This window comes from Acinetobacter sp. AR_0276 (assembly GCF_003000705.1).
In the GTDB taxonomy this organism is placed as follows: domain Bacteria; phylum Pseudomonadota; class Gammaproteobacteria; order Pseudomonadales; family Moraxellaceae; genus Acinetobacter; species Acinetobacter nosocomialis.
Genome location: NZ_PSQO01000004.1, coordinates 1 through 115,343 on the forward strand (window position 1 = coordinate 1; position 115,343 = coordinate 115,343).

105 protein-coding genes and 8 pseudogenes (1 of these 113 running past the window's edge) are annotated in these 115,343 nt (G+C 39.2%); 38 read left to right on the forward strand and 75 right to left on the reverse strand.

The window, feature by feature from the left end; genetic code table 11:
* Positions 1-1,153, forward strand: a pseudogene (locus tag CSB87_RS20015) (aldehyde dehydrogenase (NADP(+))); the annotation flags it as partial.
* 75 nt (positions 1,154-1,228) lie between these two features.
* On the opposite strand, the pseudogene CSB87_RS00830 reads toward CSB87_RS20015, so the two are convergent.
* A pseudogene (locus tag CSB87_RS00830) lies at positions 1,229-1,844 on the reverse strand (TetR/AcrR family transcriptional regulator).
* A gap of 216 nt (positions 1,845-2,060) precedes the next feature.
* On the opposite strand from CSB87_RS00830, the pseudogene CSB87_RS00835 reads away from it, so the two are divergent.
* Together CSB87_RS00835 and CSB87_RS00840 are read left to right on the forward strand one after the other, a co-directional pair.
* Positions 2,061-3,584: pseudogene (locus tag CSB87_RS00835) on the forward strand (MFS transporter).
* Positions 3,581-4,666: an HlyD family secretion protein gene (locus CSB87_RS00840; protein WP_004887120.1), complete on the forward strand. Its 1,086-nt coding sequence runs from the start codon at positions 3,581-3,583 to the stop codon at positions 4,664-4,666. The pseudogene CSB87_RS00835 and the gene CSB87_RS00840 overlap by 4 nt, the downstream one beginning before the upstream one ends.
* A 100-nt stretch (positions 4,667-4,766) precedes the next feature.
* Here the strand turns inward: CSB87_RS00840 and CSB87_RS00845 are convergent.
* Together CSB87_RS00845 and CSB87_RS00850 are read right to left on the reverse strand one after the other, a co-directional pair.
* A pseudogene (locus tag CSB87_RS00845) lies at positions 4,767-5,224 on the reverse strand (DMT family transporter).
* 9 nt (positions 5,225-5,233) lie between these two features.
* Entirely contained in the window at positions 5,234-5,668 is a 435-nt protein-coding gene (locus tag CSB87_RS00850; protein WP_004887118.1) for a DMT family transporter, read from the reverse strand.
* Positions 5,669-5,767: 99 nt separating this feature from the next.
* Here CSB87_RS00850 and CSB87_RS00855 point away from each other — a divergent pair, with 99 nt between their 5' ends.
* Entirely contained in the window at positions 5,768-6,700 is a 933-nt protein-coding gene (locus tag CSB87_RS00855) for a LysR family transcriptional regulator (protein ID WP_004887117.1), read from the forward strand.
* 88 nt (positions 6,701-6,788) lie between these two features.
* On the opposite strand, the gene CSB87_RS00860 is transcribed toward CSB87_RS00855, so the two are convergent.
* Positions 6,789-7,520 carry a GntR family transcriptional regulator gene (locus tag CSB87_RS00860; protein ID WP_004887116.1) on the reverse strand — a complete coding sequence of 244 codons (732 nt, stop codon included), beginning with the start codon at positions 7,518-7,520 and terminating at the stop codon, positions 6,789-6,791.
* 111 nt (positions 7,521-7,631) lie between these two features.
* Here CSB87_RS00860 and CSB87_RS00865 point away from each other — a divergent pair, with 111 nt between their 5' ends.
* The 3 genes from CSB87_RS00865 to CSB87_RS00875 are packed head-to-tail and all read left to right on the forward strand — an operon-like array spanning position 7,632 to position 11,091.
* Positions 7,632-8,921, forward strand: coding sequence for an SLC13 family permease (locus tag CSB87_RS00865; protein WP_004887115.1), 1,290 nt, complete (start codon positions 7,632-7,634; stop codon positions 8,919-8,921).
* A gap of 7 nt (positions 8,922-8,928) precedes the next feature.
* Positions 8,929-9,741, forward strand: coding sequence for an amidohydrolase family protein (locus CSB87_RS00870; protein ID WP_004887112.1), 813 nt, complete (start codon positions 8,929-8,931; stop codon positions 9,739-9,741).
* Between the two features lie 9 nt (positions 9,742-9,750).
* Positions 9,751-11,091, forward strand: a complete 1,341-nt coding sequence (locus tag CSB87_RS00875; protein ID WP_004887111.1) for an MFS transporter — start codon at positions 9,751-9,753, stop codon at positions 11,089-11,091.
* Between the two features lie 193 nt (positions 11,092-11,284).
* Here CSB87_RS00875 and CSB87_RS00880 read toward each other — a convergent pair whose 3' ends face one another.
* The 3 genes and pseudogenes from CSB87_RS00880 to CSB87_RS00890 form a co-directional block, all read right to left on the reverse strand.
* Positions 11,285-11,425 carry a hypothetical protein gene (locus tag CSB87_RS00880; RefSeq protein ID WP_004887108.1) on the reverse strand — a complete coding sequence of 47 codons (141 nt, stop codon included), beginning with the start codon at positions 11,423-11,425 and terminating at the stop codon, positions 11,285-11,287.
* A gap of 160 nt (positions 11,426-11,585) precedes the next feature.
* Positions 11,586-11,948 carry a hypothetical protein gene (locus CSB87_RS00885; RefSeq protein ID WP_009498982.1) on the reverse strand — a complete coding sequence of 121 codons (363 nt, stop codon included), beginning with the start codon at positions 11,946-11,948 and terminating at the stop codon, positions 11,586-11,588.
* Between the two features lie 144 nt (positions 11,949-12,092).
* Positions 12,093-12,326, reverse strand: a pseudogene (locus tag CSB87_RS00890) (DUF2247 family protein); the annotation flags it as partial.
* Between the two features lie 67 nt (positions 12,327-12,393).
* Between CSB87_RS00890 and CSB87_RS00895 the strand changes: the two are divergent.
* Positions 12,394-13,559, forward strand: a protein-coding gene (locus CSB87_RS00895; protein WP_106105013.1) for an IS3-like element ISAba22 family transposase whose coding sequence is annotated in 2 segments (ribosomal slippage) — positions 12,394-12,652 and positions 12,652-13,559 — 1,167 coding nt in all. Because the reading frame shifts where the segments join, the coding sequence is not laid out codon by codon here.
* Between the two features lie 42 nt (positions 13,560-13,601).
* Here the strand turns inward: CSB87_RS00895 and CSB87_RS00900 are convergent.
* The 4 genes and pseudogenes from CSB87_RS00900 to CSB87_RS00920 form a co-directional block, all read right to left on the reverse strand.
* A pseudogene (locus CSB87_RS00900) lies at positions 13,602-13,871 on the reverse strand (DUF2247 family protein); the annotation flags it as partial.
* A 225-nt stretch (positions 13,872-14,096) separates the two neighbouring features.
* Positions 14,097-15,137: a hypothetical protein gene (locus tag CSB87_RS00905; RefSeq protein ID WP_006581575.1), complete on the reverse strand. Its 1,041-nt coding sequence runs from the start codon at positions 15,135-15,137 to the stop codon at positions 14,097-14,099.
* 200 nt (positions 15,138-15,337) lie between these two features.
* Positions 15,338-15,883, reverse strand: a complete 546-nt coding sequence (locus tag CSB87_RS00910) for a TetR/AcrR family transcriptional regulator (protein WP_004887100.1) — start codon at positions 15,881-15,883, stop codon at positions 15,338-15,340.
* A 686-nt stretch (positions 15,884-16,569) separates the two neighbouring features.
* Positions 16,570-17,094, reverse strand: coding sequence for a hypothetical protein (locus tag CSB87_RS00920; protein ID WP_004887098.1), 525 nt, complete (start codon positions 17,092-17,094; stop codon positions 16,570-16,572).
* 200 nt (positions 17,095-17,294) lie between these two features.
* Between CSB87_RS00920 and CSB87_RS00925 the strand changes: the two genes are divergently transcribed.
* The 5 genes and pseudogenes from CSB87_RS00925 to CSB87_RS00945 all read left to right on the forward strand — a co-directional run bounded on the left by CSB87_RS00925 (position 17,295) and on the right by CSB87_RS00945 (position 22,123).
* Positions 17,295-18,245, forward strand: coding sequence for an IS481 family transposase (locus CSB87_RS00925; protein ID WP_031952572.1), 951 nt, complete (start codon positions 17,295-17,297; stop codon positions 18,243-18,245).
* 172 nt (positions 18,246-18,417) lie between these two features.
* Positions 18,418-18,687: pseudogene (locus CSB87_RS20020) on the forward strand (PAAR domain-containing protein); the annotation flags it as partial.
* A gap of 1,163 nt (positions 18,688-19,850) precedes the next feature.
* On the forward strand, positions 19,851-20,279 hold the full coding sequence (locus CSB87_RS00935) for a hypothetical protein (protein ID WP_004887094.1): 429 nt from the start codon (positions 19,851-19,853) through the stop codon (positions 20,277-20,279).
* 122 nt (positions 20,280-20,401) lie between these two features.
* Entirely contained in the window at positions 20,402-20,971 is a 570-nt protein-coding gene (locus CSB87_RS00940) for a TetR/AcrR family transcriptional regulator (RefSeq protein WP_004887092.1), read from the forward strand.
* Between the two features lie 141 nt (positions 20,972-21,112).
* On the forward strand, positions 21,113-22,123 hold the full coding sequence (locus CSB87_RS00945; RefSeq protein WP_031952573.1) for an MBL fold metallo-hydrolase: 1,011 nt from the start codon (positions 21,113-21,115) through the stop codon (positions 22,121-22,123).
* Positions 22,124-22,202: 79 nt separating this feature from the next.
* Here CSB87_RS00945 and CSB87_RS00950 read toward each other — a convergent pair whose 3' ends face one another.
* Complete coding sequence (locus tag CSB87_RS00950; RefSeq protein ID WP_006581658.1) at positions 22,203-22,901, reverse strand: type 1 glutamine amidotransferase domain-containing protein; 699 nt, start codon at positions 22,899-22,901, stop codon at positions 22,203-22,205.
* 156 nt (positions 22,902-23,057) lie between these two features.
* On the opposite strand from CSB87_RS00950, the gene CSB87_RS00955 reads away from it, so the two are divergent.
* Together CSB87_RS00955 and CSB87_RS00960 are read left to right on the forward strand one after the other, a co-directional pair.
* Entirely contained in the window at positions 23,058-23,474 is a 417-nt protein-coding gene (locus tag CSB87_RS00955; RefSeq protein WP_002050803.1) for a MerR family transcriptional regulator, read from the forward strand.
* 76 nt (positions 23,475-23,550) lie between these two features.
* A complete protein-coding gene (locus tag CSB87_RS00960) occupies positions 23,551-24,357 on the forward strand; it encodes a type 1 glutamine amidotransferase domain-containing protein (RefSeq protein WP_004887086.1) in 807 nt (268 codons plus the stop codon).
* Between the two features lie 67 nt (positions 24,358-24,424).
* Here CSB87_RS00960 and CSB87_RS00965 read toward each other — a convergent pair whose 3' ends face one another.
* The 4 genes from CSB87_RS00965 to CSB87_RS00980 all read right to left on the reverse strand — a co-directional run bounded on the left by CSB87_RS00965 (position 24,425) and on the right by CSB87_RS00980 (position 28,520).
* Positions 24,425-25,000, reverse strand: a complete 576-nt coding sequence (locus CSB87_RS00965) for a dihydrofolate reductase family protein (RefSeq protein WP_004887085.1) — start codon at positions 24,998-25,000, stop codon at positions 24,425-24,427.
* A 208-nt stretch (positions 25,001-25,208) separates the two neighbouring features.
* Complete coding sequence (locus CSB87_RS00970) at positions 25,209-26,276, reverse strand: saccharopine dehydrogenase family protein (RefSeq protein WP_004887084.1); 1,068 nt, start codon at positions 26,274-26,276, stop codon at positions 25,209-25,211.
* Positions 26,277-26,291: 15 nt separating this feature from the next.
* The gene (locus CSB87_RS00975; RefSeq protein ID WP_002050809.1) at positions 26,292-27,530 is read right to left on the reverse strand and encodes an NADH:flavin oxidoreductase/NADH oxidase family protein; all 1,239 of its coding nucleotides are present in this window, start codon (positions 27,528-27,530) and stop codon (positions 26,292-26,294) included.
* Between the two features lie 159 nt (positions 27,531-27,689).
* Positions 27,690-28,520, reverse strand: a complete 831-nt coding sequence (locus CSB87_RS00980; RefSeq protein WP_000542615.1) for an alpha/beta fold hydrolase — start codon at positions 28,518-28,520, stop codon at positions 27,690-27,692.
* A 317-nt stretch (positions 28,521-28,837) separates the two neighbouring features.
* Here CSB87_RS00980 and CSB87_RS00985 point away from each other — a divergent pair, with 317 nt between their 5' ends.
* Entirely contained in the window at positions 28,838-29,734 is an 897-nt protein-coding gene (locus CSB87_RS00985; RefSeq protein ID WP_004887080.1) for a hypothetical protein, read from the forward strand.
* Positions 29,735-29,787: 53 nt separating this feature from the next.
* On the opposite strand, the gene CSB87_RS00990 is transcribed toward CSB87_RS00985, so the two are convergent.
* The 3 genes from CSB87_RS00990 to abaQ are packed head-to-tail and all read right to left on the reverse strand — an operon-like array spanning position 29,788 to position 33,687.
* Positions 29,788-31,362 carry an aldehyde dehydrogenase (NADP(+)) gene (locus CSB87_RS00990; RefSeq protein ID WP_004887078.1) on the reverse strand — a complete coding sequence of 525 codons (1,575 nt, stop codon included), beginning with the start codon at positions 31,360-31,362 and terminating at the stop codon, positions 29,788-29,790.
* 11 nt (positions 31,363-31,373) lie between these two features.
* Complete coding sequence (araD1, locus tag CSB87_RS00995; RefSeq protein WP_106105014.1) at positions 31,374-32,372, reverse strand: AraD1 family protein; 999 nt, start codon at positions 32,370-32,372, stop codon at positions 31,374-31,376.
* A 10-nt stretch (positions 32,373-32,382) separates the two neighbouring features.
* Positions 32,383-33,687 carry a multidrug efflux MFS transporter AbaQ gene (abaQ, locus tag CSB87_RS01000; protein ID WP_004887071.1) on the reverse strand — a complete coding sequence of 435 codons (1,305 nt, stop codon included), beginning with the start codon at positions 33,685-33,687 and terminating at the stop codon, positions 32,383-32,385.
* Positions 33,688-33,857: 170 nt separating this feature from the next.
* On the opposite strand from abaQ, the gene CSB87_RS01005 reads away from it, so the two are divergent.
* Both CSB87_RS01005 and CSB87_RS01010 read left to right on the forward strand, forming a co-directional pair.
* Positions 33,858-35,591 (forward strand): IlvD/Edd family dehydratase, encoded by a 1,734-nt coding sequence (locus CSB87_RS01005; protein ID WP_004887070.1) that lies wholly within the window; start codon positions 33,858-33,860, stop codon positions 35,589-35,591.
* An 83-nt stretch (positions 35,592-35,674) separates the two neighbouring features.
* A complete protein-coding gene (locus CSB87_RS01010) occupies positions 35,675-36,391 on the forward strand; it encodes a FadR/GntR family transcriptional regulator (protein WP_000029961.1) in 717 nt (238 codons plus the stop codon).
* Positions 36,392-36,458: 67 nt separating this feature from the next.
* Here the strand turns inward: CSB87_RS01010 and CSB87_RS01015 are convergent, their stop codons facing one another.
* Together CSB87_RS01015 and CSB87_RS01020 are read right to left on the reverse strand one after the other, a co-directional pair.
* Positions 36,459-37,253 carry a TorF family putative porin gene (locus tag CSB87_RS01015; RefSeq protein ID WP_004887069.1) on the reverse strand — a complete coding sequence of 265 codons (795 nt, stop codon included), beginning with the start codon at positions 37,251-37,253 and terminating at the stop codon, positions 36,459-36,461.
* An 81-nt stretch (positions 37,254-37,334) separates the two neighbouring features.
* Complete coding sequence (locus CSB87_RS01020; protein WP_004887067.1) at positions 37,335-38,249, reverse strand: LysR family transcriptional regulator; 915 nt, start codon at positions 38,247-38,249, stop codon at positions 37,335-37,337.
* Positions 38,250-38,349: 100 nt separating this feature from the next.
* On the opposite strand from CSB87_RS01020, the gene CSB87_RS01025 reads away from it, so the two are divergent.
* From CSB87_RS01025 to pcaD (CSB87_RS01060), 7 genes are all read left to right on the forward strand, one after another.
* Complete coding sequence (locus tag CSB87_RS01025) at positions 38,350-39,456, forward strand: muconate/chloromuconate family cycloisomerase (protein ID WP_004747037.1); 1,107 nt, start codon at positions 38,350-38,352, stop codon at positions 39,454-39,456.
* Positions 39,457-39,479: 23 nt separating this feature from the next.
* A complete protein-coding gene (gene catC / locus CSB87_RS01030; protein ID WP_000897237.1) occupies positions 39,480-39,770 on the forward strand; it encodes a muconolactone Delta-isomerase in 291 nt (96 codons plus the stop codon).
* 160 nt (positions 39,771-39,930) lie between these two features.
* Positions 39,931-40,851 carry a catechol 1,2-dioxygenase gene (catA, locus tag CSB87_RS01035; protein ID WP_004708601.1) on the forward strand — a complete coding sequence of 307 codons (921 nt, stop codon included), beginning with the start codon at positions 39,931-39,933 and terminating at the stop codon, positions 40,849-40,851.
* Positions 40,852-40,985: 134 nt separating this feature from the next.
* Entirely contained in the window at positions 40,986-41,657 is a 672-nt protein-coding gene (locus tag CSB87_RS01040; protein WP_004887065.1) for a 3-oxoacid CoA-transferase subunit A, read from the forward strand.
* Between the two features lie 18 nt (positions 41,658-41,675).
* Entirely contained in the window at positions 41,676-42,329 is a 654-nt protein-coding gene (locus CSB87_RS01045; RefSeq protein ID WP_004887060.1) for a 3-oxoacid CoA-transferase subunit B, read from the forward strand.
* A 494-nt stretch (positions 42,330-42,823) separates the two neighbouring features.
* A complete protein-coding gene (pcaF, locus tag CSB87_RS01055) occupies positions 42,824-44,038 on the forward strand; it encodes a 3-oxoadipyl-CoA thiolase (RefSeq protein WP_004887057.1) in 1,215 nt (404 codons plus the stop codon).
* A 10-nt stretch (positions 44,039-44,048) separates the two neighbouring features.
* Complete coding sequence (gene pcaD / locus CSB87_RS01060; protein ID WP_004887054.1) at positions 44,049-44,828, forward strand: 3-oxoadipate enol-lactonase; 780 nt, start codon at positions 44,049-44,051, stop codon at positions 44,826-44,828.
* A 55-nt stretch (positions 44,829-44,883) separates the two neighbouring features.
* Here pcaD (CSB87_RS01060) and CSB87_RS01065 read toward each other — a convergent pair whose 3' ends face one another.
* From CSB87_RS01065 to CSB87_RS01125, 13 genes are all read right to left on the reverse strand, one after another.
* On the reverse strand, positions 44,884-46,371 hold the full coding sequence (locus CSB87_RS01065; RefSeq protein ID WP_004887052.1) for an NAD-dependent phenylacetaldehyde dehydrogenase: 1,488 nt from the start codon (positions 46,369-46,371) through the stop codon (positions 44,884-44,886).
* A gap of 33 nt (positions 46,372-46,404) precedes the next feature.
* Positions 46,405-47,622: a hypothetical protein gene (locus CSB87_RS01070; protein ID WP_079377838.1), complete on the reverse strand. Its 1,218-nt coding sequence runs from the start codon at positions 47,620-47,622 to the stop codon at positions 46,405-46,407.
* Positions 47,623-47,766: 144 nt separating this feature from the next.
* Positions 47,767-50,082 carry a primary-amine oxidase gene (tynA, locus tag CSB87_RS01075; protein WP_079377122.1) on the reverse strand — a complete coding sequence of 772 codons (2,316 nt, stop codon included), beginning with the start codon at positions 50,080-50,082 and terminating at the stop codon, positions 47,767-47,769.
* 209 nt (positions 50,083-50,291) lie between these two features.
* A complete protein-coding gene (feaR, locus tag CSB87_RS01080) occupies positions 50,292-51,206 on the reverse strand; it encodes a transcriptional regulator FeaR (protein WP_004887042.1) in 915 nt (304 codons plus the stop codon).
* 198 nt (positions 51,207-51,404) lie between these two features.
* On the reverse strand, positions 51,405-52,361 hold the full coding sequence (locus tag CSB87_RS01085) for a p-hydroxyphenylacetate 3-hydroxylase reductase component (protein WP_006580873.1): 957 nt from the start codon (positions 52,359-52,361) through the stop codon (positions 51,405-51,407).
* A 45-nt stretch (positions 52,362-52,406) separates the two neighbouring features.
* Positions 52,407-53,360: a PDR/VanB family oxidoreductase gene (locus CSB87_RS01090; RefSeq protein WP_006580874.1), complete on the reverse strand. Its 954-nt coding sequence runs from the start codon at positions 53,358-53,360 to the stop codon at positions 52,407-52,409.
* 34 nt (positions 53,361-53,394) lie between these two features.
* Complete coding sequence (locus CSB87_RS01095; RefSeq protein ID WP_004887034.1) at positions 53,395-54,132, reverse strand: SDR family NAD(P)-dependent oxidoreductase; 738 nt, start codon at positions 54,130-54,132, stop codon at positions 53,395-53,397.
* 10 nt (positions 54,133-54,142) lie between these two features.
* Positions 54,143-54,628 carry an aromatic-ring-hydroxylating dioxygenase subunit beta gene (locus tag CSB87_RS01100; RefSeq protein WP_002048853.1) on the reverse strand — a complete coding sequence of 162 codons (486 nt, stop codon included), beginning with the start codon at positions 54,626-54,628 and terminating at the stop codon, positions 54,143-54,145.
* A 10-nt stretch (positions 54,629-54,638) separates the two neighbouring features.
* Positions 54,639-55,916: an aromatic ring-hydroxylating oxygenase subunit alpha gene (locus CSB87_RS01105; protein ID WP_001084470.1), complete on the reverse strand. Its 1,278-nt coding sequence runs from the start codon at positions 55,914-55,916 to the stop codon at positions 54,639-54,641.
* Between the two features lie 29 nt (positions 55,917-55,945).
* On the reverse strand, positions 55,946-56,473 hold the full coding sequence (locus CSB87_RS01110) for a nuclear transport factor 2 family protein (protein ID WP_004887028.1): 528 nt from the start codon (positions 56,471-56,473) through the stop codon (positions 55,946-55,948).
* Positions 56,474-56,483: 10 nt separating this feature from the next.
* Complete coding sequence (locus tag CSB87_RS01115) at positions 56,484-56,843, reverse strand: hypothetical protein (protein WP_000387550.1); 360 nt, start codon at positions 56,841-56,843, stop codon at positions 56,484-56,486.
* A gap of 28 nt (positions 56,844-56,871) precedes the next feature.
* Positions 56,872-58,020, reverse strand: a complete 1,149-nt coding sequence (locus CSB87_RS01120; protein WP_079377123.1) for an acyl-CoA dehydrogenase family protein — start codon at positions 58,018-58,020, stop codon at positions 56,872-56,874.
* Positions 58,021-58,056: 36 nt separating this feature from the next.
* A complete protein-coding gene (locus CSB87_RS01125; RefSeq protein WP_006580877.1) occupies positions 58,057-59,166 on the reverse strand; it encodes an amidase in 1,110 nt (369 codons plus the stop codon).
* A 149-nt stretch (positions 59,167-59,315) separates the two neighbouring features.
* Here CSB87_RS01125 and CSB87_RS01130 point away from each other — a divergent pair, with 149 nt between their 5' ends.
* The 3 genes from CSB87_RS01130 to CSB87_RS01140 all read left to right on the forward strand — a co-directional run bounded on the left by CSB87_RS01130 (position 59,316) and on the right by CSB87_RS01140 (position 62,917).
* Positions 59,316-59,783, forward strand: coding sequence for a MarR family winged helix-turn-helix transcriptional regulator (locus CSB87_RS01130; RefSeq protein ID WP_023188331.1), 468 nt, complete (start codon positions 59,316-59,318; stop codon positions 59,781-59,783).
* Between the two features lie 411 nt (positions 59,784-60,194).
* On the forward strand, positions 60,195-61,544 hold the full coding sequence (locus CSB87_RS01135) for a spinster family MFS transporter (protein ID WP_004887020.1): 1,350 nt from the start codon (positions 60,195-60,197) through the stop codon (positions 61,542-61,544).
* Between the two features lie 116 nt (positions 61,545-61,660).
* Complete coding sequence (locus tag CSB87_RS01140; protein WP_004887018.1) at positions 61,661-62,917, forward strand: OprD family outer membrane porin; 1,257 nt, start codon at positions 61,661-61,663, stop codon at positions 62,915-62,917.
* A gap of 35 nt (positions 62,918-62,952) precedes the next feature.
* On the opposite strand, the gene CSB87_RS01145 is transcribed toward CSB87_RS01140, so the two are convergent.
* From CSB87_RS01145 to CSB87_RS01160, 4 genes are read right to left on the reverse strand one after another with little or no spacing between them, the layout of a single operon-like run.
* Positions 62,953-63,696, reverse strand: a complete 744-nt coding sequence (locus CSB87_RS01145) for an SDR family oxidoreductase (protein ID WP_004887016.1) — start codon at positions 63,694-63,696, stop codon at positions 62,953-62,955.
* Positions 63,697-63,711: 15 nt separating this feature from the next.
* Entirely contained in the window at positions 63,712-64,410 is a 699-nt protein-coding gene (locus tag CSB87_RS01150) for a histidine phosphatase family protein (RefSeq protein ID WP_004887013.1), read from the reverse strand.
* Complete coding sequence (locus CSB87_RS01155; protein WP_004887010.1) at positions 64,407-65,528, reverse strand: phosphotransferase family protein; 1,122 nt, start codon at positions 65,526-65,528, stop codon at positions 64,407-64,409. The genes CSB87_RS01150 and CSB87_RS01155 overlap by 4 nt, the downstream gene beginning before the upstream one ends.
* A gap of 17 nt (positions 65,529-65,545) precedes the next feature.
* Positions 65,546-66,787 carry an acyl-CoA dehydrogenase family protein gene (locus CSB87_RS01160; protein ID WP_004887009.1) on the reverse strand — a complete coding sequence of 414 codons (1,242 nt, stop codon included), beginning with the start codon at positions 66,785-66,787 and terminating at the stop codon, positions 65,546-65,548.
* An 88-nt stretch (positions 66,788-66,875) separates the two neighbouring features.
* On the opposite strand from CSB87_RS01160, the gene CSB87_RS01165 reads away from it, so the two are divergent.
* Together CSB87_RS01165 and pcaU are read left to right on the forward strand one after the other, a co-directional pair.
* On the forward strand, positions 66,876-67,796 hold the full coding sequence (locus tag CSB87_RS01165; protein ID WP_004887007.1) for a LysR family transcriptional regulator: 921 nt from the start codon (positions 66,876-66,878) through the stop codon (positions 67,794-67,796).
* Between the two features lie 42 nt (positions 67,797-67,838).
* Entirely contained in the window at positions 67,839-68,651 is an 813-nt protein-coding gene (pcaU, locus tag CSB87_RS01170; protein ID WP_000030961.1) for an IclR family transcriptional regulator PcaU, read from the forward strand.
* Positions 68,652-68,741: 90 nt separating this feature from the next.
* Here pcaU and CSB87_RS01175 read toward each other — a convergent pair whose 3' ends face one another.
* The 20 genes and pseudogenes from CSB87_RS01175 to CSB87_RS01270 form a co-directional block, all read right to left on the reverse strand.
* A complete protein-coding gene (locus CSB87_RS01175; RefSeq protein ID WP_004708553.1) occupies positions 68,742-69,608 on the reverse strand; it encodes an MBL fold metallo-hydrolase in 867 nt (288 codons plus the stop codon).
* Positions 69,609-69,612: 4 nt separating this feature from the next.
* Positions 69,613-70,026, reverse strand: coding sequence for a DUF6691 family protein (locus CSB87_RS01180; protein ID WP_009499597.1), 414 nt, complete (start codon positions 70,024-70,026; stop codon positions 69,613-69,615).
* 4 nt (positions 70,027-70,030) lie between these two features.
* The gene (locus CSB87_RS01185) at positions 70,031-70,444 is read right to left on the reverse strand and encodes a YeeE/YedE family protein (RefSeq protein WP_002048868.1); all 414 of its coding nucleotides are present in this window, start codon (positions 70,442-70,444) and stop codon (positions 70,031-70,033) included.
* Between the two features lie 135 nt (positions 70,445-70,579).
* A complete protein-coding gene (locus CSB87_RS01190; RefSeq protein WP_002048825.1) occupies positions 70,580-71,047 on the reverse strand; it encodes a DUF6438 domain-containing protein in 468 nt (155 codons plus the stop codon).
* Positions 71,048-71,678: 631 nt separating this feature from the next.
* Positions 71,679-74,108 carry a glucose/quinate/shikimate family membrane-bound PQQ-dependent dehydrogenase gene (locus CSB87_RS01195; RefSeq protein ID WP_004886999.1) on the reverse strand — a complete coding sequence of 810 codons (2,430 nt, stop codon included), beginning with the start codon at positions 74,106-74,108 and terminating at the stop codon, positions 71,679-71,681.
* 82 nt (positions 74,109-74,190) lie between these two features.
* Positions 74,191-75,510, reverse strand: a complete 1,320-nt coding sequence (locus CSB87_RS01200) for a carbohydrate porin (protein ID WP_004886995.1) — start codon at positions 75,508-75,510, stop codon at positions 74,191-74,193.
* Between the two features lie 61 nt (positions 75,511-75,571).
* Positions 75,572-77,023 (reverse strand): NosD domain-containing protein, encoded by a 1,452-nt coding sequence (locus CSB87_RS01205; RefSeq protein WP_106105015.1) that lies wholly within the window; start codon positions 77,021-77,023, stop codon positions 75,572-75,574.
* Between the two features lie 19 nt (positions 77,024-77,042).
* A complete protein-coding gene (gene aroD / locus CSB87_RS01210; protein WP_079377016.1) occupies positions 77,043-77,870 on the reverse strand; it encodes a type I 3-dehydroquinate dehydratase in 828 nt (275 codons plus the stop codon).
* A gap of 69 nt (positions 77,871-77,939) precedes the next feature.
* Positions 77,940-78,569, reverse strand: coding sequence for a protocatechuate 3,4-dioxygenase subunit alpha (gene pcaG / locus CSB87_RS01215; RefSeq protein ID WP_004886992.1), 630 nt, complete (start codon positions 78,567-78,569; stop codon positions 77,940-77,942).
* A gap of 14 nt (positions 78,570-78,583) precedes the next feature.
* On the reverse strand, positions 78,584-79,309 hold the full coding sequence (pcaH, locus tag CSB87_RS01220) for a protocatechuate 3,4-dioxygenase subunit beta (RefSeq protein WP_000077913.1): 726 nt from the start codon (positions 79,307-79,309) through the stop codon (positions 78,584-78,586).
* 10 nt (positions 79,310-79,319) lie between these two features.
* Positions 79,320-79,733, reverse strand: coding sequence for a 4-carboxymuconolactone decarboxylase (gene pcaC, locus CSB87_RS01225; protein WP_000997505.1), 414 nt, complete (start codon positions 79,731-79,733; stop codon positions 79,320-79,322).
* A 15-nt stretch (positions 79,734-79,748) separates the two neighbouring features.
* Positions 79,749-81,104, reverse strand: coding sequence for an MFS transporter (locus tag CSB87_RS01230; RefSeq protein ID WP_002048835.1), 1,356 nt, complete (start codon positions 81,102-81,104; stop codon positions 79,749-79,751).
* Positions 81,105-81,146: 42 nt separating this feature from the next.
* Positions 81,147-81,932, reverse strand: a complete 786-nt coding sequence (gene pcaD / locus CSB87_RS01235; protein WP_004886991.1) for a 3-oxoadipate enol-lactonase — start codon at positions 81,930-81,932, stop codon at positions 81,147-81,149.
* Complete coding sequence (locus CSB87_RS01240) at positions 81,929-83,284, reverse strand: 3-carboxy-cis,cis-muconate cycloisomerase (RefSeq protein WP_004886990.1); 1,356 nt, start codon at positions 83,282-83,284, stop codon at positions 81,929-81,931. Before CSB87_RS01240 ends, pcaD (CSB87_RS01235) begins: the two co-directional genes overlap by 4 nt.
* A gap of 2 nt (positions 83,285-83,286) precedes the next feature.
* Positions 83,287-84,498: pseudogene (pcaF, locus tag CSB87_RS01245) on the reverse strand (3-oxoadipyl-CoA thiolase).
* A gap of 12 nt (positions 84,499-84,510) precedes the next feature.
* The gene (locus CSB87_RS01250; RefSeq protein WP_004886986.1) at positions 84,511-85,164 is read right to left on the reverse strand and encodes a 3-oxoacid CoA-transferase subunit B; all 654 of its coding nucleotides are present in this window, start codon (positions 85,162-85,164) and stop codon (positions 84,511-84,513) included.
* Between the two features lie 18 nt (positions 85,165-85,182).
* A complete protein-coding gene (locus CSB87_RS01255) occupies positions 85,183-85,854 on the reverse strand; it encodes a 3-oxoacid CoA-transferase subunit A (protein ID WP_004886985.1) in 672 nt (223 codons plus the stop codon).
* 349 nt (positions 85,855-86,203) lie between these two features.
* On the reverse strand, positions 86,204-86,920 hold the full coding sequence (ispD, locus tag CSB87_RS01260) for a 2-C-methyl-D-erythritol 4-phosphate cytidylyltransferase (protein WP_004886982.1): 717 nt from the start codon (positions 86,918-86,920) through the stop codon (positions 86,204-86,206).
* Entirely contained in the window at positions 86,886-87,275 is a 390-nt protein-coding gene (ftsB, locus tag CSB87_RS01265) for a cell division protein FtsB (protein WP_004701341.1), read from the reverse strand. Before ftsB ends, ispD begins: the two co-directional genes overlap by 35 nt.
* A 232-nt stretch (positions 87,276-87,507) precedes the next feature.
* Positions 87,508-88,236 carry a sulfite exporter TauE/SafE family protein gene (locus tag CSB87_RS01270; protein ID WP_004886978.1) on the reverse strand — a complete coding sequence of 243 codons (729 nt, stop codon included), beginning with the start codon at positions 88,234-88,236 and terminating at the stop codon, positions 87,508-87,510.
* Positions 88,237-88,522: 286 nt separating this feature from the next.
* Between CSB87_RS01270 and CSB87_RS01275 the strand changes: the two genes are divergently transcribed.
* Positions 88,523-89,200 carry a DUF421 domain-containing protein gene (locus tag CSB87_RS01275; protein WP_004708522.1) on the forward strand — a complete coding sequence of 226 codons (678 nt, stop codon included), beginning with the start codon at positions 88,523-88,525 and terminating at the stop codon, positions 89,198-89,200.
* Between the two features lie 95 nt (positions 89,201-89,295).
* Here the strand turns inward: CSB87_RS01275 and eno are convergent, their stop codons facing one another.
* Genes eno through CSB87_RS01290 form a run of 3 tightly spaced genes read right to left on the reverse strand, consistent with a single transcriptional unit; the run spans position 89,296 to position 93,156 of the window.
* The gene (eno, locus tag CSB87_RS01280) at positions 89,296-90,585 is read right to left on the reverse strand and encodes a phosphopyruvate hydratase (protein ID WP_004708520.1); all 1,290 of its coding nucleotides are present in this window, start codon (positions 90,583-90,585) and stop codon (positions 89,296-89,298) included.
* A 45-nt stretch (positions 90,586-90,630) separates the two neighbouring features.
* Positions 90,631-91,488, reverse strand: a complete 858-nt coding sequence (gene kdsA / locus CSB87_RS01285) for a 3-deoxy-8-phosphooctulonate synthase (RefSeq protein WP_000080538.1) — start codon at positions 91,486-91,488, stop codon at positions 90,631-90,633.
* 30 nt (positions 91,489-91,518) lie between these two features.
* Complete coding sequence (locus CSB87_RS01290; protein ID WP_002050609.1) at positions 91,519-93,156, reverse strand: CTP synthase; 1,638 nt, start codon at positions 93,154-93,156, stop codon at positions 91,519-91,521.
* A gap of 223 nt (positions 93,157-93,379) precedes the next feature.
* Between CSB87_RS01290 and CSB87_RS01295 the strand changes: the two genes are divergently transcribed.
* Positions 93,380-93,868 (forward strand): hypothetical protein, encoded by a 489-nt coding sequence (locus CSB87_RS01295; RefSeq protein ID WP_002050668.1) that lies wholly within the window; start codon positions 93,380-93,382, stop codon positions 93,866-93,868.
* 189 nt (positions 93,869-94,057) lie between these two features.
* On the opposite strand, the gene CSB87_RS01300 is transcribed toward CSB87_RS01295, so the two are convergent.
* From CSB87_RS01300 to CSB87_RS01315, 4 genes are all read right to left on the reverse strand, one after another.
* Positions 94,058-95,152, reverse strand: a complete 1,095-nt coding sequence (locus tag CSB87_RS01300; RefSeq protein ID WP_004708515.1) for a YheT family hydrolase — start codon at positions 95,150-95,152, stop codon at positions 94,058-94,060.
* A gap of 19 nt (positions 95,153-95,171) precedes the next feature.
* The gene (locus CSB87_RS01305; RefSeq protein ID WP_004886970.1) at positions 95,172-95,888 is read right to left on the reverse strand and encodes an SGNH/GDSL hydrolase family protein; all 717 of its coding nucleotides are present in this window, start codon (positions 95,886-95,888) and stop codon (positions 95,172-95,174) included.
* Between the two features lie 37 nt (positions 95,889-95,925).
* Positions 95,926-96,333, reverse strand: a complete 408-nt coding sequence (locus CSB87_RS01310; RefSeq protein ID WP_004886968.1) for a nuclear transport factor 2 family protein — start codon at positions 96,331-96,333, stop codon at positions 95,926-95,928.
* Between the two features lie 71 nt (positions 96,334-96,404).
* On the reverse strand, positions 96,405-98,429 hold the full coding sequence (locus CSB87_RS01315) for an NADPH-dependent 2,4-dienoyl-CoA reductase (RefSeq protein WP_004886966.1): 2,025 nt from the start codon (positions 98,427-98,429) through the stop codon (positions 96,405-96,407).
* 135 nt (positions 98,430-98,564) lie between these two features.
* Between CSB87_RS01315 and CSB87_RS01320 the strand changes: the two genes are divergently transcribed.
* Positions 98,565-99,125 (forward strand): PadR family transcriptional regulator, encoded by a 561-nt coding sequence (locus tag CSB87_RS01320; RefSeq protein ID WP_002050679.1) that lies wholly within the window; start codon positions 98,565-98,567, stop codon positions 99,123-99,125.
* A 2-nt stretch (positions 99,126-99,127) separates the two neighbouring features.
* On the forward strand, positions 99,128-100,045 hold the full coding sequence (locus CSB87_RS01325; protein WP_002050701.1) for an alpha/beta fold hydrolase: 918 nt from the start codon (positions 99,128-99,130) through the stop codon (positions 100,043-100,045).
* 47 nt (positions 100,046-100,092) lie between these two features.
* Here the strand turns inward: CSB87_RS01325 and CSB87_RS01330 are convergent, their stop codons facing one another.
* The 6 genes from CSB87_RS01330 to argC form a co-directional block, all read right to left on the reverse strand.
* Positions 100,093-101,148 carry a 3-deoxy-7-phosphoheptulonate synthase gene (locus CSB87_RS01330; protein WP_004886963.1) on the reverse strand — a complete coding sequence of 352 codons (1,056 nt, stop codon included), beginning with the start codon at positions 101,146-101,148 and terminating at the stop codon, positions 100,093-100,095.
* A gap of 424 nt (positions 101,149-101,572) precedes the next feature.
* The gene (locus tag CSB87_RS01335; protein WP_004886960.1) at positions 101,573-101,935 is read right to left on the reverse strand and encodes a YnfA family protein; all 363 of its coding nucleotides are present in this window, start codon (positions 101,933-101,935) and stop codon (positions 101,573-101,575) included.
* Positions 101,936-101,938: 3 nt separating this feature from the next.
* On the reverse strand, positions 101,939-104,215 hold the full coding sequence (gene clpA / locus CSB87_RS01340) for an ATP-dependent Clp protease ATP-binding subunit ClpA (RefSeq protein WP_002050677.1): 2,277 nt from the start codon (positions 104,213-104,215) through the stop codon (positions 101,939-101,941).
* 9 nt (positions 104,216-104,224) lie between these two features.
* Positions 104,225-104,638, reverse strand: a complete 414-nt coding sequence (gene clpS, locus CSB87_RS01345; protein WP_004886958.1) for an ATP-dependent Clp protease adapter ClpS — start codon at positions 104,636-104,638, stop codon at positions 104,225-104,227.
* Between the two features lie 9 nt (positions 104,639-104,647).
* The gene (locus CSB87_RS01350) at positions 104,648-105,406 is read right to left on the reverse strand and encodes a DUF6776 family protein (protein ID WP_079377015.1); all 759 of its coding nucleotides are present in this window, start codon (positions 105,404-105,406) and stop codon (positions 104,648-104,650) included.
* 75 nt (positions 105,407-105,481) lie between these two features.
* Positions 105,482-106,537: an N-acetyl-gamma-glutamyl-phosphate reductase gene (gene argC / locus CSB87_RS01355; RefSeq protein ID WP_016805333.1), complete on the reverse strand. Its 1,056-nt coding sequence runs from the start codon at positions 106,535-106,537 to the stop codon at positions 105,482-105,484.
* Positions 106,538-106,720: 183 nt separating this feature from the next.
* Here argC and CSB87_RS01360 point away from each other — a divergent pair, with 183 nt between their 5' ends.
* Positions 106,721-108,241, forward strand: a complete 1,521-nt coding sequence (locus CSB87_RS01360; protein ID WP_006580887.1) for a hypothetical protein — start codon at positions 106,721-106,723, stop codon at positions 108,239-108,241.
* Here the strand turns inward: CSB87_RS01360 and CSB87_RS01365 are convergent.
* Complete coding sequence (locus CSB87_RS01365; protein ID WP_004886949.1) at positions 108,238-108,918, reverse strand: SprT family zinc-dependent metalloprotease; 681 nt, start codon at positions 108,916-108,918, stop codon at positions 108,238-108,240. The genes CSB87_RS01360 and CSB87_RS01365 overlap by 4 nt on opposite strands.
* The gene (gene rpiA, locus CSB87_RS01370) at positions 108,918-109,589 is read right to left on the reverse strand and encodes a ribose-5-phosphate isomerase RpiA (RefSeq protein ID WP_000061060.1); all 672 of its coding nucleotides are present in this window, start codon (positions 109,587-109,589) and stop codon (positions 108,918-108,920) included. The genes CSB87_RS01365 and rpiA overlap by 1 nt, the downstream gene beginning before the upstream one ends.
* A 101-nt stretch (positions 109,590-109,690) precedes the next feature.
* Between rpiA and ilvA the strand changes: the two genes are divergently transcribed.
* From ilvA to CSB87_RS01385, 3 genes are all read left to right on the forward strand, one after another.
* The gene (gene ilvA / locus CSB87_RS01375) at positions 109,691-111,238 is read left to right on the forward strand and encodes a threonine ammonia-lyase, biosynthetic (protein WP_170318178.1); all 1,548 of its coding nucleotides are present in this window, start codon (positions 109,691-109,693) and stop codon (positions 111,236-111,238) included.
* Positions 111,239-111,380: 142 nt separating this feature from the next.
* Positions 111,381-112,031 carry a potassium channel family protein gene (locus CSB87_RS01380; protein ID WP_004886946.1) on the forward strand — a complete coding sequence of 217 codons (651 nt, stop codon included), beginning with the start codon at positions 111,381-111,383 and terminating at the stop codon, positions 112,029-112,031.
* A 16-nt stretch (positions 112,032-112,047) separates the two neighbouring features.
* Positions 112,048-113,385, forward strand: a complete 1,338-nt coding sequence (locus CSB87_RS01385) for a TrkH family potassium uptake protein (protein ID WP_004886944.1) — start codon at positions 112,048-112,050, stop codon at positions 113,383-113,385.
* 42 nt (positions 113,386-113,427) lie between these two features.
* Here the strand turns inward: CSB87_RS01385 and CSB87_RS01390 are convergent, their stop codons facing one another.
* Positions 113,428-114,579, reverse strand: a complete 1,152-nt coding sequence (locus CSB87_RS01390; protein ID WP_002050661.1) for a phospholipase A — start codon at positions 114,577-114,579, stop codon at positions 113,428-113,430.
* 20 nt (positions 114,580-114,599) lie between these two features.
* On the reverse strand, positions 114,600-115,343 hold the 3' portion of the coding sequence (locus CSB87_RS01395; RefSeq protein WP_004708492.1) for an insulinase family protein. 2,196 nt of this gene lie beyond the right edge of the window; only the last 744 of its 2,940 coding nucleotides appear in the window; its start codon lies beyond the right edge, outside the window; it ends in the stop codon at positions 114,600-114,602.

Sequence of the window (115,343 nt, forward strand, 5' to 3'; positions counted from 1 at the left end):
CTCGACCAGATCTACGCCAGATTAAAATCGGTGTTGGCCCTGTGCAGTATTTGGGGCAAGTAACTTTCCTTTAGCATTCTCAACTGCGGGTGGTGATACTGCTTCGGCACTGGCAGCGGGTTGCTCTGTAGTGGTGAAAGCCCATAGTGGACATATGGCCACAGCAGACTTTTAGCGCAGGCAATTGAACGTGCTGTAGAAAAATCGAATATGCCTAAAGGTGTGTTTAACATGATCTATGGTAATGGCGTAGGTGAACCACTGGTTAAGCATCCTTTAATTCAGGCTGTAGGTTTTACGGGTTCATTGCGAGGTGGTCGCGCTTTATGTGACATGGCTGCAGCCCGTCCACAACCGATTCCGGTGTTTGCTGAAATGAGCAGCATTAACCCGATGTTGATGTTGCCAGAAGCCTTAAAAAACCGTGGTGAAAAAATTGCACAGGACTTGGCAGATTCAGTGGTTTTAGGCTGTGGCCAGTTCTGTACCAATCCGGGTTTAATCTTGGGTATTAAATCGGTCGAATTTAGCCAGCTCATTAGCAAACTAACCGACATTATGGGTGCTAAACCTGCACAAACTATGCTCAATGCCGAACCTTAAAAAGTTATACCGCTGGTCTTGAGCACTTAACCCAGCATCAAGGCATTAAGCATTTGGCAGGTCAGGCTCAACAAGGCAATCAGGCGCAGCCGCAACTGTTTAAAGCGGATGTTGAGCTTTTACTGGCGGTGACCAGCTTTTACAGGAAGAAATCTTTGGGCCAACCACAGTCATCATTGAAGTTGAAGATAGAGCCCAACTCATTCAGGCGCTACAAAGCATGAATGGTCAGCTGACTGCGACTTTAATTGCCGATGAAGCTGACTTAACCGAGTTTGCAGATGTAGTGCCAGTTTTAGAGGAAAAAGCCGGTCGATTACTTATAAATGGCTACCCAACGGGTGTTGAGGTCTGTGATGCGATGTACACGGCGGCCATATCAGCCACTCAGATGCACGAGGCACTTCAGTTGGAACCTTGGCATTGACCGTTACTTAAGACCTGTGTGTTACCAGAATATCCGCAAAGTTTATTCCAGAACCTTAAAGACAGCAACCCATTGCAGATTTTAAGACTGGTGAATGGTGAGATGACTAGAGAAGCGATCTAAAAAATAAAAAGAGACCAGATGATGGTCTCTTTTTATCGATATTCAAATCTTACGTATATAATATAAATTGCCAAATTAACTTGTTTTGTAATTGATATTTTTTAAAAATAAATCAACAGCGTAATCAACCCAAGCACTAATTTCATCGGTTGATATTAAATAATCAGGATGAGTCAAACATTTTAGATGAGCATCACTCTTAACAGTGATAAAAATATATTTGCTGCGACTTCCGAAGAAGAAGTTAATTCAATTTCTCCTTGTTTAACCGACTTTTCAAGATAACCCGCAATAATATTTGCCAGACGTTGTGGCCCCACTTCAAAGAACTTTTCCGATAATTCCGGGAATCTTACGGCTTCTGCAATACAGACTCTAAAGAATGCCAAACCCGAATGCGATAAATAAAACACAAATAAGTTTTCCCAATTTCAGTTAAAGCTGAACGTAAGTTTTTGGCCTTTGTCTCAACCAATATAATTTGCTCTTGCATATTGGCACATTTGCGCTCAATGACGCAGCAAACATTGCTTCTTTATTTTAAAACAACCATACATGGTGGCTTTTGAAACACCTGCTTCTTTTTGAATCATATCTGTGGTTGTGCCACTAAATCCGTGGATCAGAAAAAACTTGTTGCTGCATCTAGAATTTTTTGATCTTTCTCTTTGGTTTTAGTGCAATCTAACATACGAACCTACAAACATATTTAGCAATTTCATTCTTAGTGTACCTCATCGAAAAGTTCAAAATCGAGAATTGACGTAATTTTAATAAGATAGTAGAGTACCGATCGTACAGTTGAGCTTAAGATTTGCCCTGTTCGGTGCAATAAGCTCATTTTAAAATTTAAGGTAAAGATGAATATACGACCATCATCGGTTTGGCAGGTGCAATTTTTGCAGCCATGACTGTCGAATTTAATAACCGAATTAGCAGCATTACCTTGGTCGATATCGCGGTGCAATGGGCATTAGTGTCGACGCTGGTTATTGGGTCAGTAGTATTTATGCCAGTGCCATGATTATTGCATGATCCTGTCCACCAGTTGGGCCGTTATTTTTTCTATGCGTCGAGTTCTTCTTTTGCGATAGGACTTTGCCTCTTCTCTAGCGTTTTAATTCCTTTTAGCCCAAATATCGAAATATTTTATTTATTACGGGGCTTGCAAGGACTCGCTAATGGTTTAACCATTCCTTTACTTATGGCCTGTGCCCTTAGATTCCTAGGACCTGAAATTCGTCTATGGGGTTTGGCCTGCTATGCATTAACAGCAACTTTTTTCCCAAACTTAAGTGCTGCACTTGCTGCCTTTTATTTAGATGTGATTGGTTGGAAGATGATATTTTTCCAAACCATTCCTTTTTGTGCTTTAAGTGCTGCGCTGGTTTACTTCGGTATTCCGCAAGATCCATTAAATTACTCAAGAATAAAAACTTATGATTGGACTGGTGCGATTCTAGCCATTATTGGCTTGGCAAGCTTAAGTACCATGCTTTTGCATGGCAATCATTTGGACTGGTTCAATTCAAAATTGATTTGTGTTTTGGCTTTAATGAGTGCCATTACCCTACCTTTATTTTAATACATGAATGGCGCTATCCAACACCATTAATTAAACCGCAAATGCTCGAAATACGAAATTTTGGCTATGCTGTTATTGCGCTGTTTTGCTTGTGATTATTGGTATGTCAACCAGTACATTACCCCTTAATTACTTAAGCGCTGTGCATGGTTATAAGCCCACTCAAACCATGTGGATTGGCTTACAAATTGCCGCATTACAGTTTATCTATATTCCAATTGTCATTAAGGTTTTAAACCAAGCTTGGGTTGATAGCCGATATGTACATGGGTTTGGTTTACTTTTGGTGATGATTGGCTGCTTAGGTGCAAGTCAACTTGATACCACTTGGAACCAAGACCAATTCTATTTTTGGCATGCAATCTCATGTTTAGGACAAACCTGTGTAGTGCTTTCGCTCCTCATGATGGGGACAAATAGTGTCCACCCAACTATGGCAATCTATGCTTCGCCTATGATTAATACCCCGCGTGCTATTAGCGGCGTACTCGGTGTGTGTCTTTGGACTGGGTCAATCGAGTACGTGGTGAATACCATTCAACACGGCTGATTGAAAATACCTCACAACATGTTTTTCAAAATATTCAAGGTCCTGTTATTAACCCGCTTACCCCGCCTGTGCTAAGTGCAGATGGTACCGAACGTGTTTCCGGTGGTTTATCTGCCTTAAATTCTGCGATTCAGGCACAGCAATCGGTGTTGGTGATTAGTGACCAATATCTGATTTTAGCGGGACTTACTGCAATTTTATTTATCGTTATGCTGATTTTGCCAGTTAGAACTTATCCACCACGCATTGCTCTCATTAAGTTAATGAATAGTCATAACTCAGGAAAATCTTTATGAGTACTCTCGAAGCCCAAGATCACTCCATGACCGAGTCACCCAAGTTAACAAAGATGCAATATCTTAAGAAACACTGGGTTATGGTTATTGCATTTATTATCGTTCTAGTTTCCATTTTATGGATTTTAAAAGTTATATTTTTACCTTCTTCAGTGGTTAAAACTGACGATGCACGGGTAGATGTCGAGTACTCAACCATTGCTCCTAAAGTGTCAGGCAATATTGAAGAAATTTATATTAAAGATCACCAGACCGTAAAAAAAGGCCAACTTTTGGCACGGATTGATGCACGAGATTATCAGGCGGCTTTAGCTGAAGCAGAATCTAATTATGCTAAAGCACAAGCTGACTTAAATGAAGCAAAGCTGGCAGTAGAAAGACAACCCACTGTTATCCGAGAAACAGAAGCCCAGCTTAGAAAAGTAGAAGCCGGTATTAAACTCACCAAAGATAATACAGCACGTTATGAGCAACTACAGGCGCTTGGTGCTGAGTCTAGATTGATTACGCAACAGTCAAAAACCACATTGACCGAGCAATATGCCGACTTGGACAGCAGTAAAGAAAAAGTCACAGATGCACAGTATCAGCTCAACCAATATAAAATTCAGGTACAGGCTAAAGAAGCCGCTTTAAAACAAGCTCAAGCTGCGCTTGATAAAGCAAAACTGAATCTGAGCTATACAGAAATTCGATCGCCTATTGATGGCATGATTGGACAAAAGTCTGCAAATGTGGGCAACTTTGTTGGCGCAGGTAATCCACTCATGGTGGTTGTGCCTTTAGATCAAGTGTATGTAGAAGCAAACTTCCGTGAAATTGAACTAAAACAAATTAAAATCGGCCAACCTGTCATTGTTTATGTCGACGCTTACAATGTTGAGTTAAAAGGTGTGGTAGATAGTTTTTCACCATCGACTGGTGCATTTTTCTCGCCAATTTCAGCAACAAATGCGACGGGTAACTTTACTAAAATTGTTCAGCGTTTACCTTTACGCATCAAACTCCTTGAGAACCAGCCGGATATTAAGTTGTTGCGTCCTGGTCTATCTGTTGTGGTTTCTGTGGATACGACTAAATAAACGGAATCAACTGAGCACTTAAAAACTCTAAATGAGCCTCATTGTTAGTCTTACTCCTAATGTGGGCTCATTAAATTCAATACTAAATTTGGCTCGTATTTTACCCTTCTATCCTTTTGTCCTTGCTACTTGAATAGATAAAATACAAAGCAATCCCTAAGCAAATTAGCGCTCCTAATCGATACAGTGAAAAAGGAAGCATTTCATTACCGAACCAGCCAAAGTTATCAATCAAGATACTCATCAAAAGTTGTCCAAAAATCACAGCAACAGTAGCAACCGCAGCTCCGATTCTTTGTACAGCCAGTACCATAATGACAATATAAGGTACGCCACACATAGCACCTAATAACTGCCATTTAGGAACATCTAGTAACGTTAAAGTTTGTTTAGGTTCAAAGTAAAAATAAGGAGAGCCGTAATTAGAGCACCGACCGAAAAAGTCAGAAAAGCACTACGAAATACACCAACTTTCGCTCCAAGTTGACCATTAATTGCGGCCTGCACACTCAGCAAAGCACCACCAATGACGGCGAGAAGAATCATTAAAATTGTCATGGCTATCTCCTACGCTTTTGCCACAAGTATAAGTGCGACAACAATAAAGATGAGTGCCACTACCCGTTTACGGTCTACTTTTCGATGTGGAGTTCCCAGTAAACCATAGTGGTCGATAATCAGACTTTTAAATACCTGTCCCGCTAAAATGCCAATCATGGTCATTGCAATACCAATAATTGGAGTCGTAATTGTCAAAATAATGACGTAAGCAGGACCAAGAACACCACCGAGTAATTGCCAAGATGGAAGTGTAAAAAATGAAGGACTATTACGTGGGCTAAAAAACAGCATGAGTAGAAAAGTAAGTGCTGCACCCACGCCAAAAATACTAAACGTGGCCCACAACTCACCCACTTCTTTTCCTAACGGCCCTAAAAGCCCTGCTTCGACCGATAGCCCCATACCCCCTAAAATGGTTAGGAGTAGTAATAGAATTTGCATCTACATTGCCTCATCTGTATCTAAGCAACGAATAGTAAGGTAGCCAATTCATCAGAAAAACAGCATAATTCATGAATCACTTTTGCAGAAATTGCACAAATGGATTTAACAAATTCGATTGATATCCGCACGCTTCGCTTCTTTATTAGTGTTTATAACGCGCAAAACTTCTCAAATGTAGCACGTAAAGAAGATGTATCAGCGTCTATGATTTCACGCACCATTCAACAACTTGAAGATGCATTGGGCCAGCAACTTTTCTACCGAAATACGCGAGCAATCACACCGACCGAATCGGGCAAATTATTTTTTGAGTACGCGAAAAAAATTACCGAACAATTTGATGAAGCCCAAAAGGCATTGCAAGATAAAACCATAGAGCCATCGGGACTCGTCCGCATTAATGCCCCTGTGTTTTTTGGTCAACGGCATATTGCGCCGTGGTTGGCGGGTTTATCAGAGCGTTACCCAAGGCTTCTAATAGAACTCATTCAAACCGATGAATTTATAGATCCATTACGCGAAAGCACAGATTTAATATTTCGTATTGGAGCACTGACTGATTCATCATTTCATGCACGTATTTTTGGTACACAAAAATATCATTTGGCAGCGTCTCCTCAATATATTGCCAAATACGGTACGCCTGATCATCCGACAGAACTTAATCAGCACAAATGCCTAGTCTATAAAGGTTTTGAAGGTCCTAACCGCTGGTTAGTAAGAAAGCCCAATGAAGAATGGGTACATTATCCAATTACTCCATTGCTGTCTTCAAACAATGCCGAGAGTTTAATGACAGCCGCGCTTCATGGCATGGGGATTGTTTTATTTCCTGATTGGCTGATTGGCGAAGCTTTAAAACAAGGTGATTTAATAAAGCTTTTACCTGAATATGAAGTCGCGATTAAATCACACCCCCAGCATATCGCAGCCATTTATCCCAATGTTCGCCATCCGCCCTTAAATATTCGAGTGGTAATAGATTATTTTGCTGAAATCTATGGAGACACACCGTATTGGCAGAATTAAATTTTTCTTTTAATCATCATTTGTAAAGACAAAAACACCTGATTGCAGCAATCAAATAAACTCTGAAATCAGGGATCACCGTTAGATACTAATTAATTGCTATCTCATAATGAAAATTATCGGCCAAACCATAAGACTCACGGTATTCGACTGCTACGCCTTCAAGATTTTTTGCGATACGGCATACCTTCACTAAAGGGTCTTCAAGGTGATTATTTAAATGGCTATCTTTGATATTTTTCTCAAAAGTTAACCGTTCTGTTGCAGTAGAAATAAATTGACCGCAGTGCTGATAATAAAAAGGATAAAGTAGATTCCCAAACTCAGCGATTGGAATTTCTTCCAGATTTTTAAATAAGCGTTCAGGCAGCCAGATTCTTTCGCTTAACACAACGACGTCTTCATGCTTACGAACACGCTCGATATAAATCAGCTTTTCGGTGTGCCCAAGCCCTAACTCGGCGTTTACTTCCGGCATTGCATCACACACTTCTACTTTTTTGATTTGTCCTTGTGGCTGAATAAAATCGCCTTTTTTATTACGTAGTCTAAAAAAACGGATGAGTGAATTTTCAAAATTAGGTTGTTTGAGGAAAGTTCCTTTTCCTTGCTGTTTAACCAATAAGCCATCTTCAACCAGTCCTTCAACCGCCTTTCTAACGGTTCCTACCGATACGCTATACATTTGCGCAAGTTCTTGTTCACTTGGAATAGGCTCTTCGACTGTCCATTTTGACTGGATCAGTAGTTTTTGAAGTTCCCAACGGACCTTTTCATATCTTGGCAATTTAAAATTTTTAAATGCAGTCTCATCAAGCATTTGCGTTAAACATTATGAAATCGATTTGACAATATTAGCATAGTTCTGTGTAATACAAAAAAGCAAACATATATATGTTTAGATGTTTATATATTTATCAAGGAAGATAATATGACCGCATTGATGCTGATAGCTTTAGCTGTATCTATAGGCTTAGGTTATAAAACAAAAATCAATATCGGATTTTTTACGATAGCGTTTGCTTACCTGATTGGTTGCTTTGGCATGGGTCTTAAACCTTCCGAAGTTATTGAATTATGGCCTGTCAAAATTTTCTTTATTATTTTATCTGTCACTCTGTTTTATAACTTTGCTTTGGCAAATGGCGCTTTAGAAAAACTTGCCAGCCATCTCTTATATAAATGCCGTAAGTTTCCTCAGTTTTTACCTTTAGCGATTTTTTTCGCAGCAACCATTATTGCTGGCCTAGGTGCTGGTTTTTATACGGTACTTGCCTTTATGGCACCCATTACACTGCTGCTGTGTAAAAAAACCAATATGAATATGGTTATTGGCGGGATGGCGGCAAATTACGGCGCTTTAGCTGGCGCAAATTTTATGACATCACAAAGTGGCATTATTTTCCGAAGCTTAATGGAAAATACTGGTATTAGCTCACAAACCGCTTTTTCATATAGCAGTGGAATTTTTGTATTAACTTTAATTATTCCAATTGCGGTGTTGGGCATTTATACCCTGTGGAATAGAAAAAGTAATTCAATTGTGATTGAAGATCAAAAGCCTGAGCCATTTGACAAAAAACAGAAACAATCCATCTTCCTTATTGTTTTAATGATGTCGATTGTTTTAGTTTTTCCAATCTTGCACCTTGTTTTTCCCGATGTAAAAACGATTAGCTTTTTAAACTCCAAAATTGATATTGCCTTCCTTGCCATTACCTTCTCGCTCATTAGTTTACTTATGAAACTTGCCGATGAGAAAAAGGTCATTGCTCTTGTGCCTTGGGGAACACTAATCATGATTTGCGGTGTTGGTATGCTCATCGCATTAGGTGTGAAACTTGGCATTATTACGACCCTATCTGAATGGTTAGCAAACAATGTTCCTGTGTGGGTTATACCAGTACTGTTATGTCTGATCAGTGCCATTATGTCTGTATTTTCAAGCACTCTAGGTGTAGTTGCTCCTACCTTATTCCCAATTGTTCCGGCGCTTGCACTTAGCTCTGGCCTAAATCCACTTGTGCTGTTCATTTGTATTGTAGTTGGCGCTCAGTCTACAGCGATTTCCCCTTTCTCCTCTGGCGGTAGCCTCATTATGGCTTCAGCTCCTGCAGATATCGACAAAACCAAATTTTTTAATCAACTGTTATTTAAAGCAATTCCTGTAGGAGTCATTGCCGCTTTAATCACTATTTTCGCTTTAAAATTTGTAATGTGAGATGAAAATGAACTGTATAGATACACATGCACATGTTTTTTCGACACAGGACCACAGTATCGAAACAGCACGTTATGCACCTGATTATGAGGCAACTGTACAAAGTTTTATCTCTCATCTTGATGAATACAATTTCACGCATGGTGTTTTGGTTCAACCCAGCTTTTTGGGTACCAATAACCAAGCGATGTTAAACGCAATTCAGCAATACCCTAAGCGTTTAAAAGGGATCGCCGTTGTTCAACATACGACGACTTTTGAGGAGCTAGTGAATCTCAAGGCACAAGGCATCGTTGGTGTTCGCTTAAATCTATTCGGTCTTAACCCTCCTGCGCTAAATACGCCTGACTGGCAAAAATTTTTACGTAATGTGGAAAGCCTCAACTGGCAAGTTGAATTACACGCACCGCCAAAATATCTGGTTCAGCTTTTGCCACAATTAGATGAATACAGCTTTGATGTCGTAATTGACCATTTTGGCCGAGTTGACCCTGTTAAAGGGATTGAAGATCCGGATTATCAGAAATTTTTAAGCTTACTTAACGTAAAACAGCACTGGATTAAAGTGTCCGGTTTCTACCGTTTGGGTGCCGCTCCAAACAACATAAATACGGCACGACTGGCCTATAACATTCTTAAAGAAAAAGGCTTTTTACACAAACTCATTTGGGGAAGTGATTGGCCACATACCCAACATGAATCTTTAATTACTTATGAAAATGCATTTAGAGCTTTTAAACAGATTGTGTTTGATAAACACGAGCAATGTTTAATTTTAAATCAGAACCCTACCGAGCTGTTTGGTTTCTCACGTACATAAGGAGTATGTATGAAAAATGATATATCTATATCGGAAGTAGAAAAGTCAACGATCCGTAAACTCTCTTTTCGTATTCTTCCTTTCCTCATTCTTTGTTATTTCATCTCATATATTGACCGAGTAAACATTGGTTTCGCCGCTTTAACCATGAATCAAGAAATTGGTTTAACCGCGACTGCCTTTGGTTTTGGTGCGACATTATTTTTTATTGCATATGTCATATTTGAAATTCCAAGTAATATGGCCATGGAAAAGCTAGGTGCACGTATCTGGATTGCCAGAATCATGATTACTTGGGGCATTGTCGGTTGCTGTACCGCCTTCATTACTGGCCCTATTTCATATGCAATCTCACGGTTTTTACTTGGTGCTGCCGAAGCCGGATTTTTTCCTGGTGTATTACTGTATTTAACCCTATGGTTCCCTAAACGATATATGGCTCGAATTGTTGCCGTATTTATGGTTGCCATTCCTTTATCTAATTTTATTGGTTCACCATTATCTGCCTTACTGTTGGGCTTACATGGTTTAGTTGGTTTAAGTGGATGGCAAGTGCTTTTAATTTTTGAAGCATTGCCTGCAATTCTTCTTGGCATATTATGTTTAGTTTGGCTTCCAAATAAACCGAATCATGTTAAATGGTTAAGTTCTGAGGAAAGAGAATGGCTATCGAGTACCTTAACTTTTGAAAAAAACCAACAGTTAAATACTGAAAAACAAGACAGTGCCGAACAGAAAAAGAGTAAGTTCAAACTGCTGATTACCAATAAATATCTATGGTTCTTCGCAATTATTTATGCAGGAAGTTCAGCAACCAGCAATATTTTATCATTATGGATGCCTCAGATTTTAAAGGCTTTCCATTTAACTGCCATGCAGACGGGTCTTTTAAATATGATTCCGTTTGGTTTAGCTGCTGCTTTCATGATTGTTTGGGGCGTACATGCCGATAAAAGTGGCAATAAAAGTCTCAACACAGCCATTCCATTATTTGTAACCAGTTTTGGTTTGCTTCTTACTATTTTTACCTCGTCTTTAACTTTGAGCTTACTTTTATTCTCACTCGTTTTGATGGGTAACTATGCCATTAAAGGTCCTTTCTGGGCATTGGTTTCTGAGCGCTTACCGCCGACTCTGGTAGCCGTAGGCATCGCAGCGGTTAATACCATTGCGCATATCGGTACTGGGCTTATGAACTCTATTATGGGTATAGTCAAAGATTATTCGGGTAGTTTCCCTGTTTCACTTTTACCGCTCTGCATTCTGACATTTATTGGCGCCGTGATTGCGTTGTATTTAGGAAGAAAACCAACTTTACCGAAAGCACAAAAGGTTCAAAAATTGGTTTAGGTTTTAGAAATAACAGATTTAATAAAAAGAGACCCATTGATGGTCTCTTTTTTATTTATAACAAATATATAGATGCTAAGATGAATCAATATTTTCTTATTTTTATATGAAAACTATAAGTTTGTCTGTCTTTACTCCAACAAAAAGCCCATCTTCCGATGAGCTTTTTATTTAATTAAGATTATCAAATGCATTAGACTTTAAATTCTGCTATTACAAAGTTTTTTACTATTTCATCAAAATTTGGTTTCAGAAGAGTTGGCTTGCTATCTTTTATAGTTATATACCAATAACTTGCTGCAACTCCCATGCTAATTAAAGCTAACAATTTCATTGCTCACCTCACTTATTGGGAAGAGTGGACTTCAACTTAACATCCGCGTTTGTAGCGTTCCAACTCGTTTTAACGAGGTTTCTGTATATTTTTTAAGCAATGTGTAATAAATAAGCCTACAACTTTGAGAGCCTTCTTTAACGCCCATAATTTAGATAAATTAATGTTTTCCAAATCTTATACGAAATCCCATAGAATGCCCTTCTTCTTTGACTTTAATAGTATATAAGTATTTAATTTTATTAAAATCTTTCCTCATTTCTATATCAACCACTCCATCTTGCTTCTGTCCAGTTATTTCAACTTTATAAGAGTAAAGTGGCCGTTCAGCATCAGTATAAAAATCAGATCCATACTGCTTAATACTGTAGTCTTTAATTTTTCCAAATTTCTGTCTTATGGTTTTATCTGTATATACCACTGATTTAACCCTTTGTGTATTTTCTTTATTATTAATAAATAAGTAGCCACTTCCAATAATAAGAATAAATATAGTGATCAAAGCGATATTTCTTTTTTTCATTAGATCTTTAAATTCTATGTACATATATTTCTAAAAATATTTAGGGAAAAATATTCTATCAAATTTCAATATATTATTTTAAGATTTAATCTAATACTTAAAGAACTTTAACTAATTTTATTAATGCTAGGGATAGCCTCGGGTTTATTTGAATATATCAGCACCCTTTTGTAAGTAAATTTCCCAATTCTTCATTAAGCGATTAATATTTTCTGCATACGAATACAATGAGGGATCGTATCCATCCGTAGGAGGTATATATTTAATAAAACTTTCTATTTCAGCAGGATAATCAAAATCTGTATAAATACTTTCTACTTCATCTAAAGGATCTTCAAAACTTTCTCGATTAATCCAAAGCCAGCTAAGAAGTATATAATGATGTGTGCTGAAAAAACAGGAGGTTTTAACTTGGTAAACTAAACACACTCATCAGGAGTTTACCATGAGCAAGAAACACAAGACTTACACCACAGAATTTAAAGCTGAAGCCATCAAATTAATTGAAGCCAATCAAGGCAATGTCTCGGAAACAGCCAGACAACTTAGCATTTCAATGCAAACTCTTTCAAATTGGAATACCAAAGCAAAGGCTGGAACTTTAGCAGGTACAAAACAGTATTCACCTGATCTAAACGCTCTACTCGAAGAAAATAAAAAACTCAAACAACAGCTCAAAATAGCTGAAATGGAACGTGAATTTTTAAAAAAGGCAGCAGCGTACTTTGCCAAAGAAAGTCAGTAAGGTACGCCTATATGAAACAAAAAAGATATTCTTTTCCAATTACCTTAATGGCTCGATTACTTCATGTTTCAGTTTCATGTTTTTATGATTGGCTCAAGAGAGGCGTGAGCAAAAGAACGATTCAACGAAATCAACAGACGATATTGGTGAAAATAGCCCATGAGGAGACAAGGCAGAGCTATGGTTATATTCGATTAACCAAATACTTACAAGCTCAGGGTATAAAAATGAGTATGTACGCTGTACGTCAGATAAAAGCGCTGAACCAGCTGTATTGTAAGCGACACAAGCGTTTTAAAAGGACTACGAATAGTGACCATAATCGAGCGATCTATGAAAACCTGCTGGAGCAACAATTCTCAATGACTAGACCAAATCAAGCATGGTCAAGTGATATTACGTACATATGGACTGTTGAAGGATGGCTGTATTTAGCAGCGGTAAAAGACCTTTACACGAAGCAAGTGGTTGGCTATAGCTTAAATGAGCGCATGACAACACAGCTTGTTTGTAATGCGCTAAATATGGCTATTCACAATCAAAAACCAACCAAAGAACTGATTGTGCATTCAGACAGAGGAAGTCAATATTGCAGCCAGGAATATCGAAATATACTTGAGCAATATGGTTTTCAAGGTTCAATGAGCAAGCGCGGAGACTGTTACGATAATGCACCGATTGAAAGCTTTTGGGGAATACTGAAAAATGAGTTAGTGCATCATTACAACTATCAAACCAGAGAAGAAGCCCAAGCAGATATTATAAAATACATTGAGTTATTTTATAATCATCGAAGAATTCAAAAGGGTTTGGGTTTTAAGACACCAAATCAAATGGCCGAAGACTTTTATAAGTTGGCTGCCTAGAATCTCCCAAGGGAAAGTCTCCTGATAATTCAGCGTATATCAATAAAGCCATTTTTCCCTAATCATCGAATCTTCATTAGTCTCTGAACATAATTCATTCAAAAAGGGACCGATATCATCTGATTCACTCGGTATAAGGAATGATAGTTCAAGTTCAGCGTTAGTATAGTCTTCCGTTAATAAACTATTTTCTGCTTTTTTTATTGGTATTTCTGAAGTGAGAAGATTATTTTTATAGCCCCATTTGATATCACACCATGAAAGTGTCACCTTTTCATTAATAAAATCAGCAGGTATTGGATACAAATTCATGTCATTGTGCCTCTGGGATCATAAAAATCATTAATTCTAATATTTCCCGAATACTTATTAATTTGATCTTCAAAAAAATTTTTAAGAAAAAACAATATAATTTCGATAGTTTAAAAAAGCTTACTCTTTCGAGTAAGCTTTATCCTTAGGAGTTTTCTACTGATAAATAATGATCACTATAATTCAAAAAATTACTAGCCTTGATCAAAATTAAATAATCTGAATCTAGTTGATTAAAGTCTGATTAATCAATGATTCAATTTTTTGAGAAGCAACAGAATTATAGTAAGTACATTCATTCTTTGCTTCTTCAATTGCACTTTGGAAAGAAATTACATCCTCGTAATTATTAAATGAATCAAGTGATTTTTTATAACCTGCAACAATACTATCAATTGAAGTGTTAGGATTCTTTTGCCAATAACCTGAAGCTAGTTTATTGTCTATATTCATATACACCGAAACTGTATAATACTTTGGATCGTTTGCCTCTGTATTTAAATAAGCCCACTGTACATTACCCCATTTTCCAGTAACAGCATTACTTCCAGCTAAAGAAACATAGTCTGAAAAGTTATTAACGCTAACACCATTAACAGAAGCTAAACTTTCTGTATTAGTAATTACATAGTAAGGGACTGAATAATTTGTTCTTTCAACCTGAAAACACTTAGCTCCTGCAGGAAATGTATTTTTTTTAGTTAAAGCTAAAAAATTTTTAAATTGATCACCAATAGATTCTCGATGAAAAAATACGCTTGTAGGAATTTTCTCTGCAAGCAGATTCCAATATACGGCGGTTCTGTCACTTATTCTGACATTCTTTAAATCAATCCAGCGCCCTTTCTCTTCTACGACAATATTCTTAAGGCCATCTTTGTTATAAGGGGTTTTTCGAAGAGTAGTTCCATCTTGTGAAGTAGATCTTAAAATATATCGTCTATAACCTAATGGATACTTCGTCTCATCTGGTCTGTAAAGACCATCTGTGCTTAACATTAGGCGACCAATATCTGGTTGAGTGTTTTTATCTAATTTAAGATAATCTGCATACCAAATATTTCCGTTTCTTGAATTTCTAGTAATCTCAACAAATGTATTATCAAACTGAATAGATGCCCATTTGTAAGAAGTAGTATTATCAAACTCGCTACTAAGAATTTCATCTTTTGTTGTTGTAACTGTATCACTACTTCCAGTCCCGCCACCACAGCCGACCATAAGACCTGAAAGTAGAAAAAGGAAAATAGCTTTATTAAGTGTCATAAAATTTACTCTTTTTTATTGAGTGGTATAAAATGCGGTTAAGCATAATAAGTTAAAATTTTATTATAAGAAATAATTAATTTTCAGATTTAACTTCTTAATTATCAGACGTAATAATAAAAGTTTAAGTAACTTAAAAAGGTAATCAATTATTAAAAATTAAATTTATTACTTCATTTAAATTGAAAAAATATTAATTCCTATTTCAAAAACCTCTCCACCACCATATCCCGCTCATCCAAACTATTTGAGCTTAAAATCTGGAACATCAAGCCATCAATTAGGTTTAAAACCAAATTGGCATCGGGCTTTAATGCATGAGTTTCTAAACTAAAAATCAGGTCAAAAATCTCATGAAGCAACCATTTTCTATACTCTATTGCCATACGGTAAGCCTGTGGGTAAGCGATTTTAATTTCAAAATAGGCTTTTAGTAAAAGGTAGTACAGGCTATTAAAGTTGGCATGTAAAACAATAATTTCTTTGAGTTTATCTTTTGAAGTGCGGTAATGGCCTGAGTAAATAATGGAGAGCACTTCTTCTCTGAGCAAGCTTTTTTGAAAGGCAATGCACATTTCAATTAAACCTTCTTTTGAGCCAAAATATTTATAAAAGGTGGATTTGGTAATTTGGGCTTCTTTAGCAATCAGGTCTACGCCCGCTGTGTGAAACCCGTAAGTTGTAAATAGGTGTATGGCAGTTTGAAGAACATATAGTTTTTTCGAAGATATTTCTAAATTTGACATAGTTTTGCCGTTATAAATTCTTGTTGTTTCTAAATGAGATTAAAAAGCCTGTGCCTTTTCTGGGAGAAAAAAAGGCACAGCAAAGCCGTAAAGACTGTGCTTGGCACATCTCAAGTTTTATTGTTGCTAAGTTTTAGACGTAATGATTTAAAGCCTGAAAAGCCTATAGGCAATCAAGTTTCTTTAAAGTGATTTAAGTTGTGTCGAGATAGTTTTTGACAGTGACTGCCAATAATTTATGAATGTGCATAGCCAACTCCTTCTTTTGGGAGTTCTGCCGAAACATTATAAATTATGGTGGCAGAACGGAAGCGGGTTGACGGACTGGTTTCAACTCCAGCACACTCGAAAGTGTCCCACTCCCGTCCTACCGCTACGGGAGGGAACGAGGTGTGCACACAAAACTATTCCTCAGAAGAAATAGTCCTGAAGTGGTTGAAATAGCGGTCCGTCAAAACCGACTGGCAATGTAGGCCAGCCCGCAAAGGATAGTATCCAAGTCACTTACAGTCAAGCATACAAAATGACATTTGCTTTAAAATAGATCATTAAAAAGTAAGGATAAATAGTTAAAATTTATTGTTAATTTTTTATTTATAAAAATGCATAAAAACAAAACACTCTACTCGTGTCACTGCTCAAATATCCGTTCCAATTAGCAATTCTTTTAGCCGACCTTGAGCCTTTTATGGCAACTTAAATGGAAATACGTAAATGACATTACTAGCCATAGGATAAATCCCTAAGCTTTCGGTTCTTTCTTTCAATTGTTCTATAGAAAGTCCTGAAATCGGTTCACGCCCGCCCCAAACCAACAAGCCTTTTTTAGCATAGTCTTCGAGTACTTCTATGGTTTTTCCATTTTTAAGCTCAATCACAACATTTTTTTCTTTAATTGGGAATAATTGCGCATTTTCATCGGTAACGAACAGGGTCAGGCTTATAGCTGTCGCTATTTGTTCTTGGTATGGCGCGATAATAATTCCATTACTAGCGACTGGCGTGATGCTCAGTTGTGAAAACTGCAAATCAGTTATAGCATCTTGATTGGGAGCTCGACCACTCCATATAAGAATGCCTTCAGGGAACGCGGCTAAAGGTTCTTGGCTGTCATTTATCTCTAGTATTTTTCCGTCATCAAATTTAATAACCAGACTTTGTCCTGCATAGCGTGTTAAAGCACTATTTTGGTCAACAGCAAAAATTTTCATTTAATTTCATTCCCCAACAGCCAAGCATAAGATCATAACGGTTAGCTATCTTTTTAAGTTGGTATTTTTGTGAAGGTTTATTAGAGGGTATTTAAATAATTATAATTTTATTCGATTAAAATCTTAAGTTTAAGTCATGCTAATTGTTTAGTCCCAGATTTTAATGGTGCAATATTCTCAGATAAATGGAAGGAAGCACTATGGGACAAGTTCTACACAGCAGCGCCACAACGACACAGGCAGTGCGTCGAGCAATACAAAATAGTCAAGAGAGCTTAAGAACGCTAGCCAAGCGTTACGGCATCAATCAAAAGACCGTCGCAAAATGGAAGAAACGTACTTCAGTAGATGATCTTACAACCGGCCCAAAGAATCCTCGCTCAAGCGTGTTATCGCCTGAAGATGAGGCGGCAATTGTTGCTTTTCGAAAACGCACTTTGTTGCCGCTAGACGATTGCCTTTATGCATTGCAGCCGAGTATTCCTTATCTGACACGCTCGTCGTTACACCGCTGCTTACAGCGGCATGGTATTTCACGACTGCCTGAGGTACAAGGTGATCGCCCTGTCAGGAAGCGCTTCAAGAGCTACCCCATTGGTTACTTTCATATCGACATCGCTGAGATGCAAACAGCACAGGGTAAGCTTTATCTCTTCGTTGCCATTGATCGCACTTCCAAGTTTGCGTTCACTGAATTGCATACTAAAGCCAGTAAGATGGCAGCCGCGGAGTTCATGCGCAATCTGGTTAAGGCTGTGCCCTATAGAATCCATACGGTGCTAACAGATAACGGCATCCAGTTCACGAACCGCACCTGTGATCGCTACGCCTCTGAGCACATCTTTGATCGGGTTTGTACTGAATGTGGCATTGAACATCGTCTTACCAAGGTTAAGCATCCATGGACCAATGGACAGGTCGAGAGGATGAACCGAACGATTAAAGAAGCTACTGTCAAACGGTTCCATTACGACGATCACACTCAGCTATGCATTCACCTTGCTGATTTTATTGCTGCATACAACTTCGGCCGCAGACTCAAAACACTCAGGGGCCTGACTCCCTACGAATTCATCTGCAAACAGTGGACAGATGAACCTGAACTTTTTAAAATTGATCCGATCCATCAAATGCCGGGACTAAACAGCTAATTCACAGTTTCATATTGAATTAAAATAAAATTCCTATCTACATAAGAAAACAATTCAGATAGTTAAATTTCTAACTTAATTATTATAGGAACTTATACAATAAAACTATACAGTTCTGTATACCCCACTTTGTTATCATTCGGGCCAATTCATGAAAATAACAAGGAGTAATATGGCAACCCCGTATATAACTATAGGCTGCCCAACATCTGGGGGTGGCAAAGTCATTTCTGGGAACAGCAAGTTTCTAATTGATGGTATTCCCGTTGCCTGCGTTGGTGATAAAGCTACATGTCCCACACATAAAGTTCTTGCAACCATTGTGTCTGGTGACCCATACATGCAAATTTTTGGGAAATCTGCAGCACGAGTGAACGACTCACTTTCATGTGGCTGCAAATTACTTCCGCAACAAAATCTAGTTGTTCAAGATAATGGTGGTAGCACTGGTAGTAATAGTAGTTATAAAAATACTCAACAATCTACTCAAGAAAATTTTATTGAAAAGAAAGATTTTGAGATTGAACTAGTTGACTTAAAAGTTACACCTTTTATTCCCCTTGGAGTTCCTACCTCTGAAGGTAAACCATCAAATAAAGAACATTCATTTTTCATAAAAATAAAAAAAGGAATATGTGATGCTATAAGTCTAGAAGTTGAGCAGGACGGAACCTTTGTAGAAGTAAAGAAAATACAAAAAGCTTTTTCCTCTGGTCAGCAAATTTCACTCAATTGGGATGGCTTTATTAAAGATTTCTATAATAGTAAATTTATGACGAAACCATCAGGAGTCAAATTTAAAGTTAAAGGCTATTCAAGTGGCTCAGTTCAATGTTCAGATGAGAAAATATTTAAATTCAAGTATTTTAATAAAGACTGGATGGATATTGTCATTAACCGAAAGACAAAACATGTCTTAATTGATTTACGTGTAAATTTTGTCGATGGAGGAGCGGTAGGTCTTTTTAATGGTAACTCAGTCCCTCCTATGCAAATTTCCTTTAAGAAAATTAAGCCATATAGTACTCAAACCAAAACTTTCGATCAGCTTCGCCAATTAGCATTAGATGGTATCAATTATTATTGGGGTAGAAATCATACGCATCCGACCGGAAAAAATATAAAAATTAATGGAGATGAATATGAAGTTTTTGTAAAGGCTAAACCTTCCGAAGTTCAAGCTATGCCCGAAATGAAACTTACATTTGTAACTAATGTAAACCCGAATGATCTAATGTTCCGTAGTTCTAACTGGGCACTTTCCAGAAAAACTGCCTACATGACAGGATACTTAAAATTCGATAATGGTTGGTCTTTTTATGAGTATTCTTTATCTGATAAAAAGTTTAAAGAGACAATAGCTCATGAGACTGGCCATGCAATTGTTGAAACATATGCAGGTTTCAATGAATCAGTTACACATCATGGATCATCAGGCTATGATCAGAATCCTAAAGCTGGAACCATATATCCAAAAACTGGTGAAATCGATCTAATGAAATATGCAAAGGGTAATCTACTTACCATATCTGGTTGGGATACACGCATGGTAGCGAACGAAAAAGATACGATGGGATTGTTATTTATTTCAGGGATTTCTAAAAAATGAAAAAATATTTAATATTCTTTTTTCTTATACTCTCGTGTTCAATTGCTTCAGGTTGTACAAAAAAAATTTTATATTTAACTCCTGAAGCAACTGGTTATCTTTATGACAGTAAAACTAAACAGCCTCTACACAATGTAAATGGATATATAGGTTTCTATTTACCTGATGAAAAATCAACAACCATAAGAGTAAGTAATGATGGTAGTTTTACTATTAAACCATTAACAAAAGAATATTTTTTCATTGAACCTAGTTTAGAGGATTATAAAAATCTTCCGCCATTAATTTATATTAGCTTTAAAAATTATCAAAACAAAACATTAGATTACTCAGGAAAATTTAATGAACAAGTTCCAGAAGAAAAAGCTAATTTTGAACATTATAAAAAAATTGATCTCGGTAAAGTTTACTTAGATCCTGAGTAAAAGTTTTACTCAGTCATATAACTCAATCCTAAAAGCCCTTCTTTGAGGGCTTTTTTTATTTTGCTTGCATTTTTTCTATTTTTATTTATGATTGAGTAATCACTCAATTAATCTGTTTGTATATGGCTCGTCCTCGTAGTGAAGATAAACGTAATGCAATTTTAAGTGCTGCTATCGAAACATTAGCAGAGCTTGGCGAACGTGCGTCTACTTCAAAAATTGCTAAAGTTGCTGGCGTGGCAGAAGGCACTTTATTTACCTATTTTAGTAATAAAGAAGAATTGCTTAACCAGTTATATCTTTCGCTCAAGGCTGAGCTACGTCAGGTCATGATGCTTGGTTACCCTACCAACTCAGATTTACAAACACAAATGTCGCATATCTGGCAAAGTTATTTGGACTGGAGTTTAGAAGCTCCCCTTAAACGTAAAGTAATGGCGCAGCTTTCGACCTCAGAACAAATTACTGAGCAAAGCAAACAAATTGGTATGCAAACCTTTTGTGACTTTACTCAAAACATTCAAGAACGTATTAACGATGGCAAATTAAGAGATTATCCACCGTTATTTATTGCTTCGATTTTAGGTGCGCTTGCCGAGGTTACACTTAATTTTATTGCCCAAGACCCTTCTCAAACCGAGCTTTATCGCAAATCTGGTTTTGAAGCGTTTTGGCATGCAGTTTCAATATAAATCATAGAATAAGGATGCGCGGCGTCCTTATTTTTAAACCAATTAATGAGTGAGTAAATACTCATTTAAATGAATTAAAATAAGCACTTAACCCAAGTTCTTATTTGTACATATAGGTTTGTTCCAATAAGGAAAAACAAGATGACTATTTCAAACACAACAAACTTGCCTTCTCCCTTAATGCCATCTCAGCAGCACAATGGCAAATTTAGAAATACGCGTCCGAACCAACACAAGCCTTCTTTTGGTAAAACACTTCAACTTATGTGGAAGTTTCTTTTTAACAAACCAAAAGACACAGTACCCAACAAAGAAATTCCTGTTTTAAGTTTGTCAAAAGAACAGCTTTTAAGTGCACCTGACCGCTCTCTATTTCGTTTGGGCCACTCAACCATTTTGTTAAAACTGCAAAATGAGTTTTGGTTAACCGACCCTGTTTTTTCTGAACGTGCTTCACCTTTTCAATGGATTGGTCCAAAACGTTTTCACCAGCCACCGATTAGCATTGCAGACTTACCACCCATTAAAGGTGTGATTCTGTCGCATAACCACTACGACCACCTCGACTACCATGCGGTTATGCAGCTTAACGATAAAGTTGAACATTTCTTAACGCCGCTTGGTGTAGGCGATACACTCATTAAATGGGGAATTCCAGCAGAAAAAGTTCAACAACTCGACTGGTGGGACACCACGCATGTAGATGGACTTGAACTGGTCGCTACCCCTGCCCATCATTTTTCAGGCCGTGGTATGGGCGATAGCAATGCAACGCTTTGGGCTTCGTGGGTGATTATTGATAATGACTTACGTGTGTTTTTTAGCGGTGACACGGGATATTTTGATGGGTTTAAAGAAATTGGACATCGTTATGGTCCGTTTGATTTGACCATGTTAGAAACTGGCGCTTATGACCCTGAATGGCCCGATGTTCATATGCAACCAGAGCAAACTTTACAAGCACATTTAGACTTAAAAGGACGTCATTTGTTGCCTGTACATAATGGTACTTTTGACTTGGCGCTTCATGCTTGGGACGACCCGTTTGAACGTATCGTGGCTTTGGCTCATGAAAATAATTTAGCCATTAGCACACCGCAAATGGGACAAATTTTGAACTTAAACGAGCCGAATGTTGAAAATTATTGGTGACGTTCATAGTTCGATAAAAATAAGCCGAACACTCCATTTGCAGTATTCGGCTTATCTTATTTATAACTTTGAATAATTTTCACAAAGCACTCTTTTCAAGCGTTTCTATAATCGCTAAAGCCGTCTTCTTAGCTGAAAACGGGTTTTGACCAGTAATCAAATTGCCATCTTGAACGACATACGGCGCAAAAGGAATAAAAGCCTTTTCATAACGAGCGCCATATTCTTTAGCGAGCTCTTCGGCATTGTACGGCACTTTTTTCGCTACCCCTGCCAGAACCTCTTCACTCCATGCAAAGCCAGTTAACTTTTTACCTTCTATGAGTCGCTTGCCATTTGAAAGTCTGACGTGAAGCAAACCGCAATAACCGTGGCATACACTCGAAACAATGCCACCTTTTTCATAAATATTTTTGGTGATTTCTTGCAGTTCAGGATTATCTAAAAAGTCCCACATCACACCGTGACCACCCGTGTAATAGATCACGTCATAATCTTGCCAATGAATATCGGAAGGCTTAAAAGTATTTGCTAACAAGGTAATAAAAGCTTGGTCTTTTTCTCTGGCTTTAACAGATTTATCTGCAACCAAAGGCGCAAGCGATTTAGGCTCGATCGGGGTTTTTCCGCCATTTGGGCTGACAATATCTTGCACATAACCTTGCTTTTCAAATTCATCATAAGCATGAGTGAGCTCGCCCAACCACAGTCCTGTCGGCTCATCTACATCCTTATAGCGTGAAATATTGGTCACGACATGTAATATGCGTTTAGACATTTTCTCACCTCATTTTTCATATTTATAATTCTATTCTTTCATCTATCAAAGCATAGAAAGCTGTTACTGAAAGTGTGTGCTTGGTAAAGTTATGAACCTTGATTTTAAGTAACTATAAGTCTAAAGTTAACTTGAATGTCAATAGAGTATGTGGCTATGAATATTAGCGAGTTATCGAAACTAAGTGGTTTAAGTACCCCTACAATTCGTTATTACGAGCAAATCAAACTCTTGCCTAAAGCAAAAAGAAAGTCGAATGGTTATCGTGAATATACAGATAACGATTTAAAGCAACTTTCTTTAATTCAACAGGCCCAGCAAGTTGGTTTTTCTTTAGCAGAAATTAAATCATTTTTACCGTCAAAAGTGACTACTTGGAACCATGACGCACTCATCCAAACACTTGAATCTAAAATTCAGGAAATCGAACTTTTAGAACAAAAGCTTAAAGTCAGTAAGCAAAATTTACTCACCATGATTGAAGCAATTAATAACAAACCCGATGAAATTACCTGTGAAGAAAATGCCGAACGCCTTATGAATCTCTATTACGATAAATCAAAAACGCCGTAAACCTATAGAATTCTATTGACCTTAAAGTACACTTTAAACATACGATGGACCACAGGTGATAAATGAGGAACCTGTGATGTTTAAAGTGTGGAATTTTCAACGTTGGTTAAGCATTATTTTTACCATTCTTTTATCTACAAATGTGGTTTATGCCGCAGGTTCAGATAAAGCTCAAAGCCTTGCAAAAACAAGTGGAAAAATTTTAGTCGTAATGACTAATCACTCGGCTTACCCTTCTCGTTCAGATAAAACAGGACTTTGGCTAACCGAGCTCACCCATTTTTATGATGTTGCATTAGCTGCCGGCTATGAAATGGACTTTGTAAGTCCTTTAGGTGGTGAAGTGCCTCTAGATGAACGTAGCTTAAAGTCTATTTACTTAGACAAATCCGCTCGTCAGCATTTAGCCGACCCAGCATTTATGCAACGGTTAAAAACAACATTAGCTCCGAACGCGATTAATCCTACCCAGTACAAAGCCATTTACTATACGGGTGGGCACGGTACCATGTGGGATTTCCCAAATAATAAAACTTTGCAAAACATTAGCGAACAGATCTATGGCCAAGGTGGAGTCGTTTCAGCAGTTTGTCACGGCGTAGGTGGTTTATTACCTTTACAGGATGAAAATGGCAAACCGTTAATTGCAGGTAGAACTGTTACGGGTTTTGCAAATATAGAAGAAACACTTTCAGGTATTAAGTCTCAAGCTCCATTTTCTTTACAAAATGGACTCATTGAACGTGGTGCAAAATATAAACAAGCTTTTATTCCGTTTACCTCATATGTGGTTTCAGACGACAGAATTATTACTGGACAAAACCCTCAGTCGAGTAAAGAAATTGCCGAAGCAGTCGTTAAACGTTTAAGCAGCATAAAATAAATCTAAAAAGACGAATTACAGACCAGCCTTGTAATTCGTCTTTTTCATATAAATATTATAGAAAAAATTAACCAACCTTTTGATAGTGAAGAGCTATCGCACTAGAAGCAAAAGTTTTATTTTCAATAAGTTTAAGATTGGTCTTTTGCTGAATACCTTGAAATAGCGGCAAGCCACTACCAATTAAAACGGGCGAAACCGTAATTTTATATTCATCAATTAAACCAAGTTGCATGAGATAGTGTGCAAACCGTGGACTCCCCAAAATCACCATATCCTTGCCCGGTTGCTGCTTGAGCTTATTAATTTCTTCTTCAACATGATCTTTCACAAGTCTGGAATTATTCCATTCAACAGTATCTAAGGTGGTTGAAAAAACGATTTTTTCAGTCTTTTCAATCCACTCAGCATGATTTCGTTCATGCTCCGAAGCTTCGGGGTTTGAAAGCATGGTTGGCCAATAATTATGCATCATCTGGTAAGTCGCACGTCCCCAAATTACCGTATCGGCAGTGCTCAAGATTTCTTTTGCATGATTTGCCAAATCGGCATCGTAAGCAATCCAACCTATGTCCATTGCCCCATTTGGACCTTCGACAAAACTATCAAGCGATGCATGTAGAAACAGTATGAGTTTTCTCATTTTCATTCCTTTGTTATGAATAAGATTTATCGCTTTTTAGTATATTCAATTTAAATGATTTCTTATGGAGTGTTTTGTTTTCTGATTTTTCTTGTATCTATATAGCTCTATATCTTCCTGAAATATTTATAAATTATATAAATGACCCGAACAAGAATGGCTCCTTATTCGGGTTATCTATAAACGTACTGTTTTAATAAAGGCTTGGTTACGTAATGACTAGCGGGCCAGAACCCGGCAACTCGGTCACTAGCTTATAGCCCATCAGTTTTGCGGGTGTATGTGTACCGCCTTTAACGGTATTTCTGAGTAAATAATTCACCACAGTCAGTGAGCCATTTACGGTAAGACTATAGGCGTTTTCCGTTTGAATACGGGCAGTTTTGATTTCCCCACGTGCATTTCTTGCTTCACCCCAAACATAGGTAGGTACTTTCGCTCGAAGCTCCTCATTTGGCCCCACAACCGTTTTTTCAATACGTGATTTAATAAACTTCTGCACAGCATTGATTTTTAATACTGGGCGTACATAGTTCAGCATTTTTGCACCAAAAATCATTTTAGGAAATGCAGGTACAAACACCTCAATGTTTGGAATGCCGGTTGTATAGAACGCTGTCGATACGTCTCCCCAAGGAACACTCATGGCACTTTTTTTGCCATCACCAAAATCAATAGTCCGGACATAATGTGCTAACGGAACAGTGGTAATTTTTCCGTTTTTACGAATTTTTCCACCTTCGGCCATGCCTTCTGTACTTGTTTTGGCTGTACCCGGTGAAAACCCAGTTCTAGAGTCAAAACCAAGCGCTAAATGGGTCGCATCTGGTAGTGCTTCTTTCAAGGCAGCAGCAACACAGTCTGTTGGAATTACATCGAAACCGACACCCGGACAAAGCACAATATCGGCTTTTTCGGCTTGGCTGTTAAGTGACTGTGCCAACTCAAATACTGAGATTTCGCCCGTAATATCTAGATAGTGAGCACCTGCCTTTATACAAGCTTCCATCATGGGTTTCGATGTCGCTGAAAAAGGCCCTGCACAATGCATAACCAGTTTAAAACCTTGGAGTTGCTCACTTATTGCATCTACGTTATCAAGTCCAAAAGCTTTATAGTCAAGTCCCAACTCTTGAGCAAGTGCTTCAACCTTAGCTTTGTTACGGCCAGCCAAAGTCGGTTTTAGACCTTGGCGTACAGCTTCACGAGCGATTAATTCGCCCGTGTAGCCATTTGCTCCATAAATTAACCAGTTTGAATCGTTAAGATTTGTCATAACACAACTCACTTTTTAAGAAGCAAATGAATAGTTACGCATGCCTTTTTTATACTGGCGAGTACGGCATGACATCGCTGATTGTTGCAAAATTAAAGCCCAAGCTGGTGAAACATTTGGTTTTGTTTTTTTACCAGCACTTAAATTACGTAACTGGAATTTGACCACAGCCATATTGGCAAGTGAAGCCAATGTTTTATTTTCCCATGTAATTGGTTTGAGTTCAGGTGAAATATTTTGGCCTTGTTTCCAAGCATTTGGCAAATTAGGTTCAATCGCTAAAGCTGTGGCTATACCGACCATATCTACACCACTTTCAATTACTTTTTCTGCCACTTGTTTACGGCGTATGCCACCTGTCACCATAACAGGCATTTTGGCAACTTTACGAATTTCTTGTGCAAATTCTAAAAAATAAGCTTCACGGGCAAGTGTACGACCATCACGTGCCTGACCTTGCATTGCAGGCGCTTCATAGCTACCACCTGAAAGTTCAACCAAATCGACTGCATGCTCATTTAACATTTTGACCACTTGCTGAGCATCTTCAGCGCTAAAACCGCCACGCTGGAAATCGGCTGAATTTAGTTTCACTGCGACCGTAAACTGTGGCGAAACCACTTTACGAACCGCTTCCACAATCTCAATTAAAATACGAGCGCGGTTTTCTAAAGAACCGCCCCAACGATCTTGGCGTTTATTGCTGAGTGGAGAAAGAAACTGGCTTAATAAATATCCATGCGCTGCATGAATTTCCACACCAGTAAATCCTGCTTTTTCACCTAAACGTGCCGTGTTTGCAAAACGCTGAATCACTTCTGCAATCATAGATTCAGTCATTTCAATTGGTGTGTTAAAGCGATTTGACATTTTGCCAAGATCAAGTGAAATTGCAGAAGGCGCCCAAGTCTGCTGACCTAGGTTAGCTTGCATTTGTCGACCCGGATGGTTAATTTGAAGCCAAACCTGAGCACCTTTGGAACGGCTAATTTGTGCCCATTTTTTGAAAGTATCTAGATGCTTTTCATCTTCAAGCACTACGCCGCCCGGTCCAGTCATCGCTCGGCGGTCTACCATCACATTTCCGGTAATGATTAGACCTACGCCACCATTTGCCCAAGCCTGATATAAACGCATTAATTCTTCTGATGGTGCATGGTTTAAATCAGCCATATTTTCTTCCATTGCCGCTTTAGCAATACGATTAGGAACATATGAGCCATTTGGGAATACTAATTTTTCGAACACTTTCATTGGAATGACCTCATTCAGTATGGCTTTACTTTAAGATTAAAGCTAACTTTAATGTCAATACCTTTTATTATTTCTCTATTTATTACTTTTAATTTCAATTTCTTATAAATAAAAAAGAGGCACTTAATAGGCCTCTTTTTTAAAGTTTATAGCTTTAAATTATTCGCGAATAAACGCTAATAAGTCCGCATTAATTACTTCATGGTTTACGGTTAACATACCGTGAGAAAAACCTGGGTAGATTTTGAGTTGGCTATTTTGAAGTAACTCAGCAGATTTCACACCAGACGTTTTATAAGGCACGATCTGGTCGTCGTCACCATGTAATACCAAAACAGGAATAGTGATTTTCTTTAAATCTTCAGTAAAGTCAGTTTGTGAGAATGCAACAATACCATCGTAATGTGCTTTTGCACTGCCCGTCATACCCTGACGCCACCAGTTAGCAATAATACCTTCAGATGGTTTCGCATCTGGTCGGTTAAAACCATAGAATGGGCCAGATGGAAGGTCTCGGAAAAATTGTGCACGGTTTGTGAGAACCTGATTTTGAAGGTCATCAAAAACTTCTTTTGGTAAACCTTCAGGATTATTTTCAGTTTTAACCATAAGCGGTGGTACTGCACTGACAAGAACAGCTTTCTTAACGTTTTCTTGACCATGACGTGCAATATAGTGAGCCACTTCACCACCACCTGTTGAATGGCCAATATGAATTGCATTTTTAATGTTCAGATGTTTAACCACTTCTGCAACATCATCTGCGTAATGGTCCATATCGTGACCATCCCATACCTGACTCGAACGCCCATGTCCACGGCGGTCATGAGCAACTACACGAAAACCTTCTTTAAGGAAAAAAAGCAATTGTGTATCCCAATCATCTGAACTCAAAGGCCAACCATGATGAAAAAATAGAACTTGGGCATCACGTGGTCCCCAATCTTTATAAAAAATCTCTACACCGTCTTTTGTCGTTACGTATCCCATCTTCGTTCTCCTGCTAAACAACTACTTATAGATTGGTTATAAAATTTGAATATTGATACTAAGCTTAAAGTTAACTTTAAGGTCAATTACTTTAATTGTATTTTTAAAATAAAATTTATATGAAAGCACGGCCTTAAACTCTTCTCATCTTTCCCCTTTTTTATTTCATTTAAATGTCAAAGCCTTTAGCCATCAAAATTAAAATCTTGACTTTAAAGTGAACTTTAAACTTATAGTTTCTGTAGTGGTTCTAAATTAACACGTCTTCATATGGACAGCATCAGATACTCGGTCAATTAATGTAAAGGTGAATTTTCATGGATATAAAACAACAATTTACTGAGGTTGAATTTGGACAACAAAAAATCAAAGTACCCAAAGGTGGTTATTATGACCGTTTTAGAATGAATCCCGATTTAGATGAAGTCGCTCAAGACCCTGCTGCTGGCAATATCGACTTTTTCCGTCATATTCCTAAAAAAATTATGGAGTCCCGTGTAGGTCCTGTTTGGGCACCCAACTTTTATTATCGTAGCGCAAATGTGCAACTGCTGATGCTTGCACCTATTAAACAGATTAAAGCAAAACTTCCTGCTGACTTAACACCATTACAACCCTTCCCGGGTTATGGGTTGGTCGCTGTTACGTTCTTTACCTATTCGGTTTGTGACAATGACCCTTATAACGAAGTGTCGATTGCGATTGTGGTACGCAAGCCTAATGCGCATGTGCCACATATTGCAGAACTAATCAAATCGATGCGCCAACGTCATTTTTATGCACATGTTTTAGCGTTACCTGTCGATACAGAAATTGCCAGAGTGCGGGGTGTATATGGTTACCAGTTACCGAAATGGCTGACTAAAATTGACGTGAACATTAACTCAAAAAGCGTTCAAGCCAATATTTTTGATCTTAATGGTAAGTTAGATTTAAGTTTAGAGACTGCTGTCCCCCCTTTAAAACATGTTGACTCTGAAACACATATTAATAAAGCAACCATGCTACATGTTGTTGATGGTAAATGGCACCAGACAGAGGTTCAATCAAACATTCTTTCTTTCGCGCAAAAACTTTTTCCAAAGAAAGTAAGATTAGTGAAAAATGAAGGCCCTTTAACAAAGTTATTAAATGAACTAGGTGCTTCAAAAATTTTGCGTTTAGATGTTATAGAAGATGCACAAGTCGTGCTTAATTTGCCTACTCCGCTATAGATTTATTATTCGAAATATAAAAAAGAGACCTTCATATGGTCTCTTTTTATTTTTTAGATTGCTTCTCTAGTCATCTCACCATTGACCAGTCTTAAAATCTGCAACGGGTTGCTGTCTTTTAAAGCTTCCGGCAATAAACTTTGCGGATAGTTCTGGTAACACACAGGTCTTAAGTAACGGTCAATGGCCAAGGTTCCAACTGAAGTGCCTCTTGCATCTGAAGTGGCTGGGTATGGCCCGCCATGTACCATCGCATCACAGACCTCAACACCCGTTGGGTAGCCATTGATGAGTAATCGACCGGCTTTTTCCTCTAGTACAGGAACTACATCAGCAAACTCGGTTAAGTCAGTTTCATCGGCAATTAAAGTCGCAGTCAGCTGACCATTCATGCTTTGTAGCGCCTGAATGAGTTGGGCTTTATCTTCAACTTCAATAATGACTGTGGTTGGCCCAAAGATTTCTTCTTGTAAAAGCTGATCACCCGCCAGTAATAACTCAATATCCGCTTTAAACAGTTGTGGCTGAGCCTGATTGCCTTGTTGAGTTTGACCTGCCAAATGCTTAATGCCTTGATGCTCAGTTAAGTGCTCAAGGGCAGCGGTATAACTTTTTAAGGTTCCGGCATTGAGCATAGTTTGCGCAGGTTTAGCACCCATAATTTCAGTCAGGTTGCTAATGAGCTGGCTAAATTCAGCTGATTTAATACCCAAGATTAAGCCCGGATTGGTACAGAACTGACCACAGCCTAAAACCACCGAATCAGCCAAGTCCTGTGCAATTTTTTCACCACGGTTTTTTAAGGCTTCTGGCAACATCAACATCGGATTAATACTGCTCATTTCAGCAAACACAGGAATCGGTTGTGGACGAGCTGCGGCCATGTCACATAAAGCTCGTCCGCCACGCAGTGAACCCGTAAAACCTACAGCCTGAATTAAAGGATGCTTCACTAAAGGTTCACCTACGCCATTACCGTAGATCATGTTAAACACACCTTTAGGCATATTTGATTTTTCTACGGCACGTTCAATTGCCTGCGCTACGAAATCTGCTGTCGCCATATGTCCACTATGGGCTTTTACTACTACCGAACATCCAGCCGCTAGTGCCGAAGCAGTGTCACCACCCGCAGTTGAGAATGCTAAAGGAAAGTTACTTGCCCCAAACACTGCAACAGGGCCAACACCGATTTTAATCTGGCGCAGGTCTGGCCGAGGTAAAGGCTGACGCTCTGGTAAAGCAGTATCAATACGGGCACCTAAAAAGTCACCACGGCGCAGCACTTTGGCAAATAAACGCATTTGTCCACTGGTACGGGCACGTTCACCTTGTAAGCGTGCAAGTGGCAGAGCGGTTTCCTGTGAAACGATTTCAAGAAAATCTGTACCTAATGCATCGAGTTCATCGGCAATATTTTCTAGAAAAACAGCACGCTGTTCAGGAGACGTATGGCGGTAAGTCTTAAACGCTTGACTGGCTGCTTCACAGGCCTGATTGACCTCTTGCTCGGTTGCATGGTGAAACTCATAAGGCAAAGTTTCGCCCATTGTTGCATTTACACTTTTCAATAAGCTTATACTTTGTGCTCTACGTGAACCGCCAATAAAGTTGTGTCCAATGACCATTTTTATATTCCTTAGAGAGTAATAACTGAACCGATCGGTAATTCAGGTTGCATATGAGCAAGTTTATTTCTGAGTGGATGCCCGAACTCTTTCATTTCTATTTCAAACTCATCATTAACTTGTGCTTGAATACCATCGGCAAAAGATAGAGTCGCTGTACCGAAATAATGGATATGTACATCGCCTGCTTTTAAGAATTGTTGATACTTAAAGTGGTGATATTCGAGATTTGCCAAGCTATGACAAATATTGTCTTCACCCGACAAAAACTCTTTTTCCCAAATGATTTGTCCATCACGGCGCAAACGGCTAGTTCCGACTAAATGTTTTGGTAATTCGCCTGTCCGTAAAGCGGGACCAAAACTACAAAAACGTAATTTTGAATGAGCCAAATATAAATAATTACGACGCTCCATTACGTGATCAGAATATTCATTGCCCAGCGCAAACCCGATTCGGTAAGGCTTTAGGTCTTCTCCAATAACATAGAGGCCTGCAATTTCAGGTTCTTCGCCGCCGTCTTCGGCAAATGGAGGTAAAGGCAGCTCTGCTCCCGGTCTTACCACAATTGAACCATCGCCTTTATAAAACCATTCTGGCTGTGCCCCGATCTGACCTTCTTCTGGACGCCCCTTTTGTAGCCCCCATTGAAATATTCGCATAGTGTCGGTCACCGAGCTGTCATCACTTAAATTTTGTTGATGCATTTTGTCGCGTGCAGATGCAGAACCTAAATGGGTTAAACCTGTACCGGAAATTAAACAATGCGTTGAATCTGGATGATCTAAAGGCGGCAATACCTTTAAGTCTGCTAATAACGATGAATAATCATAAGTTTCGGACTCAAACCCTAACGCCTCAACTTGTTGTTCCAGTGAAACTTTATTGCGGATTGCTAAAAGTGCTAAATCACGAACAGATTGAATATCTTTAACCGGATATGCCATGTTGCCTTCTACTTTCGCGACGGCACGTTGATTTGCACGATTCTCAAATTGAATAATTTGCATGTTTTATTCCTTACAAAGGCTTTTGAATATTCACTGTTTGTGTTTTTTGGCGTTCGAGCTTGGCATAGACGATGTAAGTCAGAATCAAGCCAAAAAGCATGACGATAGATAAGAAATACAAACCAGCAGCCATATTTCCCGTGTATTCTTTTAACAGTCCGATCCCAAATGGACCGACATAGCCACCTAAATTTCCAACAGAGTTAATTAAGGCAATACCAGCTGCTGCACTTGCACCTGTTAAGAAACGACCTGGTAATGTCCAAAACACGGCAGTCGATGAAAATAGACAGAACGCAACTATAGCCAAAGCTGCCAACTGCATAACTGGAGAGTTTAGCCAACCACTTAAAAACATTGCACAAGCACCTAGTGCATATAGAAAACTTAAGTGTCCGTAACGATCGTTCAGGCGGTCAGTACTACGCGGAATAATGAGGAGTCCAATAATTCCAAAAATATAGGGAATGCTAGATAAGAACCCAATTTGAATATCACTACCTCCGCCAAATTGCTTAATAATGGTAGGAAGCCAGAGATTTAAACCATAAATACTTAAAGTTACCGGTAAATAGTAGAGTGCTAATAAAAGTACGCGTTTGTCTTTTAAGGCATGTAGTGGATTGGCATGTCGGATTTGGTCATATTCGGCTTCATCTTTAATGAGTTCATTTTTAAGCCATTGTTTTTGTTCAATGCTTAACCACTTTACTTTATCAATCTTATCGGGTAGCCACAGAAATGTCGGTAAAGCCAATAAAACCGCGGGCAAGCCAACTGCAACGAACAACCATTGCCAGCCGTGCAAATTTGCAATGCCATCCATTCCAAGTAATAGACCCGCTAAAGGCCCTGCAATCATCATGGCAATCGGTTGTGAAAGCACAAACATTCCCATGATTTTTCCACGATGCCGCACCGGATACCACTGTGTAATCAGGTATAAAACACCAGGGAAAAAACCTGCCTCAGCAACACCGAGTAAAAACCGTAAGAGATAAAAACTTTTAGGGCCCTGAATAAGCGCCATGGCCATGGTGATGAGGCCCCATGTTAATAAAATGCGGGTAAACCATTTACGAGCACCAAATTTGTCTAAAAGCAAATTACTTGGAACTTCAAAAAGAAAATATCCAATAAAAAATAAGCCAGCTCCTAGACCATAGGCAGCATCACCAATTCCTACATCGGCACCCATATGCAAATGAGCGAACCCGACAGCGGCCCGATCAATGTATGCCACCAGATATAGTATGACTAATGCAGGTATCAGCTTAAACGTGACCGTCCGTATTACATCCTTTTCGAAATCCATGTTCGACTCCATTTCCTATTATTTACTTATAGAGCATCTTGCTCGTAAATTATCCTTTCAATTTAAAATATAGTAATACTATTTAAATTTCAAACCTTTTAAAAATAAAATTTATGGTGTATTTTTTAATTCAATTAATTCTAATAGTAATACTATATAGGGAAATTTGTATGAATAACAAACAAGTTCTTCGTTCGGCTGCCTGGTTTGGTACAACGGATAAAAATGGCTTTATGTATCGTAGCTGGATGAAGAACCAAGGAATCCCAGATCATGAGTTTCAAGGCAAGCCCATCATTGGGATTTGTAATACGTGGTCTGAACTCACCCCATGTAATGCGCATTTTCGAAAAATTGCCGAACATGTAAAAAAAGGGATTTTAGAAGCGGGCGGCTACCCTGTTGAATTCCCTGTGTTTTCAAATGGTGAGTCGAATTTACGTCCTACCGCCATGTTTACCCGTAACTTAGCCAGTATGGATGTCGAAGAAGCTATTCGTGGTAACCCTATTGACGGTGTGGTCTTACTAACAGGTTGTGACAAAACTACACCTGCATTATTAATGGGTGCCGCAAGCTGTGATATTCCAGCCATTGTAGTGACTGGCGGTCCAATGCTGAATGGTAAGCATAAAGGCAAAGACATTGGTGCAGGTACTATCGTTTGGCAAATGCATGAAGAATTAAAAGCAGGCAAAATTGATTTAAATGAATTTTTATCTGCCGAGTCTGGTATGTCACGCTCGGCTGGTACATGTAACACCATGGGCACCGCTTCTACAATGGCGTGTATGGCTGAAGCCCTAGGCACTTCTTTACCCCACAATGCGGCCATTCCAGCGGTAGATTCTCGCCGTTATGTGTTGGCTCATCTTTCTGGTATGCGTATTGTTGATATGGTTCATGCAGATTTACGTCTTTCTAAAATCTTAACCAAAGAAGCCTTTGAAAATGCCATTAAGGTCAATGCAGCTATTGGTGGTTCAACCAATGCCGTAATTCACTTAAAAGCAATTGCCGGACGCATTGGGGTTGATTTACAACTCGATGACTGGAACCGTGTTGGCCGCGGTATGCCAACCATTGTCGACTTACAGCCTTCGGGTCGTTTTTTAATGGAAGAGTTCTATTATAGCGGCGGCTTGCCAGCCGTAATTCGTCGTATGGGTGAAGCCAATCTCTTGCCAAATCCACAAGCTTTAACCGTAAACGGTCAAACCATTTGGGAAAACTGCCAGCAATCACCTATTTATAACGATGAAGTGATTCGGAAAATAGATAACCCAATTCGACAAGATGGCGGCATGTGTATTTTACGCGGTAATTTAGCGCCTAAAGGTGCAGTGCTTAAACCATCTGCTGCCACACCGGAGTTGATGAAACACCGTGGTCGTGCAGTCGTATTTGAAAACTTCGATGATTATAAAGCCCGGATTAATGACCCAGATCTAGATGTCGATGAAACTTGTATTCTTGTGATGAAAAATGCCGGCCCTAAAGGCTATCCGGGCATGGCAGAAGTCGGAAATATGGGACTACCACCAAAAATTTTAGCCAAAGGCATTACCGACATGGTCCGTATTTCCGACGCACGTATGAGTGGAACAGCTTATGGCACTGTAGTTTTGCATGTTGCTCCAGAAGCCATGGCAGGCGGGCCTTTGGCTGTAGTTCAAAATGGCGACTTTATCGAACTTGATGCCTATGCTGGAAAACTTCACCTAGAAGTGAGTGATGAAGAACTTAAGCAACGTCTTGAAAATTTAGCGCCTCCAGCTCCACCAAGTTTTATTGGCGGCTACCGTAAGCTCTATGTAGAACATGTTTTACAAGCCGATGAAGGCTGTGATTTTGATTTCTTGGTCGGTTGCCGCGGCTCGGAAGTTCCACGTCATTCTCATTAATATTTATTCTTGAAAAAGATGATCTTGTTAAAACACAAGGTCATCTATACCATAGGATATTCAACATCTCGTAATAGTGAAATATGAGTAAAGCTGACTATAAAAATCCTATTCCAAGCAAAAGCCAACATGCATTAATTGTTCAACAATTGGGATTAAAAATCGTTTCTGGAGAAATCTCAGAAAATGAAAAACTCCCAAGTGAAGTTGATTTATGTGAGGAATATAAAGTCAGCCGCCCTGTCTTTCGCGAAGCCATCCGTGTTTTAAATGCTAAAGGTTTAACTTACTCAAGACCTAAAATCGGGACTGTGGTTAGACCTAAAGAAGAATGGCATTTGCTCGATCCGGATGTATTGTTTTGGTTGATTCAAACAACCCCTGAACACGAGTTTTTTAAAACCCTTTCTACTGTACGACGCGTTTTAGAACCAGAGCTTGCTTATATTGCCGCAAGTACAGCAAATGAAGAAGATATTGAGCGTATTAAGCAAGCCTATGAAGGCATGGAAAAAGCGACAACAGTTGAAGAGTTTATAGAACCCGATATTCAGTTTCACTTAGCAATTGCTAAAGCAACGCATAATGATTTATTGGCTTATATGTCAAAAATGTTGGTTTTACCTTTGCAGCAATCAATTCAAGTGACAAGTCTACGTCCAAATTTACAAGGCCATTCGCTACCAAGACATAAAGCAATTTTGACAGCAATTGAAAATAAAGATCCGCTCTCTGCTCGCCATGCTTCACTCGTTCAGCTAGATGACACTAAGATGGCTTATGATTTAATTAAAAAATAATTTTCTCTATGTATTAGAAAAAGCCTGCTGACTCTAAATTAAAGTGATCAGGCTTTTTATTTATAAATTAGAACACCTTTTTTACAGAGACTGTAAAAGTTGAATCAATTGGATTTGAAATAGGTGCGCCCGGCTCACCATTGCTATACTTTTTATAATAAGCATTTTTATCCCATGCCTTGGTATAGGCTAATCCTGTACTCCAACCATCACCTAAATCTTTAATTACTTCGGCTTTAACATCTTGAAAGTTCGACTCTGAAAAGTTTTTGATTCTTTCATAGCCATAGTGGGCACCAAAAGTCCAAGTTTCACTGATCGGCTGGGTAAAGTTAACATCTAAATAACTTGATCCTCTTGACCTTTTACCAGCAGGTCCACCCATGGTTTTAGAGTTATAACCAGCATAATCTGGCGTGTAAGTCACAAAGTATTTGAGGCTTAAAGGACCATAGCCAATTTGAGGTACGATTTCACCATAGTTATAACTCGTATTTCCCGTTTCTGGTGTACTTTTCGCGCCTGGATAGTAATAATAAAAAATAGACATACCAATCGAGAATTTATCGATTGTTTTTAAATAACCTGTATAAAAATCCCATTCAACTGAAGCATCTCGCAGATAGTTGGAACTTACACTTGATGCCCAAGTTCCTACAAAAAAACCACTAGGATTGGCATAATCCAGTCCACCTTGTAAGGCTGGTTTACCCCAAGTTTGTTGGAAACCACGTGAAATATATTGACTAGCAAAAGTCACATTCGCGCTATAAGGAGAAGTTTTTTCTTGTTCTTTTAATTGTTCCGCATGTAAAACGCTAGTAGACATAATAAGTGAAGCTAAACCTAAAATTTTTCTCATTCAATAATTCCTTTTACATATTACCTATAGGTTTAAAGTTTTAAAATAACATGAAATATCCAGTTTAAGAACCTTAAAAGTTTATAAATTCAAGTTTCTAGACACATCTTCTTCGCTATAGATCTCTTCAATGCAATCTAAAATTTTAGGAATATAGGAACTTTGGTCCATGTTGCGCATGGATAGAGAGATGGGACTATAGGCTTCTAGGTCTAAGATATTTAAATAAGTTAGATTCTTCATTCCAATGTCGCAGGCGCTTTCCGGAATAATACAAATACCCTCACCGGACGCCACTAAGCCAAGTGCCATATGAATTTCTCGTACTTCAGTCAGCTTGGCTGGGACAAGACCTAATTTGGTAAATAAAGCTTGAATAGTGGTCGAAAAATTTGGTTTAGGTGTAGTTGGATAAGAAAAAATTGTCTCATTAATAATTTGAGATAAATAAATTCCTGTCTCTTGGAAATCACTTAATGGGTGTTTTTTATGGATTGCGAGTTTTAACTTTTCTTTTCTAAGCAGAAGTCGCTTAATCGCTGGATCACTAATTGGTAATCGCCCAAATCCTAAATCGATTTTGCCAAGTTTTAATGCTTCTACCTGATCTCGTGTACCACACTCAATAAGCTCAACATGAATGTCAGGATTTTTTTGCCTAAATAGATAGATGACTTGTGGTAATCGCCCATAAAGAAGCGAACTCACATAACCCACTTTAACAACGTTCTCGACCAGCTTCATTTTTTTAGCCATCGAAGCAGCTTGAGCGGTGTGAGTCAAAATTTGCACCGCATGCTGGTAAAAAAACAGCCCTGCTTCCGTTACTTTTAATGGACGAGAGCCTTTTTCGAATAAATCGATCCCTAATTCTTCTTCTAGTTTTTTGATTTGGCGTGTTAAAGGTGGCTGAGCAATAAAAAGCTTTTCTGCGGCTTTCGTCAGACTCTGTTCTTCAACAACGGTAACAAAATAACGTAGATGTCTTAATTCCATTAATATACCTTTTTAGTATCTTAAAATACCGTTCTATATCTATTTTAGGCTATTACATTCTTCTATGGTATACAAACAAGTTCGTAATAGTTGAAACTTCATGTATAGAACCATAGAAACCATACTTGTGGATATTCCAACTATCCGTCCTCACCAGTTGTCTGTGACTACTATGCGTACCCAGACTTTGGTACTCGTTAAAATTACGACCACGGATGGTATTGTCGGTTGGGGTGAAGCCACCACCATTGGTGGGCTGAACTATGGTGAAGAAAGTCCTGAGAGTGTCAAAGCCAATATTGATACCTACTTTGCACCATTACTGACATCAGTTAAAGATTTAAATGTTGCACAAACACTTAAACTGATTCGTAAAAATATTAATGGTAACCGCTTTGCTAAGTGTGCCATTCAGACTGCCCTACTTGATATTCAGGCCAAACGTTTAGGTGTGCCATTAAGCGAAGTTTTAGGTGGACGTCTGCGTAATAGTTTACCTGTGCTTTGGACGCTTGCGTCTGGTGACACGGAAAAAGATATTGCTGAAGCTCGCAAAATGATTGAGCTAAAGCGCCATAACACGTTCAAACTTAAAATTGGTGCACGTCCTTTACAGCAAGATGTTGACCATGTGATTGCGATTAAAAAAGCATTAGGTGCTGATGTTAGTGTACGTGTAGATGTAAACCGTGCATGGTCAGAACTTGAATGTATTCATGGTATTCAACAGCTCCAAGATGGTGGAATCGATTTAATCGAACAACCATGTGCAATTCAAAATACCGAAGCTCTTGCTCGCCTCACCCATCGTTTTGATGTAGCCATTATGGCAGATGAAGCTTTAACTGGACCTGACAGTGCATACCGTATTGCAAAAAATCATGGTGCAGATGTATTTGCCGTCAAGATTGAACAATCTGGTGGCCTGATTGAAGCATGTGAAGTTGGCAAAATTGCTGGTTTGGCTGGTATCGACCTATATGGCGGCACCATGCTTGAAGGTCCTGTAGGAAGTATTGCATCGGCCCATGTATTTGCAACCTTTGAAACATTAGCGTTCGGCACTGAATTATTTGGTCCGTTATTACTTACCGAAGAAATTTTAAAAGAGCCGCTACGTTACGAAAACTTTGAATTGCATTTGCCAACAGCTCCGGGCTTAGGCATTGAAATTGATGAAGATAAGATTGAGAAATTACGTCGTTAAGGCAACAGGATAAGGAGTTTCCCATGTTATTTCATGTACGTATGGATGTGCATATTCCACTTGATATGCCAGCCGACAAAGCAAATGAAATTAAGGCCGTTGAAAAAGCTTATTCGCAAGAATTACAACGCCAAGGTAAATGGCGTCATATCTGGCGAATTACAGGCCAGTACTCGAACATCAGCATTTTTGATGTCGAGAGCAATGAAGAATTGCACAACATTTTACAGGGTTTACCTCTCTATCCATACATGGACATTGAAGTGATGGCAATGAACCGTCACCCATCTTCTGTTCGTGATGATGATTCGTAAATCCAAAGAATGTTTTAAATGTGATCTCTGAAGTCCATTTAAAAACCAAGCAGATTATTCAGAAGGTAACAAGGAACGTGGCGGCACTTATTCGCTAGCAAAACAAAATGCCCGCAGCGCTGCCACCCAAAACCGTATTGCATACTTAAGGAGTTTTAGTATGAACCGTCAACAAATTGATGCGCTTGTAAAACAAATGAATGTCGACACAGCAAAAGGTGAAGTCGATGCACGTGTTCAACAAATTGTAGTGCGCCTTCTTGGGGATTTATTTCAAGCCATCGAAGATTTAGACATCCAGCCTTCTGAAGTTTGGAAAGGTTTGGAATATTTTACCGATGCAGGTCAAGCAAATGAACTTGGTCTTTTGGCTGCTGGCTTAGGTTTAGAACATTATCTTGACTTACGTGCAGATGAAGCAGATGCCAAAGCTGGTGTTACTGGCGGCACACCACGTACTATTGAAGGTCCACTTTATGTAGCTGGCGCGCCTGAATCAGTTGGTTTTGCACGTATGGATGATGGAACTGAAACTGGCAAAATCGATACCTTAATTATTGAAGGTAAAGTAACTGACACGGATGGCAATATTATTGAAAATGCTAAAGTTGAAGTATGGCATGCCAACAGTTTAGGTAACTATTCATTCTTTGATAAGTCTCAATCTGACTTTAACTTACGCCGTACCATTTTCACTGATACAGATGGTAAATATGTAGCGTTAACCACTATGCCAGTTGGTTATGGATGCCCTCCTGAAGGTACAACACAGGCTCTTCTTAACAAGTTAGGCCGTCATGGTAACCGTCCATCTCACGTTCACTACTTCGTTTCTGCACCGGGTTACCGCAAGCTAACTACTCAATTCAACATTGAAGGTGATGAGTACTTATGGGATGACTTTGCCTTCGCTACTCGTGACGGTTTAGTGGCAACAGCAGTAGATGTAACAGACCCTGCTGAAATTCAACGCCGTGGTTTAGATCACGCTTTCAAACACATCACATTTAACATTGAATTGGTTAAAGAAGCCGCTGCTGCTCCTTCAACTGAAGTTGAACGTCGTCGCGCTAGTGCTTAATTGAAAGTGTATGTGAGTTAAAAGTTCGCTTTTGACTCACAAAATTTACTCCATTTATTACTACCATTAAGAATTTCAATAAATTTTTAGCGGTAGTAATACATTACGTTACCTCATGCTCTAAGGTTTCTCACATGATTGACAAAAGTAGGTCCTCACTAAGCGAGGTTTTATCGCAGATTAAAGATGGTGCAACCATACTGATTGGTGGTTTTGGTACCGCAGGACAACCCGCTGAACTCATTGACGGTCTGATTGAACTCGGTGTTAAAGGCTTAACCATTGTGAGCAACAATGCCGGTAATGGTGACTATGGTCTGGCTAAACTGCTTAAAGCCGGTTCAGTAAAAAAAGTCATTTGCTCTTTCCCACGTCAGTCAGATTCTTATGTGTTTGATGAACTATACCGTGCCGGAAAGGTGGAACTTGAGGTTGTACCGCAAGGTAATCTGGCTTGTCGTATTCAGGCTGCCGGTATGGGTTTAGGTGCTGTATTTACTCCAACAGGCTTTGGAACTCTTTTGGCCGAAGGTAAAGAAACTCGTGAGATTGATGGTAAAGATTACGTACTTGAATATCCGATCAAGGCTGACTTCGCCTTGATTAAAGCCTATAAGGGCGACCGCTGGGGTAATCTGGTTTACCGTAAATCTGCACGTAACTTTGGCCCGATCATGGCCATGGCTGCTGATGTCACCATTGCTCAGGTTTCTGAAGTGGTGGAGCTGGGTGGATTAGACCCAGAACACATCATTACCCCGGGTATCTTTGTACAGCATGTTGTACAAGTAACGCCAGCACAGTAAGCAATAAGGAGAAATAACATGAGCTACCAGAAACTCAGCCGTGACCAGATTGCACAACGTGTGGCACAAGATATTCCAGATGGCGCCTATGTGAACTTGGGCATTGGCTTACCAACCAAGATTGCCAGCTACTTACCTAACGATAAAGATATTTTCCTTCATTCTGAAAATGGACTATTGGCATTTGGCCCACCACCAGCTGCAGGTGAAGAAGACCCTGAACTGATTAATGCAGGTAAAGAGTTTGTGACCATGCTTGAAGGCGGCAGCTTTTTCCACCATGGTGACTCATTTGCGATGATGCGTGGTGGTCACCTTGATATTGCCGTGCTTGGTGCCTTTCAGGTTGCAGCCAATGGTGACTTGGCGAACTGGCACACCGGTGCGCCGGATGCGATTCCTGCGGTGGGTGGTGCGATGGATTTGGCAGTTGGTGCCAAGAAAGTATTTATCACCACAGACCATGTGACCAAACAAGGTGAACCAAAGATTGTCGCTGAGCTCACTTATCCGGTAACGGGTAAGCACTGTGTGGATCGTATTTACACCGACCTGTGTGTGATTGATGTGACCAAAGATGGTTTAAAGGTGATTGAGAAAGTTGAAGGTCTTAACTTTGATGAGTTACAGGCTTTTACGGGCGCAACTTTGATCGATGCCACTCAAGGGTAAAGTTTACACAGCATAGCCAATGCTACTACTGTCATTGCCTGTAAATGATAGTGGTCTTCGAAAGCCCTTTGTATAGGCAGTACCTTACTTTTTAAGGATAAAAAGTAACAAAAATCCTTTGTTACTCAGACACAACATCCCTGTTGTGCTGAGCAACGAGGCGACATCCATGTCGCCAACGCGAAACATTGAATGGAACTCTTTGAATACGGTTCTTGCTTATTAATTTGGATTTTACCGTAATTCGCTATTGTGACAGGCGACATGGATGTCGCCCGTTGGACAGGGAGGCATGGAAGCCTCCTCTGTTCAACAAAGGTTTTTGGTTACTTTTTTAAAAAAGTGACATGAATTAACTACTGGCATTTGACTCAACACGATAAGACTCCGTCATGACTACTTCGAACTTAGTAACCATGATCAGCACCAGCAAATGCTAAAAAGTTTCACGATGTAGCAATGACAGCAACAGATTTCAAAATGGAAATGTAAGAATGAAAAACGCTTATATCATCGATGCCATCCGTACTCCATTCGGCCGTTATGCCGGTGGCCTTGCACCCGTCCGTGCCGATGACCTTGGCGCTGTGCCGATTAAAGCCCTCATGCAGCGTAACCCAAGTGTAGATTGGGAACAGGTTGATGATGTGATCTATGGCTGTGCCAACCAAGCTGGTGAAGATAACCGTAATGTCGGCCGTATGTCAGCACTGCTTGCCGGTTTACCGTATCAGGTTCCAGCAACCACCATTAACCGTTTGTGCGGTTCTTCACTCGATGCGATTGCTATTGCTGCCCGTGCTATTAAAGCAGGCGAAGCGAACTTGGTGATTGCAGGTGGTGTGGAAAGCATGAGCCGTGCGCCTTATGTAATGGGTAAGTCTGACAGTGCTTTTGGCCGTAGCCAGAAGATTGAAGACACCACCATGGGGTGGCGTTTCATCAACCCAAAACTTAAAGAATTGTATGGTGTAGACACCATGCCCCAGACTGCCGAAAACGTGGCTGAACAGTTCAACGTTAATCGTGCAGATCAGGACCAGTTTGCCTTGGTGAGCCAACAACGCACCGCAAGCGCGCAAGCCAAAGGCTTTTTTTCTAAAGAAATCGTGGCAGTTGAAATCCCTCAGCGTAAGGGGGATGCTGTTGTGATCGATAGCGATGAACATCCACGTGCATCGACCACACTTGAAGGTTTAAGGAAACTTAAACCAGTTGTAAAAGAAGATGGCACTGTAACAGCAGGTAATGCTTCAGGTATTAATGATGGGGCAGCAGCTCTACTGATTGCTTCTGATGATGCAGTTCAGGCTTATAACCTCAAACCACGTGCCAAGATCATTGCTTCAACAGCTGTGGGTGTAGAACCACGTATTATGGGTTTTGCTCCGGCACCCGCCATTAAAAAATTACTGAAACAAGCCAACCTGACTTTAGAGCAGATGGATGTAATTGAGCTCAATGAAGCCTTTGCTGCACAGGCATTGGCAGTGACCCGTGATTTAGGCTTGCCAGATGATAGCAACAAGGTAAATCCAAACGGTGGAGCAATTGCATTAGGCCATCCACTTGGGGCCTCAGGTGCACGCCTTGTGACCACTGCCTTAAACCAGCTTGAGCAAACAGATGGTCGTTATGCCTTGTGTTCGATGTGTATTGGGGTAGGTCAAGGGATTGCACTCATTATTGAACGTGTTGAAGCACTTTAAGGAGAAACAAATGCCATCTTTTCAATCTGCCGATGCACAAATTAACTATCAAACCTTTGGTGAGCCATCTTCCCCTGCTCTGGTGTTTTCAAACTCTTTGGGCACCAATTATGGTATGTGGCAAAAACAGTTCAATGAGTTAAAAGATCAATTTTTTGTGATCTGTTATGATACACGTGGTCATGGTTCATCATCTACGCCTGACGGCCCATACACTGTAGAGCAATTAGGTGAAGATGTTGTCCGTTTACTCGACCATCTAAATATTAGCAAAGCTGCTTTTTGTGGTATTTCTATGGGGGGGTTAACCGGTCAATGGCTTGCGATTCACTACCCTAACCGTTTTAGTCATGTCATTGTTGCAAATACTGCCGCTAAAATCGGACAAGAACAAGCATGGCTTGACCGTGCAAAATTAGTACGTGAGCAAGGTTTACAGCCAATCGCAGCTACAGCAGCTTCGCGATGGTTTACAGATCCCTTTATCCAAAGTCATGCTTCAATTGTCAACAACCTGTGTAACGACTTAAGTGCTGGCAGCGCAATAGGTTATGCCAATTGTTGCGAGGCTTTGGCTAAAGCGGATGTCCGTGAGCAGTTAAACGACATCAAAATACCTGTATTGGTGATTGCTGGAACTCAAGACCCTGTAACGACTGTTGCAGATGGTGAGTTTATGCAGCAACGCATTCCACAATCACAACTTGCAGAGATAGACGCTTCTCATATTTCCAATGTAGAACAACCTGAAGCTTTTAATAAAATCCTAAAGGATTTTTTACTAGGTTAATTTTAATGATTCAAAAAATGGCCTATAGAGGCCATTTTTTATATCTCGTAGAAACTTAGTACCGAATCATGACCGATTTTAATTCGGTGTAATCTTCAATAAATGCATCTGAAAACTCTCTGCCAATTCCTGAAGCTTTAACGCCACCAAATGGAACCGAAGGGTCTAAGAACGTATGCATATTGACCCACAAGGTCCCTGCTTCAATCTTAGGAATTAAACGCAAAGCTTTAGACAAATCATTTGTCCAAATACTTGCGGTTAAACCAAAGCGCGACTGATTCATCAGTTGAATAAGTTCTTCATCAGTTTCGAATGGCATTACCCCGACTACTGGACCAAAAGTTTCTTCTGAAAATAAAGGATCATCGGTATTTTTAAAGGAAATTAAAGTCGGTTGTACAAAATATCCTGATCGATCTAAAGCCTCACCTCCAGCAATAATCTGGTTATTGGCTTTAGCCATATCTAAATAATGTTTCACTTTATGAAAGTGTGGCTGATTAGAGAGTGGACCAAACATACTTCCTTCATCCATAGCCGATCCAATTTTTAAACTAGAAAGTGCTTTAGAGAGTTTTTCGACTAGTTCATTATGTTTTGTATGGTGTACAAAAAAACGCTCTGGGGATGCACAAACTTGACCTTGATGTACAAAAGTTGCTTGCAATAAAGTCGGTAAAATCTCATCAATATTTGCATCGGCTAAAACAGCTATGGCATTTTTACCGCCCAACTCCAGACTTACACGGGTTAAATCACTACTCATCGCAAGTTTACCGATGGCAATACCTGTTGGTACCGAACCTGTAAACGAAACTTTCTTAACGAGTGGCGACTCAATTAAATATTGCCCTGTATCGCCCTTACCTGTCACTACATTAATTACACCGGCTGGAATACCTGCTTCGATGGCAAGTTCAGCTAAACGTAATAAAGATAAACTGGCAAACTCACTTGGTTTAAGCACAATGGTACAGCCTGTTGTTAAAGCTGAACCGATTTTCCAAACGCCAATCATCAGTGAGAAATTCCAAGGCACAATCCCTGCAACCACACCCACTGGTTGTCTTAAAGTAAAGGCCGTATATTTTTCACCTTGCATAGAAGGAATAGAAGGTTGCATGGTTTGACCATTAATTTTGGTTGCCCAACCAGCAAAATATCTTAAGAAAATAACGGATTGTGCGACTTCAAGATGGCGGGAAATATTGATAAGTTTTCCGGTGGATAACGTCTCGAGCTGAGCAAGTTCTTCACCATGTTGCTCAATTAAATCTGCCAACTTATTTAATTTAACGCCACGTTCATAGGGTGTCGTTTCAGCCCAAGCATTTTGAAAAGCATGTTTAGCACTTTTGACGGCGCTTGCGACATCTTGTTGACTACCAATACTAATTTGAGCAACCACTTGTTCAGTCGATGGATTTACAATATCCACTTTATCTAAATGCTCGGCAGCAACTAATTTTCCATCAATAAAATGTCCATGTTGACGTGCCATAAATTGCTGCACATTTTGTAAAATCTGAACTTCACTCATTTTTATTTCTCTCAATTCATTTAAAAGGATTTATTAATAGATGTATTGCAGAATCAACTGCGCATATACATTGATCTTGTCATCGTAGTTTTGAGTACCGCCACTATGGATATCGTGTTTCGGTTTATAGAGTCCCACTAAAGGAATAACGTTAAATTTTTTATTAACCGACCAAACCGAAAACACATCTAACTCATGTCCATCCACATTGGTTAAAGACTTATTTACCGTTTTGAACTTATAGGCCAAAGCACCCAACATAAAATTTTCTTTCAAATTCATAGTGTAAGAGACTTGATGAATATCTGCATTTTTATTAAATGGACCAGCATAGTTTCCGGCAACTTCGCCCTGAAACCACGTACCAAAGCCGACTGTATTTCCATAAAACATAGGGTCGTATTGGTCTGAAAAATGACTAAAACGGTAGCCTAATGAGGGCGTATATTTTGAAGATAAAAAGTTATAGTTCAGCGCTAAGTAGCCAGCATTTTCGTGGCTATCTTTTTTATCTTGCACCACAAACTCAGTTTTGAGCTGTAATTCTGGTAAAGGTTGATAATTTAAACGTAAAGCATAGTTTTTAAGATCTTCACGCCCTGAAACGTGTTCAGCATCTTTAAGGTCTAATACGTTTAAGTAAGTGAACCCAACGCCCTTATCTTTAAGTTGATACATCAAATCAGTTACAAACAGTTCTGGTGAAAATTGTGCTTTGTTGTTTGATTTTAAATAAGCCAGCTTTAGCGTTGTATTCTCTTGCGGTTTGTATTGAAGCAAAGTCGTAAAATCAAAGCTTCGACGAGCTGCTAGATAATATGCACCGCCCCGATCGAGTGTGCCATCCGCAGGCACTTTACCGAGGTTTAACGCATCACCCGCAATAAAGAACCCATCACCAATCATGATATTTTGCCGACCAATACTTAAATCATAGGTCGTTAACTCATCTTTATTGGTGCCGTCTTTAAAACCAATGATCCATTCATTCACATCTGTTTTACGTTCTTTGCCATTACTATTTTGACCTGCGTCGCCATCACCAAATGTTGCCGAGCTAATACCACTCAAACTTGCATAGAGCTGTTTGCTTTTAAAGGTATATTGTCCTTTAGCACCATATTTAAGATGACCTTCTTGCCAATTGACTCTTTCATCATCTAGGTTTTCGCCGTTATAGCTTTTACCACTACTAAAAGCTCCAAAAGTTGCTTCAAAAGTTGGCTTAATTTCAAGCTCACCAGCATGCACAGTTGAAAAAAATGAGACAAAGAGAGTCCCTCTCATAACCTGAGAAAATAAATTTTTCATTGAGAAATTCCTTTTTTGCGAACGGCCTAACCGTGCTCACGTATGGGTAACTTATTCGTTACCCATCCTCGTTCATGATGATCTTTAGTGATGGTCGTGCTGCGTACTTTGCTCGTCTTCACCCAAGTTTAAAGTCGGGGTGTTGTCAAAGAAGTTCCAAGGTTTGATTAGGGTATAAACCCATTCTGTCGGCATAATTGGCCATTCTTCAGCACGTGCCACATGGGTTGTGCCTGTTGTCATCCAGACCACAAGGTCTTTATTTTCGATATTTTCGTTGTTGCCAATAAACTGTCCTAAGCCTGTATCATGAGTTGAACGGTTTGAATATTTCCCTTCAGGATAACGTTCATCCGGATTGTACTGAGTCACCCAAATTTGCTTATCCATAAAGTTCAAACGTTTAAATAACCATTCATCTTTAGAAAAATTGGCACCCTTCGCAACAGGATGTGTTCCACCTGCAAAAGGAATGAGTTGGTAAGAAACCGGATTGCCTAATTTATTTTCCTTGTTGAAATTCGTGAGTAAGCGAATGGTAGATGGATCAAATTTTTCAGCGGCATTTTGCTCATTGGTAATGACTTTACTGTCAATTTGCATTGAGCTTGTACGAACACCGCCTTTGTCATTGGCTTTCACCACAGGGTCCATATGCATAAAGCTGTTATTTTCACCATCGACATCCATGTCTAAGCGGAAATTATAGATGTGCTGATGCGTTGTACCCACAATATTATGGTCAATTAAAGTTCCATATTTGGTGTCTTCTTTGGCGGTACTGTCATGCATAGTGCGTGATTTAACGCCTTTAACAGCTTCAATACCCGTTGCACCCGCATTAATTCCAATTACACCATTTTGGGAAAATACCCAGTCAAACATGTAATCGTAGTTTCCAACCGTACTAATCCAGCGCACGACAAGTTCACGGCGTGCTTCACTGGCATCTTGGTTACCAAAAATTTCGTGATGTTTATATTCAGGTCCGGCATATCGTTCAAACACAGCAATGGCATTTGGAATTACTTGTGGTTGGCCTTTGTAGTCTGCAATCACGGCATCAAGTAAAACAGCGTTGTCGGGTGCATCTGTTCCAGGAAGAATAGATGATGTGAGTGTTCCCATACCATATTCGCCAGAGTCCAAATAAGATTTGAAGTACCAACCAATATCAGGGTCACCATATGGAACTACCATTCCACCAAGGTTACCTTCATACATGACTTTACGCTTCACACCTTTATCTTTGTAGGTCACGGTTGAAAGCTGTAAGCCAACACGAGAGTCTAACGCTACATGCAAACACCAGTTCCCCCAATGTATGGTTTGACCGGTAATGCTAAAGTTTTTGCCCTCAGGTTCAGTAATATTGAGTGGTTTTAGCTTACTTGCTAAGGGCTTATTCGACATATAAGGTCGATTTGCCATCGGCACAGGAATGATTGCGCCTTCTTCAATCTTGATAATTTTTTCTTTATCTAAATCGACTACAGCAACTAGGTTCTCAATAGGATGTGCCCAGTAGTTACCATCGCCGACATCGAGGTAAGCGACGACTTTTAATATGTTGAGTTGTTTATCAAGCCCATCTTTACCGCCAAAATATCCAACAGTTAGCGGAGTAGCAATCACTTTCTTCACATCAGTAATGCCACGTTTGCGTAACGCATCTTGATATTCTTTACTTGTCTCAATTACACGCTGCACGGCTTCAAAATTATCTAGCAGCACCATACCATGAGTATCTTTAAGTACATTCCATTTTGTGACTTGTTGAGTATTAAGATTAACTTCACCTTCAATCGCTTGATTGCCCTTTAATAAAATAAATGAAGCAATACGATCTTCTTTAAATTCTTTGTGATTAATGAAGTAATCCCATACTTTGGCTTTTTCAGGTTCTTTAAGCTTTAACTCGGCAAAACGCATATTTTTATAGGCGTATTTCGAGCGGTTAATCACATCAAAGGTCTTTTTGATTTCGTCAGAATTTAAGCTATTGAGCGGGTGAAACGTATTTTCAATTTTGAAAGTTTGATCTAACCCCGACTGGAAGACTTCATTAAAAAAATCTTTTCCAATAACAGGTTTACCATCTTTAATTAATAAAGGCACACTGAGTTTGAAAGGTTTGCCATTCACCAAAACCTGATCCGAATTGGGTTTGGCCCGAACTACCATAGAACCTTTGGTGATTGTATAGGTATTGGTAAAGTCATCTTTAACAACTTTAGCGCCTTGCTCACTCATGTTTTGATAAAGTGAGACCATTTCGGCATGTCCACCATGAGCAAACGCTTGAGTATTGAGTCCCCAAAAGCTTGCAGCGATTGATAAGTTAAGTGCCAGTATTTTTTGTATGTCATTCAATAATCGTTGTTTACGCATTGGTTTCATCCTTTTCATCTATCCCTGAACTATCTGAATCAGACAGTTAAAATGCACTTTCCTGTGAGTGAAATTCATTAGACCAACTTAATAGTTTTATGGTTATTAAGCTTATCTAACCTGCTCTAATGAATTTAATTTCAACACAGTTACATAGGGCTAGCTTGTTCAAGAATGACGTCGGATTTGTCTAAAAATGACATTGAGAGATGAAAGAATTAAACCGACATACCCTCTCTAAATTCTTTAGGAGAGATACCATAAGTCTTTTTAAAGATTTTTGAAAAATGAGCACCGTCCCAAAAACCCCATTTCAAGGCAACTTGGGTAATTGAGCTTTGTTTATTTCTTTTATCAAGCAAATCTGCTTTAACTTTTTCTAAGCGTTTGAGCTGTATATATTTGTTAATCGATAAATTTTCTTGAAGGAATAAACGGTAGAGATGACGCAGTGACACTCCAATATGCTCTGCAATTAATTTAGGTGTTAAATCGGGTTTTGCTAAGTTTTCTATAATATATCGCTCGGCGTTTTCCATCAGTTTATTGGAGCTATTAATATTTTTATAATTGATTGTGGGTTTGATTAAAGCAATTAACGCATCTTCAAAAGCATTCCCATCTTCGGTTGCATACCAAAGTTTGATGTTTTCAGCAGACATATTTTTCAAAATATTTTTAAGTAAAAAACCACTCATATTTTGAGTAATCAGTTTTCCAAAATATTCGGTACTAATATTTTCTTTCAGTAATTTTTCACGCGACAGATGGACTGAAATCTGGCTGACTAAGCCTTGCGGATACATCGAAATAGTTTCGACTGGGTCGACCAAAACAATATCGCCTTCATTCAGACTTAGAGTCTCGTTTTTATACTCGAGCAGCATTTTTCCCGAATACTGCAAAATCAAAAAACAAAAACGATTATTCACTCGATCGATTTCATCGGCTTTTCGGACAATTTTATTGGCATTGTTTTTAATAAAAGCAATTTCGGTATCGCCCAATAAAAAGCACTGAACTTCACCAATGAATAAATTACGGGTTCCGTCAAAATCGGTTTCAAAATTGCCGCACACACTTTTAATATGGTGCGTCCATGTGAGTAATGCATCGCTTACATACTGGTTCATCCCTTACCTCTCTATACATGTGCCACCGCTCAAAATTTTGTGTTTGTGGTGGTGCACTGTCTTGGCATATTTGCAATCTTGTTTTATTGATAAACAAATTGTGTGCCAAAAATTCCTTATCCTTGGAATTGTTTTGATGATAGTCAGCTAGATGTAAAGAAGCTGATAAATCAATTCAATTTATCAGCTTAATGGGGCTTATGCTACTCCCGCAAAGTCTCGCAGCATGGTTATAAAAATATCCTTTTGTTCCTCAGAATACTTTTTAAACACCTCATTTTGGTGGCTATCGGCAATATCAAACAAATACTGCGCCGTTTGTTTGCCTTTCTCGGTCAGTGCGTACAAATTATCGTGATCGACCAATAACCCTTCAAATTTTAAAATTTCAGCCGATCTTTCCACTTCTTGCATTGGCATAGCAATATCTCGTGGTAAATCCTCCTTACTTGAAGCAGTACCACTTGCCAAAACAAGCAAAAGACGTGATTCACTGGTACGGAAACCCGAAGCCATTTGTTTAGGAATATAGTCGGTTTGATAAGCTTTAAAAGCACGGCTCATCAAGTAGCAGACATTATTATATAAATGCCCATAATGTGTTTGGTCTACACCGCTCTGTTCAGTTTGTTTAACTTGAAGGCTCGGATGCGGCATGACACAAGAATATGCACCTTGATGGTAAACTAGCGGGCTTCGGCCTTGATCATGGAAGCGAACCACTTTACCAATAATAATCCAGTGGTCACCACCTTCGATCACTTGATAACGTTCGCACTCAAACACCGCTGAACAATTTTCTAAAATGGGTGCGCGTCCTGCGCCAAGTTGAAAATTTGTGTCGGCAAATTTATCAATATTGCGTCTCGAAAACTTATTAGACAGCTCAATTTGCGTGCCCGATAAAATATTGACTGCAAAATGTGTTGCTTGTTCAAATACTGAAAAACTTGAAGATTTTTTATCAATGCTCCACAAAATAAGTGGTGGGTCGAGCGATACCGAGTTAAAACTATTTGCAGTAACTCCTACTTTTTCACCTTGTGCATTTTGTGCGGTAACAATGGTAACGCCTGTTGCAAAATTTCCTAATGCCCGTCGGAACTGTAGTGGATCGACCGTAAACTCATCTATTTGTTGTAATACATTCATCATCTTTCTCCTAAACCTTCTCTTACATCCATATAAATCGCGAGAGCATTAGATATCTAAAACTAATCTCGGTGTTTTAGAGCGTGAACAGCAAACCAATATTTGCTCATTGCTGGCTTTTTCTTCATCAGTAAAATAAACATCTCGATGATCAGGTTCACCTTCAATCACATCGCACATGCAGGTTCCACATACACCTTGCTCGCAAGACATTTCAATCTCAATGCCTTCTTTAGCCAAAGCCTGCAAAATGGTTTCGCCAGCTTCGACCATAATGATTTTTCCGCTACGCTCAGCCACCACCTCAAATGAATCTCCCGAGGTATCAGTTTCGACTTGGAAATACTCTTTGTGGATTTGCTGCTCAGGAAAATCATGAGTTGTGGCGAGGTTAATCACCCAATCCATGAAACCGACTGGACCACAGGTGTAAATATGACTTTCAGGGTCAATATCTTTAATGGCAGATTCAAAAAATGCTCTGTGGCTTGCGCCTTCAGATTTAAAATGGAAAGTTGTGTATTGTGCTAACACACCATTTTTAATTTCATCAACAAAAGCACATTTTTCAGGGCTAGCACCACAGTAGTGAAGCTCAAATGATGCACCTTCATGTGCAAGTTGATATGCCATCGTAATTAATGGCGTAATCCCGATTCCACCGCCAATTAACACACTGTGCTTGGCTTTTAAAAGTGGGAATAAGTTTTTCGGCTCACTGATCTGAATTTGCATACCATCTTTAATTTCATCAAATGCAGAAATCGAGCCGCCACGTGATTCAGGATCACGTAAAATTCCAAGGCGAAACTTTCCTTCGTCATTTGGATTTTGGCAAAGCGAATATTGGCGCACCATACCATTCGGTAAGTGCACATCAATATGTGCACCGGGTTCAACCTTTGGTAATGCAGCAGAAGTTGCAGATTCAAACTCCATAACTGCAATATTTCCACCTTCCACATGGCGATTTTTAACGACAACATCATAAAGTGTAGTCATGATTTAACTCCCTTTTCATGGTAAAGCGATTGGCTTAACGCATGAATAAACCACCGTTAATATCCCATGTTGCACCAGTCACAAAACTTGCATTTGGACTCGCAAGCAACCCACAAGTTTCAGCAATAAAATGCATACTTCCTAAGGCCTTAACCGGAATATTCTGGATGAACTGTTCCATTTTTTCGTCGGGCACCACACTATGAACGATTGGTGACTCCATTGGTCCCGGTGCAATCGCATTGACCGTAACACCTTTTGCCGCAAACTCTTTGGCAAAAATTTTGGTTAATGTCACAATAGCCCCTTTGGTTGCCGCGTAGTGTGCACCCGTTGCAGTACCGCCGTTTTGTCCCGCCAAAGACGCCATATTAATGATGCGTCCATAACCTTTTTTGGCCATGTATTGACCAATAATTTGACAAGCTTGAAAGGTGCCGCGTTGGTTAACTTGGGTCACCCAATCAAAATCGGCTGCGGTAATTTCTAATACGGGTGTTGCTTTAGTGACGGTAGCATTGTTAATTAACACATCAAGTTTAGAAAATTTCTCTTCAATCCATTGCACCGCTGCATGAAAATCTGCCTCGACCGAAATATCCAGCTTTAAAGGAAGCATATTTTGGGCATACTGACTTTGTACTTTGGCATTTTCGGCTTTTTCAAGCGTGCTTGCTGACAAAATCACTTGATGGCCTTGGCTCGCAAAATATTCAGCAATCACATTACCGAGTCCAGAAGCAGCACCTGTCACTAAAACAACCTGTTTCATGTTACCGCTCCTAAAGAATGTAGCTAATACCAGCTAAGGTATCGGTTGAGTTAACCAAGTTAATGATTTTACGGTTAATCTTAAAACCAGTATCGGCATCACGGGTTAGATGGTACGTAATATCGGCCGTGTAATGCTTGAGGTTTTCTTTACGAAATTCACGCAGGTTTTGAGCGCAGCGTAAAACGATTTCATCATTATGGTCTTGAATCACTCGTACTCGCGAAATGCTGCGTACCGTATTCGCCTTTGGTGCCGTAGAAATTGCCTCACCATTTTCAAGACGCTCTACCCGTAACTTACGCATATGATTATCGTCATAGGCATAATTTAAGTTGTTTTCGTAGTCTGTGAGGTTCGGGTCAATCGGAATGATATAAACACCTTTTTCATTCCATAAATTGAGCCATTCACGGTACTCGCTGTGGTCTAACATATCTGCTTCAGCCCAGATGAAAGCAGTGACTTCATTTAATAATTGCAGATTCATATTCATTGCTCTCTCCTTAAGCTGTCATCATCTTTTTCCATTGCTGATATGCTGCACGCATACCTGTTTCAGCACTGACATCACTTTTTAAGCCATCTTCGGTTTTGACTTCGCCCGGTAAACCGCGGTTGAGCATGATCCATAAATCATTACCCGCATTGGCACCGTGTTGTACGCGTTCCCAAGCTTCAGAGTCATCTGGCGTACCAAAACCAAATGGGCCTTGGAAATGTTCATGCAAACGTAAGCGATATTGATTGGCAATTTGTGGACCGCCATCCATCGTAATCACCGAGTGATGAATCTCTGTTTCAGCGACTGAAATTGGCTGTAACACACGGAAGAACGCCATTGAACATGCAATATTTGGGAATAAATTTAAGTTAAAGCCAGAACCACCCACTGCTCGAACAATACGGCGTACTTCTAACTCTTCATGGCCTTCATCACGCAAAGCTTGAGCCAAGTCTTCGAAACGCTCTTGAATTGGTCGCTCCATTAAGTCTTCTTCTAAATCGACCAGTTCAGGAATCATCACCATGACACTGTGACCGTTGCCTAAGTCTTCAACAAAGCCCGGCTGGTTTTCGAAGTTAAAGAGTTCTTCGGTTTTTTCATCTACAGAACTTAAGAATGACTTGTGCACCAACGGGAAATGATATGCATCGGTGGTATTTTCAAGCTGGATTTTCCAGTTACCCGGAAAACGGAAGCGGTGTTCACCCAACACTTTAATTGGATAACCCGCGCCTTGTTTCATAAACAGGTCAATCCATTTTTTTGCTGGTCCAAGGAACTCTTCAAGCGGTTGAATGTCTTCTTTAAATGAAGCGAAGATCATACCGTTATATTCTTCTACCCGTAGACTCACCAGCGGTAATTCTGACTTATCTAAACAATCGCCGTAACTTTCCGGAGATGGCACACCACGTAAACTGCCATCAAGTGCATAACTCCAACCGTGATATGGGCATACAAAACTGTTGGTTTTTCCTTTTTTATGTTCGCATACGGTTGCTGCGCGGTGACGGCAACGGTTTAAAAGTACATGGACTTTCTTTTTACGGTCACGTACCACAACCACAGGCTGTTTACCAATGTTAATGGTTTTATAGCTTCCGCCTTCCGGAATTTCGCTGGCATGCGCAACCCACACCCAAGTGCTATAAAAGATTTTTTCCATCTCTTCATCAAAAATGCGTTCATCTTTATAAAGAGAAGTATGGGCACGGTCACTTTTAACTAAAGCATCGTAATCAATGCCAATGTTATGCGTTGGGATAATACTGTTCATATCAATAGTCCTTTTAAATATGTCCTGGGTCATTCCTGGGAAGGTACCGGCAACTCGGCTTCACTGTGCCAATGCGATACCGGACGACTGAAAATATTCTGGGTTTGGAAATGTTTAATTTTCCATGTTCCATCTGCTTGCTTATGAAACTTCACCTTGAGCTTTGCCGCATTCAGATGACTACGGCCATCTTGAAAAGTTGAAGTTTGCAACATCAGCCATGAAGCATTTGCATCATTTTGATTTACATAAATTTGTTCTGAATTTACAAAGTGTGCATTCATGACAAAGTGAGATTCTTTTTGGGTATAGCTTTTGAACATGTCATAAATCGACTGCCAAGAATCATAACGACCAAAGGATTTGGAATATTTGTCACCAATACCTTCCCAAATACAGTCTTGATCAAAAAGATTCATCAACTCATAAAGATCTGTATTTGCATTGAGCTCGTCGCAGATTTCCATATAACGGTTTATGCAGTTACGGATAGCATTGTGTGCTTCCAACTGTTCTAGCCGTTCTATGATTTCTGCAATATTCACTTTGTCAGTCATTGCGGTCGCCTTAACGTTGAATAATCAATTCACGCCCAACACGAGCTTCAACTTTGCAATATTTCCAAAGTTTGTATGGCCCTTCACCCACCACTGTCGTTCTAAACAAGTTGCAAGCCGCGTGTACAGTTTCAATATCCGGAACATCAGCAAGCAAGTAGGTTGTCCAAGGCCAACCCGTACTTGCACCCACCATGCTTTGGTCATCATCAAGATTCCCAAAAACATGCACGCCCGGTAGGTCATGAATACCATTCCACATTTCACCAAATGCTGCCCAAACCGCTTTTGCTTCAGCAGGTTCTGCATCAAAAAAGTTCTGGTTAATACCCATGCAAAACAACACGCGTAATGGTTTTTTAGCTTCCATCTCAATATTCCTTTTTAAAAATTTAAACTTATAGATAACCTGGGGTTGGCTTTAACCCGAAACTGACCAAACCTGCATTTTGTAAAGTTGCATCCCCCATAAAGGCATGCTGGGTCACCACGTTGGTGTCATTTACAAAACGGCTAAATGGATTGTTGGTATAAATCGCTGTCATACCCGCGAGCATTTGCATTTTTCGGGTCACTTTGGCGCAAACGCGAGCTGCATGAGTACATGCCAGACGCATATCACTAATCTGTTCAGCATTTGCTTCACGACCAGCAATAATTTCATTCCACACAATATCCATGGTTTGATAAAACCAAGACTTTGCAGCCTGAAACTCTGCATCAGCTTGAGCAAACTCATATTGAGTCACTGGGCGGTTGGCAATTTCTGAACCACCCGTAATAGATGCTTTACCCGGTGCTAATTTTTCAAATTCTTCTAATGCAGCAGCTGCAACCCCGATACCCACCACGGTTAAGACTTGAGTGGCTAAAGACAATGATGGATATTTAAAAAATGGCTCGCTGAGTTTTGAAGGTTCACCACGTACAAAGGTCCATTTCTTTTCGACCAATACATCTTCAACCACTAAATCATGGCTTCCGGTACCTTTTAGGCCAACAGTGTCCCATGTCATTTCGATTTTGGCTTTGTTGGCAGGCATCACGGCCATACGTGGTAAACCTTGCATTTCATTGTTTTTAAGAGGTGAAATCCCCACACCAACAATGTCAGCGCCCATACAGCCGCTGGAAAATTTCCAACGTCCACGCACCACTACACCTTCATCGGTAATTTCAGCAGGTTGTGGTGGAAAAATACCTCCGGCAAATACGACATCTGGCCCATTTTGGTACAACTCTTTCAGCGTTTCTTCCGGCAAACTTCCTAAATACGCAGGACTCATACCGAAACTTGCTACCCAACCCACTGAACCATCAGCTTTAGATAAAGTTTCGATCAACTCACAAAACTGCCGTGGTGACCATTCTTCACCACCGAAACGTTTAGGTACCAAGGCACGGTAAACACCAATTTTTTTAAGTTTTTCGATAATGTCTTGGCTCACATAGGCCTGATTATCAAACTCACCTGCACAGGCACGCTCACGAATTTCTTGACACAAAGTATCTAAGTCTACGGCTTGGTCTTGAGAAGCAAACTCCATTTTAGACAACTTATTCATCATCTAACTCCTTGTAATTTATTGCATTGCATCAACACAAAATTTGGTTATTGCGCATAATTGCTCATCTTTTTGATGCTTTGATACGATCTGTAAGCCCACAGGCAAACCTTCACTGGTTTCAAGTGGCACTGAAATAGCTGGATGTCCTGATAAATTAAATGGTCGAACTAAACCGGTTAGGTTCAAAAAAGCGACCGTGTTTTCAGCTTCAGAAACTTTTGGTGGAATTTGCGGTAGTGTCGGTAGGATCAATGCATCATATTTGTCTAATAGTGCATCGAGTTCTTGGGTGAGCTGTGCTTTCACAACTTCTGCTTGCTTTACTTGCTCTAAAGTGGTGTGTGCCGCTTTTAATAACCGATTATTTACATCAGAACCAATTAAGCCCGTTTGGGTTAACTCACCAAAAGCTTGCCAGTTTTCATAGTTAATAATCTGCATGCCTGCATCATAAGCTGCTTCAAAATGTTCAACTTTTTCTAAAACGGTCTCTAAATTTGCTTTTTGAAGTGCTTGATATATACAGTTCCAAACAATCTCATCTGCTTTGACATCGAGCAGCGCAAGTTTTGGTGTATGCGTATATTCAGCTGGCTTAAAAGTTGGATCAATAATTTGCATGGCTTTTTCAATCATCTCGACTGAATTTGCAAAAGGACCAACGCAATCTAAAGAACTTGACGGCGGGTATACGCCTTTGCGACTTACCCGACCGAAAGTCGGTTTTAAACCAAAAACTCCGCAGCATGCAGCGGGCATACGAATAGAGCCACCTGTGTCTGTCCCTAAGGTAAAGTCAGCTTGTTTTGCTGCAACTGCTGCGGCTGAACCACTCGAAGATCCGCCCGGAATAAGTTCAGGATATTTAGGATTGATAGGTGTACCAAAAGTGTGGTTAATGCCTGTAATTCCAAAAGCCAATTCGTGCAAATTTGTCTTACCAATAATTTCGCAATCAGCTTTTAAGATGTTTTTAACCACCTCTGCATCATCGTGCGCAGGTTCAACTTCTAATAAAGCTTTACTACCAGCAATGGTTTTTAGACCTTGGATATCTATAGTGTCTTTCACCATTACCTTAAGTTTGCCGCTTCCTTTTTGCACACTTTGGCTAATAATATTCATTCACTTTTCCATGTATTTTTATCCATTAATTAAAATATCAGAAAATTTAATGGAATTGTCAAGTAATTTTTCTAATGTGTGTTCAGGGAAATATGCAAAATTTTGTTTATAATAGGATTACCCTTTTTTTACTAAGTTATTGCTTAGCTATGCTTGATCATTTAGAACAATTTCTTCCCAATAAAGAACCGTCGAGTATTCAAAACTTCCCCTTTTTCTGGGTTTCCCAAGTTAATGGTAAATATTCACAACTTATTGAAAAATCTATAAAGAAACTCGGCATTGATAATACTCGCCGTAAAATTATTTTAAGTACCAATGCGCTTGGGGAAGCCAGTATCACTGACATTGCCAATCTTTCTACTTTAAAACTCACGACAGCGACAAAGGCTGTATATCGATTGGTAGAAGATGGAATTGTGGAAGTCTACTCCTCTACCACTGATGAACGCATCTCGATGGTGAAATTAACAACCAAAGGAGTTGAGCTGGTTGAACAGATTAATCAAATTAGTGTGGTTACCTTAGCTGGGATCCTTAACGCTTTTTCAGAAGACGAGCTACACAATTTAAATTCTCAGTTAAAAAAATTATTTGATCTCATGCCATCCAGTTAATTATTTCCATTGACACTAAATTAACTTGGGTCTAGAGCAGTTAAAGCTAGTCATTCTTTAGCTGCTTACTATAAAAAGTCCAATACTAAAAATAAAAACAAGTAAAATCATATTTTTATTTAATTAAATTCTTCCAATAGCTCACTTAACATACTTTTTAGGTATCTAAACATACTCAATAAGTAATGGAATTTTACATATAAAAAGAAAATAATTATTCAACAATTTACCCAATCTTACTATTTCCGTTTGTACTAGGATCTCTTCTTCAAGGTCCTTTACCAAACCAAATTCAATCATTTCTAGCCGTTTTATTATTCATTTCAAATGGGGACGTATCAAAAATTTTGAGGATGAATAAAAGCTAGAGATCAATTTCTTTAAAGCGTTTTATACATAAGGATTAAGTGTATGAACCAAAGTAATATCGCCGTTGAAAGGACACAAAAGAAAACCAATGCATATGCATGGTATGTGGTCATACTTTGTATGTTGGCCTATATATTTTCATTTATTGACCGTCAAATTCTGGCGTTGATGATTGAACCCATCAAAGCAGACCTTCAACTTTCAGATACTCAATTTAGCTTGTTACATGGCCTTGCCTTTTCACTATTCTACGCTGTGATGGGCTTACCATTAGCCTATATTGCCGACCGTTTTTCCCGACCAAAACTGATTTCAATCGGAATTATTGTCTGGAGCTTGGCAACAGCAACTTGCGGTTTAAGTAAAAACTTTATTCAACTGTTCTTAAGCCGTATGGCTGTAGGCGTTGGTGAAGCAGCTTTATCTCCAGCGGCCTATTCAATGTTTAGTGACATGTTTAGTAAAGACAAACTAGGCCGCGCGGTCGGGATCTATTCAATTGGTGCTTTCTTAGGTGGAGGTATCGCCTTTTTAGTTGGCGGTTATGTGATTAACCTACTTAAAGGCGTGACACTCATTGAAGTTCCTTTATTAGGTGCACTTAAAGCATGGCAAATTGCCTTTTTAGTGGTGGGGTTACCCGGCATTATTATTGGTTTGTTATTTATTTTGACAGTTAAAGACCCTGCACGTAAAGGCCAGCAACTCAACCAAAGTGGACAAGTTGACCAAGTTAAATTCACACAGTGCCTTCAGTTTATTAAAAAACATGCAAAAACTTTTGCTTGTCACTATTTAGGTTTTACCTTTTATGCAATGGCACTCTACAGTCTGACTAGTTGGACACCAGCATTTTATATTCGTAAGTTTCAACTCGCACCGACTGAAACAGGCTATATGCTCGGCAGTATATTGCTAGTTGCAAATACTTTAGGCGTGTTTTGTGCAGGATGGCTAAACGACTGGTTTATTAAAAAAGGACGCCAAGATGCACCGATGTTCACGGGGGTGATTGGTATTGTTGGCCTGATTATTCCAATTGCATTTTTCACCCAAACAGATCAACTCTGGCTTTCAGTAACTTTGCTCATTCCTGCAATGTTCTTTGCCTCCTTCCCCCTTGTGATCTCGGCAACAGCATTGCAAATGTTAGCACCCAACCAATTTAGAGCACGCCTTTCTGCCCTATTCCTTTTGGTGAGTAACTTAATTGGACTAGGTGTTGGTACAACATTAGTGGCAATTATTACAGATAAGGTTTTTGGCAATCCATTAATGGTGGGTTCTTCTTTATCTATTGTGGGTGGTTTGTCCTGTGTACTGGCTTTGGCTCTACTTTTTAAAGGCTGTAAATCCTTTAGTGAAAGCATGAAGCTTGAAAAATTACATTAATTGAAGCAACAGCCATTTATAAAAACAGGAGTTCCCTTTAAACAATTTAGGGAACACCACACCAATATTTCACAATACGTAATGCCGAGGACTGGCATATATCTTGGAAATGGATTATGGAATTATTTCACCGCTTTCAACCACATACTTTAGCTCTTGCCACTTTAATACTTATGTGTAGCAGCTCATGGGCTGCAAATCCAAATCAGCAACCTGAAGATGAATGGAAATTCACTTTAAAAAATGCCTATATCAACCGCGATTTTGATAATGACGCCCTTAAAGATACCGGTAGCTGGTCTCAGGCAGCATCTTTATTTTATAAATCGAAAATGCATGACACTCCGCTAGTCATAGCAGATAAACCGATTACGATTGGGGCCGATGCTTCCGTTCAATACGCCGTGCGTTTAAGTTCTGACAAACATGTCGCAGATACGGTTCTACCTTTTAATAAAGAAACGCAATCTCAAGCATCTGACTATCTAAAATACGGCGCGACCTTAAAACTAGGTTATGACAAAACACTTTTGAGTGTCGGCGAACTCTGGCTAGATTTACCTGTAACAGCAGTCGATGCTAGCCGTCAGTTACTCACTTCCTATTGGGGCACTAACCTTAAGTCACAGCTTTCAGATCAACTCTATGCAGAAATTGGTCGAGTTGAAAAAGTCTCGCCACGAAATGAAGAAGACTTTAAAAAGTTTTCTTTCACATCCAATGGAATTACTAAAGAATCTGATGGCTTAAATTATATTGACTTGCGCTATCAATTCACGCCGTCTTTAAAAGGTGAATATTATTTTGGTAATTTGGAAGACCTCTATAACAAACACTATGTAGGGCTTGAACATACATGGAAACAGCCTAACTTTGCCCTCACTTCTAAGTTTAAATACTTCAATGCGAAAGATGACGGTAATACTTTTAATATTGATGCCCAGAACATTGGTTTACTTGAAACCGTCAAAGTAAAAAACCATACCTTTGGTTTGGGGTACCAACAAATTATTGGAGAGTCGGCTTACCCGCTACCGGATGGTTTCTTACCAGAGACGTATTTCATTAACTGGAATGCTACGGGCTTTTTCAAAGAAGATGAAAAATCTTACCATGTCATGTATGGCTATGACTTTAAAGATTATGTACCGGGCTTAAACGTAATGGTGAAATATGTTTACGGTCATGACTTTAAAGCAGCCAATGGTGAGAAAAACCATGAAACCGAATCAAACATCATTCTGAACTATGCCTTTCAGCAGCCTTTCTTAAAAGGCTTTGCCCTGCAATATATTCGTATTGACTACAACGTTAAACATGGTAATGACTTTGGTGAAGACCGTTTATTTGTCAATTACACTAAAAAATTCTAAATAAAAATTACCCCCTTAAATTTTGGGGGTATTTTTTATCCTAATTTATTAACCAACTTTAACGGTAAAACTTTCATGACAATACTCATTGGTAGCCATGGCCATTGTGGTACATATGCTTTTACAGGCTGTTTTTCAATCGCTTTGACTAAAGCTTTACACCCTGTTTTGGCATCGACTTCAAAAGGTAAATGTTTTGCACCTTCGTTCAATTCAGTACGAATGTAACCCGGAAAAATGGTTGAGACTTTAATTGGAGTATCCAGTAACTCAGCGCGAATACCCTCGGCCAAGTGAGCAACTGCAGCTTTACTTGCCGCATAGGTCGATAAATGTTTTGGTAATCCGCGCATCGCACTCATGGATGATATCACCACCAAATGACCTGCATTTTGCGCTCTAAAAATTTCAATCGCTGCCTCACACTGCGCTAAAGCAGAAATGAAGTTTGTTTCAGCAGTGGCTCTGTTAATTTCAAAATTACCTTTACCAATACGGCGGCCATTTCCGACTCCGGCATTTACAATAATTCGGTCTAAATAGCCAAATTCTTGTTTAAAGGCACGAAATACTTCAAAAACCTGATCGTAATTGGTAACGTCCAGACTTTTCGCAATTACCTTAATACCGTACTCATTTTCAAGTTCGGTTTTTAAGGACTCTAGTCGGTCTAAACGGCGTGCACAAATCGCCAAGTTATAACCTTTGGCTGCAAATTCATGCGCCATACCTGCACCTAAACCAGAACTTGCACCTGTAATTAAAATTGTCTTTGCCATGCTTTATCCTTATTTTTAAATCCATGTCAGTAAATCTGGACGCTCAGCTTTTATAAAATGATGTTCATTTAAACTTAAAACCTGAGCTTCGTTGCCAACTAAACGTAAAGTGGTGAGGCTTGTATTGGTAATTGCCCAATTCAAAGCAAAAGTTCGATTGGCGCTCAGTTCAAGCAGCTTGCCAATTGCTACGGAAACCACCCCACCAGAGGTAAAAACGACTGCATAACGAGGTTTGGTTTTTGCCAACTCATCACAAAGTTGCTGTAGCGCTGTTTCAACTCTGCTTTTAAAATGCGGCCAAGACTCATCATATTCATGATGAAAATCACCGTCGGTCCATCGTTCAATCGCACCTTCAAATATTTTTGCAAGATACGCGCGAGGGTTATGCTCTTTTGCGATATCGGCTTTTAACAGTTCAGGCTGTTCAAAACGTGGCTCATAACGGGCAAAAACCTGTTGATGGTTAAACTCATTCCATAAATTATTATGATGAATTACCGCATCTGGAAAACATTCTTTTAGTGCGAGCTGTGCAGTTTGTTCATGGCGCTGCATAGTTCCTGCAACTATATAAGGTTGTTCTTTCAATATTTTCTTAAAATATTGACCTAATAAAGTCGCTTGAGCTTCACCATTTTCAGACAACTCATCATAGTTACTTTTACCAAATGATGCCTGTCCATGTCTTACCAGATAAATTGTGGTCATCTTCTTAAAATACCCTGTATTTTTTGTAGAGATTGCTGAGCAAATTCCGATTCTTGCAATTTTTGCTGCGCGATAAGTTTTAAAGCTCTCATATGTAGTGCATGGATCACTATCCAGAAATCTTTAAATGCAGGGTTTCGGGTCTGTTTATGGTAATAACGGTAATAGATTTGCTGAGCGATCACTGCTAAACGGAATACACCGAAGACTTCATAAAAAGTCCAGTTTTGAGGTTCCAGACCAGTTTTTTGCAAATAATAGTCAACGACTTCTTTGCGAGAGAACATTCCCTTTAGGTGAGTAGGCTGACGGCGTGTTGACCTGAAGATCATATTATCCGTAGGCTCAACCCAATAAGCTAAAGCACTACCTAAATCCATTAATGGATCACCCAAGGTCGCCATTTCCCAATCCAGCACGCCAATCACTTCTGTTGGGTGCTCTGGATTTAAAATTACGTTATCAAAACGCCAATCATTGTGAATAATACAAGTCGTAGAGTCTTGAGGAATATTATCGTTTAGCCATTTTCGGACATATTTAAATGAAGGAACGTTAATTGTGCGGACTTTTTCATAACGTTTATCCCAACCTTCAACTTGTCTACGGCAATATCCTGTACCTTTGCCAAGTTCAGCTAAAGGTGTGTTCTCATAAGGAACTTGATGCAGCTCAATCAGCTTATCAATAACATTTACACAAAGCTCATGAACATCTTCTTCATTAAAGCCAAGCTCAGGCGGCAATTTTGCACGAGGAATAATTCCTTCAATGCGTTCCATGACATAAAAATCACAGCCAATGACCGATTCATCCTGACAAAGTGCCACCATTTTAGGAAGTACTGGATAATAAGGAGCAAGGTTTTTCTGCACCATATATTCACGGGCCATATCGTGGGCTGACTTGGCTTTTGTTCCTTTTGGTGGACGTCGTAAAATTAAATCCGTATTTTCATACTTTAAACGATAAGTCCAATTCGACGCGCCGCCCGTATATTGAGTAACGACTGCTGGACCAACTAACTCAACACCTTGGTTCTTTAACCAGTTTTCAACTGCCCCAATATCAAGTTCTTCACCTTCACGTACTTCACCGCCTACATCAATTACCGACATATTCTCTTCCTTTAAACTTATACTTTCTTATGACGACCATAACCACGTTTGGCCAACTCTAATTTGGCAATCATGCCTTTATGTACTTCATCTGGACCATCAGCTAAACGTAAACTACGTGCTTGAGCAAAGAAACCTGTTAAAGGTGTATCTCGTGAAACGCCTGCACCGCCATGTAGCTGAATTGCCATGTCGACTACTTTTTCTAATACGCTTGGAGCCACGACTTTAATTGCAGATATTTCTGTTAAAGCAGCCATATTTCCTAAAGTATCCATTTTATAAGCAGCATACAAGGTTAAAAGTCTAGCTTGATCTATGGCTACTCGCGCATCAGCTACACGTTCGAGGTTCCCACCAAGTTTTAAAATTTCTTTGCCAAACGCCGTTCTAGACATGCCTCTATCAATCATAAGTTCTAGTGCTTTTTCAGCAGCTCCGATACAGCGCATGCAATGGTGAATACGCCCTGGCCCTAAGCGACCTTGTGCAATTTCAAAACCTTGGCCTGCACCACCAATAAAGTTTTCAAGAGGTACTCGAACATTTTTAAAATGAACTTCACCATGTCCATGTGGTGCATCGTAATCACCAAACACAGGTAACATACGCTGAATTTCAACACCCGCTGTATCAATCGGTACTAAAACCATAGAGTGTTGATGATGGCGATCTTTGGTTTCATCTGGGGTATGCGCCATAAAAATAATGACTTTGGCATTTGGATCACCTAAACCAGACGACCACCACTTTTTGCCATTTAAAACAATTTCATTTCCTTCGATGAGTGCAGTCGCTTGCATATTGGTTGCATCACTTGATGCAACATCTGGTTCAGTCATACAAAAAACAGAGCGAATTTTTCCGTCCAATAAAGGCTGTAACCATTGTTGTTTTTGCTGTTCACTGCCATAGCGCCATAACACCTCCATATTTCCCGTATCTGGTGCATTACAGTTAAAAACGGTTGGTGCCAATAAACTGCGGCCAGTCAATTCAGCAATATGTGCATATTCTTGAACAGTTAACCCAGCACCTAGCTTTTCATCGGGTAAAAACATATTCCAAAGGCCTGCCTGTTTGGCTTTAGATTTTAGAGTTTCTAAAAGGTCTGGCCATTGCCATTTTGTCCAGTTTCCATCTGGATTTAACTCATGAACTTCTTCCCAAAATTTTGCCTCGACAGGTTCTATTTCTTCTTGAATAAATTTTTTAGTTCGCTCAGCAAAATCTTGAGCTTTTTTTGAGAGTTCAAACATTCTTTTTCCTTTACATCATTATCTGGTCTTTACATCAACATAACTTGAAACTTAATATGAATGAAATGATTTTATTAAATAATGTCTCATGAATAATATTCATAACCTACATGGCCTAGACTTAAGTTTTTTTCACCGAATTGATATCAATTTATATCCGCTTTTTATCGCGATTTATGAGCAAAAAAGTATTTCAAATGCGGCAAGTAGTCTCAATATTACACAATCGGCAGCAAGTCATGCTTTGCAGCGTTTACGCCAGCAACTTGAAGATGATGTATTTATACGTGTAGGTAATAAAATGTCTGCAACGCCTTTTGCAGAACAGATTTATCCAACTGTTAAGCAAGCACTTTTAACCATTCAAAATATTAGCCAGCAGAAACATGTGTTCGACCCAACAAGTTTAAAAAGCTTAAAAATCGCCGTGCATGACGAAATTGAGCCAATTATTCTCCCAAGATTGGCTCAACATTTTCAAAATCTTAATTTAGATTTGCAGTTTGTCAGTATGAAGCTCGATCGAAAACATATTATGGCGGACTTGGCTACACAACAGCTCGATTTCGTAATTGACCTAGAACAATACTTGTCTCCAAAAATTACCTTTGATCTTCTGGTCACAGATGAATTCATCATTTGTAGTCAACTTAAAGAAGTCGATTTATCTAGCTACATTAGTGGTAGACACATTGGTGTTTCATCACGCCGTACAGGTGCTTTACTTGAAGATATTTATTTAAACCAACACCAAAAAATCTCTAGAAATGTATTTATGCGCTGTCAAAATTATTCAACGGCGTTACAAGTTCTAGGAGCTCAAGCCGACGCAATACTCACTATGCCTCGAATGATTTTGCAGCATTTATCTTATAGCCCTGATATTCAACTCCATTCTCTGCCTTTTGAGATGACCAATATTAAAATGGGTATGTTTTGGCATGAAGATTTGAGGGATAATTTAAGGCATCAATTTTTGCGACATGAAATCATTAAACTTTTTCAGTAAAGCAAATTGATCTATTAAGCTTCTATCGTACAAGGACCAGTAATGAGTAAAGATGAACGGATAATCCAGAATCAGGACAACAAAAAAACGATTCGTCATGAAGATTACATTGCTGGCATTGGTAAAGGCATGGCGATTTTAGATAGCTTTAGTAGTAATCAACATCGTTTAAATATTTCTATGGCAGCTGAAAAAACCGGGCTTACCCGAGCGGCAGCAAGACGCCATTTATTAACTTTAGAATATTTAGGGTATCTTGAGTCAGATGGCCACTATTACTATTTAACCCCTAAAGTACTCAAATTTTCAGGAGCTTATTTAGGTGCAGCTCAGCTTCCAAAAGTATCTCAACCTTTATTAAATCTTCTAACCAACCAAACCTCTCTCATTTATTCAGTGATGGTACTTGATGGTTATGAAGCCATTACTATTGCCCGTAGTGCTGCTCACCAACAAACTGACCGTGTAAATCCATATGGTTTGCACTTGGGTAACCGCTTACCTGCTCATGCAACCTCGGCGGGTAAAATTTTACTGGCACATTTAAGCCAAGAAGAACAATTGGACTGGCTCCAAAAATATCCACTTCAGCGTTTAACTAAATATACGCATGTCGAAAATGATAAATTTTTAGAGTTACTAAAAGAAATCCGAGAACAAGATTGGTGTTATTCACGTGAAGAACACGAATTAGGTGTTCATGCGCTCGCCGTACCGATTTATGGACAAGACTTTAAAGTGGTGGCTGCTTTAAATATTGTCTCTCCAACCATGAGAACAACTGAAGAATATTTAATTCAACATATTCTGCCGCTATTGCAAGAGACTGCGCGGGATTTAAGACAAGTCCTTTAAATCTTACTTAGGCTATTTTCATAAAATTAATTTTATTTTGCTTAGGCTATTTGAGTACCTAAAATGATTGAATGAATACTTAGGCTATTTCTAAAAGTAATTAAATGGGATTTTTAAATAGCGGATACCATTTGCTTCAGGTTCCGGAAAATTTCCACCGTTCATATTAATTTGAATTGAAGGCAGAATTAATTTTGGCATTGCCAAAGTCGCATCTCTTTCCTGACGCATTTTTATGAATGAGTCTTTGGAAACTCGTCGATTTAAATGGATATTGCTTTGTTTTTGAGTTTTTATATCAGTTTGACAGACATATTCATCACGACCTTCGGGCTTATAGTCATGACATAAAAACATACGCATATCGTCGGGAAGTGTGTAAAGTTTTTGTACCGAATCATAAAGTGCAGCAGCACTTCCTTTAGGAAAGTCGCATCTGGCCGAACCATAATCAGGCATAAATAAAGTATCACCTACAAAAACGGCATCACTGATCACATAGCTTAAGCAAGCGGGTGTATGCCCTGGTGTAGGAATGTTATAGGCTTCTATCTCCCCTATTTTGAAATGTTCATAATCTTCAAACAAATAGTCAAAGGGCTGATTTTCATTAAATTTCTTAAAATCAAAATTATAAATAGCCGAAAATGTTTCTTGTACAACTGAGATTTTTTGACTAATCGCAACTGTACCACCCAATTTAGATTTTAAATATTGAGCCGCAGTCATATGGTCGGCATGTACATGGGTTTCTAAAATCCATTGTACCTTGAAGTTTTGCGCCAAGACATAATCAATAATTAAATCAGCATTAGTCGTTTTTGTAGTGGCCGACGCGGGATCATAGTCAAGCACACTATCAATAATGGCGCATTGACGAGTCGCTAAATCCGCAACAACATAGCTAAAAGTATTGGTATTTTCATCAAAAAAATCTTTTACTAGAGGTTGTTGCATATCTTTAATTTCCTTTATTTAAAATTCGGAAAATAAACATTCCTACTAACATCGCGACAATAAAATAAAGTGCTTCAAAATGTCCTAATCCAACAAGAGTTAAAGCGGGCGCTGGACATATACCTGCTATTCCCCAGCCTATACCGAAAATAAAAGCGCCTACAATTAACCTTTGGTCAATCTGTGTATTCGTTGGTAATTGAATTTGTTCATTAAAGAGTGTTTTTGGTTTTTTAATAGCCCTTTGAAACGGAATAAATGCCACAGCAATCGCACCTAGCATCACAAACATTAAGCTAATATCCCATTGCCCAAAAATATCTAGAAACCCTAAAACCTTTGCAGGGTTAGACATACCAGAAATCATTAACCCCAATGAAAACAAACCACCAAATATAAAAGCAAAGACATTTTTCATAAGATTACCCCAACACATGGCGAATGATATAAACGGTTAACATGCCAGCAAACATAAAAACTGCTGTCGCTATTATTGAGCGTTTTGAGAGCCGACTCATACCACAAATACCATGACCACTTGTACATCCAGAGCCTAGCCGTGTTCCAAAACCAACAAGTAACCCTGCCAGAATAAGTGCAAATGAATTGGCTTTAATTTCAATGTCGGGCTGATAAAAATAACTGTATATGAAAGGCGTAATTACGAGTCCTGCAATAAACCAGAATGCAGAACTTTTAAAAGTATCTTTAGTTGGTCTAATAAGTTGTGCCATCAAACCACTAATTCCGGCTATACGACCATTTATATATAAATATCCAACTGTTGCGATGCCGAGTAATAAACCACCCAAAAAAGCATAGACAATATTTGACATATAGCTACTCTTAACAATATATGTTTTTGTAATCTGTATTATACGCTGATTCTTTTAGAAATACTTAATATAAAACTTTTAAGTTTATAATTCTTCTTAACAAGAAAAAGCCCCAAGATTTTGGGGCTTTTATCATTAAATTAGATCTTTAATGCCTAATTGTTCAGGTAATTTTTCCATAACTTTATTTAATCTATTATTTGCTGGAGAGATACAACCTGTGTAATGGCTTAATTTTGTTTCTGTACCATTTGGTTGAATCCAAGTAATGTAATAGCTAGACATGTCAGTTGCAGTTTGCTGGCAACCCGCAGTTTTAGATTGAGTTCCTGTTTGAGGACGATAAGTTTTTAATTCATCAGCAAGTTTTTGATAATCTTTTACGCTACCTTGGATTTCTTTAACACCAAGTGTTTTTGTATATTGTTTACCTTCAAAACGAATTAAGCCTGTAGGCGCCACTTCTACTGAATAAATTGGACATGCGCCGAAACATGGACTAGAAGCATAACGAATGGTTTCTTGTGTATTAGGTGCTTGTTGAACAGAAGCACAACCCATTAAAGCCAAACCGGATAAAGTTGCAAGAACTAAAAATCTCATTACATCACCTATTATTATCAAGTGGCTTTAATCTAACAAATCAGATCCAAATTGTCATTAAAGACTCATTTTTCATATCTTTATTTAATAAGACTTAGGCTATTTTTAATTTTATAAAGAAATTGTAATACAAAGCACATAAAAAAAGGCCCATCTTTCGATGAGCCTTAAGCCAATTAAAGCTTAAATTCCTGAAATACAAATTATTACTGGGTAGTAATAACCTGCGCCAACCATTCTATAGTAATGCAATACATTATTTAAATATAATATAAGTATATATTTACGCTTGTTTTTCCAACAAAAAAAACATGTTTTTCAAGCCTAAAAAGCTAATAATGTTTATTTTTAATTAAAATTCACAATCTTAAGTTAAACAAAACTTAATAAACTTATTAATCTTATTTATAGGTAAAACATTATAAAAAAATGCTTAATAGTTCGGCTATCTCTAGCGTTCAGAATAAAACATTTATAGGTATATTTTAAGTTTAGCAATAACTTCAAGCACTTTTTTACTATTTGGTAAAGCTATCTCACTAAAATTATAGAATTTCCGCAAACACTCTAATAGAAAAAAGATATTAAAAAAATAAGGGCAAAAGAAAATTTATCCTTTTGCCCTGTTTAATTACTTCTCTAAACTATATGCGATCACATAATCACCATGGTCCGGAGACTGACGTGCACCGCCCGCGGTAACCACTACATACTGTTTACCTGTTTTAGGTGAGACATAGCTGATTGGTGTACCTTGGCTACCTACTGGCATACGTGACTTCCACAGCTCTTTACCTGTAGATGAATCAAAAGCACGCAAGTAGTAATCTTGAGTTGCAGCAAAGAAGACTAAACCACCTTGAGTTGCCATCGGTCCACCAATAGTCGGCATACCAATCGGTGCTTTTAAGCCCATCTTAATACCTAAAGGTCCAGTGTCTTCAACTGTGCCAAGTGGTACTTGCCATGCAACCTGACGAGTTTTCATATCAATTGCAGTCATGGTACCAAATGGTGGTTTTTGACAAGGAATACTTAAAGCAGACATAAAGCGGTTTTTATTCACTTTATATGGTGTCCCTTTCATTGGTACAGCCCCCATACCTGTATTTACTTTTTCACCGCCACTCGCCTGAATCTTAATATCTTCAGGGGTTTGTTTAATGAGTTGAACCCATAAACCAAGACGCATGTCGTTTACGAACATGTAACGATGAGTCGGGTCAAAAGCAATACTTCCCCAGTTCATGCCACCTAAAGAACCAGGAAAACTTAATGAAACATCAGTACCCGGTGCAGTAAATAAACCTTCGTAACGCATTGACTTAAAGTTAATACGGCACATGAGCTGATCAAACGGTGTAGCACCCCACATATCTGACTCAGTTAAAGTCTGATTACCAATTTGAGGCATTTCAACAGAACGTGGTTGAGTTAAACTATATTGCTCACCCGGAATATTCGCAGCTTTCACTGGCTGTTCAATCACTTTAGTAAGTGGTTTACCAGTTACACGGTCTAGAACAAAGAATTGGCCTGATTTGGTTCCAATCACAACAGCTGGCTTAGTCGTACCATCTTTTAATGGAAAGTCGACTAGACTTGGTTGCATTGGTAAATCAAAGTCCCATAAGTCATTATGAACAGTTTGATATACCCACTTTTCTTTACCCGTTGTCGCATCGAGTGCCAACACAGAAGTATTGTATTTGTGATCTAACGGATTACGATTACCACCCCAAATATCAACAGATGAACTCCCCATAGGTAAGAACACTGTATTCATTTGTGGGTCATACGACATAGCGGCCCAAGAGTTTGCCGAACTACGTTTATACGTTTCACCTGGTTTTAGAACATGGTTAGGATCAGGGTTACGTGGGTCAAATGCCCAGCGGAGTTTACCTGTAATCACATCATAACCACGGATTACGCCACCCGGCATATCTGCTGCCACGTTATCTGCGATACGGCTGCCGACTACAATAGTAGTACCTGCTATCGTTGGTGCAGAAGTCACTTCAAAACGTGGAGCTTTTGTTCCATCGCCTAAGCCTTCGAGCAGGTTAACTGTTCCATTCACACCAAAGTCAGCACAACGTTCACCAGTATCTGCATTGACTGCAATTAAACGAGCATCGGGAGTATTGGTATATACACGGCGTGGACATGCTGTGTTGGCCGCAACAGTAGTGACCGGAGTTGCACCAGCTAAAGTTGGTTGTACACGTGTTTTTGTTGAATCAAAGTATGCAACACCACGGCAACGCTCCCAAGCATCGGCTTTAGAGTTCACCTCAGCTTTCCAAAGCTGTTTACCCGAATCAGCATCTATTGCAAAAATATTGTTATGCGGCGTACATAAAAAGACTTTATTTCCAACTTGTAGTGGGGTCATTTGGTCTTCAGCACCATTACCGCTACCCGTTGTAAAATCACCTGTTCTAAAGCGCCATGCTTCTTTTAACTTATGAACGTTATCTCGATTAATTTGATCGAGAGCAACGAAACGACTACCGCCAGAATCATTACCATAATTTTCCCAATTCACCTGTTTTTTAGCAGGGTCAACTGGCACTAAAGGTAGCTTTTGACCTGAGCTTGCTACTGTCGGGTGCGGTTGAAACATTTGGTAAAGCGCAATCAACATACCGACAACGACTAGTCCACCAACAGCATACGCTGAGGATGCTGAACCATTTTGAAATTGGTAACGTCGAATTGAAGGTAAGGTAAATAACAACGCAGCAAAAAGACCAGCAGGAAACATTAAGCGCGAGAATAACGGCCAAAATTCCCATCCAGCGTCAATCAGTGACCAAATTACCGTACCGATAAAAACAACTGCAAAAATCCAGACACCAAGTGCTTTTTTACGGAAGATACTAATTGCCGAAATGGTTATAAACAGTCCTGAGATAAGGAAATACCAAGAACCGCCGAGTGATACTAGTTTTCCACCACCTACAATGTAAAAAACACCGGTAGCCAATAAAACTAGACCTAAAATAAAACACCATATTTTGAATAAGATATGAAACTTAGAATCTGACTCAGACATAGATCCTACTCCACATATACTGAACACAAATAGTTCAAGCATTTGGGCCAGTTAAACTATGTCTAACCAGCCATCAATATTGTTAAAAATTAACTTTTACACTCAGGCCCGCCACCCAAGCATCATCAACTTCTTTTACACCAGCAGGTTGATGGATATATTGAATATTTGGTCGCAGCATGACGGCCGGAGACCATTGATAGGTATAGTTCAATTCAACGTTTAGTTCGTCGTCCTGAATTGGAATATAGTTAGATGCGATCGGATCATAGCTATAGTATCCGCGGCTTTCATTTGTCGCGATCTGCTTATCTTTAGCACGGTCATTAACGACATAATTGGCAATACCAAAACCAATTGAATCATTTGGTCGGCTGTCAAATGGGCCCTTATACCAAAGTGCAAGTTGTTGTGTACTTTGTACAAAGGTCGTTGCTTTATCATTTACAACGCCATTAAAACTTACATATAAACCGCGTTTCGGATCTTGGCCGGCATGGCTAAGTTGTTGCTGCGCATTAATCCAGAAGCTTTGTTTTCCGTCATGAACTTTACCTGCAGTTTTAATATCATTTGCTTCTGCGGTTGAGTAAAGTGCACCTACTTTATATTCACCCGGTAAACCATTGAAAGCAGCAAGTTTTGGTTTCCATGCAAGTTCAACCGGTATAGTAGCGCCCTTGACGTTATTCATATCCAGATTAAAACCATCACTGTTTGATTCGGTTTTAATATTGTCTGGATTGACCTCATACACGCCAACACCTAAAGTCCACTCAGGTGCAAACTGATATTTAACGTTTGCAGCCCAAACACCAACTGGTGAGTTATACCAAATTGAACCAATTGATTTTCCTAACTGCCCACCACAAAGCAATAAGTTCTGAAACTCACATTGAGAACTATTAAAGTCCTCTGACATGCCCATACGACCAACTTTGACTTGTACGGTATTATCAGCAAAGCCTTTTTTTATCCATGCTTGAGATAAACGCCAGATTTTGCCACGACCATAAATCTCTTGTGCGTTACCAAGTTGGCTAGAGCGTGGGTCTTTAATACGCTCTAAAGTAAGCGCATTACCGTCACGTTTAGTCACAACTAAGCTCGCGGTTGTATCTTTCCATCCAGCAATTTTGTCTAAATCGAAAGTTGCACCCAAAGAAAGCTGCGCAGCATTCTCAAAAGTATTGCTGTCGTTATACCCACCATCTAAATTTGTGGCAGCTTGGCTCATGATAGAAGCTGTAAATTTATAACCCTGTTGCTCTAATTGTTGACGCTCACCATTCCAGTCACCCAATAACCATTGGCGGTCTTGTGACCACGGCTCATTCGCAAGTGCAAATTGGCTACCTAATACAGCAATTGTTAATACACTCAGTTTGATTACGTTTGGCATTTCAAGTCCCTTTTATCTTTTCTAAAATGCGCCCCCTGTTTTGAGGCGCTTTATTTTTTTATTATTTAACTTGCACAAACCCAAGCTCAGAAGTTGCACCAAAGTGATCCGTTACATTTGCTGTAATTGAGGCAACTTTGACTGTTGGCTTCCAATTGGCTTTTGCGTTGCCTTGTACGTCTGTGGCAACTGTTATAGTCCCTAAATACTGCTCAGCTTCTTTTGATGTCGTACTCTGGTTGCCAAAAAACTCAACTTGGTAACGTTGGTTTGGTAAACCATTTACCTCTATATTAACTGAACCTTTATTTGCTGTTAACTTAGGCGCTTTAATACCCTGATTCGGCTGAGCATTACAACCTTGTTCATTTGGCTGAGTACATGTTTTTTGTAGTTTAGATGGCTCAATCACCACACCACCACCACGAGAACCAACAAATCCTTCATGCTCAAGCGCAGGAACTCCAAATACAATTGCACCTAAACGCTGATTTGGTACACATGAACCACCTGCTTCGCAGCGTTTAATATCTTTATCGTTGTCCCAAATTAGGTTTTTAGTCAGTGTAATTCTTGCATTTGCATCTTTTTCTGAGCGAATGGCAACACCAATACGATTGCCATGCACTTTATTGCTATCAAGAATATTGCCATCACCCGTCATGTTAAAACCAATCGAGTTATTGGTCATTTCGTTGTAGGCAATATAGTTACGCTTACCCCAGTTAATCTGTAAGCCATCCGAATAATTTTCAAACTTGTTTCCAACTACAGCATTGTCATTGCCCCACAAGATTTCAATACCTTGTGATGGCTCTGGATTTACTTTGGTAGAAACAAAATGGTTATTTGCAATCAGGTTAAATGCTGCACCACGTGTCAGTTCTAAACCATCACCATTGTCTTGGAAAATGTTATCTAAAACTTTGTTGTTATTAGTCGTGGTTGCAGTTGGGTTGCCTTTACCATCATCGCCCGTGATCATGACCCCAGCTCCACCATAGTTATTACTAATACGGTTGTGTTGAATGAGGTTATTGCTTGAACGGTTAACCAATACGCCAATGCAGAACCGGTGGATATCTAGGCCTTTTAAAGTCACGTTATTGACATCACGTAGTACAAAACCCGGTAAAGTCATAGTACGTACATTGGTACCATACTGCTCAGGATTTGCTCCCGGGCAAGCTTTTGCACCTTCACCTTTAATATAATTTGAACCATCAATTGCAATGTATTCACCAGTTTTATCCCATTGGGTACCAATAATTTTGATAGGTGCTTTAATTTCAGGAAGCGGGCTGTTTAATTTAATTGCATAAGGTGCTTTGCCTACTGCTTGAATCAAGATATCGCTAGCTTCGCTTGGGTTTGCATTGGCTTGTTCAATTGCCCAGCGTAAAGAGCCTTTGTTGCTATCATCTTGATAACGGTCAACCACATAAGTTTGTGCTGCAGCTACTCCTGAAACCATCAAACCTAATGCAAGAGTAGTTAAACGTAATGTATTCATTTCATCATATCCTTATGATTTATGGGTTTGTTGGTTGAACGGTTTGTAAAATCTGTTTGAGCTTAGTCACATCAATTTGACCCGGTGCAGAAGCCTGACCAATCATGCCAAAGCTATAACTTCCGCCCATATTGGCAGTTGCAACACGAGAAATCGTACCTAATTGCCCCATCGACATCGTCAATAAAGGTTTAGTAGTCTGTTGGCTTACCTTTAAAGTTGCGTTCATTAAAGTGAAAACATCTTGTTTAGATTTAGGCATTACAGCAATTTTGAGAACATCTGCGCCCATTTGATCTTGTTTTAACAAGCGTTTTTCAATTTCATCTTGGCTTGGTGTTTTTTGGAAGTCGTGATTAGACATGACAACGAGCACTTTCTTTTGATGTGCTTTTTGAACAATTTCTGAAACTAGTTTTTGATCACGGAACATTTCAACATCTAACCAATCCATGAACGGATTTTTTAAATAAGCCTGATAAGTCTTACCATAATCCGCATCACTAATTTCAAGCTGCCCCCCTTCGTTTTTCGTACGAATGGTGGCAATCAATGGCTTGTTGCCTAAAATCTTTTTCAACTCATGACCTAAGGCAATGACTTGTTTTGTATCGCTGGCAAAGCTTAATAAATCGATACGGAACTCTGCCAAATCAGCATCTGCTGTGTTTGCAATCACTTGAGCCTGTGCCAGAGCTTGTTCTTTGGTTTTTGCGGTAATCGGAACAATCGTTTTAACAGCTGTAGATGCAGTTTGTGTTTGAGCAGCCAAAACGACAGGTTCAGCATTTGCCTGTGCTGTAAAAAATGGGACTACAAGCAAACTTAGGCTTAATAATGTTTTCATGTTCATAGAGTTCATCCTTAAAAAGGCTACACACATCCTTGAATAATCAGGTGTAGCCTTAGGTGTTTCTTAAATATCAAAAAATACAGTTTCGTCATCGCCTTGAATGCGAATATCGAAGCGATAAACAACTTCACCATTTTCTTCAAAACGTTTCGCAATAAGTGTTTGGCGACGTGGTGCCCATTCAATACTATTTAGAATTGGGTCGTTAGCATTTGCCTCAGCTTCATCGTCAAAATAAACACGTGTATGAAGACCTAAGTTAATACCGCGAGCGAAAATGACTAATGCAATATGTGGTGCCTGAGTTGAGCCTTTACGGCCTGCTGTCGCGCCCGGTTTAATCGTATTGAAGCTCCAAATACCTGTTTCAAAGTCTGCACCTGTACGACCCCAGCCGTGAAATGCAGGATCAGCTTTTTGCTCACGTGTATCGGCATGACTTGGGTAGATACCATTTGCATCAGCCTGCCAAATCTCGATAAGCACATCACGTAGCGGTAAACCTAATCCGTCAAACACTTGACCTTCAAGACGAATACGCTCACCTTTTGTCTGGTCTTGTACTAATTGGTTATTAAAGTTGTTTTCAAACACTTCGATATTTGCTTGTTGTGGCAATAACCCAATATGAACGTAAGGACCACCTGTTTGAGATGGAGTTTCTTTTAATTCCTGAAAATTCCAGTTATTCATGCTCGTGCTCCCGATTAAGTCAATTCATTTTCGAAGTAAGTCGCTCGACGACCACGCAAAGTGATGTCGAAACGGTAACAACGGCTATCGGCTTCGATAAAGTTGTTTTTATCTTCTAGTGCAATCAATGCACGACGTTGATCTTCAGAAGGAATTGTTTTTAAGATCGGGCAAGTGTCGATGAGCGTGTCGCCTTCAAAATAAAATTGCGAAATCAAACGCTGCGCCCAACCATCAGCAATTAATGAGAAATGAATATGGGCAGGACGCCATTCATTAATACGGTTACGCCATGGGTACGGACCCGGTTTAATGGTACGGAAAATATAAAAACCGTTTTCATCTGTTAAGGTACGACCACAACCACCAAAGTTAGGGTCCATTGCACCAATAAACTTGTCATTTGGATGACGATAACGACCAGAAGCATTGGCTTGCCATACTTCTAGAAGTGCATTTTTTACAGGACGACCAAACTGATCACGAACATAGCCATGAACAATGACACGCTCACCAATTGGCAAACCATCTTTGGCATAGTTCAAAATCAAATCGTTATCTTTTGGACCAAACAGATTTGAAGAAAAATGCGGTGCAGTAACTTCAGTTAAAGTCTCGTTAATAGAGATCAATGCATTTTTTGGCGAACGCAATACACTTGTTTTATAACCTGGCGTATACGCTGGTGGATGATCATCTGTATTACGTTGGGCGTAGGCACCCCAGCTATGTTGTGACATCTTTATCTCCTTAATCCTGTTCTTTCGCTGCAATTGGGTTTACTTCTATTCCCAACTCTTTAAAGACTTCTTCAGCCATGTGCATTGCAGCGTTTGCAGCAGGTAAACCTGCATAGAGTGAACTGTGTAAGATCAGCTCTTTTAAATCTTCTTTGGTTACACCATTGTTGAAACAAGCACGTAAATGCATGCGTAGTTCATCTTCACGGCCCAGTGCCAATAAAATTGCGATAGTCACTAAACTACGTGTATGACGTGGCAAGCCCGGACGCGACCACACCTCACCCCATGCGTAACGGCTAATAAAATTTTGAAAATCTTGGTTAAAGTCATTTAGGTTTTGCAAAGACCGACCAACATGCTTTTCACCTAAAACTTCAGTCCGCACTTCAATGCCTTGTTTATAGCGTTGTTCATCATTCATTGTGATAGACCTCTATTAAGTTGCATCGGTATGCGCAACAAGTGATTTAACAAATACAGCAACAGCCGCAGCAGTCGCTGGAATTAGTAATAAACTGAGAATAGCGGTGAATGACCAATCATTACCGAGTAGCACCGCACCAATCCATGCACCAAATACTGCACCAAAACGTCCAATACCAGTCATCCAAGAAACACCCGTTGCACGGCACTGAGTTGGATAGAAGCGTGCACTTAACGCAGGCATCGAAGATTGCGCACCATTAATGGCGATACCCGCACAAAGCACTAATACTGCAAGTAAGGTTGAGTTGCCTAAGCTTTGACCGACCGCAATTGCAAATAGGCCTGCGGCAAAGTAGAAAATAGCGATGACTCGGTTCGGGTTGAATTTGTCCATTGCCCAGCCAATGAACAATGCGCTCACCACACCACCGAACTGGAACAAACCTCCAATAAATGCAGCACGCTCCATCGAAGCACCTGTTTCACGCATAAGTGTTGGTAACCAGCTTGTCAGCAAGTACACAACCACGAGTCCCATGAAGTAAGTTACCCAAAGTAAAATTGTTCCTTTGGCATATGGCTTAGAAAACATAATTCCAAAGACATTTTTCTTTTGAGCTGTTTCAGTTTTCTCTTCAGGAACATGAAATGCAGTCGCATTTTGAATTTGTGTTGGCGCAATATGATTTAAGATTTTGCGTACTTTTTCAGGATTCTTACCTTTCACAATTAAAAAGCGGTAAGACTCAGGTAGCACTACAATCACTAAAATCATTAAAATTAAAGGTGACCAGCCGCCGAGCAAAAATAAGCTATGCCAACCGTAGGTAGGGATAAGCCAACTGCTAATAAAACCGCCGGTAGCCATACCCAAGTTGTAGCCACAGAACATACATGTCACGAGTAATGAACGAATGCGGGTTGGACAGTACTCAGAAAATAAAGTGGTGGCATTTGGCATTGCTGCACCAAGGCCAATACCGGTTAAAAAACGTAAAACGACAAGGCTATCCAAGTTGGTTGCATAAGCAGATGCCAAAGTAAAACCACCGAACACAAGCATTGCCACAGCTAAAACAACTTTTCGACCGAAACGGTCCGCTGTCGGACCAGAAACTAAAGCGCCAATAATCATTCCACCAAGTGCTGCACTCATCACCGGTCCTAACTGAGAACGATCAATTCCCCAGTCTTGTGCCAATGCTGGTGCAATAAAGCCCATAGCAGCTGTATCGATACCATCAGTAAAAATAATTAAGAAACAGATGATTGCGATCATCCATTGATATTTACTAAGTGGAGCATCATTAATCAGTGCTTGAGCATCGATGCTTTTGTTTGGTGTAGCGTAATCCTGAGACGCCATATTTGCCTCCTTAAGGCCAATTCCTTTTAAATTACTAAGCGATTAGATTTGCTGAATAAACCTAGTCAATTCCTGAGTAAATCTCTGTGGTTGCTCAATACTAGAAAGATGAGATGCTTCCAGTTTTGCTAGCTGACTGTTCTTAATTGCCTTCTGCATAAATTCGGCATCTGCTACTGTAGTTACCGGATCTTCTGTTCCTGCGATCAGCAGTACTGGAATTTGAATTTGTGCAATTTCATCTCTTAAATCGGCATACGCTAAAGCACGACATGCGTTGGCATAACCTTGTGCTGGTGTGTTTGCCAGACTTTGAATCGTCGTCTGTGCAACAATATTATGTTGATAGTCAAATTTTTCACTGAACCAGCGGGTATGCGTGGTTTTAACCAGCTCAGCTAAACCATTTTGTTCTACCGATTCAGCACGACTTAACCAAGCTTCAGTCTGACCAATTTTGGCTGCCGAGTTTGCAACTGTAATGCTATTAAAACGATTTTGATGATGAATAGCCAACCAAAGCCCTGTAATTCCGCCCATTGAAATGCCACAAAAATGAGCTTTTTCAATATTCAAGGCATCTAAAATATCAACAACATCTTCAGCTAAGTTTTGCAATGTCGTGTCACTAATTACATCACTTTCACCATGACCACGTGTGTCGTATGTAATGACATTAAAATGACTTTTTAATTCATTAAGCTGAGGTTGCCACATACCGTGGTCTGTTCCTAATGAATTAGAAAACACAAGCACAGGAGCATCTTTTAGACCATCTGTATAAACTGCTAACTGTTTTCCTTGACGATTACGAATAGTCTGTTTCACTTTGACTCTCCTTGTGCTTCTTGCAAAACCGCATCAATCTGTTGCTGAATATTGCCTAAATAATTTTCTGGTTTGAAAATATCTCGTATTTCTTGCTGGTTAAACTGTCCTTTTACTTCATCTAGTTGGCTAACAACATCAAACAAATGCTGGTTTTGTGCTACCGCTGTTTTACATGCAGCTTCAACTAAATGATGAGCATTTAAACGGCCAATCTTGGGAGCAAGTGCCATCATCACAGCTTCTGCCATAATTAATCCGTTGGTACACTCAAGGTTCTGTTGCATATGTTCAGCATTAACTTCAAAACCTTGTAGAACTTCACTAGTACGGCTTAATGCTCCAGCACAAAGCTGAAAGATTTCTGGAACTGCTAACCATTCTGCATGCCATGCACCTAAACTCCGTTCATGTTCCTGTACCATGCTTTGATAAATGCTAGACATCAGCGCTGGTACACGATTCGCTGCTGCAAGTACTGAAGCTGCTGCGACTGGATTACGCTTATGAGGCATGGTCGATGAACCACCACGACCCTTTGCGGTTGGCTCAAACAACTCTGCAATTTCAGTTTGCATCATGAGTGACCAGTCGCGTGCCATCTTGCCCGTATTCCCGACAATCATGCCAAGCACACTTGCAATTTCTACAATACGGTCACGCTCACCATGCCATGTACTTGTTGGTACAGTCAGATTCAGTTGCTTCGCAAATGCGCTGACCACAAGCGAACCTTGGTTTTGCAAAGAAGCTAATGAACCCACAGCACCGCCTAACTGAGCAGTGAGCACACGTGATTTCATAGCTTGTATACGGTCTAAATCACGTTTAAATGCAGAAGCCCAACGAGCAAGTTTATGTCCCAACGTAATTGGTAAAGCTTGTTGTAACCATGTACGTCCAATCATGACTTGATGGCGATATTGCTTGGCTTGCTGTAATGCAGTCGCATAGCATTGTTGAATTTGAGCTTCCACAATATTTAACGCATCACGGCATTGCAAAATACAAGCTGTGTCTAAAATATCCTGACTGGTTGCACCCCAATGCACATAGCGGGAAGCATCCTCATCCACATCTTTAACAATTGCTGTAAGCTGTTTTACAAATGGAATTGCGATATTCCCAGCTAAACCAGTTGCTATCGCCAAAGCGGAAAAATCAAACTTGTCTAGTGCATGCTCAGCTACTTGGGCAATGGTATTTGCTGCATTTTGAGGAATCACGCCAACTTGTGCCTGCGCTTGGGCTAACGCAACTTCAACCTGAATCATGTATGCGATTAAGGATGAGTCACTAAAGATGTCTGTGACGTCTTTTTGGTAAAACAAGCTGGCATATAACTGACTCATGATTAGACTCTCTCAATAATCAAAGCAATGCCTTGGCCTACACCAATACACATTGAACACAAGGCATAACGACCACCTGTTTGTTCAAGCTGGTTTAAGGCTGTGGTCACAAGGCGTGCACCTGAAGCACCCAGTGGATGACCTAATGCAATTGCTCCACCGTTTGGATTTACCTTGTCAGAATCATCTGGCAAACCTAAATCACGGGTCACTGCCAATGCCTGTGCAGCAAAGGCTTCATTCAGCTCAATTACATCCATCTGATCTAAAGTCAGGTTGGCTTGTTTAAGTAATTTTTTAATGGCTGGTGCTGGAGCAAAACCCATAATACGTGGTTCTACACCCACTGCTGTTGAAGCAATGATCTTGGCACGTGGTTTTAAGTTGTAAGCCTGAACTGCATCATCAGAAGCAATCAGCAATGCGGCTGCACCATCGTTAATCCCTGAAGCATTCCCCGCAGTGACCGTACCATCTGCTTTAACCACAGGTTTAAGTTTGCTTAAACCTTCAAGTGTGGTGGATGCACGTGGATGTTCATCAGTATCAATCACAACAGCCTCACCCTTACGCTGAGGGATTTCAACTGCCACAATTTCTTTAGAAAAAAAGCCTTTGGCTTGCGCGCTTGCGGTGCGTTGTTGGCTCACCAAGGCAAACTGGTCCTGATCTGCACGATTGACGTTGAACTGTTCAGCCACGTTTTCGGCAGTCTGGGGCATGGTATCTACACCATACAATTCTTTAAGTTTTGGGTTAATGAAGCGCCAACCCATAGTGGTGTCTTCAATCTTCTGGCTACGGCCAAAAGCACTGTCAGACTTACCCATTACATAAGGCGCACGGCTCATGCTTTCCACACCACCTGCAATCACCAAGTTCGCTTCACCTGCTTTAATGGCACGGGCAGCAATGGCAATGGCATCGAGTGATGAACCACACAAACGGTTAATGGTGGTTGCCGGAACCTGATAAGGTAACCCAGCAAGCAGTGCTGACATACGGCCCACGTTACGGTTATCTTCACCAGCTTGGTTGGCACAACCATAAATCACATCATCGACCTGTTCCCAATCTACACTTGGGTTACGCTGCATGAGGGCTTTAATGGGTACAGCACCAAGGTCATCGGCACGGATAGGTGCAAGGCCACCGGCTTAACGGCCGAATGGAGTACGGATGGCATCGATGATATAAGCGTTTTTTAATGTCATTTCCCTACTTCCTTACCCTTGAGTCGCATCAATCAAAGTCGCACCCGTTAAAGCCTGCAACTCATCAAAGCTAAGACCTTCAACTTTCTCAATTACTTTTAAACCATCTTTGGTCACATCAATCACACACAGATCGGTGTAAATACGATCCACACAGTGCTTACCCGTTACCGGATAAGTGAGCTCAGCCACAATCTTTGGTTCACCTTGCTTGGTGACATGGTCTGTAGTGATAAATACTTTCTTGGCACCAACTGCCAAATCCATCGCACCACCCACCGCAGGAATCGCATCTGGCGCACCTGTATGCCAGTTCGCCAAGTCACCATTGGCTGCAACCTGAAAGGCACCAAGTACCGCTATATCAAGGTGACCACCACGCATCATCGCAAAGGAGTCGCCATGGTGGAAAAAGCTGCCGCCTTCTAGCATGGTCACAAACTCTTTACCCGCATTAATCAGTTCAGGGTCTTCTTCACCTGCCGCTGGTGGTGGGCCAAATGCCAATAGGCCATTTTCAGAATGAAGGAAAATATCTTTATCGTTAGGTAAGTAGCTGGCAATTTTAGTCGGTAAGCCAATGCCCAAGTTTACATAGGCGCCATCTGGAATATCTTGTGCCACACGTTGTGCAATCTGGTCACGGCTGAGTTTCTGGTAGCTCATGTTATTTCTCCTTATTGCTTACTGTGCGGGCTGTACTTGTACAACATGCTGTACAAAGATACCCGGGGTGATGATGTGCTCCGGATCTAATCCACCCAGCTCCACCACTTCAGAAACCTGAGCAATGGTGACATCCGCAGCCATGGCCATGATCGGGCCAAAGTTACGTGCAGATTTACGGTAAACCAAATTACCCCAGCGGTCGCCCTTATAGGCTTTAATCAAAGCGAAGTCAGCCTTGATCGGATATTCAAGTACGTAATCTTTACCATCAATCTCACGAGTTTCTTTGCCTTCGGCCAAAAGTGTTCCAAAGCCCGTTGGAGTAAATACAGCACCTAAACCCATACCTGCAGCTTGAATACGACAAGCCAGATTACCTTGCGGTACAACCTCAAGTTCCACCTTTCCGGCACGGTATAGTTCATCAAACACATAAGAATCTGACTGACGTGGGAAAGAACAGATCACTTTTTTTACTGAACCGGCCTTAAGCAGTTTAGCCAGACCATAGTCACCATTACCGGCATTGTTGCTCACAATGGTTAAGCCTTTAACACCGAGTTCAATCAGACCGTCAATGAGTTCAGCGGGTTGTCCTGCGGTACCAAAACCACCAATCAGAATGGTTGCACCATCTTTAATCTGCGATAAAACCTCGCTTAGTGAGGACTTACTTTTGTCAATCATTAGACAACTCCATTGTGCTCATTGAAGAAGAGATAGGTAAGAGAGTTAGGCACACTGAGGCGAGAAGAATAGATAAATATTTCACTCAATCCCGAGTGTTTCCCTTAGATTTCCCTTTTAATCATTTTTGATAATTTTCGTATTTTGATCTAGTAAGCTATATATAGTTTTGTTCGATTTAGGATTTTTTTGTTCGACTATCGAACATTATCTCAGTAAATTACTTAATCTATCTTATAAACTCAAGTTGTAAAAAAATACCAATAATTTTGGATAGATATGTATAAAACAACATATTTGCTTAGGCTATTTCATAAATAAAATAACCATCAGCACTGTATATAAAACCTTAAGACTGTGATTGTAAAATTAAACGAGCAAGTTCCAAATCATCAGGATAAGTAATTTTTATATTATCAGAGCGCCCCATGACCACTTGTACACTTTCGCCCACAGATTCAAGTGCACTCGCCTCATCGGTAATGGTCAAATTATTTTTTAATGCTGTTTCTATTGCTTTTTTAAGCGTGCCAATTTTAGCAATTTGGGGAGTTTGAGCCTGCCACAAAAGTTCTCGACTCACAGTTTTATCAATTTGGTGTTGTTTAGTTACTTGTTTTAGCGTATCGCGTACCGGAATTGCCAAAATAGCACTCTGGTTTGTTTCAACTGCGGTTTTAACAAGAGCACTAAGACATTCAAAAGTCACACAAGGTCGTGCAGCATCATGTACTAATACCCAGTCATTCTCATCCGCTATCTGCAATAGATAATTTAGAGCGTTTAATACTGAGTGCACACGTTCAGCACCACCATTACAAAAATGAGCCTTATATTTATCCTGAAAAGCTAAAGTCGAGGCAAAATTATCCTGTGCACCAATTGCTAAAACATAGCCACTTAATGGAAGTTGACTTAAACGTTTAACCGTATGTTCTAAAACAGTAGCGTCTTGAATGTATTGATATTGCTTTAATTCAGTTTTGGAGAACCGACTTCCCGAACCAGCAGCAGGGATAACTGCCCATAATTTAGTCTGGGATGTCTGGCGATGGAGGTGTCTCATTAGTTTCCAAATCTACTTTAGCGTTCGGGTCAATATAAATAGGCTTATAATTGGTACTAATTGTACTCATTTGAACAAATGTTTCATGAGGCTTAACTAAACCAAGATCAAGACGAGCATGCTCTTCTATTGCTTCTGTACCGTTTTTTAGGTCAAAAACCTCAGCTGCCAAAATGCGGTTTCGCTCTTTAAGCTCATCATTTACTTCGGCTTGCTGTTGGATCTGTTGCATAAGCGCTTGATGAGGAAAATAACCACCCTCACCTAACCAGAACTGATATTGCAATATAGCTACTAAAACAATAACCAGTAGCAATATAAGTTTGCTTGAAGTGGATCGAAATACTTCTAACATAGCATTAAGAGCTTTAATTAAAAACTTTTATTAAGTTTTTGTATTGTATGACAATTTACAAGCGACATGCAAAATTCCTGCAAAATTCCTGCAAAACGATGAATGATCATATTACTTTAAATTGACCATCGTAACATGTTTCATTTTGTCAAAATTAAACTCAATTGGAAAGGAAAATAATGTTTATAAACACAACTGTTTATAAATCAATCTATGTATATAAAAGTTACTCTTAAGAATGAGTAAAAACTGCAAATATCATAGAAAAACCAGCAACCGCCAACATGCAATCTAGCAATAAATTAAAAGTTTCCTCAGACATCTTTATTACAAATGTTTTACCAATATAATTACCAATGATTAAAGAAAAACCAACCGCAACTCCCGCAATTAAAATATTTTTCTGTAAAACACCTAGCACACCAAAAGTTAAGCTTTTTGTTACGTAAATTCCAAATGAAGCTGCCGCCTCTGTTGCCAAGAGAGCTCCCTTAGTTAAACCAAAACCATTAAAAACCGGAAGTAATAATGGACCTGTGGAGAATACTACACCAGTGATATAGCCAAGCACTCCACCTGCGACTATCATTTGCCATGAATTAAATTTAAAATTATGGCGTTTGGCATAATGCCTAATCGGTATTAAGCAAAAGAAAAAGAAACCTATACATAAGTTGGATAATATCGGTGACATAACCCATAAAGTATTGGCTCCCAGTATCGTTGCGGGTATGCCCAGACTCGTAAACAACAGAAATGCTTTAATATTAAGCTCTTTACGCCACAACACCACACGTGAAATATTCCCCATGATTGCGGCAATTGCCATAATAGGTACTGCAAGCTTCGCCCCAAAAATATAAGAAAGTATAGGCAACAAAATAATAGATGACCCAGTCCCTACTACCCCACTAATCAGTCCTGATAGAACCCCAATAACAGCAAGTGCTACATAGATCATAGGCCTAACCAAAATAATTATTCTTAAAAGTCTACAATAGTCTAGGTTTTAAAATCGTACTATAGCTCTGTTCTGTTTTAGTATTTAAAATTTGCATCTTAAAATACTTAATTACTTATCCAATTAGCCCTATAAAACTTATTAAATTTTTATTTGAAGCTATATAAAATCACATATTTCTTATATTTTTAACCAATAACTACCTAAAAAGTATACTTTTTTGCTTTCCATTTTGATAAGAATTTTAAATGTATTTTTGATACATATTTTAATAAGTGAGAAGAAGATGGATCTTTCTAACATTTTTATAGGTGACACAACGTGGACCTTTGTTTTAGAAATTTTAATCCGATGTACTGTGATGTTTATTATCATCATTACTTTTTTAAGACTATCTGGTAAACGTGGTATTCGACAACTTTCCTTATTCGAACTGGCTATTATTTTATGTTTAGGATCTGCTGCTGGTGATCCTATGTTTACTAAAGACTTACCTATTGCTCATGCATTTGTTGCTTTTGTAGCTATTATTTCTTTATACCGCCTCGTTACTTGGGGTATGGTAAAAAATAAAAAAATTGAAAATTTATTAGAAGGCCGAGCTCTCTGTGTCGTTAAGGACGGTCTCTTAGTTTATAAAGATTTCCAGAAACAAACATATTCTCATGACGAGTTTTTCTCGGAAATGCGCCAACAAAATGTAGAGCATTTAGGTCAAGTCCGAACAGCCTTACTTGAATCTGATGGTATTTTGAGTTTGCTTTATTATGAAGATGAAGACGTTAAATGGGGACTTCCTTTATTTCCAGATGCTTACCGCAAAGCTGATGTACTTAAAATTAATACTTTTTATTCTTGTATGAAATGCGGTGAAACAAAAATTTTAAACAAACTCGACCAAGAATGTTCTCGCTGTCATCATCATAGTTGGGCTGAATCTTTAAAAACTCGACGTTTAGGATAAATAAAAAAGTGCTATTCCCAAAAAAGAAATAGCACTTATATTTTAAATATTAATTTGTCATCAATATTTAAATCAGCAAAGTATTATTCAAAAGATTAGTTTAAACCTTTGAACTCAGCTTTACCGCGGTAAACCGCTTTAGTCAACTCTTCAATACGAAGTAATTGGTTATATTTAGAAACACGGTCAGAACGGCAAAGTGAACCAGTCTTGATTTGACCTGCTGCTGTACCAACTGCTAAATCAGCAATAGTTGAATCTTCTGTTTCACCAGAACGGTGAGAAATAACAGTCGTGTAACCATTTGCTTTAGCAAGGTAGATTGCATCTAAAGTTTCAGTCAATGTACCAATCTGGTTATATTTGATCAGAATTGAGTTACCTACTTTCTCATCAATACCACGTTGTAAAATCTTAGGATTAGTTACGAATAAATCATCACCAACCAATTGGATTTTATCACCAAGAATTGAAGTTAAATAGCTCCAGCCTTCCCAATCAGACTCATCTAAACCATCTTCAATAGAGATAATTGGATATTGCTTAACAAGACCAGCTAAGTAATCAGCAAATTGATTGCTTGTAAAAGACTTGTTGCCTTCACCTTCAAGAATATATTGACCATTCTTGTAGAATTCTGAAGATGCACAGTCAAGTGCAAGCATCATATCTGAACCAGCTTTATAACCAGTTTGCTCAATTGCTTGAAGAATTACAGTAATTGCTTCTTCGTTTGAACGAAGGTTAGGTGCAAAACCACCTTCATCACCTACAGCTGTATTCAAACCTTGTTTTTTAAGAACTGATTTCAAAGAATGGAATACTTCTGCACCAGCACGTAATGCTTCAGCAAATGAAGTAAAACCAACTGGCTCAATCATGAACTCTTGAATATCAACAGTGTTGTCTGCGTGAGCACCACCGTTCAAAATGTTCATCATTGGTACAGGCATAGTCAAAGTAGTTTGACCACGTAAGTTAGCAATATATTGGAACAATGGAAGTTTTTGTTCAGCTGCTGCTGCGTGAGCTGCTGCCAAAGATACTGCCAAAGTTGCATTCGCACCTAATTTAGATTTGTTTTCAGTACCGTCAAATGCAATCATTTTTTCATCAAGTGCTTTTTGATCAAAAACACTCTGACCAACAAGCAATTCATGAATTGAGCTATTTACATTCTGAACAGCAGTACGAACGCCTTTACCCAAGTAACGTGATTTGTCACCGTCACGAAGTTCTAAAGCTTCACGAGAACCAGTTGAAGCACCAGATGGTGCACATGCACGACCAACCACCCCAGATTCTAAGATGACGTCTGCTTCGATGGTTGGGTTACCACGAGAGTCCAAAATTTCACGTGCACGAATGTCAACGATTTGGCTCATGAACAATTCCTCAGTTGAATGAATAACGCGATGCAAGTTCCTGCATCAATGAGTATCTAACTTTTTGAATCCTTTAACTAAAGTATCCAATTCTTTTAGTTGTGCCAAGAATGGCTCAAGCTGCGACAGGCGCAATGCAGATGGTCCATCACATTTTGCTTTGTCTGGATCTGGATGAGACTCTAGGAATAATCCCGCTAAACCTGTTGCCATACCTGCACGCGCCAAAGTTGTAATTTGAGCACGGCGACCGCCAGCTGAGTCAGAACGACCACCTGGAGTTTGTAAAGCATGAGTCACGTCAAAGAATACTGGTACATTCATTTCTTTCATGATGTCAAAGCCAAGCATATCTACAACTAAATTGTTATAGCCAAATGCTGAGCCACGCTCACAAAGAATAAGTTTGTCATTTCCAGCTTCCAAACATTTATGCAAAATATGACGCATTTCATGAGGAGCTAAAAACTGTGCTTTTTTAATGTTGATAATAGCTTGAGTTTTAGCCATTGCTTCAACAAGATCAGTTTGACGACTTAAGAAAGCTGGAAGCTGGATAATATCAGCGACTTCGGCAACTGGTGCTGCCTGATATGGTTCGTGAACGTCGGTAATAATTGGAACATTAAAATGCTTTTTAATGTCACCTAACCATTCAATACCCTTTTCAAGTCCAGGACCACGGAATGAATGCAAACTAGAACGGTTTGCTTTATCAAAGCTCGCCTTAAATACATAAGGAATATCTAGGCGTTTACAAATATCAATATAAGTTTCAGCAATTTCAAAAGCTAAATCTTTTGACTCAAGTACGTTCATTCCGCCAAATAATACAAATGGCAAATGATTTGCCATTTGTATATCGCCTAAACGTACAACTTCTTGTGGTTTTAATTGTGACATTTAAACTTTCCCAGTTTATTTAAAATCGCATTACTTACTTTTTTGATGCTGTGTTTTTGCAGCGTCAATAAAACTAGCAAATAATGGATGTCCATCACGTGGTGAACTTGTAAATTCCGGGTGGAATTGTACAGCAATAAACCAAGGATGGTCAGGAATTTCTACAGTTTCAACCAAATGTTGTGCTGAAGAATAACCAGAAATCTTCATGCCCGCTTTTTCAATCGCCTCAATGAAACGATTATTCATTTCATAACGATGACGATGACGCTCAGTGATTTCAGCTTTTCCGTAGACTTCACGTGTTTTTGTGCCTTCAACCAATTCTGATTTTTGTGCACCTAAACGCATTGTTCCGCCTAAGTCAGACTCAAGGCTACGCTGTTGTAATTCACCACGCTCATCTAACCATTCAGTAATTAAACCAATGAGTGGATATTTTGTAGAACGGTTAAATTCTGTAGAAGATGCTTCTGGCATACCTGCAACATGGCGAGCATATTCAATAACTGCCAATTGCATACCTAAACAGATTCCTAAGAAAGGAATACGATTTTCACGTGCGTATTGAATAGCTTTCATTTTGCCTTCAGTACCACGTTCACCAAAACCACCTGGTACTAAAATTGCGTCAGCTGTACTTAAAATAGATACATCTTGGCTTTCAAGCTCTTCAGCGTTGACATAATCAATTTGTACTTTTACGCGATTTTTAATACCCGCATGTAACAATGCTTCGTTTACAGATTTATAAGCATCTGGTAACTCAACATATTTACCAACCATAGCTACACGTAAAGTGTATTCAGGGTTCAGTAATGCTTCTACTACATTGTCCCAATCCTCTAGATTTGCTTCTGGAAGATCATTAAATCCAAAACGCTCACAAATTAGATCATCAACGTTTTGTTCATAGAAGGTACGTGGAATTTGATAAATCGTTTTTGCATCTTTACATACCACTACAGCACGTGCTTCCACGTTAGTGAATAATGCAATTTTGCGTTTAGTATCAACATCTACATCATATTCAGTACGGCAGATAAGAATGTCTGGCTGAATACCGATTGAAAGTAACTCTTTTACAGAATGCTGAGTTGGTTTAGTTTTTAACTCTGCTGCCGACTTAATATATGGCAATAAAGTTAAATGCATAAGCATGGTACGTTTATGACCAAGCTCAACCATTAACTGACGAACCGATTCCATGAATGGTAAAGATTCGATATCACCTACGGTGCCACCAATCTCTACGATAGCAACATCGTAGCCTTCACCTGCGCGAAGAACACGTTCTTTAATATTATCGGTAATATGAGGAATAACCTGAACTGTACCACCTAAGTAATCACCACGACGTTCTTTATTTAAAACGTCTTGATATACACGACCACTAGTGAAGTTATTTAGTTTGGTCATTTTCGCGCGACGTAAGAAACGTTCGTAATAACCCAGATCCAGATCGGTTTCTGCACCATCTTCGGTAACAAAAACTTCACCATGCTGGAATGGGCTCATTGTCCCTGGATCGACATTAATATAAGGATCCATTTTAACCATTGTGACTTTTAAGCCACGAGCTTCCAAAAGTGCAGCAACAGAAGCAGCAGAAATACCTTTACCTAGCGATGAAACCACACCACCAGTGACAAAAATAAAATGGGTCATTAAGTTTCTCGTACAATCAAGCCGAAATCGGCCTACAATGTTTGGCAATTTTACTGTACTCTGCCCCTATAAAGCAAAGTCAAACCGCATCAATTCAAAGAACAATAAACAACTGGTTATTCTATCAGCATTTTTAATAAAAAATTAGCTCAATCTGACATGATTTTTTCATTGCTATTTACTGTTATAATGCCAATTCCTCAATTAAATGTTGTTTAGGGCAATGGCAAATAAAAAACTTTTAATCTGTGCTGCAATTGCGGCTGGACTATTGTTAACCGCATGCGTTAAAAAAGAGACACCGAAAGAAGAAGAGCAAGACAAGGTTGAAACTGCTGTTTCAGAACCTCAACCAGAGAAGCCTGCAAAATTTGAATCTTTAGAGAGTGTAGATACTCATCAAGAAGCTCAAGTTCCAGCGCAACCACAAGTTGAAGTTGAACGTGAAGAAACAACTAATACTACAACTGAAATTCGCCGAGAAACCCGTCCTGCGCATTCTGCTGAATCTTCACAGACACAAGTTGCTGAACAACCTAAATCTGAGACACCAAAGGTAGAACCTAAACCTGAAAAAAAACCTGAGCCTAAAGCAGAACCTAAACCTGAAAAGGCTCAGTCTAAACCAGCTAAGGCAACTGAGCCTGCGAAGACAGAAGATGACGCAGTTGCTGCTGCAATTGCTGCTGCAACACCAGCACTTAAAAACTAAGCTTCTGTTTTAATAATGCCCAAATTAATTTTTTTGATTTGGGCATTTATACAAAATTCATAATAAAAACAGATTAAATTCATTTAAATTTCAATTCAAAAACTTGGAAAAATGAAGCAATACCGCTCTTATTTTAAGATATAAAATAAAGCCCAAAATTTGAGCTTCACTTATATATTCAATAATTATCTATTTATTACGTTCAATTAGAAAATAATCAGACATAAGACGTGCTGCCCATGATGTACTGCGCCATCCTTCATAAAATGCACAATGACTTCCCTTTTTAGTTGTGACTACAGCAACAGTACTCATTTGCTGAATTGGCTCTTTATAAGGTTCTAAATTTTTAATAGAGCAAACAGGGTCATCTTCTGCATTAAGAATCATTAATGGAATTTTGATATTTTCAAACACATAAATCGGGTTAATAGATTTACAGTAAGTCTCGTAATCTTGAAAACCTGCCATTTCAAAGTATTCTTTTTCAAATTCTTCTAAATTGGTCGTCGATAAGACTTTTTCTAAAGATGCTATTTTGCTCCACGTATTTTGATACGGATAAATAAAATACTTGAAGAGTTTTTTCGTCATCATTTTACTGTAAAAAGGATGAACATTTTTAAAACCAATTTCCGTGTTATAACCCGGGCACATCGCAAAAGCAGCTTTAAAAGGTGTATCTTCGCCTTGTTCACCTAAATAACGAACAAGCAAGCCAGTACCTGCTGAAGAACCTACTGCATATAAATCTGATGTCGGAAATAAACTTTGAATATAGTTAAGCTGTTCTTTTAAATCACTGGTAGATCCAAAAAGAGAAATTTGCGGCACAGGCATTGGCAAACCTGCGTGCCCACGGCGCAGGCATAGTGCAATTCGCCAGCCTGTATATTGATTCAAATCACGTACTAACTCACGCATACTTTCAGGCGTACCTGTAATAGTATGCATAATTACAATTGTTGGAGTATCTGCCGGTAAGTCATATCCATACCAAGCTATAGCGGTAATCCCACCATCACTCATGGTTAGTTGATCAATGCGGTCATACTCTAATTTTATTGATTGTTTTCTAATAAGATCAAAATAGAGTAAATGGACATGACTATTGGTTAACCAAGGCGTAGGTCGATATTTCTGTTTGAGTTGAGGAAGCTTCTCCAACACATCTTTTATTTGCCCTTGAGGATCATAATAAACTTTTGGATGCTCAGCACCTAACACTAAATCAAACAGCTCTGAACCGAAATCTTTAATTTTACTAAAAACAGATATGCCCATGTCCAATGACTACCTCTGACTATGAGTTAAATGATTGCCGCACTAAAGCAGCAACCTGCCTTCCCCAAATTGCGTAAACTTCCTTACTAGGATGAAAACCATCACTTGCCATTGTCAAATTCATGGCTTGAAAAGTTTCAATATCGTATTGAAGAAACTTAAACTGGCTCTGCGGTGCTAACCATTGTTGTAATTTTTGATTCATTTGCTCTGCATATTGCCCAAATAACCAAGCTAGTGGATTGGGTAAAGCAGGGAAATGTTGCATTGGAGGCACACCGGAAACGATAATCAACTTTGGCTGAAAACGTTTCTGTATGTGCTCAAATAATTGCTTCTGTTGTTTAATCCATGATTTAGCAGAAGTAAATTTCGTAACATCGTTTACACCAATAGATGTCACAATCACATCATACTTCTGCTCGTCTAAATGCTGTAAAGCATTAAAAACTTGTGGAGTTGTATCACCAGTTTTAGCATGAAGTTTCCATTGCAGGGAAAATTCATTTTGCAGTTCTTGAATAATAGCACCAGACAAGGCATCTTTCTGATTTTCTACACCGACACCTGCTGCGGCAGAATCTCCCAAAATAAGCAGGGATAAAGGCTTGCCTTGACCGATACAACCTTCTCGTTCACCTTTGGCTTCTGCTAAACGTGGCGTGTTCTTTCGAACTTTACTGCCTTGTACAAATAATACGGGCAATAAAAGCAATGTTGAAAGTTTTAACCACATTTTATATACCTCAATATTCTTAGGCTATTTAACAAAATTATTGAGGTTTAAATTGAGCTATTCTTATACCCATTTGCTCAGCTAATGCAGCTAAACCACTCATTGGACGAATCATTACTTCAAAATCAATAATTTTACCCTGTTCATTAAAACGAATCATGTCAATCCCTTTTAATGATTTATCACCTACATTCGCACTAAACTCCAGTACTACATTTTTACCATCTTCTGTGTAAAACTCTCTGTGATAGGTAAAATTTTGGAATACTTGAATCACATTAGTAAGAATAAAGAAAACAACTTGTCTTCCCTCATAAGGTTTATAAGCGACTGGTGAACGGAAAACGACTTCATCTGCCAGCAAATCATTTAAGTTCGATAAGTCATTTGATTTAACCATGTGATGCCATTTTTCTAATGACTGTTTAGTTGTTTCGAGTGTCATTTTTTATTTTTCCTTCAAATAGTTTTTAGTCATGAGCACTCTCTTACCCAAGACAGTGCTCATTGAAATCATTAAAGAACCGCTGCTAGTTCAGCACCTTGACGAATAGCACGTTTAGCATCTAGTTCACCTGCTTCTTTAGCACCACCAATCAAATGAACATTCTTACCATCTGCTTTTAATTGGTCATACATTGCAGTAAATGATTCTTGGCCTGCGCAAATCACTACGTTATCAACTTCAAGCACTGTTGGTTTTCCATCAACAGTAATATGAAGTCCTTGATCATCTACTTTGTCATACTGTACGCCTGCCAACATTTTCACATTTCTGTTCTTAAGCCCTGTACGGTGAATCCAACCAGTCGTTTTACCTAGTCCCGCACCTACTGAAGAAGCTTTACGTTGTAACAAATAGATTTCTCGTTCAGAAGCTTCAACTTTCGGCTGCTTTAAACCACCAACGTGTTCATAGTGAGTATCAATACCCCACTCTTCATAAAATTTTTCTGGATTTAAACTACCACTCTCACCTTCATGGGTTAGGTACTCAGCTGTATCAAAACCGATACCACCTGCCCCAATAATGGCAACACGCTGACCTACTGGTACACGCTCTTTAAGTACTTGTAAGTAGCTCAGTACTTTTGGATGATCAATACCTTCAAATTGTAATTGACGAGGTGTTACACCAGTTGCAACTACAATTTCATCGAAGTTTGATTGACTTAACTCTTCATAAGTCGCTTTATGATTTAATACAAGTTCAATGTTCGGACGTAATTCAATTTGACGATTAAAATAACGTAATGTTTCGTAGAACTCTTCTTTACCAGGCACAGTTTTAGCAATGTTAAACTGCCCACCAATTTGATGACTTGCTTCAAAGATTTTAAGTTGGTGTCCACGATCTGCCGCATATACAGCAAAACTTAAACCTGCTGGTCCTGCACCAATGACAGCGATATTCTTCTGTTTTTGTGCTTCTTTAAAAATAAGTTCTGTTTCATAACATGCGCGAGGGTTAACTAGACATGTTGCGATTTTCATAGAGAAAATATGATCAAGACACGCTTGGTTACAGCCAATACAGGTATTGATTTCATCACTACGACCTTCACTTGCTTTTAAAACAAACTCAGGATCTGCAAGCATTGGACGTGCCATTGAAACCATATCTGCATGACCCGATGCCAATACATGTTCAGCCATTTCTGGGGTATTAATACGGTTTGAGGTAATTAATGGAACGGAAACTTCACCTTTTAATTTTTCAGTGACCCAAGTAAATGCAGCTCTTGGAACTTTAGTGGCAATTGTTGGTATACGAGCTTCATGCCAGCCAATACCCGTATTAATGATCGTAGCGCCAGCTTTTTCAATCGCTTTAGCAAGTTGAATCACTTCTTCTAAAGTAGATCCGCCTTCAACTAAATCAAGCATTGATAAACGGTAAATAATAATAAAGTTTTCACCCACTATTTCACGTGTACGTTTTACAATCTCGATAGGAAAACGAATACGGTTTTCATAGCTACCACCCCATTCATCATCACGATGGTTTGTTCTTGCTGCTATAAACTCATTAATTAAATAACCTTCAGAACCCATAATCTCAACGCCGTCATATCCAGCGTATTGAGCAAGCTTCGCACAGTTTGCAAAATCATCAATCGTTTGTTGAACCTCTGCAGAAGTCATTGCTTTAGGTTTAATTGGATTAATCGGTGCCTGAATTGCCGAAGGTGCAACAATCTCTGGCTGATAAGAATATCGACCCGTATGTAATATCTGTAAAGCAATCTTTCCGCCAGCAGCATGTACAGCTTCGGTAATGACTTTATGTTTTTCGGCTTCTTCTGTGCTATCTAGCTTAGAAGCATGAGCAAAGGTTAAACCTGCCTGATTAGGTGCAATACCGCCAGTAACAATAAGACCAACATCTCCTTTAGCACGTTCCGCATAAAAAGCCGCCATGCGCTCATAACCACCTGGCGCTTCTTCTAGACCAACGTGCATAGACCCCATCAATACGCGATTTTTTAATGTCGTAAAACCTAAATCTAATGGTTTTAATAAATGTGGATATAACGACATAACAACTCCTTGGCTTGCTAATCTGCTTGCTTAATGCAACTTGTTGCACAAATTTATAATCAAATTTTGACTTTTATGCAACATGTTGCATAATCTTATGAGTCACACTTTACTTTTGCTTACAAACGGATTGCCATGTCACTTCCCCATGTTTTACTAACCAGCTTACTAGAACGTCCAAGCACTGGCTTTGAACTCGCTCGCCGTTTTGACCGCTCTATGGGCTTTTTCTGGAATGCCACACATCAGCAAATTTATCGTGAACTCAATAACATGCTAAAAAAAGGCTGGGTTTCTACTTTAGAAAATGAGATGGATAGCGGCCGAAAAAAGACTTATCAAGTCGAACAACTTGGGCGTATAGAACTTGCCTCATGGATGACACAGCAAAGTGAACCCGCTCAGCTTAGAGATGACTTAATGGTAAGATTGCGTGCCGAGGCACAATTGGGCAATAATCAAATATTACCCGAACTGTTACGACATCTTGGCTTACACCAAGAAAAGCTTAAGCTTTACCAAAATATTTACGATAAAGATTTTAAAGATAGTGATGACTTGAATAATCGAGTGTTATATATCCACAAAATGATCTTGGAACTCGGTATCACTATGGAAACTGAGTGGATCAAATGGTTAGAACAGGTCATCCCACAATTAAAACTTTTTGCTCAAGATAACGCATCTGGAGAATAACCATGCCTTATTACACCATGCCCGATCAGGAAAAATTATTTGTACGCCGTGTTGGTCGTGGTGAACCAGTATTAGTATTATCTGGTCTAGGTATGCAAAGTTGGCAATGGCTACCGTTTATCTACGCAAATCGTAAAGAATATGAATTTATTATTCCTGACTGGCGTGGTTTTGGCGGTTCAAAAAACTGTGCTATTCCCGAGCAAGATGCCATATCAAGCCACTGGCAAGATGTCGCTCATTTAATTGAACAACTAAAACTTGATCACTTTATTTTAATGGGCTATTCAATGGGTGCTACCACTGCAATGCATGGTATGAAGCATGCTCATCTTGCTCAGCAGTTAAAAGCTTATTTACATATTGATCAAACGCCTAAAATATCTGTAGATGCGACATGGCAATATGGTTTATTCGGACCATTACATGCCCAATTTAAACAATTACTCAATGATATTTATCAATTATTATCAAAACATAAAAATGCTAAATATCTTTATGAGTTATCACTTCCAGACCGTCAAAAATTGGTACGTTTGTGGGTAGATTTTATTGAATTACAAAGTAGCAATCCTTTTAGTCCATTTGTTTTTAAAACTGCGTTAAAACAGCCATTTTTACAGAAATACTTATTACCGATTCAACGCTTAGACTACTTATTTTGGTACGTCGAAAATTATCTTTTTCACAATGAAGACTATCGTGAGGCATTGCAACAATTACAGTGCCCAACAACTTTCTTTATTGGCCGTAATTCCACACTCTATCCAGAAACTGGTCAGACACTGATTGCACATAGTGTCGAACATGCAAAAACAATTTATTTTGAGCGTTCAGGTCACACGCCATTATTAACCGAGCCAAAAAAATTCGGGCATGAAATCACTACTTTTTTATCCGAACTTAAACATGCCTCTTAAAAAAAAGGGATCTGCTAAAACAGATCCCTTTTTAAATGTATACATCATTAAGCCGAATGAGCTAATTCACTTGCTTTTAACTGTTTAGCAACATTTAATAAAAGCCGTTCAGTTTTATCCCACCCTAAACAACCATCCGTTACCGACTGACCATACGTCATTTCACACGAAATTTTCTGATTACCATCAACTAAATGACTTTCAATCATGACACCCTTCACCTGAGTTTTTAAGCGTTCAGCAACGATTTGCTGCAAAACCTCTGGCTGACGTAAAGGGTCTTTACCACTATTGCCATGACTACAGTCAATGACTAAAGGAGGAAGATTTTGCTTATGTTTTTCACGTATTGCCTGAATTGAAGCTAAATCATAATTAGGACCATGATTCGCTCCACGCAAAATTAAGTGTGGTAATGGGTTGCCGGCACTCTGAATAACAGAAGGTAAACCTTGCTGATTCATTCCTAGAAATTGATGCTCATTTTGTGCCGACTGAATAGCATCTAAAGCAATTTGAATCGAACCATCTGTACCATTTTTGAAACCAATACTGTATGGCATATGACTTGAGATTTCACGGTGAATTTGAGACTCGCTGGTACGTGCACCAATTGCGCCCCAAGCCAACAAATCATCAAAATAACCAGTTGCCATTGGACTTAAAATTTCGCTCGCAATCGGCAAACCCTTTTCAATAATTTGCAAATAAAGCTCGCGTGATTTTTCTAAACCTAATTGTAGATTGGATGAACCATCAAGGTTTGGGTCATACATGTACCCCTTCCAACCTACAGTTGTACGCGGCTTTTCAATATAAGCACGCATCACAATGAATATTTGATCTTTAACTTTTTCTTGTAATTTTTGCAGTTTTTCTGCGTATTCAAGAACCGCAACTGGGTCATGAATTGAACATGGTCCTGTAATAACCATTAAACGCTGATCTTTACCAGCAAGAATATTTTGAATAATTTGACGGTGTTCTGCAATTTGACGTGCGAAGGTCTGCACAAGCGGATATTTAGCTTTTAACTGGAGAGGTAAACTAACTGGTGTTTCTTTTGTATTACTTTGAGTTAGTAAAGTATTTAAAGCATTCATTGGTCTTTTCCTTTGGACTGAAACCGAATCAGTCCGATCATTTATTTGAGCGTTTTGGATCTATTCGTTGGCAAAGGTAAGCAAAAGTAAAACCAATAAAAGTTGCTAAAGTATGAATAAGTCATGTTGTTCATTTTGAGTTCCTCGATTTGAAAAAGATAAAGCATAAAAAAACCTGATCGGGGTTGCCGATCAGGTATTAACTGTGATGGGCAACTTTCATGCCCGAATACGCTCAGGCAACTATCTAAATTGCCAGAAATAAAAGTAAGCGTTAGAATTCACAGATTGATTTAACATCTTTATCTCAAATATTAAAAAATGTTCCTTAAATCTAAAATACGCATTGTTGATGAATTTGACAAGTATTTTTTGCGAAAAAGTTTCTTATTTTTTACTTAAAATTTAATTGCTCACTTCATCATTAGCGAATTAATCCTTGCGGCTGCAAAATAATCAAACTTGCACCACAAAGCACTATAAAGCCACCTAAAACATCCCATCTCGTTAAAGCGACCTGATCGACAAAACGAAGCCACATGAGTGCAGTAAAAATATAAATACCGCCATAGGCCGCATAAATGCGCCCAGAAGCAGCTGGATGTAATGTAAGTAACCAAACAAAGATCGCTAAGCTTAAGGCTGTAGGGATCCACAACCAAGCAGACTTCCCTTCTTTTAAAATAAGATAAGGAAAGTAACAGCCTAAAATCTCAGCGATCGCAGTAATAATAAATAACCCGAGCACACTAAGTATTCGGGTTATAGAAAGACTATCAATTAACATAAATTAAGCTGGTTCTGCCGTATGGTGATCTTCAAAAACTTCAAGTTTTAGACCAACTGCCTTGCCATCTTCTTTCTTCACTGATACCGCCACATTACCACCGTGATCTGCAAGTTCACCAAACAGAATCATTTCAGCTAATGGTTTCTTCAAGTGTTCTTGAATGAGACGTTGCATTGGGCGAGCACCCATTAAACGGTCATAACCATTGGTTGCTAACCAGTCACGCGCACTTTGATCTACATCTAGAACTACACGTTTTTCATCTAGCTGTGCTTGTAATTCTGTTAAGAATTTATCAACTACAGATTCAATCACTGTGGTTGGTAAAGCTTTAAACTGAATAACACTGTCTAGACGGTTACGGAACTCTGGAGAGAATGCACGCTTCATAGCTTCTTGGTTATCCGAGCTATGGTCTTGCTCGGTAAATCCAATGCTTGCACGAGAAATGCTTTCTGCACCAATGTTTGTCGTCAATACAATAATGACATTTCTGAAGTCTGACTTACGACCATTATTGTCAGTTAACGCACCGTGATCCATGATTTGCAACAACAGGTTAAACACATCTGGATGTGCTTTCTCAATTTCATCGAGCAATAAAACACAATGCGGATTTTTATGAATCGCATCTGTGAGCAAACCACCTTGGTCATAACCAACATAACCTGGAGGAGCACCAATTAAGCGAGAAACAGCATGACGTTCCATATATTCAGACATATCGAAACGGACAAGCTCTACACCTAACAATTTCGCTAGCTGCTTAGTGACTTCTGTTTTACCAACACCCGTTGGACCAGCAAAGACGAAGCTACCAACAGGCTTGTCTGGTGATTTCAAACCAGCACGTGACAACTTGATTGCAGAAGCCAATGCAGTAATTGCCTCATCTTGACCAAATACCACACGTTTTAGGTCACGCTCAAGATTTTCAAGTACTGATTTATCATCTTTAGACACTGTCTTAGGCGGAATACGCGCAATTTTAGAAACGATGTCTTCGATATTTTCTACAGTAATTAAGCTGTCTTCACTTTCTGCTTTTAAGCGGCGTTGTGCACCTGCTTCATCAATGACATCAATCGCTTTATCCGGCAAGAAACGATCATTAATAAATTTCGCAGAAAGCTCAACCGCAGAAACTAAAGCTTTGTCGTCATACTGTACGTGGTGGAAATCCTCAAACTTCGTTTTCAACCCACGTAAAATATCAATAGTTTCAGAAATGCTTGGTTCATTTACGTCAATTTTTTGGAAACGACGAGATAACGCATGATCCTTTTCAAATACCTGACGATATTCTTGGAAAGTCGTTGAACCGATACAACGTAAAGTACCATTTGCCAATGCTGGTTTAATAAGATTCGATGCATCCATTGTGCTGCCCATACTTGAGCCTGCACCAATGATCATATGAATTTCATCAATGAATAAAATCGCATTTGGATTTTTCTTCAAAGCATTTAACAGTTGTTTTAAACGTTTTTCAAAGTCACCACGGTATTTTGTACCAGCAACCAATGCACCTATATCTAGGCTATAAATCTCTGCGTTGCTAAGTGGTTTTGGTGCTTTACCATTTACAATGAGCCATGCAAGGCCTTCTGCAATTGAAGTTTTACCTACCCCAGGATCCCCGACTAGTAATGGGTTGTTTTTGCGACGGCGGCAAAGAATTTGTGCTGTACGCTCAATTTCTTTTTCACGACCAATGAGTGGGTCAGTTTTACCCTTTTGCGCTTCAACATTTAAATTAAGCGTATAAAGTTCTAATGGCCCAGCATTGCCTGAGTTGCTTTCACCCTCAATGTCTTCAACTTCTTCTTCAACCTGCACTTCGTCTTTACGTGTACCATGAGACAAATATTGAGTCAAAGTAAGTCGATTAATTTGATGACGTTTAAGCAAATAAACAGCAAAAGAATCACGCTCTGAGTACATTGCGACCAAAACATCCGCACCTTCAACAGTACGATCACCACCACTTGATTGCACATGGAAAATTGCACGTTGCAAAATGCGGTCAAAACTTTCTGTTGGATGTGGAGCTTGCTCGCTATTTTCGCCAAGCTTAGGAGTATGTTGTTCTACATATTCTTCTAATTCTTTACGTAAAGAAACAATATCAGCGCCGCATGCTTTTAATGCATTCACAGCCGAATCGTTATCGAGTAAGGCTAATAGTAAGTGTTCAACTGTAAGAAACTCATGTCTCTTTTGACGAGCCATGCTAACAGCCAAACGTAATGATACTTCTAATTGACGACTGAGCATGTGACCCCCTTATGCTTTAGGCTCAATCTGGCAAAGTAATGGATGACCTTGCGATCGAGCGTAATTATTAACAAGGTTTGCCTTGGTTTCCGCGATGTCTCTTGGATATACCCCGGCAGTACCTTTACCTTCATAGTGTACTGTTAGCATTACTTGAGTTGCTTGGTCAAGATTCATTGCAAAGTATTGTTGTAAAATTTCAATTACAAAGTCCATTGGCGTGTAATCGTCGTTCAATAATACTACCGCATATAAAGGAGGACGCTTGAGTTCGGGAGGTGCTGTTTGAACAACAATCTCTCCGTCATGATCTTCGTTTTGCGAATCACTTAAGCGTGGATTGAAGTGCCAATCGACATAGCCAGACTGCTGAAAAGAAGCCTTAATATCTTTTAAATTTGTTTGACGCTTATTTGTTCGCATATGATGTTACTATTGTGAATTTGCTTCAGCTTGAGGAATTTCTGCAACAAAAGCAGAAGGTGTTTCGACAGGTTTACCGCGCTGCCAACTAAAACGTTTAATCACTGGTGTTTCAGAACCACCTATTAAACGTACTTCGATATACTGAGGTGTGAAGCCCTTAGGCATTGTCCATCGGCCAGTCAAACGCTCAAAATCAGTGAAGTTAAAGTTCTTATCTTCAAGTGGCACAACCAAGACTTCAGTATCTTTAATCAGTCTTATTTCAACTGAACCTGAAGCACGGCGTTTATTTGGACTCACCTGCACCAAATCAAGCTGATATTCATAAGCGTTTTCTGGTAACGGTTTAATTGCCAAATCCTGAATGGTTAAGCTTAATCCACCACGTTGTCTTAAAATTTCACGGTAGATATTACTCATACCTTCTTGTTGCGTTTTATCAGCATTGGCTTGATTAAGTGCTGTAAACAAGTCATTTGCATTTGTAACAGCAACATCACGCTCTTGTACAGCAGCGTTCAGGCTTTTGTTAACTGCATCTAACGCTGTTTTTTGTTTTTGCACTACTTCAACCAATTGCTCTGCATCTGCATCGTAACCTACAACAGTTAAACCTTGACGGTGCCCAATTGTATAGCCGAGCGCAAAACAACCACTCATTAAAATAGCAGCACCAATAAACAAAGGCTTATTGGTGTTTAAAAATTTTTTCTTTTGCAACGAACTTTCTACAGAAGTCGTCTGTTCCGAGTTTTGCATCGTCATCTCAGTGTTTAAGATCAGAGTCAAGACACACATTTAAATCGAAATTTAAATGTGTGTGAAGCAAAAAAGAGTTTTTTATGGTAATAAACCAATCCCTTGTAAGCCTTCATCTTCATTAAAGCCAAACATAAGGTTCATATTTTGTACAGCTTGTCCAGATGCTCCTTTTACAAGGTTATCTTGAGCGGCCAAAATAATGAGTTTATTTGGTTGTGGTTTATACAAAGCAATGCGTAATTCATTTGCCCCACGTACACTACGTGTTTCAGGTGAACTATTGGCAGGCATGACATCTACAAATTTTTCATTTGCATAGAAGTTTTCATACAAAGCTTGTATATCTGTTTGTTTCCCCGCCTCTGTCAAGTCCACGTAAATTGTACTCAACATACCGCGAATCATCGGTACTAAGTGTGGAACAAACAAAAGACCTTCAAAAACATCTTTTTCGCCTGCAATATTTTCCAAAGCTTCTACAATCTCAGGATGATGGCGATGTCCCGCAACACCATAAGCTTTAAAGTTATCCGCATTTTCACTGTAAATCATGCCCAAACTTGCTTTACGACCAGCACCAGAAACACCAGATTTTGCATCAATAATAATATTCTTTGTTTCAATTAATGCTTGTGCTGATTTTAAAAGTGGAGCCAAGCCCAGTTGGACAGTTGTTGGGTAACAACCTGGGTTACCAATGACTTGAGCTTGCTTGATTTTTTCACGATTTAACTCGGTTAAACCATAAACAGAATCTTTTAGTACGTCTGGGCACGCATGTTCCATACCATACCATTTTTCAAACTGTTCAAGATTTTGTAAACGAAAGTCTGCTGCCAAATCAATAACTTTAGTTCCAGCTTCGATCAAATCTTTTGCGTGCTGCATTGCAACACCATGTGGAGTTGCAAAAAATACAACATCACATTCTTTTAATGCATCAATATTTAAATCTGAAAATTGAAGATCTGTATGTCCACGTAAGTTTGGGAACATATCAGCAACTGGTTTGCCTGCTTCTGTACGTGAAGTAAGAACTCGAACCTGCGCTTTTGGATGTCGTAATAAAATACGTAATAGTTCAACGCCTGTATAACCAGTCCCACCAACAATTCCGACAGAAATCACGTGCATTACCTCAAATATTGAATCTATACTTGCGGTAGTATGACAGGATGTCCAGGCTTACAAAACCATTTCATGCTTGGTAATTTTAATTTTTTTATTTTTTAGCGTTAATTACATAGCACTTGCTGGTCTGTCAGAACCAAACAAATATCAGTAAATAAATACCAGATTCATTTGTGGAGAGCTAGGATGCTTAATCAATCAAAACAAACAAAGTTGTGCACTTATCTCGGCCTTAGTACTTTAATTTTAAGCGCAGCCCTTGTTGGATGTGGTGGTGGCAGTAGTAGCGGAGGTTCATCTAGCACTCCGACACCGACTGTGCCAACTCCTGAAGTCACGACAGATTTTACACTTAAAACCCCCGTCGAAATGCGCAATGTGCAACTCAAAGTCTATGACAACACCGACAATAGTATTTTGATTGATACCCAAGTTGCCAGTTTAACAAGTTATAATATTAAACTTTCAAGTACCAAGTTGAATCGGCTTTATCGAGTAGAAGTCACAACTCAAGCCTCATCTCAGGTATTTGATCCAATTAATTCTAAATATGAGAACATTTCTGGCGTCTATCACGCTTTTATTACTCCAAGTTCAATAAGCAATAAAACGCAGCCGATTAGCCCAAGTTCAGAAGCGATTTATCAGCGTGCCGTAATTCGTTCAGGCCAACTTCCACAAGAAACGATAGACCCGACCCGTATTGAACAATCACATGTTGATTTGGCTTCTCAAGATGTTTACACCGCTCTTATTAGTGCGTTTAAAGATGCTGCCATTCCAAGCTTAAGCCCAGCTAGCCCGCTGACTGTACTAAATTTATTACAGTATTCAACTAAACAGCCTAGTACTTATGTAGATAGCTATCTGAGTTTCGGATATTTACAATACTGGAATACGATTCATGGTAGTACCAATGCATATCAAGAACTTACAAATAGTCTTGCCACCGATTTAAAAGATGGATATTTAGACGGCAAAAAGCTTAATGGTGACAATACAACCATGACACCTATTTTTAGTCCATCGCCAGATAATATTGACCCTGTAAAAAATACGCTTTTGGACATAGCAGCCAATCAAAAAGCGACTCGCGATTATTTTGCTACCAATTTAAAAGCTGCCACATTGCAACTAGCAGATGCACAAAGTCAGTCCAGTTTAGATCAAACAGGATATGTTCTTTTGCAGAAAAAACTCTATTCTGGAGTTGTGCCTTCTGGAAATACAACTGACTTTTTCCGTATAGATGGTGCTGGTGACTACCGACGTGCCGTAGGATTTAGTGGTATTACAACAAGTTGTAATGATTCGGCTTATCCATGTAAACAAGGCTTAACTAGCATCAATATATCTGACCCTAAACTGCCTGCTACGGACTATTTAGTTGGTCACTATGAAAACAGCGCATCGGGTTGCCAACTTAATTTCCGTGCTAATGGCCAAATTGAGTTAATTCAAGGTTCACTAAGTTATCGCTCAGCCTTAAGCGCAGATAGTACAGATAATTTACTGCAAACCGACGCTGCAAGTTATAGCTACTTACTTAACTCAAGTTCGTCTGAACCCAACAATTCAACACAGCAATATAATTTTATACAGCTACATATTAAAGCGAATAAGATTATTAGTGCTCAAGCAGGCCTTGATAGCCGCAAAGCACCAGATGTCTTACAAACAACACAATTAGAATGTAGCTTTAGCTAAGCTGTCACATACCACCACGCAGGCAATGGGTTACCTTTTAATTGTCTGCGATGCTGCATATAGTTTGGGTCGAACTTTGCAACTTCGGCCCAAAAAGCAGGACTATGGTCGAAGTGTTTGGTGTGAGCTAATTCATGAATGCAAACATAACGGGTAATTTGAGCAGGCATAAGAACCAGACCTGCATGCAGCATAATATTATGTTGACTACTGCAACTTCCCCAACGAGTTTTAGGACGTCGGATAGCACACTCTGCATAACTCAACCGAGTTTTTTGGCTAAGCTCTGACAAAAATGCTGGTAACTCTTGTTTGGCATAAGCAATAACAGCGCTTTGTAAGGCTTGATAGGTTTGCTGGTCTTTAATAAATAAACGATTATTTTCCCAATCAAATTGAAAAATGCGATGTTGCTTCTGTACAACAATTTGAAAAGGCTGCTCTCTATTAAAAAAAGAAATTTCTGAAGGAATCTCAAACGATGTAGATTGAGCGTAGTGCTGTTTATTCCATGTCTCGATCAACCATTGTTCAGACTGAGCCAAAAACTGCTGAATTTGTTTCTTACTACAAAATAGCGGGACAGTGAGTCGTATAGACGCAGGCTCAACACGTAAGCGCAATTTTCTTGCCCTTACGTGACGAACAATTTTAATTTCTGGCATTTCCACAGACATTACTGTGCAGTACGCTCTTCAATACCATTATTTGTTGCAACAATTGCAATCGTTGCTGGATTTAACGCAAAAATACCGTTAGTCACAACACCCGGAATATTGTTGATTGTCTTTTCCAAATCAATTGCATTTAAGATGTTCAAATTAAATACATCTAAAATAACGTTTCCGTTATCTGTTACCACACCTTCACGATAAACCGGATCACCACCTAAGCTAACCAATTTACGAGCTACAGCAGAGCGCGCCATTGGAATTACTTCTACTGGTAATGGGAAATCACGACCAAGTTGATCAACCCATTTTGAATCATCAACGATACATACAAACTTTTTAGCAATTGAAGCTACAATTTTTTCACGAGTTAATGCTGCGCCGCCGCCTTTGATCATATGCATGTGACGATCAATCTCATCTGCACCATCAACATAAGCATCAAGGCTGCCTACATGGTTCATATCAACCACTTCGATACCTAATTTTTTAAGACGATCTGCTGTTGCTTGAGAACTTGCCACTGCTGCTTCTAATTGTAGTTCAGGCAATAAGTCAATTAGAAAATTTACAGTACTTCCAGTTCCTACCCCCAAAATGCCACCTTTGGGTAAGTGTTTTAAAGCAGCTTTCGCAGCAGCTTGTTTCTTTTCATCTTGGGTTGCATATAGGCTCATTACATCACTCAACTATTTTTTGACATTTATGCGCCAATAAACGGCGCAAATGCACAAGGGTTTGCTACAATAATTTCCTATTTTAAACTGTTATAGGGAAGATGAACATGCTGTCTCGTGTGGTACGACAAATTTTACAAGCAACGGTTTATGATGTTGCAATTGAAACACCTCTCGAAGCAGCTCCACGAATTAGTCAAAAATTAAATAATACAATTCGTTTTAAGCGTGAAGATTTACAACCGGTTTTTTCTTTTAAATTACGCGGTGCTTATAACCGTATTAGCCAATTACCGAAAGAACAACTTGAACGTGGTGTAATTTGCGCATCTGCTGGCAACCATGCACAAGGCGTAGCATTGTCTGGTCAACGTTTAGGAATTCCTGCAATTATTGTTATGCCAAGCACTACTCCTGATATTAAGGTTCAGGCAGTTAAGCGTTTAGGTGGGCAAGTTGTATTACATGGTGATAGCTTTGATATTGCAAATAAATACGCTCAGCAGCGTGCCGAAGCAGAAGGATTAGTTTTTATTCCTCCTTATGACGATGAATTGGTTATTGCTGGTCAAGGTACTATTGCAAATGAAATATTGCGTCAATGGCGCGATGTGGAATACGTGTTCGTTGCTGTAGGTGGTGGCGGTTTAATTGCGGGTGTAGCAGCTTACTTAGGTGAAGTTGCACCACATGTAAAAGTCATTGGTGTTGAATATGAAGAGTCTGCGTGTTTAAAAGCAGCGCTTGAAGCCAATGAACGTGTAATCTTGCCACATGTAGGTTTATTTGCAGATGGTACTGCTGTTGCACAAATTGGTGCTTTACCGTTTGATATTGTTCGTCTTCGTAAATCAGATAACTCTGGCCCAATTGTTGATCCTGACATTGTCACTGTTAATACAGATGAAATCTGTGCCGCAATTAAAGATACTTTTGATGAAAACCGTAGCATTGTTGAACCATCAGGTGCAATGGCCCTAGCTGGTATCAAAAAATATGTAGCGGAGCATAAAATTAGCGGTAAAAACATGGTATCGATTGTTTGCGGTGCCAACATGAACTTTGACCGCTTACGTTACATTGCAGAGCGTACTGAGCTCGGTGAACAACGTGAAGCAATTTACGCGGTGACACTTTCTGAAGAAAAAGGCGCATTCTTAGGTTTCTGCCGTGCTCTACAGGGCCGTAATATTACCGAGTTTAACTACCGTGCAAATAACACAGAAGAAGCACAAGTTTTTGTGGGTATTAGCTTAAAAGGTGGTGACGCTGAACGTCATGAAATTTTAGAACAACTTAAACAGCAAAATTATGTTGTAGATGATTTATCTGATGATGAAGTTGCTAAATTGCATATTCGTTATTTAATTGGCGGTCATGCTAATCTAGATGATGAAAGATTGTTCCGTGTTGAATTCCCTGAACGTCCAGGTGCATTACTCACATTCTTAACTCGTTTAGGTCCAACCCACAATATTACGCTGTTCCATTACCGTAACCATGGTGCTGCAGAAGGCCGTGTATTGGTTGGCTTACAAGCAACAGATGCCAAACAAAATCCAGATGGTTTAATTGAAACCCTAGAACAAATTAGCTACCCATACGCAGAAATTACTGACAATGTGGGCTATAAACGTTTCTTGAAATAATCTTTGTTTTATAAAAAAGCTGACAAATTTGTCGGCTTTTTTATTATTTGAGCCCAATATTTTCTATATTTACATTGCTTCTCTTTATCTCAAAGAAAATATCATTAAAAATAAAGCCCTAATTAAGTATAAAAGGTTATTTATGGCACAGTTCGCGGTCATCGGCTTGGGAAGTTTTGGAGCAACAGTTGCTCAAGAACTCACAAAATTAAATCATGATGTTATTGGCATTGATACAGTCAAAAAGAATGTTGAAAATCTTGCCGATGTTTTAACTCATGCTGTCATTGCTGATGCTACTGATGAATATGTACTGGATGAATTAAACATTCAAAATTGTGATGCGGTTGTTGTTGCAATTGGTGAAGATATTGAGGCTAGTATTTTATGTGTGCTGAATTTAAAAAATCTTGGTATTGATAAAATTTGGGTAAAAGCAAAGACAAAGGCTCATCACACAATTTTGTCTCACCTCAATATCAATAAAATCATTCATCCTGAAGAAGACATGGGTGTACGTGTTGCGCAAGCACTTAATTATCCAATGGTAAGTCGTTACATGTCTTTAGATGATGATCACTATATTGTGAAAATCGATATTCCCGAGAAATTAAATGGCATTAATTTGTATGGGATTATGCAACAAGCACCGCAAGTTAAAACTCTACTTGTAAAACGACAGCAGCAAATTTTATTTGAAACTGAAGAGACTTTTACCCTACAAACGCATGATATTCTTATTTTAGAAGGTCATTTACAGCAACTTAAAAAGCTCTCTAATTGTTTCCTATAAAAACGAACCCAAAAATATGTCTCTTAAGCCTAAACCACATAAAACATTAAACCTAAGCCCACCTTCTCTTTTAGCGCTGGGTTTTCTAGGCTTTATTGTCTTTGGCACATTATTACTTAAACTTCCCATTGCCAATAACGGTCATGTCAGCTGGATGGATGCATTATTTACAGCAACGTCAGCAGTTACGATTACAGGTTTATCCGTTCTAAATATTCATGAATCTTTTACACTTTTTGGGCAAGTCATTATTTTATTGTTGATTCAATCAGGTGGTTTGGGCTTCATGACTTTTGCTATTTTGGCCGCACTAAGCCTTTCGCCTAAAATTGGTCTTAAGCAGCAAATGATGGCTCAGGATAGCCTCGGTCAAACGAGCCTATCAAAAGTAACCTTCGTAGCTAAAGGAGTAGTGACTTATACTCTCCTATTTGAACTGATCGGCATAGTCATTCTCACCTGTGCATTTACACCAGCTTTTGGCTTCGCTCGTGGTTTGTATTATGCAATTTTTTATAGTATCTCTTCGTTTAATAATGCCGGTTTTTCATTATTTAATAATAGTTTAATGGGTTTTCAAAACAACTACGTGATCTGCCTTACGGTAAGTTTGCTTTATACAATAGGTGGACTTGGCTTTTTAGTTCTCATGGATATTAAACAAAATAAAAAATGGAAAAAACTTAGCCCAAATAGCAAACTGATCTTAACGACTATTGCCATTATTAATTTAGTGGCCTTTATTTTAATTTGGGCAATGGAAGCACAAAACCCTCATACGCTAGGAATGCTAAGCGTAGGTGATCAAGCTTTACATGCTTGGTTCCAAGCGACTGTTCCACGATCTTCAGGGTTTAACACCATTGACACAGGTGCAATGACTAATAGTAGTTCTTTGCTTATGATGCTACTTATGTTTATTGGCGGTGGTTCATTAAGTACTGCTGGCGGTATAAAAGTAGGTACTTTTGTCATATTGGTTTTAAGTGTCCTGTCCTTTTTAAGACGTACTGATGAAATCAGGGTTTTTAATCATTCTGTTTCTCACGAAACTACTTATAAGGCGCTAGCAGTTACTGCAATTACCAGCATTCTCATATTTATTGGGTTCTTTGTACTTTTGCTTTTAGAACCAAAAGCCGACTTTATGAACTTACTATTTGAAGTCGTTTCAGCAGCCTGTACAGTTGGGCTTTCTCGAGGTATTACGCCAGATTTACATAACGGTAGCCTGTTTATATTAAGTTTACTTATGTTTGCTGGGAGACTTGGGCCTTTAACACTGGCGTATTTAATTGCTACTCCTAAAAAGAGTCGTCTCAAGCATCCTCAAGCCAACATTCAAATTGGTTAATAAAAAAGCCGCTGTTAAAGCGGCATTTTTATGGGTTCAAACTTAGTACCAGTTCATGAGTGAAACGCCCAAACCTGCATAAGTTGCACGGTGGTTATAGTCAATTAAGCTTTCACCATATCCATTAAATAGCTGGAAGTGACCACGTAACTTACCACTAATTGGGAATGCCCAGTCAAACTGAACAGCTCCATGAGAGTCATCTCCACCTTTTAAAGAGTGACGTAACATTAGGGAGAAGTCGTTATCTTTCCACTTATAAAAAGCGGTCAAATCGCCTCGTCCAATATAATCTTCAATATCGGGGTTGTTATCATCTTTGGCAGCTTCATTAATACGTATCCAAGGACGAAGCATTACAGCAAAATTGCCACGCTCTAAGCCGACATTAAAGATAACACGGTTCCAACTACGAGATAACGGATCTGAACGACCATTCGATTGGTGATTTAAAGTGACACCAAGCAAGCGACCATCTAAACCGAGTAACTCATAGTTTGTTCTAAACATTAAGCTAGCTTCAGGCTCATAGTTTGTTTCACGGAAAGGCCGAGATTCTTTAGAGTTAAAGGTCTGCCAACGTGAAGATTGGGTATAACCTACCCACAAATCACCATTGTTACCAAAAATATTTTCCCAAGCTTTAGTTTTCAAAGAAATTTGAAATTTAGTTTCGGTAGATTTCAAATCTTGAGCTTCTTTAACTGTATTATTGGGATTTGGGCTAGTTGGAAATTCATTTTTATCGCTGGTCCAAAATACAGGTAGTAAATAGACAGGCTGATAAGCACGAATGTTCCAAACACCAAGTTTACTTTTTTCAGATAACTCCCAACGTTGATCTAATAAAGAAGTAGTAGGTTCAATTTTCGGAGCTTTCCCTATTACTTTAATATTACTAACCGTATCTACAACCTTCTCTTTAAATGTTTCAGGCTGAACAGCAGGTTTATCAATTTTTTTAACAGGCTCTGGTACTGCGGCAGCTTGAACAGCGGGTAAAGCTGAGGGCTTAAATACAGAGTCATAACAAGCTAGGCGATCAGCATTTGAAGCTAGGGCAACACATGCATCTACGGTCGCAGGTTTTACAGGGGCTAAGGTGTCAGCATATGCCACCGACGCACATAAACAGCTAAGCAGGGTCCCCATACTTAGCTGTAAAGATGTGCGTTCAAATTGTCTGAACGCCATGTTCATCTCCAATTTTTATTTTAATTAACTTGTTTAATCGTAAAGCCCAGTTGTTGCAATTCATCACGTTTTGCAAAAGGTGCAACCACAGCTTTTACAGGTGTTTGTTCAATTAAATATTGACGTGCAACACGTTGTAAATCATCTAAAGTTACATGCAATAATCTTTCACGTAAGGTACGACGGAAAGTTGGAGTTCTTGCATGTAACAGTGCATAACACGCTGTAATTGCCTCACCAGCTGGTGAACCAGGTTTATCCATACTCGCCACCAAACCAAGAATTGCTTCTTCAAGCTGATGAGGTTGTTGCTCTGTATTTAACAACCATTGCACACTCGCTTCAAAGTCTTTAAACGTGTCAGCTAAACGAGGATCACGGTAACTAAAGAAACGGAATGAACATGCATTTCCATCATAGCTAGCACCACCACCATAAGCACCACCTTTTTCACGGATAGCGCTGTGCAAGAAACCATTACGCAAGTATGCTGCTAACACCATTAAAGGTGCCGCATCCGGATGAGACACTTCAACTGCTTGATATGCCGAAGCACAGAACTGAACATTGGTTTGAATTAACCAAGCTTCATGTTCATTATCATTTTCTTGCTCGACTTGGGTTAACTCAGCCGCTGCTGTATCAACGTTTAATTTATCCCAAACGTTTTGAATTTCTTCAACTAAACGCTCTGACTGATGCTCTTCACATACAAGCAAGAACTGTTTAGGCGCTTGCAATAGTTTGGTATGGATATGCTTCAA

Coding starts and splice junctions, on each gene's coding strand:
- CSB87_RS00875 (WP_004887111.1), top strand. CDS start 9,751: ATGAAAAATGATATATCTATATCGGAAGTAGAAAAGTCAACGATCCGT.
- CSB87_RS00990 (WP_004887078.1), bottom strand. CDS start 31,362: ATGGTCATTGGACACAACTTTATTGGCGGTTCACGTAGAGCACAAAGT.
- CSB87_RS01275 (WP_004708522.1), top strand. CDS start 88,523: ATGGATCTTTCTAACATTTTTATAGGTGACACAACGTGGACCTTTGTT.
- CSB87_RS00920 (WP_004887098.1), bottom strand. CDS start 17,094: ATGAAAATTTTTGCTGTTGACCAAAATAGTGCTTTAACACGCTATGCA.
- CSB87_RS00865 (WP_004887115.1), top strand. CDS start 7,632: ATGACCGCATTGATGCTGATAGCTTTAGCTGTATCTATAGGCTTAGGT.
- CSB87_RS01240 (WP_004886990.1), bottom strand. CDS start 83,284: ATGAGTCAGTTATATGCCAGCTTGTTTTACCAAAAAGACGTCACAGAC.
- CSB87_RS00955 (WP_002050803.1), top strand. CDS start 23,058: ATGAATATTAGCGAGTTATCGAAACTAAGTGGTTTAAGTACCCCTACA.
- CSB87_RS00910 (WP_004887100.1), bottom strand. CDS start 15,883: ATGTCAAATTTAGAAATATCTTCGAAAAAACTATATGTTCTTCAAACT.
- CSB87_RS01310 (WP_004886968.1), bottom strand. CDS start 96,333: ATGACACTCGAAACAACTAAACAGTCATTAGAAAAATGGCATCACATG.
- eno (WP_004708520.1), bottom strand. CDS start 90,585: ATGAGCCAAATCGTTGACATTCGTGCACGTGAAATTTTGGACTCTCGT.
- CSB87_RS00870 (WP_004887112.1), top strand. CDS start 8,929: ATGAACTGTATAGATACACATGCACATGTTTTTTCGACACAGGACCAC.
- CSB87_RS00860 (WP_004887116.1), bottom strand. CDS start 7,520: ATGCTTGATGAGACTGCATTTAAAAATTTTAAATTGCCAAGATATGAA.
- CSB87_RS01160 (WP_004887009.1), bottom strand. CDS start 66,787: ATGTTTGAACTCTCAAAAAAAGCTCAAGATTTTGCTGAGCGAACTAAA.
- tynA (WP_079377122.1), bottom strand. CDS start 50,082: ATGAAACCAATGCGTAAACAACGATTATTGAATGACATACAAAAAATA.
- CSB87_RS01015 (WP_004887069.1), bottom strand. CDS start 37,253: ATGAGAAAAATTTTAGGTTTAGCTTCACTTATTATGTCTACTAGCGTT.
- CSB87_RS01330 (WP_004886963.1), bottom strand. CDS start 101,148: ATGAATGCTTTAAATACTTTACTAACTCAAAGTAATACAAAAGAAACA.
- CSB87_RS01300 (WP_004708515.1), bottom strand. CDS start 95,152: ATGGGCATATCTGTTTTTAGTAAAATTAAAGATTTCGGTTCAGAGCTG.
- CSB87_RS01270 (WP_004886978.1), bottom strand. CDS start 88,236: ATGATCTATGTAGCACTTGCTGTTATTGGGGTTCTATCAGGACTGATT.
- CSB87_RS01175 (WP_004708553.1), bottom strand. CDS start 69,608: ATGCAACAACCTCTAGTAAAAGATTTTTTTGATGAAAATACCAATACT.
- CSB87_RS00850 (WP_004887118.1), bottom strand. CDS start 5,668: ATGCAAATTCTATTACTACTCCTAACCATTTTAGGGGGTATGGGGCTA.
- CSB87_RS01005 (WP_004887070.1), top strand. CDS start 33,858: ATGAATAACAAACAAGTTCTTCGTTCGGCTGCCTGGTTTGGTACAACG.
- clpA (WP_002050677.1), bottom strand. CDS start 104,215: ATGCTCAGTCGTCAATTAGAAGTATCATTACGTTTGGCTGTTAGCATG.
- CSB87_RS01185 (WP_002048868.1), bottom strand. CDS start 70,444: ATGTCAAATATTGTCTATGCTTTTTTGGGTGGTTTATTACTCGGCATC.
- CSB87_RS01100 (WP_002048853.1), bottom strand. CDS start 54,628: ATGAATATGAATCTGCAATTATTAAATGAAGTCACTGCTTTCATCTGG.
- CSB87_RS00960 (WP_004887086.1), top strand. CDS start 23,551: ATGTTTAAAGTGTGGAATTTTCAACGTTGGTTAAGCATTATTTTTACC.
- CSB87_RS00855 (WP_004887117.1), top strand. CDS start 5,768: ATGGATTTAACAAATTCGATTGATATCCGCACGCTTCGCTTCTTTATT.
- CSB87_RS01290 (WP_002050609.1), bottom strand. CDS start 93,156: ATGACCCATTTTATTTTTGTCACTGGTGGTGTGGTTTCATCGCTAGGT.
- pcaH (WP_000077913.1), bottom strand. CDS start 79,309: ATGTCACAACATAGCTGGGGTGCCTACGCCCAACGTAATACAGATGAT.
- pcaU (WP_000030961.1), top strand. CDS start 67,839: ATGAGTAAAGATGAACGGATAATCCAGAATCAGGACAACAAAAAAACG.
- clpS (WP_004886958.1), bottom strand. CDS start 104,638: ATGCGAACAAATAAGCGTCAAACAAATTTAAAAGATATTAAGGCTTCT.
- CSB87_RS01335 (WP_004886960.1), bottom strand. CDS start 101,935: ATGTTAATTGATAGTCTTTCTATAACCCGAATACTTAGTGTGCTCGGG.
- CSB87_RS01315 (WP_004886966.1), bottom strand. CDS start 98,429: ATGTCGTTATATCCACATTTATTAAAACCATTAGATTTAGGTTTTACG.
- CSB87_RS01125 (WP_006580877.1), bottom strand. CDS start 59,166: ATGAATATTATTAGCCAAAGTGTGCAAAAAGGAAGCGGCAAACTTAAG.
- CSB87_RS01145 (WP_004887016.1), bottom strand. CDS start 63,696: ATGGCAAAGACAATTTTAATTACAGGTGCAAGTTCTGGTTTAGGTGCA.
- CSB87_RS01380 (WP_004886946.1), top strand. CDS start 111,381: ATGGCACAGTTCGCGGTCATCGGCTTGGGAAGTTTTGGAGCAACAGTT.
- CSB87_RS01040 (WP_004887065.1), top strand. CDS start 40,986: ATGATTGACAAAAGTAGGTCCTCACTAAGCGAGGTTTTATCGCAGATT.
- CSB87_RS00885 (WP_009498982.1), bottom strand. CDS start 11,948: ATGAAAAAAAGAAATATCGCTTTGATCACTATATTTATTCTTATTATT.
- CSB87_RS00925 (WP_031952572.1), top strand. CDS start 17,295: ATGGGACAAGTTCTACACAGCAGCGCCACAACGACACAGGCAGTGCGT.
- CSB87_RS01105 (WP_001084470.1), bottom strand. CDS start 55,916: ATGAACAGTATTATCCCAACGCATAACATTGGCATTGATTACGATGCT.
- CSB87_RS01205 (WP_106105015.1), bottom strand. CDS start 77,023: ATGAATACATTACGTTTAACTACTCTTGCATTAGGTTTGATGGTTTCA.
- pcaC (WP_000997505.1), bottom strand. CDS start 79,733: ATGAATGATGAACAACGCTATAAACAAGGCATTGAAGTGCGGACTGAA.
- CSB87_RS01365 (WP_004886949.1), bottom strand. CDS start 108,918: ATGTCTGTGGAAATGCCAGAAATTAAAATTGTTCGTCACGTAAGGGCA.
- CSB87_RS00940 (WP_004887092.1), top strand. CDS start 20,402: ATGGCTCGTCCTCGTAGTGAAGATAAACGTAATGCAATTTTAAGTGCT.
- CSB87_RS01190 (WP_002048825.1), bottom strand. CDS start 71,047: ATGAGATTTTTAGTTCTTGCAACTTTATCCGGTTTGGCTTTAATGGGT.
- CSB87_RS01165 (WP_004887007.1), top strand. CDS start 66,876: ATGAATAATATTCATAACCTACATGGCCTAGACTTAAGTTTTTTTCAC.
- abaQ (WP_004887071.1), bottom strand. CDS start 33,687: ATGGATTTCGAAAAGGATGTAATACGGACGGTCACGTTTAAGCTGATA.
- CSB87_RS01360 (WP_006580887.1), top strand. CDS start 106,721: ATGCTTAATCAATCAAAACAAACAAAGTTGTGCACTTATCTCGGCCTT.
- ilvA (WP_170318178.1), top strand. CDS start 109,691: ATGAACATGCTGTCTCGTGTGGTACGACAAATTTTACAAGCAACGGTT.
- CSB87_RS01295 (WP_002050668.1), top strand. CDS start 93,380: ATGGCAAATAAAAAACTTTTAATCTGTGCTGCAATTGCGGCTGGACTA.
- CSB87_RS01135 (WP_004887020.1), top strand. CDS start 60,195: ATGAACCAAAGTAATATCGCCGTTGAAAGGACACAAAAGAAAACCAAT.
- CSB87_RS01110 (WP_004887028.1), bottom strand. CDS start 56,473: ATGACTGACAAAGTGAATATTGCAGAAATCATAGAACGGCTAGAACAG.
- CSB87_RS00965 (WP_004887085.1), bottom strand. CDS start 25,000: ATGAGAAAACTCATACTGTTTCTACATGCATCGCTTGATAGTTTTGTC.
- pcaG (WP_004886992.1), bottom strand. CDS start 78,569: ATGAATAACTGGAATTTTCAGGAATTAAAAGAAACTCCATCTCAAACA.
- CSB87_RS01120 (WP_079377123.1), bottom strand. CDS start 58,020: ATGGAGTTTGCTTCTCAAGACCAAGCCGTAGACTTAGATACTTTGTGT.
- CSB87_RS00935 (WP_004887094.1), top strand. CDS start 19,851: ATGAAAAAATATTTAATATTCTTTTTTCTTATACTCTCGTGTTCAATT.
- CSB87_RS01305 (WP_004886970.1), bottom strand. CDS start 95,888: ATGTGGTTAAAACTTTCAACATTGCTTTTATTGCCCGTATTATTTGTA.
- CSB87_RS01090 (WP_006580874.1), bottom strand. CDS start 53,360: ATGACTACACTTTATGATGTTGTCGTTAAAAATCGCCATGTGGAAGGT.
- CSB87_RS01045 (WP_004887060.1), top strand. CDS start 41,676: ATGAGCTACCAGAAACTCAGCCGTGACCAGATTGCACAACGTGTGGCA.
- CSB87_RS01255 (WP_004886985.1), bottom strand. CDS start 85,854: ATGATTGACAAAAGTAAGTCCTCACTAAGCGAGGTTTTATCGCAGATT.
- araD1 (WP_106105014.1), bottom strand. CDS start 32,372: ATGCAAATTATTCAATTTGAGAATCGTGCAAATCAACGTGCCGTCGCG.
- CSB87_RS01325 (WP_002050701.1), top strand. CDS start 99,128: ATGCCTTATTACACCATGCCCGATCAGGAAAAATTATTTGTACGCCGT.
- ftsB (WP_004701341.1), bottom strand. CDS start 87,275: ATGTTAGAAGTATTTCGATCCACTTCAAGCAAACTTATATTGCTACTG.
- CSB87_RS01130 (WP_023188331.1), top strand. CDS start 59,316: ATGCTTGATCATTTAGAACAATTTCTTCCCAATAAAGAACCGTCGAGT.
- feaR (WP_004887042.1), bottom strand. CDS start 51,206: ATGAACCAGTATGTAAGCGATGCATTACTCACATGGACGCACCATATT.
- CSB87_RS01180 (WP_009499597.1), bottom strand. CDS start 70,026: ATGAAAAATGTCTTTGCTTTTATATTTGGTGGTTTGTTTTCATTGGGG.
- CSB87_RS01155 (WP_004887010.1), bottom strand. CDS start 65,528: ATGTCGGTAATTGATGTAGGCGGTGAAGTACGTGAAGGTGAAGAACTT.
- argC (WP_016805333.1), bottom strand. CDS start 106,537: ATGCACGTGATTTCTGTCGGAATTGTTGGTGGGACTGGTTATACAGGC.
- aroD (WP_079377016.1), bottom strand. CDS start 77,870: ATGAAAACATTATTAAGCCTAAGTTTGCTTGTAGTCCCATTTTTTACA.
- pcaF (WP_004887057.1), top strand. CDS start 42,824: ATGAAAAACGCTTATATCATCGATGCCATCCGTACTCCATTCGGCCGT.
- CSB87_RS01095 (WP_004887034.1), bottom strand. CDS start 54,132: ATGAAACAGGTTGTTTTAGTGACAGGTGCTGCTTCTGGACTCGGTAAT.
- CSB87_RS00950 (WP_006581658.1), bottom strand. CDS start 22,901: ATGTCTAAACGCATATTACATGTCGTGACCAATATTTCACGCTATAAG.
- CSB87_RS00985 (WP_004887080.1), top strand. CDS start 28,838: ATGGATATAAAACAACAATTTACTGAGGTTGAATTTGGACAACAAAAA.
- kdsA (WP_000080538.1), bottom strand. CDS start 91,488: ATGTCACAATTAAAACCACAAGAAGTTGTACGTTTAGGCGATATACAA.
- CSB87_RS01390 (WP_002050661.1), bottom strand. CDS start 114,579: ATGGCGTTCAGACAATTTGAACGCACATCTTTACAGCTAAGTATGGGG.
- CSB87_RS01230 (WP_002048835.1), bottom strand. CDS start 81,104: ATGGCGTCTCAGGATTACGCTACACCAAACAAAAGCATCGATGCTCAA.
- CSB87_RS01140 (WP_004887018.1), top strand. CDS start 61,661: ATGGAATTATTTCACCGCTTTCAACCACATACTTTAGCTCTTGCCACT.
- CSB87_RS01385 (WP_004886944.1), top strand. CDS start 112,048: ATGTCTCTTAAGCCTAAACCACATAAAACATTAAACCTAAGCCCACCT.
- CSB87_RS01200 (WP_004886995.1), bottom strand. CDS start 75,510: ATGCCAAACGTAATCAAACTGAGTGTATTAACAATTGCTGTATTAGGT.
- CSB87_RS01320 (WP_002050679.1), top strand. CDS start 98,565: ATGTCACTTCCCCATGTTTTACTAACCAGCTTACTAGAACGTCCAAGC.
- CSB87_RS00970 (WP_004887084.1), bottom strand. CDS start 26,276: ATGACAAATCTTAACGATTCAAACTGGTTAATTTATGGAGCAAATGGC.
- CSB87_RS00905 (WP_006581575.1), bottom strand. CDS start 15,137: ATGACACTTAATAAAGCTATTTTCCTTTTTCTACTTTCAGGTCTTATG.
- CSB87_RS01065 (WP_004887052.1), bottom strand. CDS start 46,371: ATGAGTGAAGTTCAGATTTTACAAAATGTGCAGCAATTTATGGCACGT.
- ispD (WP_004886982.1), bottom strand. CDS start 86,920: ATGAGACACCTCCATCGCCAGACATCCCAGACTAAATTATGGGCAGTT.
- rpiA (WP_000061060.1), bottom strand. CDS start 109,589: ATGAGCCTATATGCAACCCAAGATGAAAAGAAACAAGCTGCTGCGAAA.
- CSB87_RS01150 (WP_004887013.1), bottom strand. CDS start 64,410: ATGACCACAATTTATCTGGTAAGACATGGACAGGCATCATTTGGTAAA.
- CSB87_RS01350 (WP_079377015.1), bottom strand. CDS start 105,406: ATGACGATGCAAAACTCGGAACAGACGACTTCTGTAGAAAGTTCGTTG.
- CSB87_RS00945 (WP_031952573.1), top strand. CDS start 21,113: ATGACTATTTCAAACACAACAAACTTGCCTTCTCCCTTAATGCCATCT.
- CSB87_RS01010 (WP_000029961.1), top strand. CDS start 35,675: ATGAGTAAAGCTGACTATAAAAATCCTATTCCAAGCAAAAGCCAACAT.
- CSB87_RS00980 (WP_000542615.1), bottom strand. CDS start 28,520: ATGGGATACGTAACGACAAAAGACGGTGTAGAGATTTTTTATAAAGAT.
- CSB87_RS01195 (WP_004886999.1), bottom strand. CDS start 74,108: ATGTCTGAGTCAGATTCTAAGTTTCATATCTTATTCAAAATATGGTGT.
- CSB87_RS01025 (WP_004747037.1), top strand. CDS start 38,350: ATGTATAGAACCATAGAAACCATACTTGTGGATATTCCAACTATCCGT.
- CSB87_RS01115 (WP_000387550.1), bottom strand. CDS start 56,843: ATGGAAGCTAAAAAACCATTACGCGTGTTGTTTTGCATGGGTATTAAC.
- CSB87_RS00840 (WP_004887120.1), top strand. CDS start 3,581: ATGAGTACTCTCGAAGCCCAAGATCACTCCATGACCGAGTCACCCAAG.
- catC (WP_000897237.1), top strand. CDS start 39,480: ATGTTATTTCATGTACGTATGGATGTGCATATTCCACTTGATATGCCA.
- catA (WP_004708601.1), top strand. CDS start 39,931: ATGAACCGTCAACAAATTGATGCGCTTGTAAAACAAATGAATGTCGAC.
- CSB87_RS00975 (WP_002050809.1), bottom strand. CDS start 27,530: ATGAAAGTGTTCGAAAAATTAGTATTCCCAAATGGCTCATATGTTCCT.
- CSB87_RS01020 (WP_004887067.1), bottom strand. CDS start 38,249: ATGGAATTAAGACATCTACGTTATTTTGTTACCGTTGTTGAAGAACAG.
- pcaD (WP_004887054.1), top strand. CDS start 44,049: ATGCCATCTTTTCAATCTGCCGATGCACAAATTAACTATCAAACCTTT.
- CSB87_RS00880 (WP_004887108.1), bottom strand. CDS start 11,425: ATGAAATTGTTAGCTTTAATTAGCATGGGAGTTGCAGCAAGTTATTGG.
- CSB87_RS01085 (WP_006580873.1), bottom strand. CDS start 52,361: ATGATGAATGTATTACAACAAATAGATGAGTTTACGGTCGATCCACTA.
- CSB87_RS01250 (WP_004886986.1), bottom strand. CDS start 85,164: ATGAGCTACCAGAAACTCAGCCGTGACCAGATTGCACAACGTGTGGCA.